The organism is Limnobacter sp. SAORIC-690, from assembly GCF_002954425.1.
In the GTDB taxonomy this organism is placed as follows: domain Bacteria; phylum Pseudomonadota; class Gammaproteobacteria; order Burkholderiales; family Burkholderiaceae_B; genus Limnobacter; species Limnobacter profundi.
Map to the genome: position 1 here is coordinate 2,958,928 of NZ_MQVZ01000001.1, position 115,343 is coordinate 3,074,270.

The following is a 115,343-nucleotide window of genomic DNA, read 5'->3' on the forward strand; positions in this document are numbered from 1 at the left end:
ATTACTATGACAAAGACAAAACTTCAACTATTCGCACTCAGCACGATTGCTGCTGCCACTTTGGTTGCCTGCGGCAGCGACAACAACACCCCTCCTGCGGTCAGCAGCAGCGAAACCACCAGTATTTCAAGACTGAGCACCTACAATTCTGGAATCTATGATGCATCAGCAGCAGAGATCCCGGCATACGACCCGGTAAGCCAACGCTTGTTCGTGGTCAATGCACAAGCCGGGGCTATTGATGTACTCGACTTGAGCGACCCGGAAAACCCTGTGCTTGAACAAACACTGACCACGAATGCAATTCGTATGGGCTCAGTGGTGAACAGTATTGCAGTAGCCAACGGTATTCTGGCGGTTGCAATTGAAGACGCAACAAAAACCAACCCTGGTCTTGCGGCCTTCTACAACACAGAAACGCTCACCTTGATCAGCTCCATTGCTGTAGGTGCTCAGCCCGATATGATCGTGTTCACGCCCGATGCCACCAGAGTATTGACAGCAAATGAAGGTGAACCAAGCGACGATTACCGGATTGATCCTGAGGGCAGCGTCAGCATCATAGACATTAGCACTCCAGCGACCCCCACAGTAGCCACCGCAAGTTTCAGCGGTTTCAATGCAGCCAGCTTGCGCGCTGCTGGGGTTCGTATCTACGGGCCAACCAACACTGCTGGAGGCAGCATCATGAATGGTGCCAGCGCCGCGCAGGACATTGAACCTGAATACATCACGATTTCACAGGACAACACCACCGCTTTCGTCACCCTGCAAGAGAACAATGCAATCGCGAAAATCAATATTGCGACCGCCACAGTGACCGATATTTTCCCATTGGGCGAAAAGGACCACGGCCTGGCGGGCAACGAATTTGACGCATCCGATGAAGAAGATGGTGCAATCAATATTCGTACATGGCCCGGTGTTCGTGGCCTGTACCTTCCCGATGCCATGGCAAGTTACTCGGTTGGCGGCGTAACCTACCTGGTAACAGCGAACGAAGGAGACGCCCGTGCCTGGGGCGAAGACAACGACGACTATTTCGCAGGCGATGCAACACTCGGTTTTGTTGAAGAATTTCGTGTCAAGCATTTGGTGAATGCAAATGGCTGGGCGGGTCGCCTGAATGATGACCTGCCACCACAATTGAACGCACTGGTTGCAGGCGGTAACGGTGGCGGTTTGCTCAATCCACTGGTATTTGGCTACTGCGGTGCCACAGCCACAAGCCCTGGGGCTTGTCGCGCCGACAACATGCTCGGCCGTTTGAACATCACCTGGACCATGGGTTACCAAAAGGATGTCAACGGCAATCCTGTATTGTATGACGCAGCGACTGGACTTGTATCACCAACCGGTACGCGGATTATGTATGACCGCCTTTACTCATACGGCGGCCGATCATTTTCCATATTCGACGAGAATGGGGCCTTGGTGTTTGACTCCGGAGCAGAGTTTGAAAAATTCTTCGCCAGTGACGAATGCATGGCTGGCAGCGCCCGAAATATCCCCTGCAAAGACTTCTTCAATTCTGGTCACGATGAAGGCAATGCACTGGACAGCCGTAGCGATGCCAAGGGTCCGGAACCGGAGGGCATCGCAATTGGCACGGTGGGTACCAAAACCTATGCCTTCATCGGTTTGGAACGGTTTGGTGGGGTATTGATTTACGACATCACAAACCCTGCGGCACCATTCCGCGTGGATTACCTGAACACCCGTGAAATTTGGGACATGGAACCCGAAGATGCGACAACGCCAGAGCAACTTGCCGCCTTCGGGGACCTCGGCCCTGAAGGACTGGTGTTTATCGCAGCAGCCGATTCTCCAACTGGTAATGACCTGCTGGTTGTGAGCAGTGAAGTGAGTGGTACCACAAGTACTTATTCACTGAATTTGCCAAGGTAATTCGCCGCACCTGCGTGCCGCTCCACGCGACACTGGCCGTGTCGATAGTCAACAAAAAGCCCCTTTCGGGGCTTTTTGTTTTTTGGCGGAGAAGGAGGGATTCGAACCCTCGAAGAGGTTGCCCCCTTACCTGATTTCGAGTCAGGCCGATTCAGCCGCTCTCGCACTTCTCCATGGGGCGCAAGTATATAGTATTCAGGTAGTATCCAAAAACACTCAAAACAACAAACGGAGACAACTTTTGAACAGCACAGCAAATAACCGGTTCATTTTTCTGGGCTTTATTGCCGCCGGCTTTACCAATATATTTGGCATGCTCGCCGCCAGCGAGTTTTTCACCAACACGGCCTTCCACAAATTATCACCCGAAGTCTTTTCTGATTTCGGTACTTTCATGGTGATGGTATGGGGTCTGGCGTACCTGGCTGTGGCCAGACAAGCGCATCAACTGCCAGCAATCTGCTTTGTATTTGCATTCGAGAAGGCGATCTACGTGTACACCTGGGTCATCTGGATCAGCAGCAAATCAGACATGCTGCCCATCATCCGTGAGGAAACACCACTGCTCGCCCTGTTTTACTCTGGCTATGGCCTCATCGATTTGGCTTATGCCCTCTTTTTTGCCTGGGTTGGTATTCGCGCACTTCAAAAATAAGCACCGAAACACGCACATCAAACCGGTGCATGCACCACATCCATCAAAACCGGCGCACCGATTTATTTGGTGCGCCGCACCAAACTCGCTCCACGCACCAAAATTAGCGTGGAATCCCGCACTGATTTAACTCAATTTCACAACTATGCACCCCTTTTTTGCATGGCACACATTCTGCTAAGTGTGTACTGAGACCATGACCAACGACGGATCAGGTCAATTGCATTGAAGTGATTGAAGTACCGGACAACGGCGTCCATCCCAAACTTGCTTGGGCAGGTGTGGTGATGTGCGCCGTTTTTTCTTGTGTTGAACTTAGAAGGACGCACACCATGAGCAACAAACCAACAGACAAAAAAACCGAGTTGTCGGAAACACGCCGCACGTTCATCAAACAATCCGCAGCGGTGTGGGGTTCAACCCTGCTGGCTGGTTTTGGCGCCCCCTCCATCGTCATGGCCCAGTCCACCAAACTGGAAACCACAAAAGCCAAGTTGGGATTCATTGCGCTTTCCGATGCTGCACCATTGTTTGTGGCTGATGAAAAAGGGTTCTTCAAAAAGCACGGCATGACCGATGTTGAAGTGTTGAAGCAGTCTTCTTGGGGCACCACCCGCGACAACCTGGTACTGGGCTCGGCAGGCAACGGCATTGACGGCGCACACCTGTTGACACCCATGGCCTATCTGCTCACAACAGGGGCGATTACCACCAACAATATTCCGGTGCCGATGAATATTCTGTGCCGCTTGAACCTGGACGGCCAAGGGATCTCAGTGAGCAATGAATTCAAAGACCTGAAAGTAGGCACCAACGCCATGGAGTTCAAGGCAGCACTGGCAGCCAAAAAAGGCGGCGGCAAACCTGTTAGCGCAGCAATGACTTTCCCGGGTGGCACGCACGACTTGTGGATCCGCTACTGGATGGCTGCTGCGGGCATTGACCCCAATAACAGCGTATCCACCATTGTGGTTCCTCCACCCCAGATGGTCGCCAATATGAAAGTGGGCAGCATGGATGCATTCTGTGTAGGCGAGCCCTGGAACCTCCAGCTGATTCACCAGAAAATTGGCTACACCGCGGTCACCACAGGCGAGCTTTGGAACAACCACCCAGAAAAAGCGCTCAGCTTGCGTGCGGATTATGTGCAAGCCAATCCGAATGCAACCAAGGCCATTCTGAAAGCGGTCATGGAAGCACAAATGTTCTGCGATGACCCTGCCAACAAAGACGAGGTCGCGAAAATCTGTTCACAGCGACGCTGGATCAACGCCCCCGTGGGCGACATTATTGAGCGCATGAAAGGTCAATTCGATTATGGCACTGGCCGTGTCGAAGACAACAGCAAGCACTTGATGAAATACTGGAGCAACCAGGCGTCTTATCCATTCCAAAGTCACGACCTGTGGTTCATCACGGAAAACCAGCGCTGGGGCTACCTGCCCAGCAAGCTGGATACCAACGCACTGATCAAGAAAGTAAACCGCGAAGACATTTGGAGAAGCGCAGCGAAAGAACTGGGTGTGGCTGCGAAAGACATTCCGACCAGCACATCTCGCGGCGTCGAAAAATTCTTCGACGGCAAGGTGTTTGATCCGAAAAACCCGAAGGCGTACCTCGACAGCTTGGTCATTAAAGCGTTGAAGGCTTGATTCATCTAAGCACTAAGGACACATCATCATGATGAATACCGACACACTTGAGCGACTGCAAACCGCCCCCAAGGTAAAAAGCAAACCCTTTGTTGAAACCGCCGCCTTCAAGCAATTGAAGGAGAGCATGGGCAAGATTGTTCCTCCGATCGTAATCATGAGCATTTTGCTGTTGATCTGGGAAATTCTGTGCAGCGGCGAAGGTGCACGTTTACCAGGCCCAAGCAAAGTAATCACTGACACGTGGGAATTGATCACCAACCCGTTCTACAACAACGGCGGAAGCGATGTGGGCATGGCTTGGCAAATTCTGGCAAGCCTTGAACGTGTGGCTATGGGTTACAGCCTTGCTGTGGTGGTGGGCGTGGCGCTGGGTGTGTTGGTGGGCCAATCCACATGGGCTTTACGCGGGCTTGACCCACTGTTTCAGGTACTGCGCACCGTGCCCCCGCTGGCGTGGTTGCCTTTGTCGCTGGCGGGTTTTCAGGATGGAAACCCGTCTGCAATATTCGTGATCTTCATCACAGCCATTTGGCCCATCATCATCAATACCTCGGTGGGCATTCGCAATATTCCTGAAGACTACCGCAACGTGTCACGTGTTATTCAACACAACGGCATTGAGTACTTCTGGAAGATCATGCTGCCTGCGGCTGCACCGTATATTTTCTCGGGTCTGCGCATTGGTGTGGGTCTTAGCTGGCTGGCCATTGTTGCGGCAGAAATGCTGATTGGTGGTGTGGGTATCGGCTTCTTCATCTGGGACGCCTGGAACAGCTCGCTCATTAGCGACATCGTTTTGGCGCTGGTGTATGTGGGCATCGTCGGTTTCATCCTCGACCGCTGCGTCGCCTGGGTGGGCAAGAAAATTACACGCGGCACATCCGCAGGTTAAGGAGTAATAACATGAGCGATCGATTTTTAAGTATTTCCCAGGTGCAAATGCGTTTCGAGCGCAACGGCATCGTGAACCCAGTATTAAAAGACATCAACCTGGAGGTGAATCGTGGTGAATACATTTCACTGATTGGTCACTCGGGCTGTGGAAAGTCCACGGTACTGAATATCATTGCGGGCCTGCTCACAGCCAGCGAAGGCGTGGTCATTGTCGACAACAAGGAGGTGAACGCACCTGGCCCTGACCGCGCCTTGGTGTTCCAGAACCACTCCCTGCTGCCCTGGTTGACCGTGTATCAAAACGTGGAAATTGCTGTTGAAAAAATATTCAAAGGCAAGAAAAGCAAAGCGGAGCAGCGCGAATGGATTTTGCACAACCTCGACATGGTGAACATGAGCCATGCACTTGATCGTTTGCCCTCTGAGATATCGGGTGGCATGAAGCAACGTGTGGGTATTGCACGTGCACTGGCCATGGAACCCAAAGTGTTGCTGTTGGACGAACCCTTCGGTGCACTGGATGCGCTCACACGTGCCCACCTGCAAGACGAAGTGATGCGAATTCAGAATGAGTTGAAGAACACCGTGGTCATGATTACGCACGATGTAGACGAAGCCGTATTGTTGTCTGATCGTATTGTGATGATGACCAATGGCCCTTCTGCCACCATTGGTCAAATTCTGAACATTGATCTACCCCGACCACGCGACCGTTTGGCCTTGGCCGACGACCCCACCTATAACCATTATCGCCATGAGGTGCTCAGCTTCCTGCACGAGAAACAGCGCAAGGTAGAAAGCATAGGCAAACTGCGTGAACAGAAAAAAGCCGGGGAGAAACAAACCGCCTCAGCTTGATTAAACACCCAATAAAAAACCGCTGTGGTTAAAATAACCACAGCGGTTTTTTTCTGCCTCAAATCATTACAAACCAGTCAAATCTCTCAAAGCCTGTACATAAGTTTCCACAGGCAAATCTTCGGGCGCCTCGAACTGTGCCTTCATCAAGGCCATTTGCGCACGGCTGTTGAATTCACCAATGGTTTGGTTTGCATACAGGGGAGATGCGGCAATGTTCGGCGCACGGCGGTGCAACGTAGCCTGCTCAAAATCAAATGCAATGCCCAATCCTGTGCCTTCGTCAAAACGTCTCACGAAAATTTCCATGCCTCTTGGGGTTCCTGCCTGTGAATCAAAACCCACTGGCACCACGATCGAACCCATTTGCGTGGTTGAGCCGAAATCGCAAGTACGCCCACCCGTGGGGCCCGGAGACAACACCAGTGCATCAAGCTTGACCTTGACTGCATTGCCCTGAGCATCCAGCACCATGGCCTCTTTGTCACCCAAGGCGTCCAGTTCCCCATTCATCACCTTGGTCACGTAATCGCGTTCCAGTGCAATGGCATCAATTTGGGCTTGTGTGGGTTTTCCACCGGGATCCCCAGAGGCACTTACTGCAACAAGTCCGGCCGTGCGTGGCCCCACGCGCAAGGTTTCAAGAATGCCTTCAGTGGTGCCACAATTGGGCAATACATCGGGGTTGCTCGCGAAGAATGCGCTGCTCAAACATTTCCGCGGGCTTTTCCCACCATCGCGCACAAACTCAAAAAAGTAGCGGTTGGTGTCGTAGTGGGTCGAGCCACCGCCCCGGTTCTGAAAACTGGGCAAAAACACTTCATACACTTCGGCACCCATTTCACGCATTTTTGTCACAGCCTTTTCAATCAAGGCACCCTGCTCCCCAGTTCCGGCTGGCGTGGTGCTGGTACCCAGTTGGCGCAACACACCAATTTTCTTGCCTTTCACCCCATGCGTGTCACGGTCCAGAAAACGCAGGTAAGTGTCCGGACGATCTTCAGCTTTAAACAAAGTAGTGTCCGGATCATCCACAGGGTCAATGCTCGCCATTGCCGTCAGCATCAACGCAGAGTCACGCACTGAACGTGTCATTGGCCCGCCAGTGTCACGGATATGTGAAAGCGGAAAAATTCCCTTACGTGAAATAACCCCGATGCTGGGTCGAATTCCCACCAGTCCACTGACGGATGACGGGTGCCGGATAGACTGGCAAGTGTCGCTACCTGTGCCTCCAATCGCAAAATTGGAGGCCAGCGCGGCACCGGATCCTGACGACGAACCCGCCGAACTCTCTTGCGTGTTGTATGGATTGGTGACCAGTACAGTACGCCCTGAAAACCCGGTGGTGAAATACGCAAATTCGTCTTGATGCGCCTTGCCCAAAATAACAGCGCCAGCCTTGCGCAAGCCGGCCACAGAGGGTGCATCAACCCCCGCCTGATGACCCAACATGGAATACGAAGCTGAAGTGGACGGGTGATCAACGGTGTCGTAATTGTCTTTCAACAACACAGGCATGCAATGCAAATAGCGATCGGCTACGCCGCCATCAGCGGCGTATTGTGCATCCAGTCCTTTTGCGATTTCCAACGCTTGCGGATTAATCGCCAACACCGCACTAATCGGCAAACCACCATTGGGTTGCGGATTGTCGTTGTACATAAAAATTCGCTCAATGTACATTTTGGTCAATGCTTCGCAAGTCAAAGTGCTTCCATCCCGCATTTTTGTTCGACCAGCAAAGGTGTCATGCACCATTTGCATGTCCGCTTCCACCAACTCAAAAAATTCTGCAGGTGGTCGCAGTGACTTATCCACAAAAACCTCTGGCTCGGGATTTTCCACTGGCGGGTCTTCACCGCCTTCTGCAGGATCGGTCGGAGAGCCGTTTGAACCTCCGGGTGACCCTGTAAAAGCTGTTTCATCTGAACTGCAAGCCGCTGAAGCGACGATCACAAGAAGCGAAATAAGTTTGATCAATGTGTTCATGAAAGGGTCCTTCTTTGTTGAAATCATTCCCCTTCACTGCAAGCCCAATGCCCGAATTCACTGATTAGAAGCAGCTTTCGATTAGTTCACAATTTTGTGGTAGCTATACGGACAGTTATTGAGAGCTTTTATACGGATTTGCAACGATTGCAAAATAAAGTGAAATTCTCAAGGCGGAAACACAGGGTAAATCCCGACCTGAAATGGTGCATAAAAGCTGCCCGGATAAGGGTTTGCTCCTATTTAGTTACAAGTGGGTGGCTATCACAATGCAGGTTCGAAAAGTAAAACCAAAAACAACAGTCGAAAGCTAAATCAATTTAAGGAGGCAAAATGACTGACTCAGTGAACAACCAAAAGCGCCGCGATTTTATCAAAGGCACATCAGTGGCTGCAGTAGGTGCAGGCGCCATGGCGTTCCCCATGATTTCCACTGCTCAAACAGTGAACATGCGCTTCCAGAGCACATGGCCCCAGAAAGACATTTTCCACGAGTATGCCGTTGATTTTGCCGACAAGGTAAACAGCATGACTGGTGGTCGCCTGAAAATTGAAGTACTGCCAGCTGGCTCAGTGGTAAAAGCTTTCGACTTGCTGGATGCGGTGAGCAAGGGTACTTTGGATGGCGGCCACGGCGTGATCGCTTACTGGTACGGCAAGAACGCGGCAGTAGCCCTGTGGGGTTCTGGCCCTTCTTTCGGCATGGACGCAAACATGCTGTTGGCCTGGCACAAATACGGCGGCGGCAAGGAATTGCTGGAAGAAATTTACGGCGACCTGAACATGGACGTGGTTTCATTCATGTCCGGCCCAATGCCAACACAACCCTTGGGCTGGTTCAAAAAGCCAGTGACCAAGCCGGAAGATTTGAAGGGACTGAAATTCCGCACCGTGGGCTTGTCTGTGGACATGTTCACGAAAATGGGCGTGGCTGTTAACGCACTTCCAGGCGGCGAGATTGTTCCTGCGATGGACCGTGGCTTGCTGGACGCAGCTGAATTCAACAACGCCTCTTCAGACCGTGTCTTGGGCTTCCCAGACGTTTCGAAAGTGTGCATGTTGCAATCTTTCCACCAGTCTTCTGAACAGTTTGAAATCATGTTCAACAAGACCAAGTACAACAAACTGCCAGCTGAAATCAAAGCAATCATTGCGAACGCTGCCGAGGCCTCTTCTGCTGACATGAGCTGGAAAGCGGTGGACCGCTATTCCAAAGACTACATGGAAATGCAAAGCAAGCAGGGCGTGAAGTTCTTCAAAACCCCTGACAGCATCCTGAAGGCTCAATTGAAAGCATGGGACGAAGTGACCAAAGAAAAAACCGCTTCAAACCCAATGTTCAAGAAAGTGTTTGAATCGCAGCGTGCATTTGCTGCACGTGCTGCCAAATGGCAAGCCGACACCTCTGTCGACTTCAAAATGGCACAAGCGTTCTACGCACAAAAGAAGTAATTTGCAACGCCACGAAAAGCCAGCACCTGCACAACGGGTGTTGGCTTTTTTTTAACCGAACCCGAGGTTCACCCCATGTTATCTTTTCTTCATTTGGTCGACAAAATTTCAACGAAGGTAGGGCATTTATTTGCCTGGACCATTGTGCTGTTGACTGGTGTTATTGTGTTCGAGGTGTTTACCCGGTACGCCCTGAACAGCCCCAACCCGTGGGTTTTCGACGCATCCTATATTCTTTACGGCATTCTGTTCATGATGGCAGGTGCTTACACACTGGCCACCAACGGCCATGTGCGTGGTGACATTCTGTATGGTTTTCTTGAACCCAGAACTCAAGCCATCCTGGACATCATTCTGTATTTTGTTTTTTTCTTCCCCGGCATCATCGCATTGACCTACGCAGGTTACACATTCGCTGACGAAGCCTGGGCCATTAAGGAAATGTCCTCGATCACTGCCGATGGACCGCCCATTTATCCCTTCAAGGCCTTCATTCCTCTCGCTGGTTTCTTTTTGTTGTTGCAAGGCATCGTCGAGGTACTTCGTTGCGCATTGTGTATCAAAAATGGTGCTTGGCCCAAGCGTGAAGACGACGTGGAAGAAGTGGATGTAGAGAAGCTGAAAGCCTCTCTCAGCAAGAAATAACAGGAATCATCATGAAAAAAGAACTATATTTTGGCCTTGCCATCATGGCGATGATCCTGATCGGGGTCGCCATCGCAATGCCTGCGCCCTCTGAAATTACAGATGGTCACCTCGGCTTGTTAATGCTCTCTTTGGTGGTTGTCGCCATCATGCTGGGCTTCCCCACCGCCTTTACCTTGATGGGTATGGGTGTAATTTTCACCTATTTTGCATACGACGGTAACATCCAGCAAACCCTTGATTTGATGGTGCAATCCACCTACAAAGTCATGACCAACGACGTGCTGATCTCAGTGCCGCTCTTTGTGTTCATGGGCTACCTGGTTGAACGTGCCAACCTGATCGAAAAGCTGTTCAAATCCTTACACTTGGCCATGGCGCGCCTCCCCGGTGCTTTGGGTGTGGCCACATTGGTGACCTGCGCAATTTTTGCCACCGCAACCGGTATTGTGGGCGCGGTAGTTACACTGATGGGCCTGTTGGCGATGCCCAGCATGATGAAAGCCGGTTACGATACCAAAATGGCTGCCGGTGCAATTACCGCGGGTGGTTGCTTGGGTATTTTGATTCCACCTTCTGTGCTGCTGATTGTGTACGGTGCCACCGCGGGTGTTTCCGTGGTTCAGCTTTACGCGGGTGCGTTTTTCCCCGGTTTGATGCTGACTGGCATGTACATTGCCTACATCATGATCCGTGCAAAAATCAATCCGAAGTGCGCCCCACCCTTGTCTGAAGAAGATCGCAAAGTACCGCTCAGTCCGGTTCTTGATTCATTGAAGCGTACCTACGGCAGCAGCCGCGCAGTATCGGCTTTGGTAAATGGATTAAAGGGCCGTCGTGAAGGTAATTTGACTGGTGGTCAGGTGGCTGGCCAGCTTTTTGTGGCCATGTTGCCCGCCATTTTCGCGGCATTTATTTTAGGCTTGGTGTATTCCTCACTCACAGCCCCAAAGGAAGCAGCATTCGACACTTCTGGCTTGGTCAGCTTTGGCTCTGAATACCAAGGATCGAGCAGCAGCAATTACGACTTTGGATTTGACGAACCAGCTGGCGCTGAAACTTCCGAGGTGGCACCTGCACTGGAAGAGCCGGCTGCTCCCGCTGAAGCCGTTGCCGAAGAAGCCGAGTCACAGCCAGCCCCCATGAATTTCTGGATTTCTTTGCTGATCGTGGCGGCTGTGCTGGTTTATTACTACGTGCGTCTAAGCTTCGAACGTCTCGAAGTTTTCAAAATGTTGCTAACCTCATTCTTCCCTCTGGCCATTTTGATTCTGGCCGTGCTGGGCAGCATTGTGTTTGGGCTGGCAACACCTTCTGAGGCCGCGGCAGTGGGCGCATTCGGTGGTTTGATGTTGGCGGCGGGTTACAGGCAACTCAGTTTCCCTGTGCTGCGTGAATCTGCGTTCCTGACTTCCAAAACCACCGCCATGGTGTGCTGGTTGTTCGTGGGTTCATCCATCTTCTCTGCTGCATTCGCACTGCTGGGTGGACAAGAACTGGTTGAAACATGGGTGCTTTCTTTGGGCCTGACCCCCATTGAATTCCTGCTGCTGTCACAAGTGATTATTTTCTTGTTGGGCTGGCCTTTGGAATGGACAGAAATCATCGTGATTTTCATGCCGATTTTCATCCCGCTGCTGCCCTACTTTGACGTAGACCCGCTGTTCTTCGGCTTGCTGGTCGCATTGAACCTGCAGACTGCCTTCCTGTCTCCACCTGTGGCCATGGCAGCGTTCTACCTGAAAGGCGTATCGCCACCCGGAGTCACGCTGAACCAGATTTTCATGGGCATGATTCCATTCATGTTCATTCAGATCTTCGCCATGTTCGTGCTGTATGTGTTCCCACAAATCGGCATGTGGTTGCCAGGCGTGCTTTACAGATAATTGACCGTGTCTTATCTCCGAATGCAAAAAACCGCCCTCGAGGCGGTTTTTTGTTGTGTGCTGACAATCATCTTTTCACGATCCGTTCGTTCGAATCTACTCACAGGTCGCAAAAACAAAAACCCGCCACAAGGGCGGGTTTTGATGTTTTTGGCGGAAGCTGTGAGATTGTTCTCGCACCTTCGGTGCTCCCTCGTTTCGTTCCCTTTCGGGAACTCCACCGAACTATTATTTTCACGATCCGTTCGTTCGAATCTACTCACAGGTCGCAAAAACAAAAAACCCGCCACAAGGGCGGGTTTTGATGTTTTTGGCGGAAGCTGTGAGATTCGAACTCACGGAGCTCGCACCCTCGCCGGTTTTCAAGACCGGTGCATTCAACCGCTCTGCCAAGCTTCCGAGCCCGCAATTATAACCACAAACCCTTTGGTTTGGAAACCTCTCGGGACAATATTTCTGAATATTGCTCAGCCCTTCAAGCCCATGCGCTTTTTCATGGCTTGCATACTCACATAAGCCAACACCGCAATGGTTGGAATGGCCACAGCAATCGCCAAATCTGGAGAAACCGGCACACCCATGGTTTTCAGCCCTTTGGCCAGGTACCCCACCAAACTGGCACCGTAGTAGGAAATGGCAACAATCGACAATCCCTCTACGGTTTCCTGCAAACGCAACTGCACCTTGGCACGCTTGTCCATGCTGGTTAGCAAGCGCTGGTTTTGGCTTTCCCGCTCAATTTCAACGCGCGTGCGCAACAGCTGTGTAACCCGCGAAATACGGGCCGCCAACTCATCTTGCCGGCGAGCTGTCCAGGTGCAGGTTTTCATGGCGGGGCCCAACCGGCGGTCCATGAACTCACCAAAAGTTTGCATGCCCACCATGGGAATTTCTTTCAATTCAGCAATGCGTTTTTTAACCAGGTCGGTGTAGGCTTCCGCAGCGGTAAAACGCACCCGGTTCTCGGCGCTTAACTGCTCCACGCGTGCGGCCAGATCGGTCAGCTGGCTCAACAACTTTCGATCCAGTTCCACGTCCTCGCTGGTCACTTCAGCCAGGTCTTCGGTTTTACTGGTCTCCGCCATTTCTGTGGCCAGCTTCACCAAGCGGTCTTCATACGAAGAAAGCTTTGGCAACGTGGCACGCGCAACTGGAAAACTCAGCAGAGCCATCATTCGGTATGTTTCCATCTCGATGGCGCGCTGAACCACTCGGCCCAATTGCCGCGAGCCCATCTTCAAATTACAAATCAAAATGCGGCTTGCACCGCGGTCTGCAATTCGAAGGTCAGAAAACACCTGCCCCGCTCCGTTGGCAATCATGCCACCAATCAGGGTGTTGCCATCAAAGTAACCTGCCACGCTTCGCGGCTCTCGAGGGTTTTCTGTTTTTTGAACAAACAGTTCAATGGCCACCAGCATTACCCCTGGCAAAGCGGCCATCCAGCTGGGAGGCAAACGGCGAATCACCGGGCGATCGAACACGATCGCATGGTCAGCCCGCTCAAAGAAGGTCAAGGTAATGAATTCGTTGTGGCGCTCCAGGCGCAGGCGCAAGGCCGACTCGCCGCCACACAGACTAAGACTGACCTGGGGGGCTGCAAGCTCTTCATCAGAAACCGGCTTGCACCCGCAATAGTCCACCAAGGCTTGCAATTGCCCAACAATTTCAGGTGTTACATCGCCTTGCACCAGCAAAGCAATGTGAAACACCCTTTCCTGCGGCCACAAGGCCTCGGTGGGGCGGGAATGCACTTCATCATTGAGTGCCTGCCGCAACGGGTAGGGCTGGGGCAGCAAGTTGCTTTTGTTCATGGCGAAATATACGGAAGCGATCAGCTTCGATTGCGGAGTTCTGGCCAGGCTTTCATCAGGTAATAGCACATCGACCAAACCGTCAAAACGGCTGCCACATAAATACCCAAAGTACCCAACACATGGAAGTCAATGCCCATCCAGGTTTCGTTCACCAACAGCATGGGAATGGCCACCATTTGCGCAATGGTTTTGAATTTGCCAAGCCTGTTCACAGCCACACTGTTGCGCGCACCAACGCTGGCCATCCATTCCCGCAACGCAGAAATGGTAATTTCGCGGCCAATAATAATCAACGCAATAAAAGGACCAATTCGCCCAAGGTCAACCAACACAATCAGGGCAGCGCCCACCATCAGCTTGTCGGCCACCGGGTCAAGAAATGCACCAAAAGCCGAGGTTTGATTCCAGCGGCGTGCCAGGTAACCATCGACAAAGTCTGTAATGGCTGCGAAAACAAACACCCAGGCACCTACCCAGTTTTGCATGGAGATGGACATGATTGTTTCAGGCAGAAAATAAATGCCGACAACCAGGGGAATCAGTACAATCCGGACCCAGGTCAGGATCATGGGCAGGTTCATTGGCATATGTGTTTTTCTTTTGTTAAGTAAAAAATACACTCTATAGAGGTACAGAATATATCAGCGACAACACCCATTGAGGCGCACATCTTCAGTGCAAACGCCGATATATTTCTTCGGCCAGCGTTTTGGAGATTCCTTCGACTGTTTGCAAGTCTTCAACACTGGCCGCTTTCACACCACGCAGACCGCCAAAACGGGTCAGCAATTTTTGCTTACGGCGTGCACCAATGCCTTCAATTTCATCCAGCTCGGAAGCCTGCCTTGCTTTGGCCCGTTTGGCCCGCATGCCGGTAATCGCAAAACGGTGAGCCTCATCCCGAATTTGTGCAATCAACATCAGCGCCGGGTGGCCTGGCCCCAACTCAAGGCTGGGTCGGCCATCTGGAAACACCAAAGTTTCCAGCCCCACCTTGCGGTTCTCGCCCTTTTTGACACCGACAATCAGGCTGATATCCAGCCCTAGCTGTTCAAACACCTGCCGGGCCACTTCAATTTGTCCTTTGCCACCGTCGATCAACACCACATGGGGCATCACAATCGGGGTTTTGCCCTCACGCTGATAGCGTCGGGTTACAGCTTGACGCATGGCCGCATAATCATCGCCTGGAGTAATGCCTTCAATGTTGTAACGGCGATACTCGCGGCTTTGCATATCGTGGTTGTGAAACACCACACAAGAAGCTTGAGTGGCCTCACCTGCGGTGTGCGAAATATCAAAGCACTCCACACGCAAGGTGGCCAGTAAATCGATCTCCTTCGCTGCGGATGAGTCCCCGGCAAGGTCAGTCCCCACAGAATTCCCACTCAACAATCGGTCCGCCTCTGAGGCTTGCAAGGCCTCTTCCAACCGGGCTTCCAGGCCCAGAGTTTCGACAAGCGCACGCGTGCGGAATTGCGCAGAGCCCTGCTCGGCAATTCGCCTTGCAATCGCGATCTCTGCGTTGTCGACGGCCATATCAAGCCACTTTCGGCGCTCACTCTGAGGCTGTCGGATCAGATTGATTTTTTTGCCAGCCTGTTGACTCAAAGCCATCAACAATTCAGGCGCATCCAAATCCTGATTGACAATCAACAAGTTGGGAATCGGCCTGTCCACATACGCTTGACTCAAGAACGCCTCAAGCACCTCAGGCCCGATATCTTCGCTGGCCTGTGCCACACTGGGAAACATCGGCTTGTCACCCAAATGCCTCCCACCCCGCACCATCGCCAGGTTCACGCAAACCGCTCCCCCCTTGATCACCACCGCAATGATGTCTGCATCATCGTCTCCACCCGTGGTGTCCACCGACTGCTTCTGCAGCACCCGGCTCAATGCACCCAACTGATTGCGATACATTGCGGCTTTCTCAAACTCAAGTAAGCCACTGGCCTCCAGCATTTTCTCTTCAAGATTGGCCAAAACCGATTTGTGGTCGCCCCGCAGGAAACGCGATGCGGCTTCCACATCCTTTGCATAATCTTCCGGGCTGATCCAGTTCACACAAGGCGCGCTGCAACGTTGAATTTGAGCCTGCAAACAGGGTCGTGATCGATGGGAAAACACGGTGTCTTCGCAAGTGCGCAACAAGAAAACACGCTGCAAAACCTGAATGCTTTCCTTCACAGCCCAAGCATTGGGAAAGGGTCCGAAAAACTGTGATTTTTTATCCACCGCACCACGGTAATAAGCCACACGCGGGTACTTGTGATTCGTCAGCCGCAAGTAGGGGTAGCTTTTGTCATCGCGAAACAAAATGTTGTAGCGTGGGCTTAAGCTTTTGATCAGGTTGTTCTCAAGCAGCAAGGCCTCTGCTTCAGTTCGGGTTGGTGTTACATCCACCCTCACAATTCGCTCCACCATATGGCTGGTGCGCGGGCTGGCATGGGTTTTCTGGAAATACGATGAAACGCGTTTTTTCAGGTTCTTGGCTTTGCCCACATACATTACTGTGCCATTCGCATCAATCATGCGATACACACCGGGTCGAGTGGTCAATTCCTTCAAAAAAGCAGCAATGTCAAAAGGTGAGTCGGGCGGGTGTTGCTCGTCGGTCATCGCCCTGCCCTCACACCTTCAGAAAACGGCTAATCGACTCCATCACAGCCTCAAACATGGGTGCGGTCAGTCGGCCGGTTTGCGTGTTGTATCGACTTACGTGATAACTGTCGAATAAACGAAATACGCCCAAGTCGTGTTGGGCTGCATGCCCGAACTTGAACGCGCTTTGCTTTTGATCCAGTGCTTTCAAGACGGCTTGGTGCCCCACCAAACCCAGTGCCAGCACTGCCTTGGGTGGATGTACTTTGAACTCATGGGCAATGAACTGGTTGCAGGTATTAATCTCGGCCGGTGTAGGCTTGTTCTCTGGCGGAACACACTTGACTGCATTGCTCACGCGCGCATTCAGCAGTTGCATGCCGTCGCCCACAGCCATGGAAACTGGCCTGTTGGCAAAGCCATATTTGTGCAAGGTGCTGTACAGCAAGTCGCCACAATAGTCGCCCGTGAATGGCCGCCCGCTGCGGTTTGCTCCGTGTAGTCCGGGGGCCAGGCCAACAATCAACAACTCGGCGTCTACCGGGCCAAAGGGTGGCACCGGCCCATTGAAATGGTCAGGAAATTTTTGCCTGTTTTGTTCATGAAAAGCGTGCAGGCGCGGGCATGCCGTGCAATTCACATCGAACACCCTGGCGGGCCATTGCTGATCCATGACCAGGGGTTGCCATGCGGTTCTACTGCCCATTTAACCCAAAGCCTTGCGTGCGTTGTAGAACAAACGCATCCACGGTGAAAACTCGCCTGCGTCTTTGGGCGCCCAGCTCATTTGCACGTTACGGAATACGCGTTCCGGGTGCGGCATCATGATGGTGAAACGACCATCTGGCGTGGTGAAACCTGCCAACGCTTCAGGGCTACCATTGGGGTTGAATGGGTACTGCTGTGTGGCCTCGCCTTGCGAATTCACATATTGCACTGCCACCAAACCTTCCGAGCTCAATTTGCCATGGTTGCCCTGGCGTGAAAAATCGGCGCGACCTTCACCGTGTGCAACCACCACCGGCACCACCGAGCCTTCCATGCCGCTCAACAAAATGGATGGGGTCTTGTTGATTTTTACATTCACCAAGCGTGCTTCATATTGCTCGCTTTCATTGCGCATCAGCTTTGGCCAATGCGTTGCACCGGGAATTAGATCAGCCAGCGTGGCCATCATTTGGCAACCGTTGCACACACCCAAACCAAACACATCGCTGCGGCCAAAAAATTCAGCAAACTGATCGGCCAATACACTGTTGTATCGAATGGTTTTGGCCCAGCCTTCACCTGCACCCAGCACATCACCATAGCTAAAACCGCCACAAGCAGCCAGGCCCTGAAAGTCAGCCAGCTTGCGCTTGCCGCTCAACAAGTCGCTCATGTGTACATCCACTGCCTCGAACCCAGCCAAGGTGAACGCGCCTGCCATTTCAAGCTGACCGTTCACGCCCTGCTCCCTGAGCACTGCAACACGTGGCTTTGCGCCTGTGGCAATGAATGGCGCTGCGGGGTTTTCCGTAATATCAAAGCTGGGCTTCCACACCAAGGCGTTGGGCAATTCAGCCGCTGCTTTGTGTTCACTTTCAGCGCAAGCCGGGTTGTCACGGCGCTTGGCAATTTGGTAGCTTGTGTCATCCCAAAGGCCTTGAAGCTTGGTGCGGCTTTCAGAATAAATGCACTTGGCATCGCGATAAAACTCAATTACATCGCGGTCATTCGGCTTGCCAATAATGTTGCTGTGTTTGCTCAAATTGAAATCGCGCAACACTTGCATGGCTTCGCTTTTTTGAGCGGCGGGCACCTGCAACACCACACCCAATTCTTCGTTGAACAAAGCTTTCAGGGTAAGTTCGCCGCGCTGCACGCTAACCTGCTCCGGGCGAATTTTAAAGTCGCCCCAATCGGCTGAATAGGGGTCGATGGTGATCAAATCCAGGTTGATCGACAAACCACAGCGGCTGGCAAAACTCATCTCCGCCAAAGCCGCCATCAAACCACCGTCGGAGCGGTCGTGGTAAGCATGCACCAAACCTTTTTCACGCAAGACATTCATGGCCATCGCAAAGTTTTTGATGTCGCTTGCATCCTCCACATCGGGTACATCCGTACCCAACTGGTTGGTCACCTGTGCCAATACGCTGGCACCCATGCGCATTTTGCCGCGTGCCAAATCAACCAACACCAGCACGGTGTCTTCTGCCGTGTTCAACACGGGCGTTAGCGTGCCACGCACATCTGTAATTTTCGAGAATGCAGTCACAATCAAACTAACCGGCGACAACACTTCCTTCTGCACATCGCCCTCATTCCAGCGGGTGCGCATTGAAAGCGAATCTTTGCCCACAGGAATGCCCAAGCCCAACTGTGGGCAAAGGTCCATACCAATGGCTTTCACGGTATCAAACAAAGCCGCATCTTGTCCGGGTGTACCGCAAGCGGCCATCCAGTTGGCACTCAGTTTCACGTCTTCCAGTTTTTCAACTGGTGCAGCCAGCAGGTTGGTAATGCTCTCTGCAATGGCCATACGGCCTGAAGCAGGTGCATTCAACACCGCAAGTGGTGTGCGCTCACCCATGGCCATGGCCTGGCCAGCATAGCCTGTGTAATCATCAATGGTCACTGCCACATCAGCCACGGGCACCTGGTAAGGCCCAACCATTTGATCGCGGGCTGTGAAGCCGCCCACGGTGCGGTCGCCAATGGTAATCAGGAAACGCTTGGAAGCCACAGCGGGGAATTTCAATACTTGCTCAATGGCCTCGCCCAATTCGGTTTGAGTCAAATCCATTTCAGCTTTCACCGTTTCAACACGGTTGTCGTTGCGCTCCATGCGCGGTGGTTTGCCAAGCAATACCTCCATGGGCATGTCTACAGGGTTGCTGGTGCTTTCAGCGTCGAGCACTTTCAATTGGCGTTCATCAGTAACCACACCCACCACACAGAAGGGGCAACGTTCACGCTCACACAGTTGCGTGAACAGTTCAAGCGATTCCGGCGCAATACCCATCACATAGCGCTCTTGCGATTCATTGCACCAAATCTCGGCAGGACTCAAACCGCTTTCATCCAGATTCACTTTGCGCAAATCAAATTCCGCACCTTTGTTCGATGCATCGGCCAGTTCGGGGAATGCGTTGGAAATACCACCCGCGCCCACATCATGAATGCTCAAAATCGGGTTGGCTTCGCCCAGAGTCCAGCAGCGGTCGAGTACTTCCTGCGCACGGCGTTCCATTTCAGGGTTGGCACGCTGTACGGAATCAAAATCGAGCGACTCGGTGTTGGTACCTGCATTCATCGACGAAGCTGCGCCACCGCCCATGCCAATGCGCATGCCAGGGCCGCCCAGCTGTATTAACAAGCTGCCCGCTGGCAAATCGCATTTGTGGGTGTGCACTTCCCGAATATTGCCCAAGCCACCCGCAATCATGATGGGCTTGTGGTAGCCATAAACACGTTCACCCACGCGCTGCTCGAACGTGCGGAAGTAACCACCCAGGTTCGGGCGGCCAAATTCATTGTTGAAGGCAGCCGCACCAATCGGGCCATCGATCATGATTTGTTCAGGCGTGGCGATGCGTGTGGGAATGCCGACAGGCTGTGGCTGCTCTGCACGTTGCTCCAGTGGCACCAATGCGTCTTGCCCACTTTCCCAGCTTTCCTTGCCACCTTCAAAACGCAAATGCGAGGTGGTAAAACCACACAGGCCAGCTTTGGGCTTGGCGCCACGACCAGTGGCACCTTCATCACGAATTTCACCGCCTGAACCCGTGGCAGCGCCTGCATATGGCGAAATGGCTGTGGGGTGATTGTGAGTTTCAACCTTGATCACAAAATGCGTGGTTTCCTCGTGCGGTCGATACACGCCATCGGCATCAGCAAAAAAGCGCTCAGCCTTGCCACCAGCAATTACGGCTGCATTGTCGGAATACGCCACCACCGTGCCTTGCGGCGTGGTTTTGTGGGTGTTGCGAATCATCCCGAACAGCGTTTCGTTTTGCGCCTGTCCGTCAATCGTCCAGGTTGCGTTGAAAATTTTGTGACGGCAGTGTTCGCTGTTCGCCTGCGCAAACATCATCAGTTCGACGTCTGTGGGTGAACGACCCATCACAGTATAGGCTTCCAGCAGGTAATCAATTTCATCGTCGCTCAGGGCCAGGCCAAGTTCGCTGTTTGCTTTCACCAGGGAATTACGTCCTTCGCCCAATTCCACAATTTGCAGGCTTTTGCCTTGCAGGGGCAAAAACAGGCCTTTCACATCAAAGCCTTCGGGCAAAACGGTTTCAGTCATACGGTCATACAGCGCGGCCTTCAAGGCTTGCAAAGCCGCCCCTTCCGGCAGTTTGCTGCCACCCAGCAAGCCTTTCTTGAAGCTCAGCTGAAATTCAATGCCACGCTCCATGCGCACCACCTTGGTCAGGCCAGCATTGTGGGCAATGTCGGTGGCCTTCGAAGCCCACGGACTAACCGTACCCAAGCGGGGAACGACCACGCAGCCAAGGTCAACACGGTCCAACGCCGGGGCAGCATGGCCGTAATCGAGCAAGCCTTCCATCACCTTGCGCTGCTGCCCTTCCAGTGCACCCCGCGTCGCCACAAAATGAACGAAATGCGCACGCACCGCTGACACATTCGAATCAATGGCTTGCAGGCGTTTCAGCAAACCTTCTGCACGAAAAGCAGACAAGGCAGAGGCGCCATGGAAGGTGGAAACATCGAATTGATCAGCCGAGGACAGGGCAAGAGACATGACAGCAGTGGGGGTGGTTGAGGTAATCTTGAATTATAAGTGCTACAGCCCCAAAACTGAGCACAAAGCCCGGATAAACCACCCTGAATTTCCTTGGAATACGCATGCCAGAACCGATTGACCTACACCCTGAGAACCTGGGCCATGCCAACTGGCAACAGTTGGATCAAAAATCAATGCCAGTGCTGTCGGTGAAGCAAATCCGGGCGCTGGAACAGGCTGCTTTTGCACACATCGATTCTTTTTTGCTGATGCAGGCCGCCGGGGTACGCTCGGCCCTGAAAATTGTCGATCAAATTGTTCACAGCAAGACACATTCACCGCCTTGCCTGGTGCTGGCCGGGCCGGGCAACAACGGGGGAGATGCCTGCATTGTGGCCGGGGAGTTGAAACGCAAAGGCCTGCAAGTCGACCTTTTGCAGGTAAGCGATGGAAAAACTGGCTCGAAAGACCGCATGCAGGCTGTATTGTGGGCTTTGGCACACGGTGTTCAACCCATGGAATTTAAACCCGACATGCCCTTGCCTGACATTGATGCTGGCACAGTGATCATTGACGGGCTGCTGGGAATTGCCTGTAACAGATCCCCACAGGGTGTTATCGAACGATTGATTCGACATGTGAATGCACACCACCACAAGGCCAGGGTTTATGCGCTGGACTGCCCCAGCGGGCTGAACTGCGACACGGGTAATGCGCCCGGCGTAGCGGTTCAGGCACACACCACTTTCAGCTACCTCGCCTGCAAGCACGGCCTGTTGAGTGAACAAGGCAAAGATTTGTGCGGTGAACTGTGGATAGACACGCTGAATTGCGACGCCCTGCTTGATACGGGGCCGCACACGGTCGAACTGGGCATGGTTGTTCACGCGGTTTCCCGGCTTGATCAATTGCAACACCTGCCAAAGCGAGGCCATCAGCATCACAAAGGCAGCTTTGGCAGCATTGCTGTGCTCGGTGGCCAACTTGGCATGGTAGGCGCCTGCGTGCTGAGTGCAAGAACCACACTAATGCTGGGCTGCGGGCGAGTAGCCCTGACCCTACTGCATGAAGCCGACATGCACTTGCCTGATGTTCAGCGTCAAGGCCAATCACCCTTTCTCGACCTGGTCTTTCCGGAAATCATGAACAAGGGGCTGGAAAGCAATCTTGAGTTTGCGGATACCACTTTGATCGGCCCAGGCTTGGGGCAAAGTGAAGAGGCCTTGAGCATGGTTCATGCACTGCTTGAACACGACAAAGGTCTGGATATGGTGTGGGACGCTGACGCGCTGAACCTTCTTGCAGCAAATTCGGTGTTGCGTGCGCGGCTACAGCACTACCGGCGCAAACACCGTGCAAAAAGCCTGGTGTTGACGCCGCACCCCCTGGAGGCAGCTCGCCTACTCCAAAGCACCACTGAGGTAATTCAGGCCGATCGCGTGAAGGCGGCGCAATCCTTGGCTTCCCAATTTGACTGCACTGTGGTGTTAAAAGGAACTGGCAGCCTGGTCTGCAATTCGAATCAAATTGAGATCAACACCACGGGTGGCCCCGCATTGGCGACCGCGGGCAGTGGCGATGTGCTCGCTGGCGCCATAGCAGCCATGTTGGGGCAAGGGCTAGATGAATTCAAAGCCGCATCATTCGCTGTGTATCTACATGGGCTGTCGCTTGAACCGCTGGCAGGTGAACGAGAGGGTTTGTACGTTTCACATGCGAGCGAAATTGCCGGGCGGATGAAAGCGTGGTTAAACCACCTCCTGGGCCAAAGCGCCCGCCGCAATAGTCAATTGCCGTGAACAACGCGCCGCAAGCTTGTCATCGTGGGTCACCAGAATCAAAGTGGTGCCCTGCTCTTTCTGAAGGTCAAACATCAAGTCAATTATTCGCTGGCCGGTTGCAAAATCCAGGCTGCCAGTGGGCTCATCGGCAAACACAATCGTGGGTTTACGCACAAACGCCCTGGCCAAGGCCACGCGTTGCTGTTCACCACCCGAAAGGGTTTTGGGCGTGTGGTTGAGGCGATCACCCAAACCTACCCGGTCTAGCATCTCCTTGCAGGCCTTTTCGCGATTTTGCATTGGCGTCAGTTCAGTGGCCAGCATCACGTTCTCAAGCGCACTCAGGTGGTCGAGCAACTGAAATGACTGAAATACAAAACCCACATGCTCGGCTCGCAGGCTGGCACGGCGGTCTTCGTTAAGTTGAGTTAAGTCTTCCCCCAAAAAGCGAACTGCACCGCTAGATGGAATGTCCAACCCAGCAAGCATGCCCAACAATGTGGATTTGCCTGAACCTGAGGCCCCCACAATGGCAACCGCTTCGCCTTGATTTATAGTGAATGAAATGTTTTCAAGAATGGACAAACTACTTTGCCCGTCCTGAACCAATTGATTTAAACCTTCGACTTCGAGGATTGCACGACTCATGTTTGCCTTTACTGCAAAAAAAATTAAAAACGCCTTCGCATTGGGCTGATCGCTTTTGGATTATCAACCAGTGTATCCAGCTTTGCGGCAAGTACAGGCCAGGAATGCAAAATACTGGTGATGGGCGACAGCCTTTCGGCCGCTTACGGCCTGCCCAAAGAACAAGGTTGGGTCGCTTTGATGGAGGGCCGTTTGGCTGAAAAGTTCCCGCACTGCAAGGTGGTGAATGCCTCAGTATCAGGCGAGACCACAGCAGGTGGAAAAACACGCTTGCCAGCCCTGCTGAAACAACACCAACCCACACACATGATTTTGGAACTTGGCGCCAACGACGGATTACGCGGATTGTCCCTGGACACGATGAAAGACAACTTGACCAATATGCTGGTCACGGCCCGGCGCAATGGCGCTCAGGCTGTACTGATTGGCATGCAAATTCCATCGAATTACGGACCTGCGTATGCCCGCCGCTTTGGCGATACATTCCCAGAGGTAGCACGAAAACAGAAGGTGCCTTTGGTGCCGTTTATGCTGGAAGGTTTCGCGCTAGACCCCACTGCGTTTCAAGCAGATGGAATTCATCCAAATGCGGGAGCACAACCGAAAATTCTGGAAAATATTTGGCCGACGTTTTCAGCGACATTGAAGTGAAGATATTACGGGTAGCGTATACGAGTTCGCGTTATCTTTTACCGCGTGCGCTAAGCGACTTAAGGTGAGGTCTGGATTTGCAGCAGCGTTACATCGTTCTGCTGATTCAAGATCAAGTCGCCCATTTTGATTCGCAGCGAGGGGCAGATCCGCCAGGATCTGATGCGAAGACGCGCTCGCGTTTCGCATGCCCTGAGCCAGATTCAAAAAGGGGAATTCGACTTGATCAAGGCAGAATGAGTGACGCGCTGCAAATCAACTACAACCATGTCAATCGGGGATGCGATGCGCTGCAAATCGACCACATCAGCATCCACTATACCTGCAAGATTAAAACGTCTTCTTGATCTCGACTTCAACACGCTTTTTCATGGCATCGCGTGCAGCCAGCAGCAAGGCTTCCTGATACACCTGCCCTGCAATATTCTCGTAGTACTGAACCACCTGCGGATCTGCTTTCGCTTTGACTTCCGAAGACGGTGCACTGCTTTCAACCCACGCCACCGCATAGCCGTTGTTGCCTAGTCCAACCACCTTCGCTTTGGGTAGTTCAGACACACCCGTGTTCAACACGGACTGAGCCACCAAACCGGGCAAGCCCTCCGCGCTCAAAGCGGACACGGTTCTTGAATCTGCAAAACCGGTCAACAAATCAGAACCGGCCTGTGGCTTTTCACTGTCCAGCTTGGCAGCCAACGCATCTGCGTCTTTCAGCGCAGCCTTTGCAGCTTCCTCCTGCTTCAAGCGAGCCTGAATCACTGGCTTCATTTCCTCCAGCGGGCGTGCTGCTGCGGCCGTGTAATTCACAATGCGAGCAGACACCATGGCTTCACCCACCTGCACCGCCTTGGTGTTGTTTTTATTTTCAATCGAGTCTGATGAAAAAATTTCTGCCATCACTTTCGCGTCTTTCAATACCTCTGGCGCGTTGGCTGCACCTTGCGTCAAACCATTGAATGTTTGTGCCTGCACACCGAGTGCCTTGATCACGTTCTCAAACGACTGACCACCTTCATACACCAACTCGGTGAAGCGCCCTTGTGCATCGGCATACTGCGCAGTCATCTTTTGATTTTTGATTTCATCTGAAATTTGAGTTTTCACTTCCTCAAGTGCTTGAACTTCACCACCACGAATGTCGGTTACTTCAACAATGTGATAACCAAACTGGCTCTTCACCAAACCACTGAGTTCGCCTTTCTTCTGGGAAAACACGGCTTGTTCAAACTCGGGAACCATCGCGCCTTTGCCGAAGAATCCAAGATCTCCACCCTGATTTGATGAGCCCGGATCGATTGAGTATTGCTTGGCAATTTCAGCAAACCTGGATGGATTCGCTTTCAACTCGGCCAACACTTTTTCCGCCGCTGCCTTCAGTTCGTCTGCAGAGGCACCTTCTTTCTCGGCATCCAGCAAAATGTGGCGTGCACGACGTTCTTCAGGAGCAGAAAAACGGGCCTTGTTTTGTTCGTAGTAAGCTGCAATGTCTGCATCGCTCACTGCAATCTTGGATTTGATGGTGTCTGGCGACAACACCACATATTCCACATCGGCTTTTTGAGGTGCCATGAATTGGGTTTTGTTCGCTTCATAAAATGCAGCCACTTGCTCATCCGTAATACTGACGTTGGCCAGGTATGGGGCCAAGTCAATATTTTTAACGCGCACCACTCGACCGGCCAACTGCACATCATCCAGCTGGGTTTTCAGTGTTTCCGGGAAAAAAGAAGCACGCAAAACCGGGTCAAGCACCTGGTTTCTCGCCAAGCCAAAACGCACATTTGCCTCGTGCTGCGCAGGCGTTAAACCACGTGCAGCCAACTCGCGCTTGTAAGTTTCAAGATCGAATTTGCCATCCACCTGAAACAAGGGAGTGCGAGCGATGTCTTCAGCCAAGGCTTTGTCTGAAGCCGTCAAATATTGCTTTTGTACCGACTGTTGAAGCAAATATTGAAGCACCAATGTATCCAACAATTGGCGATTGATTTCTGGTGATTCAAACACCTTTGGATCAAAGTTGTCGCCTGACTGCGCACGTGCTTCTTCAATACGCTCACGCTTAACCTGATCGAACTCTTCCTGGGTAATTGGATAATCGCCCACAATCGCCAACGCGTTTGCGTCAGCACTGACAGTGTTGTACCCCTCAAGACCAAACAAGGCAAATGCGGGTGCAATAAACAGCAGCAGCACAAACTGCATGATCTTCTGATTGTTTCGGATGAATTCAAACATGTTTTGTAGGTATTTAGTGTTGAACAACAAGCGGATACTATACCTGAAGGTAAACACCGGAAAACCGTGTGGGGCGCGGCCGGGGTTGGAAATGAATGAGAGCGTGGAAATGAAAAAAGGGAATCCGAAGATTCCCTTTTTTGTTTGGCGGAGTGGACGGGGCTCGAACCCGCGACCCCCGGCGTGACAGGCCGGTATTCTAACCAACTGAACTACCACTCCAGAGTTGGTTGCTGTTTCGCAATGTTGGTGGGTGCTGAGAGGCTCGAACTCCCGACCTAAGCCTTGTAAGGGCTCCGCTCTACCAACTGAGCTAAGCACCCGACGCTCACTGTTTTACTAGTGTTTGTCTTGCTGCGAATCAGCCAAGACCGCAATTATATACAAATTAACTCGGCCTGCAATACCTTTTGTCAAAAAATTTTAAATTTAATTCACTGCGTCTTTCAGGGCTTTGCCGGGACGGAACTTGGGCACTTTGGCTGCCTTGATTTTGATTGTTGCGCCAGTGCGTGGGTTACGGCCGCTGCGTGCAGCACGCTTGCCAACAGCAAAGGTTCCAAAACCAACCAAAGTTACTGATCCACCTTTTTTCAAGGTAGTTTTAACAGCAGCAATCATTGCATCCAATGCACGACCAGCGGCCGCTTTGGAGATTTCTGCTGACTCAGCAATTTGATCGATCAGTTCGGTTTTATTCATGTAAAAAGCCCCCTCATGGTGACAAATAAAAAGTGCCCAAAAACAGGCACCACGTTGCTTCCAGTTCTTAATTTAGACATGCCTGAAACCTAGCTGTCAACACATTTTGCGGGCGGATAACCCTTATTTTTCAAGCCAGCTAAGGCTTTCCGCGATGCACAAAAAAAAACCTCCACATTTTCATGCGGAGGCTTGTTCAAAATACCGATTGATATCAGTGCTTTACACTTGGGTTTGCAGCAGCCTCATCAGCTTTGCCCGCAATCACCTCGGCCGGCTCGGAGACTGGCTCTGGTAGCGATTCCAAGGCATGTTGCAGCACTTGATCAATCCATTTCACCGGAATAATCTCCAAACTATTCTTCACATTGGCTGGAATTTCTGCCAAATCCTTCACGTTTTCTTCGGGAATCAGCACTGTTTTAATGCCACCGCGGTGGGCGGCAAGCAGCTTTTCTTTCAAGCCACCGATACCCAAAACTTCGCCACGGAGAGTAATTTCACCAGTCATTGCAACGTCAGAACGCACCGGCATATTCGTCAAAGTCGACACCAATGCAGTGGTCATCGCAATACCGGCTGAGGGCCCATCTTTCGGTGTCGCGCCTTCAGGTACATGCACGTGAATGTCGCGCTTCTCGAAAGCATCGTTGCGAATTCCCAATCGATTCGCGCGTGCGCGCACCACTGAACGGGCAGCCTCCACCGATTCTTTCATCACATCACCGAGAGAACCTGTGCGAATGACATTGCCCTTGCCTGGCATGGACACAGTTTCAATGGTCAGCAATTCACCGCCCACTTCTGTCCAGGCCAAACCAGTGACCTGACCCACCTGATTTTCTTTTTCAGCCATGCCGAAATTGAAGCGACGAACACCCAGGAATTTGTCGAGGTTCTTCGGAGTCACCAGCACTTTCTTTTCGTTTTTGCCCAATACCATTTGACGCACAACCTTGCGGCAAATTTTGGACATTTCACGCTCAAGACCACGCACACCTGCCTCGCGGGTGTAGAAGCGAATGACATCACGAATTGCTGCTTCGGAAACACTCAGTTCTTCGTCTTTCACGCCGTTGTTTTTCAACTGCTTGGGCAGCAAATACTTTTGCGTGATGTTCACTTTCTCGTCTTCGGTGTAACCGCTCAGGCGAATTACTTCCATCCGGTCAAGCAGTGCATGAGGAATGTTCAAGGAGTTCGCAGTCGCTACAAACATCACATCGCTCAAGTCGTATTCCACTTCCACGTAATGGTCTACAAAGGTGCTGTTCTGCTCGGGATCCAGTACTTCCAACAAAGCCGATGCGGGGTCGCCACGGAAGTCCTGCCCCATCTTGTCGATCTCATCCAGCAAAAACAGCGGATTGCGAACACCTACTTTCGTAATGCTGTTCAATACCTTGCCAGGCATGGAACCAATATAGGTTTTGCGGTGGCCACGAATTTCAGCTTCATCACGCACGCCACCCAAGGCCATGCGAACAAACTTGCGGTTTGTTGCCTTGGCCACAGATTGTCCAAGCGAAGTTTTACCAACTCCGGGGGGACCCACCAAACAGAGAATAGGTGCCTTCAGTTTGTCGACCCGCTGCTGCACCGCGAGGTACTCCACAATGCGCTCTTTCACTTTCTCCAAACCATAATGATCTTCATCCAATACCTTTTCGGCATTGGCAAGGTCGTTGTTGATTTTGGTTTTTTTCTTCCAGGGCAAACCCACCAAAACGTCGATGTAATTGCGAATCACGGTGGCTTCAGCAGACATGGGTGACATCAGCTTGAGCTTCTTCAATTCGGCTTCGGCTTTTTTCAGGGCTTCCTTGGGCATGCGCGCTGCCTTGATTCGCTTTTCAAGCTCCTCCATGTCCGCGCCATCTTCGCCCTCACCCAGTTCTTTCTGAATGGCTTTGACCTGCTCGTTCAAATAGTACTCGCGCTGGCTTTTTTCCATTTGGCGCTTTACACGACCACGGATGCGCTTTTCCACCTGAAGAATATCGATCTCGGTTTCTAGTTGGGACAGCAACGCTTCCAGGCGCTGGGCAATGCTGAAAGTTTCCAAAATGGATTGCTTCTGCTCCAGCTTCAATGGCAAGTGGCTGACAATGGTATCCGCCAATCGGCCGATGTCTTCAATGCTGGCCAGCGATGTCAAAATTTCTGGCGGAATTTTCTTGTTCAATTTCACGTAAGAATCAAACTGCGCCATCACGGCACGCTTCATGGCCTCGGTTTCCGGGCTCTGTGAAGGATCGGGCAGCAAGGGCAAAGCCGTGGCCGCGAAGTGTGTTCCCTCATCCGTTACCTTGGTCAAACGTGCACGCTGCACACCCTCTACCAAAACCTTTACGGTGCCGTCGGGCAGCTTCAGCATTTGGAGTACATTGGCGACACAGCCGATGTTGTAAATGTCTTTGTCGCTGGGTTCATCTTTGGTGGCAGATTTTTGCGCCACCAGAAGAATACTCTTGCCTGTTTCCATCGCGATTTCCAACGCTTTGATGGATTTTGGACGGCCCACGAAAAGCGGAATGACCATGTGCGGGAACACGACTACATCTCGCAATGGAAGCAGTGACAATTCGATGGGTTGTTCCGGAAGCACGTTAGTTGCTGACATATGAATCACCTATTAAATGCATAACCCTACAGTGGGGTTAAAACGCGCTTATTCAAGCTTTATTTCACGACCAATTTAACAATACCACTGAAAAGAAAAAGCCCAACCGTGGAGTTGGGCTTTTTTAATCATTTTGCAATCTGTTTTGGTGTGGTTTTCAGCATCAGGATTTGTCTTTGCTGCTGGCCACTTTGGGCTGGTCTTCGTAGATCAGCAAAGGCTGGCCCGTACCGTTGATTGTATTTTCATCAATCACCACTTTCTTGACATTCGTGTCGCCAGGCAGATCGTACATAATGCCGAGCAAAGCCTGTTCAAGAATGGTTCTCAAACCACGCGCACCTGTTTTGCGCTGAATTGCTTTCTTGGCAATTGCGCTTAACGCCGATGGGCGAACTTCGAGTTCAGCACCGTCCATCTCAAGCAGCTTTTCGAACTGCTTGACCATGGCATTTTTCGGCTTGGTCAAAATCTCGATCAGAGCGGGTTCATCCAGTTCTTCGAGGGTGGCAATTACAGGCAAGCGACCCACCAATTCAGGAATGATACCGAACTTGATCAAGTCTTCTGGCTCAACTTCTGCCAGCAGGGTGCCCACATTGCCCTCTTCCTTGCTTTTCACGGTTGCACCAAAGCCAATACCCGAACGCTCGGAACGGTTACGAATCACCTTGTCCAAACCTTCAAATGCACCACCCACGATAAATAGTACGTTGGTGGTGTCAATTTGAACGAAATCCTGGTTGGGGTGTTTGCGGCCGCCCTGTGGAGGAACAGAGGCCACAGTGCCCTCAATCAATTTCAGCAAGGCTTGTTGTACACCCTCGCCCGACACATCGCGTGTAATGGACGGGTTGTCTGACTTGCGGGAAATCTTGTCGATTTCATCAATATAAACAATGCCGCGCTGCGCTTTTTCGACTTCATAGTTGCAGCTTTGCAGCAGTTTCTGAATGATGTTTTCCACATCTTCGCCCACGTAACCGGCTTCGGTCAGCGTAGTGGCATCGGCAATGACGAAAGGTACATTCAACAAACGGGCCAGGGTTTGGGCCAACAGCGTTTTACCCGAACCCGTTGGACCAACCAGCAAAATATTGCTTTTCGTCAGTTCAATGTCGTCTTTCTTGCTCATGTGGCGCAAGCGTTTGTAGTGGTTGTAAACCGCTACAGCCAGCACACGCTTGGCTTTGTCCTGCCCAATCACATACTGGTCAAGAATGGAACGAATTTCCTGAGGGGTGGGTAGCTTGTCGCCGCCACCTGTGGCCGTGGCCTCCGCTGCTTCATCACGAATGATGTCGTTGCACAACTCAATGCATTCATCGCAGATGAACACAGAGGGCCCTGCGATCAATTTTTTTACCTCATGCTGGCTTTTGCCGCAGAAGGAGCAATACAGCAGCTTTTCGCTTGAGCCTTTCTTTTCTGACATCTTTTATCCTCTGGAAAGCCCCCGCAGGGGCAATCAAGAAATCAAGGTTTTAATGTTACTGCAGTTACTTCTTGTCGGCCGGAGGCACACGGTGCTTCAACACGTCGTCAATCAAGCCATACTCTTTGGCAGAGTCTGCACCCATAAAGTTATCACGATCTGTGTCACGCGCAATCTCTTCGATGGTCTTACCTGTGTTCTCAGCCAGTATTCCGTTCAATTTCTCACGCAAATACAAGATTTCCTTGGCATGAATTTCAATATCGGATGCCTGACCCTGCACGCCACCCAAAGGCTGGTGAATCATGATTCGGCTGTTGGGCAGCGAAAAACGCTTGCCCTTGGTGCCAGAAGACAACAAGAACGCGCCCATGCTGGCCGCCAGGCCTGTACAAAGAGTTGAAACATCGGGTTTGATGAACTGCATAGTGTCGTAAATGGCCATGCCCGCTGACACAGAACCACCCGGGCTGTTGATATACAGCGCAATGTCTTTGTCGGGGTTTTCGCTTTCGAGGAACAACATTTGCGCCACGATGACGTTGGCCATTTGGTCGTTGATCGGCCCCACCAGGAAAATAACGCGCTCTTTAAGCAAGCGCGAATAAATGTCATAGGCCCGCTCGCCCCGACCACTTTGCTCAATCACCATGGGCACGTACATATTGCCCTGGGTTTCAAGCGCACCAGAATTGTTCATGTTGTTAGTCATAGAGCGAGGGTTCCACATCATTTATTTATTTCCCATCAGTTCGTCAAAGGACAATTTCTTTTCAACCACTTTGGATTTGCTCAAAGCGAATTCAACCACATTGTCTTCCAGAATAACCGCTTCCACATCCGCCAAACGGGCGCGATCCTGGAAATACCACTGCATCACTTCCGCAGGGTTCTCGTAGCTTTGTGCCTGCTCTTCGATGAAGGCACGCACCTGCTCGGGTTTGGCTTGCAAGCTGTTTTCTTTTACCAAGTCTGACACGATCAGGCCCAAGCGAACACGGCGCTCGGCTTGTGCAGCAAAAATGTCTTCGGGCAGCTGAATTTCTTCCACGTTTTGCATGCCACGGGCCTTCAGGTCCTGGCGTGCACGGGAGGCCAATTCGGTGGTTTCGGATTGAATAAGGGCTTTGGGCACATCGAATTCAGTCACTTTCAACAGTGCATTCATGACTGCTTCTTTGGTTTGCGCCTTGGTGCGGTTGCTGACTTCGCGGCTCAAGTTCACGCGCACGTCTTCACGCAGCTTTTCCAGGGAACCGTCAGCGATGCCCATGGCCTTGGCGAACTCTTCGTTCAGTTCAGGCAACTGGGGGCCTTCCACTTTCTTGATTGTGATTGTGAACTGGGCAGTTTTACCTGCAACGTCCTTGCCGTGGTAATCGGCCGGGAAAGCCAGGTCGAACGTTTTCTCTTCGCCTTTTTTCAAGCCTTTTGCCGCAGCTTCAAATTCAGGCAGCATTTGACCCTTGCCGATTACAAACGAGAAGTCTTCGGCTGTGCCGCCATCGAAGGGGACATCGTCAATTTTACCGACGAAATCCAGAGTTACCTTGTCTTCTTCAGCGGAGCCACGGTCTACTTCAGCAAAACTGGCGCGCTGCTTGCGCAGAATTTCAATCGTTTTGTCCACTTCAGAGTCGGACACTTCAACCACTGTTTTCTCGATTTCCAATGTAGCAAAGTCACCAAACTTCACTTCGGGGAACACTTCAAAAATGGCGTTGAACTCAAAAGCGTCGTCAGCGGCGTCCTTGGCGGCTTCAATGCGGGGCTGACCAGCCACACGCAGATCCTGCTTTTGAACTTCTTCGCTAAAGGTACGACCGATTTCATCGTTCAACACTTCAGAATGCACTTGGGGACCATAGTTTTGTACCACCATTTTCATGGGCACTTTACCTGGGCGGAAACCGGGCATGCGAGCTGTACGAGCCACCTTTTTCAGGCGCTTTTCAACTTCAGCATTGATTTTTTCAACCGACAGCTTCAAGGAAATGGTTTTCTCGAGTGAGCTGGCAGTGGTGGTTGTTTCAGTCATTTGGAACTCTTGAACTAGTTGCCTTGGCAAGGTTGACCAAGGGGGAGGTTAATGGGCGTAAAGGCTCTACAATTGCCGATATCTTACACAAGTATGAAGCTGCTTTGGCGGGGGCTTGGTAAAACTGGACCGCCCCAGAAGCGATATACCCGGGGCACAAGAGGGGTGGTGCGGATGAAAGGACTCGAACCTTCACGTATTGCTACGCCAGAACCTAAATCTGGTGCGTCTACCAATTTCGCCACATCCGCATGCAGGCGCGCATTATAGCCCGATTTTAACTTTGAAGCCCTTACAATGTCACTTATTGACTGCATTACCCCCAATTAGAAGGTGACATGGCCGTATCTCTAGAAAACCCGCTTGCCTACTGCCGCGAGAAAGTAAGCGGGGAAACCGCCTCCCTGCACTACGCAACCCTGTTTCAAACCGAGGAACTGAAGGCATTTTGGCTTGGCTGCTTCACCTTGAATCACGAGTTGCGGCAGGCTTGCCTGAAGCAGCTGGAGCTGGCTTGACACAGGTCAAACTGGCTGGTGGCAAAACGCCCTCGCCAACGCCGGGGGCAACAGCAACCCTCACCCGGTCATTACCGCGATATCAAAACCAGTGATTGCCACACTACCGGCAGAGCACTGGGGCGAATTGATTAACCGGGTGGCCAGCGGATGCGAGCCCAAGCGTTACAACAGCATGGCGGATTGGCACAACGACGTACTGTTGGAAACCAAGCCCTGGGTTCACTTGGCTCAGGCCCGTTTTGGATATCCGAACACGGATTGCACACAGTTGCTGGAATTCTGGACTTCAGCCACCCGCCTGTGCCAGTTGCTCAGGCTGGCGAAGTACCTGGACCAGGGATTTCAGCCCTTGCCTGTTGAATTGCTGGCCAAACATGGGGTAACGGCAGAACAAATCAAACGCAGGGAACACAGCGAGGCCAGTACAACCCTGTTCAGCGAGGTGGGTGAGCATCTGCTTGAAAAAACCAACCTGGCCTGGAAAAACATGCCTGCAGACCAACGCCTGTTTGCAAGACCATTGCGGGCACTGTTCCGCATGCGTGTTGCCGAACTGAAAGTGCACCAAGCGGCTGGTTACCGTTTATTGACCGAGCAAAAAATAATCACCCCGTTCAAGAAATTCAGCATTGCATGGACAACACAAGTACTGAGATGGTAATTTCCGGCCCCGATTTACAACTTGGGTTTGCGAATTCGATAAGCTGCAGCGTACAGCGCGGGCAGGAAAAACAGGGTTAGCAGAGTAGCCACAATCAACCCGCCCATGATCGCCACTGCCATGGGCCCCCAGAACTGCGAACGCATCAATGGAATCATGGCCAATACGGCGGCCGCTGCAGTCAGTAAAATTGGCCGAGAGCGCCGAATGGTCGAGCCAATGATGGCCTCATAAGGGTCTACACCAGCTGCCCTGTCTTGCTCGATTTGGTCCACCAAAATAACCGAATTTCGAATGATCATCCCGAACAAGGCAATCACGCCAAGCTGTGCTACAAACCCAAACGGGCGCGCAGTGATGATCAAGGCCAAAGCGGCACCAATAATGCCCAACGGGCCGGTAAAGTAAACCAGCAAGGTTCGGCCAAAGCTTTTCAGTTGCAACATCAGCAAGGTAAGCACGATAAACAGCATCAAAGGCACATTGGCCATGATCGACTGCTGGGCCTTGCCAGAATCAGCGGCAAGCCCATCCAGATTCACTGATACACCCAGCGGTAATTCAGCACGAAGCGGATCGAGGGCCTTGTTCATGGCCAAAGCAACGGTGGTGCCCTGAATACCGGAGACCACATCGGCCTTTACAGTAATTCCGAACTCACCACCCTCACGCCAAATCACCCCAGGCTCAAAGCTCATGGTGACATTGCCCACCTGGGACAAGGGCACATAGGCACCGCTTGCTGTGGGAACGTTGGCATTCATGAGTTCAGCCAGGGTGTCGCGTTCGCTTTCAGGGTTGCGAAACACAATATCGATCAGGCGATTATTTTCCCGGTACTGCCCAATGGTTGCGCCTGACAAAATGACATGCGAGGACTCCGCAATACTTTGGCTGCTAACCCCCAAAGCGCGTGCGCGGGCCTGGTCTACCTCAACCTTCATCACCTTGATGTTTTCATTCCAGTTGTCGTGCGTGCCGCGTGTGTATTCGCTGGAGGCAACCGCCTCTTTCACCTTGTCGGCCACCACTCGCACCACTCGGGGATCCGGGCCCTGCACCACAAACTGAACGGGATAAGTGACGGGCGGGCCGTTGGGCAACAAGGTAATTCGCGGGCGAATGTCGGGGAAGTTGCCTTCCAGATGCGCTTTCAGTTTGCCCCGAAGTATTTCCCGGTCTTCGAATGTTTTGGGAATGACAATCAGCTCGGCCAAATTGCTTTGCACAAATTTTTGATCCAGCGACAGGTAAAAACGCGGCGCGCCATCACCCACAAAACTGGCATAGCCCTGCACTTCGGGTTGCTTGGCCAACCACTGCTCAAGCTTGATCGCCTGTTTTTCGGTTTCCTCAAATGCGGTGCCCTCGGGCAACCACAAATTCACCATGATTTCCAAACGGTTGGAATCAGGGAAAAACTGCTGCTCAATGAATTTGAAAGAATAGCCGCCACCGATGAAGGCCAGCACAGTGACCGATATCGTGATCCAGCGGTGGTTAACGCACACCTCAATCCAGCGGCGGAAGCGCTGGTAAAACGGTGTGTCGAACACCTCCGTGTGACCCTGCCCGTCTTTGGGCTTTTTAAGCAACCAATAGCCAATGTAAGGCACAAAAATAACTGCGACAAACCAAGACAACACCAAGGCAATGGCAGTAACCGCAAAAATTGAATAGGTGTATTCCCCCGCTGCCGATTGCGCCAGGGCAATGGGCAGAAAGCCCGCTGCTGTAATCAAGGTGCCGGTCAGCATGGGAATCGCCGTGGAGTCGTAAGCAAAAATAGCCGCATCGAAGCGCGAATAACCCTCTTCAAGTTTTCGAACCATCATTTCAACCGCGATGATTGCATCGTCCACCAACAAACCCAGGGCGATAATCAGTGCGCCCAGCGAAATTTTGTGCAGGTTAATGTTGAAAAACGACATCGCCAAAAAGGTAAGTGCCAGCACAAGAGGAATGGTCAGCGCAACGACCAAGCCCGGTCGGGTGTCAATTCGAAACGGTTTGCTGTGCAGCCCCAAACTCAAAAAGCTGACTGCCAACACAATCACAATCGCCTCAATCAGTACTTTCACAAACTCATTGACCGAGGTACTGACTGATTTGGGCTGATCCGCCACGCGCTGAAGCTCAATGCCCACGGGGAGTTCAGCCAGTATGCGGCGCTCAACTTTTTCCAACTCTTGGCCAAGGCGGATAATATCGCCACCATTGACCATGGAAATCCCCAAGCCAATCACCTCTTTGCCATTGAAGCGCATTTTGGACACAGGTGGGTCTTGATAGCCGCGATGAACGTGGGCGATGTCTTTGAGCAGGAGTGTGTTTTTTCCCGCCCGAATCGGCAGGTTGGCAAGGTCTTCAATGGACTCAAACTGCCCCTGCACCCTTGACCACACTTTTTGCTCTTCCAGACTCAAAACACCCTGAGAAGTCACGGCATTCTGGCTGTTGATTTGATTGAAAATGTCTTGCGCAGAAATACCCAATTGCGCAATTTTGTAATGCGAGACATCGATAAACACTTTTTCAGGTTGAACGCCAAATAGCTGCACCTTGGCTACATCGGGCACTTTGAGCATTTCCTGACGTACCTGTGTCACGAAGTCCTTTAGCTCGGCGTACTTGAATCCATCTGCGGAGAATGCCAGCAACACCCCAAAGGTATCGCCAAACTCATCGTTGAAAAATGGCCCTACGACACCACGCGGCAGTGTTCCAGCCATGTCGCTGACCCGTTTTCGTGTGGTGTACCAAATGTCGGCCACTTGCCTGGGCGGTGCGCTGTCATCCAGTTGAAGAAAAATGACGGTTTCACCAGGCTTGGAGTAAGAGCGTATTTTGTAGGCGTAAGGAATTTCCTGAATCACCTTTTCGATCGGGTCGGCCACCTGCTGACCCATTTGCATGGCTGTTGCTCCTGGCCAGTAGGCACGTACCACCATGCCGCGAAACACGAATGGCGGGTCCTCTTCCTGGCCCAAGGAGAAAAATGCGGCGACTCCGGCGAAAATGAATACAGCCAAGAGATAACGAACCAATGGCTGGTTCTCAAGCGCCCAGCGCGACAGGTTGATTTTTCTCATTTGGAAAGATCGCTTGTTTCAATGAAGCGACGAACCTTTTGGCCTTCGTTCAGAACGTGGGTGCCGGCAGTGACAATCAACTCGCCATTGTTTAGGCCGTCTTTGACCAGAAAGTCGCTTTCAGAGACGTCATGGGGTTGAACAATCCGTTTGTTGACCACACCTTGCTTTTCATCGAATACCCAAACAAAAGCACCAGTGTGCTCGGCCACCAGGGCCGAAATGGGAAGCTTGAACGCGGTCGACTTGGCGGCAGTTGAAAACTGCACTGTCGCACTCATTCCAAAACGGGACATTCTGGCTGGGTCGTTGACATCCAGTAACACCGCAAACGTGCGTGTTACCGGGTCTGCCACCGGAGAAACTTCCCGCACTTTTGCATCCAAAGACTGTTGACCAGACCAAAGCAATACGCGCGCATCCTGACCCGGCTTGATCGCACTGACCCGGCTCTCGGGCACAGCCATGCTGACCTGCACATCATTCTCATCAGCCCACTGGACCACAGCCTGACCTGGCGCCAACACCTGCCCTGCTTCGGCATACACGCTGGAAATGACACCACTGCCCGGAGCACGCAGGTCGCCATATTGCCGCTGATTGGCCTGCGTGCTCAACTGGGCGCGAGCCTGACTCAAGCGACTGCCCGCAGCATCGAAGGCCAGTTGTCGACGATCAAGCTCGGCCTGACTGATAAAATTTTGTTGTTTCAGGGTCTTGGCTCGGTCCAGATCAGTTTTCAACTGAACATGCTCTGTGGCTGCGGCATCGAATTGCGCCTGAGCTGCCTGCAAGGCAAGACTCAAATCCTGAGGATCAATTTTGGCCAGTACCTGACCTTTGGAAACCTTGTCTCCAACGTCCACCAGGCGCGACGCCAATTTCCCACCCACTTGAAAGCTGAGTTTTGCCTGAAAACGAGGTTCGATTTGACCGGGAAAACTTTCTTCAAAAGTGCTGCCTCCAGCCTGAAGTTCCAACACCCGAACAGGTCTAATCACCTCAGTGGTGTCTATTTCAGGTCGGGAACAGGCTGCCAGCATAAGCGAGCCCAAGGTGGCCCACACAACAGGCAGGAATAAACGGCTTTTGGACATGGATCGCTCAATAGAGTGAATTTATAGTTATCTGCGCAATTGTCGTATCAATCACAGGTCAAGTCAAAATTGAGTCAAAAGCAATCCAGCTTGTCTCTCAGCGCGGCAAGCGCCTTCTCCACGCGATCCACGCCAATCACTTCAATTCCGTCTATGGGCTGCTTGGGTGCGTTGCTCGCAGGCACAATCGCATGGGTAAAGCCGAGTTTGGCAGCTTCGCGCAGCCTTTCCTGCCCACGCGGCGCCGGGCGCAATTCACCAGACAAGCCGATTTCGCCAAACACCACCAACTCTTTGGGCAAACGTTTGTTTCTCAGCGACGAGACCATCGCCAGAACAATTGCAAGATCGGCAGCAGGTTCTGAAATTCGCACACCGCCCACTGCATTGATAAAAATATCCTGATCAAAAAACTGCAGACCCGCGTGGCGATGCATCACCGCCAACAACATGGCCAAGCGGTTTTGTTCAAGCCCAACCGATAACCTGCGCGGTGATGGTGAATGTGAGGAATCCACCAAGGCCTGAATTTCAACCAGCAATGGCCTGGCGCCTTCTTGCGTGCACATTACACAGGAACCGGCCACCCATTCAGCGGTCTGCGACAAAAACAGGGCTGAGGGGTTGTTAACGCCTTTCAAACCACGGTCAGTCATGGCAAACACACCCAGCTCATTCACTGCACCAAACCGGTTTTTAAATGCGCGCACCAAACGGAATGAAGATTGTGAATCCCCTTCGAAATAAAGGACCGTGTCGACAATGTGTTCAAGCACACGCGGCCCGGCCAATGTGCCCTCTTTGGTGACATGGCCCACCAAAATGGTGGTAATCCCCATGGCCTTTGCAAGCCGTGTCAGCTGGCTTGCACATTCGCGTACCTGGCTGACCGATCCCGGCGCAGCGCTCAACTCGCTGGTGTACAGGGTTTGAATGGAGTCGATAACCAGCACTTGAGGTTTGTGTGTTTCAAGCTGGGCAACAATTTGCTCCAGCTGAATTTCGGTCAATACATTCAGGTTGGTGTGTTCCAGCCCAAGGCGTTGGGCGCGCAAGGCGATTTGCCCGGCAGATTCCTCGCCGCTGACATACAAGGCCGATGTGGTTTTGGCCAGGGTGACCATAGACTGCAATAACAAGGTGGATTTACCAATGCCAGGGTCGCCACCCAGCAACACCACCATGCCGGGCACCATTCCACCTCCCAGCACACGGTCAAATTCGGGTACACCACTGCTAAAACGTGGATGGTCTTGCGCCTGAATCTCGGAAAGCTTGATCACACTGCTGCTTTGCGCAGCCAGAGCCGCAAAGCGACTGTGCTTGGGCGGCGCTGCCGTGCTCACGGCCGATTCAACCAGCGTGTTCCAGCTGCTGCAATCGGTACATTGCCCCTGCCATTTGGCGAACACGGCACCGCATTCAGTGCACTGATATTGACTTTTAATTTTGGCCAAAACGGCGTGTTCCTTTTAGGTCTAGGCTTTAAAAAATGGCACGCGGGGCGCAATTGCGCACAACAGTTCATAGCCAATGGTGCCGCAACGGTCGGCCACGACATCGACAGGAATGTGCCCACCCCACAATTCAACTGTGCTGCCAACATTGGCATTCGGGATTTGGCTGACGTCGATGGTCATCATGTCCATCGACACGCGGCCTGCGACTGGCGCAACATGCCCTTCAACATACGTGGGCGTTCCGTCCGGTGCGTGGCGTGGGTAGCCATCGGCATAACCGCAAGCCACCACCGCGATACGCCCGCTGTTGCTCGCTTCCCAACGCGATCCATAACCCACTCTGTCACCTTGTTTTACCTCTTGAATTGCAATAATTTCGCTGCTGAAAATCATTGCTGGCTTCAGGCCATAGTTGGCCGCTGCGTCGGGACCAGGGGTGGCGCCATAAATAGCAATGCCAGGGCGGGCAATGTCACCGGCCAACATCGGAAAATTCAAACTACCGGCTGAATTGGCCAGGCTGCTTTGCCAATGGGCAGGCTTCAGTCCCATCAAGGCTTGATGCTGATGTTGCGCAAAAGGCAAGCGGACCCGCGGCTCCGCTTCATCTGCATTGGCAAAGTGCGTCATCAAAACTGGTGTGGGCCATTGATGTTTCAGGGTGAACTCATCCAGCCGCTGAATGGCAGCTTGCGCTTGAGCAGACTGAAACCCCAAGCGATTCATGCCGGTGTTCAACTTCAAGAAAATTCTGGGCTTGTGTGCCGGTGCCTGCTTCGCAAGAACCTCCAGATCATCCAATTGCTTGTGATTGTGGACCACCCAATCACAACGTAACTCCAAGGCCTTGAGCAGATCGGCCTGGTCAAAACAGCCTTCGAGTAACACAATTGGCTTGTTCCAACCCAGGTGGCGCAAGCGGGTCGCGCCCTCAATTTCCAAAATGGCCAAGGCGTCAGCCTCGCGCAGGCCATCAATAATTCTTTCCAAACCATGCCCATAGCCATTGGCTTTCACCACTGGCATCACCGCGACATTGCCCAGCAATTCCTTGATTCTATTGATATTGGCAGAGATGGCGGCGGGTCTGACCACTGCACGTATGGGTCGCGGCATGGGCTGGCAATTGGTGGTTTAGGGGTTGGCTCGAACTTTGTAAAAAAGGCATTGCTTAATACGCGAAGCGTCTGGATATGATATAACGCCTCAACACCGTTGAACGAGCAGCGAAACGGCGAAATCGCACTAAATGGATTTCGCTCAATTCACAGTTGAATGAAACCCGGCTTTTACACCATCATGGCGGCGCAGTTTTTCTCGTCGCTTGCAGACAACGCACTTTTAATTGCGGCAATCGCATTGCTGTTTCAGATCCAGTCGCCTGACTGGATGACCCCATTGCTGAAGCTGTTCTTCGTGGTGTCGTACGTGGTGCTGGCCCCCTTCGTTGGCGGGTTTGCAGACACATTGCCCAAAGGCAGGGTCATGCTAATCACCAACTCCATCAAAATTGTGGGTTGCCTGATGATGTTCTTTGGCGTACACCCCCTGCTTTCTTACGCGGTGGTTGGGTTGGGCGCTGCAGCTACTCACCCGCGAAATATGGCATCCTGACCGAGCTTTTGCCACATGACAGGCTTGTAGAGGCCAATGGCTGGATCGAAGGACTCACCGTGCTATCGATTATTCTGGGCACCGTACTTGGTGGCATATTGATTGCGCCAGGCACCAGCCAATACCTGATGCAGCTGCACATTCCAGGTGTGACCGACAATATGGACACGCCTGCTGAAGCTGCCATCTTTGTGATTACTTCAGGCTATTTGATCGCGGCCATTTTCAACTTCAAGATTCCAGACACAGGCGCTCGCTACGAGCCACAGTTGAATCACCCAATCATCATGACCCGCAAGTTTTACGGCTGTGTAAAGCAACTGTGGAACGACAAACTGGGGCAAATTTCACTGGCGGTCACCACACTGTTCTGGGGTGCTGGAGCCACACTTCAATTTATCGTGCTGAAATGGGCTGAAAGTGCTTTGGGCCTGCCTTTGGACAAGGGTGCAATTCTTCAAGGTGTTTGCGCATTTGGCGTGGCGGCCGGTGCCGTGGCCGCGGCCAAAATGATTCCGCTGAAAAAATCAATGTTGGTGCTGCCCATGGGTATATTAATGGGTATTGTTTGCATGGCCATGGTACTGGTGAACAATCAAGGCATGGCCTACCTGCTGATTACCGTGATCGGCGCACTGAGCGGATTTTTCGTAGTACCCATGAATGCTTTACTTCAGCACCGGGGCCATGTGCTGATGAGCGCTGGCCGATCGATTGCCATTCAAAATTTCAATGAAAATATTTCAGTGCTGACCATGCTTGCCATTTACGCCATCTTGATCAGTTTTGATGTGCATGTGAACAATGTGATTCTGATGTTCGGCGGCTTTGTGATGGCCACCATGTTGATGGTGATTCTCTGGCACCGCCGCAACCAGCGCCTGTACAACGTGGAAGCCCGAATAGGAGAGGACCGCCCTGTGGGCGTGCCTCTGTGACAAACAGCTTAAATTAGACCTTGCTGTTTCAACAACAACAAATCGTCCCACGCTTTTAATTTTTCCTCTGGCCTGCGCAACAGGTACGCTGGGTGGTAGGTCACCACTGCGGGAATATCAAGACCATCCAGGCTCACTTGGTGAACCACACCCCGCAATTCGCCCACTGGCTTTTTGGTGTTCAGAAGGGTTTGAATTGCAAAGCGCCCAACCAGCAACAACACTTTGGGTCCACTGGCCTTGATTTGCTGAACCAGGTAGGGAGAACATTGTTCAATTTCTGCCTGCTCAGGATTGCGGTTACCCGGTGGGTGGCACTTCACCACATTGGCAATGTAGGTGTTGGTTGTACGGCTTGCGCCAATTGCTTTCAGCATGCGGTCCAGCAACTGCCCTGACTTGCCCACAAACGGCAGGCCGGTCGCATCCTCTTCCACGCCTGGCCCTTCTCCCACCACCATCAGGGGTGCGTGTGGCATGCCATCTGCAAACACGGTTTGCTTGCGTGTTTTGTACAAGCCACATTGTTTGCAAGTGGCTACACTTTCTCGCAACGATTCAAGCGTGAGTGCTGCGGTCGACATTCCGTCAAACGCCACGCCACTTGCCATCGTGGATGGCTTTGACTCGCTTTCCTGCTTGCGCAATTCCCAAACAGGGCCGATACCCATGGCATTGAACAGATCGGCTTTGCTTCGAGTGCTTGTCATTCCGGTCAACCTGTAAATCGTTTGAACATCACCAAGGCGTCTTCGCGGCCCAGTTGAGACGGGTAGTAATTCTTACGGGCCCCAATCAATTTGAACCCCTCTTTCTCATACAGGTTTTTTGCAGTCACGTTACTGGGCCTGACCTCCAGCAACATGCCGGTTGCATTGGCCAGTTTGGCCTGGCCAATGCCCCATTGCAACAAGTGCTTACCGTGCCCCAAACCTTGCAAGTCGGCACGAATAGATATGTTCAGCAAGTGGTATTCATCCACCACATGCATCATGACAATGTAACCTGCAAGTTGCTCATCCAACCACATGCAATGCATGTGATAACCCGCCCGCAAGGAGTCCAGAAAATTCCGGTCTGTCCAGGGAAACTCGTAAATCTGGTTCTCAACCAGAATTACAGCAGGCACATCAGCCTCTGTCATGGGTCGAATACTAAACAGCGCCATGCTTCAACGCCAATCGTTCAGTGGTGGTTTGGGCAACTTTGTCGCGAACATACAAAGGCTGACAGTCAAACGGTGCAGCCACTCGACCTGCCAGGAATTCTTGCCATGCCAATTGTGCCAGGCGAATTGCGCACACTGCCCCCAGCAACACGTCTGGGCCTGGGTTGTGTAGCTGTGCATACAAATGTGCATCGCACACAGCCGGCCCCTGAGTTTTCTGCAATTCGTGCATTGCCAACAAATGGGGTGGCTTGACCCATGCTGTGCCCTGTGCAGTTCGCTGAATGCAGGCTGCGTAAATTTCATGCAAACGTGCATCCATCAAAACCGTGACTGGCAGCTCTTGCTGCCGAGCAGGCAACATGCATTCAAAGCTGCTCAATGGCACCGTGGGCACTTGCCAGGCCACAGCCAGGCCTTGGGCAATACCGCAAGCTGTGCGCAAGCTGGTAAAACCACCAGGGCCAATATCTACAGCAATTGCTGCACACTGGGCAGGCTTTAAATTGCCGAGTTCAAGGTGTTGCTGAATCAAGGGCAATAGTTGGGCAGACTGGCTTTTGTAATCAGTAATTTCAAAGTTGAACAAGTCCGCCGCATGCGCATTTAATTCAAGAGGCTCAGTGGCTGCAGCCACCTTGGCTACGCCTGAACTGGTACTAATCGCCAAAATAAAACGGGAAACCATCACTCGCCCTTCACCATCAACACCACAGCTTGCGCCTCAATGGCTTCCTTGCGCCCAAGGTAACCCAGTTTTTCGTTGGTTTTGGCTTTGATGTTGACTGCATCCAGTGGCAAGCCACAAAGGCTGCTCAAACTTGAGTGCATTGCTGCCATGTGGGGGGCAAGTTTTGGGCTTTGGCAAATCAAAGTGGAATCGATATTGATCAAGGTAAACCCCTTACGCCTGACTTTCTCGATCACGTTTTTTAACAGCACGCCACTGTCAGCCCCTTCAAACTGGGGGTCAGTATCAGAAAAGTGGGTGCCAATATCGCCCATGGCGCAGGCCCCCAAAATTGCATCAGTAATGGCGTGCAACAGCGCATCTGCATCGGAATGACCCAGCAAACCGAGCTCGGAAGGAATGTGTACTCCGCCCAAAATCAGCCGACGCCCCTCGACCAGGCGATGTACGTCATACCCCTGCCCCACTCTCAAGCGGCCAATTTCACTCATTCAAAATTCTCCTGATGCAAACCAAGCAATCTGGCCACTGTCCGCAAATCTTCGGCTTGGGTAATTTTCATGTTTTCCACATGCCCCGGAACGATCAGGGGACCAATGCCCAGGGTTTCAATCGCACTGGCATCGTCGGTTAACTGGGCACCTTTGTACAAGCACTCGGAAATAGCCATGCTAAGCGCCTGCGCCCGAAACATTTGCGGCGTCTGCGCCGCCCACAAGTGGTCTCTGGGCACCGTGTGTTGAGCAATCACTTCGCCTTCTTGGGCCAAGCTGGTTCTCTTCAAGGTATCCGCCACAGGCACAGCCAACAACGCGCCCGCAATGTGTTCGCTGCCTTGGTCAATCAGACTTTTCAAAGCTGCGGCACTTAAACCAGGGCGGGCAGCATCGTGCACCAAAACCCAATCGGTTTCACCCACCAGTAAATTTTCAAGCAAATGGTTCAGGCCATTGAGCACGCTATTCACGCGCTCCTGCCCACCCAATGGCAAGCAAGTGACTTGGCTGTTGCCTCGAAACAGGGCCAGGGCTGTTGAGTCGTCGCTGGCCACCACCACGAACACCTTTTCTACGCGCGGGTCGGCCAACAGTGCTTCTACACTGTGTTCCAGTACAGTTTTTGCTCCCAGCATGGCGTATTGCTTTGGGATACTTCCGCCAAAGCGACGCCCCGCACCACCTGCGGGCACCAAACCAAAGTACTTGGCAATTCTTGCCATGAAAGCCTGTTCCTATGCGGGCACTTGCCGCCGTATAATACGGGCCTTGATTCACCGACCCAAAACCCGAACTTGACGCCCACTGGAAAACCAGCATGGTTGCAGTATCCAAGCGGGCGAACTTTATGCTTTCATATTTTACTTCTTCTTTTCAGCTAACCGGCGGCCACAGGCTCAGCTTGGCGCACCCGCCCGGCAGTGCCGACGCTTTTTTGCTGGCGCAATTGTGCACACAGGCCCAGCAGCAAAACAAGCTTTGCCTGATCACCTGCGCCAACCCGCACGATGCCACTCGCCTGCAAGAAGAAATCACCCTGTTTGCCCCCACCCTGAAGGTACATTACCTGCCAGACTGGGAAACCCTGCCCTACGACAGTTTGTCAGCCCACCAGGACTTGGTATCCGAACGACTTGCCACGCTTTACCAAACCCAGCGGGGTGATCTGGACGTGCTGATCACAGCGGCCAGCACAGCCATCCAGAAACTGGCACCACCTTCATTTTTAGCCGGCAGCACCTTCTACTTCAAAACCGGCGACAAACTGAATGAAAAGAAGTTGCGTGAACAACTGACGATTGCAGGCTATAACCATGTTTCACAGGTCATGACACCCGGTGAATACTGTATTCGCGGCGGCATTATCGACTTGTTTGCAACCGGCACTGCGTTGCCGTTTCGAATTGATTTGTTTGATGATGAAATTGAATCCATCAAAACATTCGATGTAGACACCCAACGCAGCCTGTACCCTGTGCGGGAAATGCGCCTGCTGCCTGGCCGCGAATACCCCATGGATGAACAAAGCCGCGCGCAGTTTCGCAGCAAATGGCGGGAACGTTTCGAAGGTGACCCTTCCAAAATTTCCATTTACCGTGACATGGGCACAGGCGTGGCCAGCGCAGGCATTGAGTATTATCTGCCCCTGTTTTTTGAGAACACCGCCAGCCTCGTTGATTACCTGCCCAAAAAAGAACTGGTGTTTATTCAGCATGGCGACGTAGACCAAGCTTTGCAAACATTTTGGGCAGACACCCAAAGCCGTTTCGATTTTCTATCGAAAGACATTCAACGCCCAATTCTGCGACCTTCCGAAATTTACCTGCATGCTACTGAATTTTTCAGCAGTTTCGAGAATGCTGCACGCGTGAATTTGTCGGCATCCAAAAATGCTTGGTGCCGGAATACAGCGGCGCGCTGCTGCCCGACCTGGCTGCAGATCGCAAAGCTGACGACCCAATTTTCAAGTTCCGCAACCTGATCGAACGAACTGGTGCGGGAAGCTACAAACAAGTCATCATGGTGGCCCCAAGCGATGGTCGCCGCGAAACCCTGAACCAGTATTTTCTGGAACACAAACTAAAGCCCCACCAAACAGAAACACTGCAAGGTGCACTGGAAAGTGGCGAACGTTTTGTACTGTGCACCGCAGTGCTCGACCAAGGATTTGGCGTGCACCGCGGGCTGGAAGCGCAAGTTGCGTTCGTCACAGAAGCAGAATTATTCTCACTTTCACCCCGCCGCCGCGGCGCACGCAGGCAACAGGAAAGGCAAAGCAACGTTGAATCCATGATTCGCGATTTGTCGGAACTGAAAATTGGCGACCCGGTGGTGCACCAGCAGCATGGCATAGGCCGCTACAAAGGCCTGATCAGCATGGACCTTGGTGAAGGCGCATCTGAATTCCTGCACCTTGAATATGCCAATGGTTCGAACCTGTTTGTGCCGGTTGCCCAACTGCATGTGATTGCCCGCTACAGCGGCGCTGACCCGGAAAACGCGCCAGTACATGCCCTGGGTTCAGGCCAATGGGAAAAGGCAAAAAAGAAAGCGGCAAAAATGGTGCGCGACACCGCAGCCGAATTGCTCAACCTGTATGCCCGCCGCGCGCTGCGTAAAGGCCATGAATTCAAGTTAAGCATTGGCGACTACGAAGCCTTTGTTGAAAAATTTGGATTTGAAGAAACCGCTGACCAGGCCGCAGCGATTCGAGCCGTCATTGCCGACATGACTTCCCCCCGCCCCATGGACCGCCTGGTGTGCGGCGATGTGGGTTTTGGAAAAACCGAAGTGGCCTTGCGTGCTGCTTTCGTCAGCGTAATGGATGGCAAACAGGTGGTGCTGTTGGCACCCACCACGCTGCTTGCTGAACAACATTTTCAAACCTTCTCAGACCGGTTTTCGGACTGGCCAGTGAAAGTAGTTGAATTGTCGCGTTTCAAATCGCCCAAGGAAATTCGCGATGCAGTTGAATTAATCAACAGTGGGCGTGCCGACATCATTATTGGTACCCACAAGGTGCTGAGTTCCGAGGTGGAGTTTTCACGCCTTGGTTTGGTGATTATTGATGAAGAACATCGTTTTGGTGTGCGCCAAAAAGAAGCGCTGAAAAACCTGCGTGCTGAAGTAGATGTGCTTACGCTGACAGCAACACCCATTCCACGCACCCTGGCCATGAGCATGGAAGGCATTCGCGATTTTTCGGTGATTGCCACTGCACCCCAACGCCGCCTATCGATTAAAACCTTTGTGCGCCGCGAAACCGACAGCGTGATTCGTGAAGCTGTGCTGCGTGAATTGAAACGTGGCGGGCAGGTGTACTATCTACACAATGAAGTGGACACCATTGAAAATCGCCGAGAAGCGCTTGAGAAAATATTGCCTGAAGCACGAATCGGGATTGCCCACGGGCAAATGAACGAACGTGACCTTGAACGTGTGATGCGCGATTTTTATCAACAGCGCTTCAACGTGTTGTTGTGCACCACCATCATTGAAACCGGTATTGATGTACCCACCGCCAACACCATTGTCATTCACCGTGCAGATAAATTCGGCTTGGCCCAATTGCACCAGCTGCGCGGCCGGGTTGGGCGAAGCCACCACCAGGCCTACGCCTACATGATGGTGAACAATGAAGAAGGTTTGAGCAAGAATGCGGAGCGTCGCCTCGAAGCCATTACCATGATGGAAGACCTTGGCAGCGGTTTTTACCTGGCCATGCATGACCTTGAAATTCGTGGCGCTGGTGAAGTGCTGGGCGCCAACCAGAGCGGCAATGTGCACGAAGTGGGTTTTCAAATGTACACCGATATGCTGAACCACGCCGTGCGCAGTTTGCGCGCAGGCAAAGAGCCCGATTTAACCGCACCGCTGAACGCCACGGTAGAAATTAACCTCCACACCCCTGCCCTGCTACCCGAAGATTACTGCCCCGATGTGCATGAACGCCTTACGCTGTACAAGCGCCTCGCCAGCACAGAAGAAATGGACTTCATTTCAGAGGTGCAGGAGGAATTGATTGACCGTTTTGGCAAATTGCCTGACGCAGCCACGGCACTGCTGGAAACGCACCGTCTGCGCATTCTGGCCAAACCACTGGGCATTGCAAAAATAGACAGTTCAACCGACGCAACAGTGGTGCAGTTTGATGCCCAACCCAATGTGGATGCTGGCAAAATTATCTTGATGATTCAAAAAGAAAAAGACATGAAACTGGCTGGTGCTGAACGCTTGCGGATCACACGCAGTTTCCCGAAAGTCAGCGACCGTGTACAGTTTCTCAAAGGTTTGATCAAACAACTGGCTTGAATTCATGACCCACAACGCTGGCAAATACAACATTTGGTTGCACTTGTTGGGCGCAGCCCTTATTGGTTGCGCATTTCTCAATGCAACCACCGCCAAAGCAGCGGAAAGCCCAACGGCCGGCGAGGCCGGTATGGCCGTGTACAAAGCGCTTTTACCGAAGGCCGAGGCAGGCGACGCAGAAGTACAAACCACACTGGGCTTGATGCGCTTACGCGGCGATGTAGTAGAGCGCGACCTGAAAGTTGCACGCGTGTGGCTGGGTAAAGCAGCCCTTCAGAACCACACCCCCGCTCAATATTATTTGGGCCAGTTACTGCTACTTGATGTGTTCAACGCCAAGCAAAGCGATTTGAACAAACAGTTGACCGAGGGTATGGGTTGGTTGCGCCGCGCATCGCGAGACCAACACAACCCATCGCAATTGCTGTATTCACAAACTGTGCTTGAAAGCCAATTGGAGAGCCCGTTCGGACACAGCAAAATTGAAGCCCAGCAGCATCTTGATTCCTGCGCAGAAGTACACCTGCCCTGCACTCAATACGCATTAAAGCGACTCGACCAGGGCAAAGAAGAGGTTTACTGCCCCAACAACGAGTTCTGCGAACAGAAAAAACGCCTGCTTTACACATTGGCCAATGCAGGCGACGCCAACGCGCGCTACCGATTGAGCAAATTTGAAGGTGAAGACCGCATGTTTTGGGTGCGGCGTGCCGCGCGCTTGAATCACCCCAAAGCCAGCCATGAACTGGCCGAGTTGGTGTTGAAAAATGAAGTGCCCCTGCAACCCGAAGACCCTGCCGTGCTAGCCCTGCTCAACACAGCCTCGCAACAGGGTGTGCTTGAATCCATGCACCTGCTGGGCAGCTTGCTACACGAAGGAACCCGATTTCCTGTCAACAAGGCCTTGGGGTTACAATGGTTAAACCTTGCGGCGCAACGGGGCCACAAACCCTCGATTGAACTCTTGGCACAACTTCAAGAGCCCGCCGGCAACATTCTTGCAACTGACAAGGTAGAATCCGCGCAACCCACGGAGAGCACACCATGAGCCGACTATTCTTTTCCTCGCAAACATTAAGCACAGCACAAGTACACACAGCCCTGGATGCACTGAACCTGCCTACTCTTGGCGTAGAAACGCTAAATCAACAAGCCTGCATTGAAATTCCAGAAGCCTACACCCTGCCCAAAGCCGCAATTACCGACACCTTGCGACCATTAAGCCGCGCACATCAATTTGACTTTGCAATTCTGGAAGCCGAGTTTCAGGCCAATGAGTTCAAGCTGTTGGCAATGGACATGGACAGCACCTTGATTACCATTGAATGCATTGATGAAATTGCCGACTTTGCGGGCAAGAAAAAAGAAGTATCCGAAATTACCGAAGCTGCCATGCGCGGCGAAATCAAAGATTTTTCTGAAAGCCTGAACCGCCGCGTGGCCTTGCTCAAGGGCGTGCCTGAAAGCTGCCTTCAATCCGTATTTGAAGAACGCCTGCGCTTGTCACCGGGCGCAGAAGAACTGATAGCGTATGCCAAAGCAAACAAGTGGAAAACATTGTTGGTTAGTGGTGGCTTCACATTTTTCACAGACAAAATGAAAGAAGTATTGGGGCTGGATTACACCCGCTCCAACACACTTGAAATTGTAGATGGGCATTTGACAGGCCGTGTGTTGGGCACCATTGTGGATGCAGAAGTAAAACGCGAAACAGTGTTGGAAACCTGCACAATGTTGGGCTGCGAGCCCTCACGCGCCATTGTGGTGGGCGATGGATCGAACGATTTGAAAATGATGGAAATTTCAGGTGCCAGCGTGGCTTTTCATGCGAAGCCAGTGGTGCAGGAGAAAACAGATTTTTGCATCAACCACGGCGGGTTGGACACAATATGCAAGTGGTTTGAATCGAATATTTAAACCCACACACCGAGTGGCGCGCTTGCCAACAAAAGCAGGCGCGCCACCAACAGGTAATTACATCCGCTCAAATATCGCAGCAATACCCTGACCACCACCAATGCACATGGTCACCAGTGCATAACGACCTTGAATACGCTGCAATTCATACAGGCTTTCACGGTAATGATTGCGCCGGTTGCGCCAATGGGGTGACCAATTGAAATACCTGAACCATTTGGGTTGACCTTGGCTGGGTCCATGCCCAATTCTTTGGTCACGGCACAAGCCTGCGCCGCAAAAGCCTCGTTGGCTTCGATCACGTCCATGTCTTCAATTTTCAAACCGGCTTTGGCCAGGGCTTTTTTGGTTGCTGACACTGGGCCAATACCCATAATGGTCGGCTCTACGCCGGTGTTGGCATACGCCACCAAACGGGCCATGGGCTTCTTGCCCGCTTTTTCCGCTGCGCTTCGTTCCATCAACAGCACTGCGCCTGCACCGTCGTTCAAACCGGAAGCATTGCCAGCAGTTACAGTACCGTCTTTCTGGAACACAGTTTTTAGTTTGGCCATGCCTTCTACAGTGGCGTCACCACGAACATGCTCATCGGTGTCAAACATCACCGGGCCTTTTTTGCTCTTGATTTCAATCGGCAAAATCTGCTCTTTGAAATAACCATTGGCAATCGCATTGGCCGCACGCTTGTGGCTTTCAACTGCCAAGCATCTTGGTCTTCACGGCTTACATTGAATTCCTTGGCCACGTTCTCCGCAGTCACGCCCATGTGAATTACATGGAAGGGGTCGTGCAAAGCGCCCACCATCATGTCGATGCCTTTCATGTCGCCCATGCGTGCACCCCAACGGGCGGCGGGCAAAATGTAGGGGGCTTTGCTCATGCTTTCAGCACCGCCTCCAATGGCCACATCGGCGTCACCCAGCATAATGCTTTGAGCCGCAGTCACAATGGCTTGCAGGCCAGAACCACACAGGCGGTTCAGCGTGAGCGCTGGCGTGGATTTGTCCAGACCACCTTCAATGGCAGCAACACGCGACAAATACATGTCACGTGGCTCAGAATTCACCACATGCCCAAACACCACATGGCCAACCTGGTCAGCGCTTACACCTGCGCGCGCAACCACTTCCTTCACCACCATGGCGCCCAACTGAGTTGGGGAAAAGTCTTTCAAACTTCCACCAAAGTCGCCCACTGCGGTGCGTACACCGGCTACCACTACCACTTCACGCGTCATTGCTCTATCTCCATTTTTCTATTAAACGATTCAGCTAAATGATTCAGTTATGCGATTCTGCCCCAAAGGTCGTGTTCATCACAGTCATCGATCAGCACATTAATAAAGTCGCCCGGCTTGGGTTGCAGCGCCTTGTCTTCTGGCATGGGTATAAACACATTGCCATCAATTTCAGGGGCATCGGCTTTGCTGCGCGCCACAATGCCCTCTTCGTCGGTTTCATCGACCAACACTTGCATCACTTTGCCCAACTTGGCTTCGTTCCGGTTGAGTGAAATCTTTTCCTGCAGTTCCATCAAACGCGCACGGCGCTCTTCTTTCACTTCTTCAGGCACTGGGTTATCCAGGGCATTCGCAACCGCACCATCCACAGGTGAATAAGCAAACACACCCACACGGTCCAGTTGAGCCTCTTCGATGAAGTCGAGCAGGTGCTTGAACTCATCTTCAGTTTCACCTGGAAAGCCAGTAATAAAAGTGCTGCGCAAGGTGATGTCGGGGCAAGTTTCACGCCAAGCACGAATGCGCTCGATGTTGCGCTCCCCGCTGGCTGGGCGCTTCATGCGTTTTAATACATCGGGGTGTGAATGCTGGAATGGAATATCCAGATACGGCAAAATTTTGCCTTCAGCCATGAGCGGCACCACGCGGTCCACATGGGGGTACGGATACACGTAATGCATGCGCACCCAGATACCCAGTTCACCCAACTCTTCAGCCAGTTGCTGAAACTGTGTTTTTACGGGGCGACCATTCACAAAGTCGGTCCGGTACTTCAAATCCACGCCATAAGCGGAGGTGTCCTGGCTCACCACCAGCAGTTCTTTCACACCCGCTTTTTTCAGGCTTTCCGCTTCACGAATTACCTCACCGATTGGGCGGGAAACCAAATCGCCTCGCATGCTTGGGATAATGCAGAAGGTACAACGGTGATTACAGCCCTCTGAAATTTTCAGGTAAGCGTAGTGCTTTGGGGTTAGCTTCACGCCATGGTCGGGCACCAGGTCGATGAACGGATCATGTGGCTTGGGCAGGTGTATGTGCACTGCCTGCATCACCTCTTCAGTGGCATGCGGGCCCGTAACCGCAAGCACCTTGGGGTGCAGGCTGGTGATCAGTTCCTTGCCTTCGTTTCCGTTCTTGGCACCCAGGCAGCCGGTTACAATTACCTTGCCATTGGCGTGCATGGCCTCGCCAATTGCATCGAGGCTTTCCTGCACAGCGCTGTCAATAAAACCGCAGGTATTCACAACGATCAGGTCTGCACCTTCATAAGACGCGGACACGTTGTACCCCTCTACTTTCAGTTGGGTCAGAATTCGCTCGGAATCCACAAGGGCCTTTGGGCAACCCAAAGAAACAAAGCCCACACTCGGTGGGCGCTTGGCAGAGAAGGTGTCGTCTTGCATGGTCAGGTGTTACTTTTTTGTAGGGTCCGGCTTTGCTTTGGTGGCTCCAGGCATACCAGGCATGCCTGGCATCCCGCTCATTCCAGGAAACTCGCCCGGGTTGGGAAATCCAAAGTTTGTGAACATGCTGCGGGTCTGGTTTTGAAACTGGTCCTGCATTTGCACAAACATGTTTTTGCTTTGTTCAATGTAGTTGCTCATCATGCTTTGAATGACGGGCGTTTGAACGCTCATGAACTGTGACCACAATTCCGGGTTGGCAAACTGGCTACCATCCGCAACGTTCTTGCCTTGATCCTGAAAACTGTTCTGAATGTCCATGAACGCTTGCAGGTTCTTTTCAAGAAAGGTGCCCATGATGCCCTGCATCGCATTGCCGTAAAACCGAATGATCTGCGAAAGCATGGGTGAAGTGAAAATGGGAACACCCGCTGTTTCTTCCTCCAGAATGATCTGGAGCAAAATACTTCGGGTTAAGTCTTCACCACTTTTCGCATCCACGACTTGAAAGCCTTCGTTTTCCAGCACCAATAGCTTCACATCGCCCAAGGTGATGTAACTGCTGGTTTGTGTGTCGTACAAGCGTCGGTTCGGATATTTCTTGATCAGTCGTGTTGCTTCAGCCATGCCTCTCATCTCTTTTTTGTGGTGTTATACGCCGCCGCACCTGCGTGGGTGGGTGGTCTGGATGCCAGTGCCCCAGTGTTACAGGTTGCCAAACAACCCAGCACAAACAAGCACTTACAAAAAACAAAGCACTGCACGCTTTTTCAACGTGCAGTGCAACATCATACCGCCTTTTTGGCACTTGGTTGCCGAAAATGCACCAAGCATTAACCCATGTGCAAACCACCATTCAGTGAAAAGTCGGCACCGGTTGAAAAACCAGAGTCTTCAGAGGCCAACCAGGCACAAATGGATGCGATTTCCTCAGGCGTGCCCAAACGCTTGACTGGAATGGTGTTCACGATTTTTTCGAGCACATCGGGGCGAATGGCGCGAACCATGTCTGTACCAATGTAACCGGGAGAAACGGTGTTCACGGTGACGCCCTTGGAAGCAACCTCTTGAGCCAGTGCCATGGTAAAGCCGCGCAAACCTGCCTTGGCTGTGGAATAGTTGGTTTGACCAAACTGCCCCTTCTGGCCATTCACTGACGAAATATTGATGATGCGGCCAAAACCCTGTTCAACCATGCCACCAATCACCTGCTTGGTCACGTTAAACAGCGAATTCAAGTTAGTGTCGATCACGGCAGACCAATCATCGCGGCTCATTTTCACAAAGGTGCCGTCGCGGGTAATACCGGCGTTGTTCACCAAAATAGACACGGTGCCGTGCTCAGCACGTACTTTTTCAAACGCAGTTACGGTGCTGTCCCAATCGGCCACGTTGCCTTCACTGGCATACACCTCATATCCTGCGCTGCGCATTTCGCCCAACCATTTTTCCTTGCGCGGTGAATTGGGACCACAACCGGCAATCACGCGGTAGCCCTGCTCACACAGTTTCTTGCAAATGGCCGTTCCAATGCCGCCCATACCACCTGTTACATACGCTACTTTTGGTTCACTCATGATTCACATTCCTTCTCTATTTGTATTGATTTAAATTCCGCGCTTTATCGCGACACGGCCAAAGCCACACCCATGCCACCGCCGATGCACAAAGAGGCCAGACCTTTCTTGGCATCACGCTTGTTCATTTCATGGATCAAACTGACCAGCACACGGCAACCTGACGCACCAATGGGGTGGCCCAGCGCGATCGCACCGCCGTTCACATTGATCTTGGCAGTATCCCAGCCCATTTCCTTGTTCACTGCACAGGCCTGTGCAGCAAAGGCTTCATTGATTTCCATCAAGTCGAGGTCGGCCGCTGTCCAACCCGCTTTTTCCAAACATTTTTTGGAGGCGGGAACAGGCCCCATACCCATGATTGTGGGATCCAGGCCAGCACTGGCATAGGCCTGTATCTTGGCCAACACGGGCAGGCCCAACTCTTTGGCTTTCGCTGCGCTCATCAACATCACGGCGGCGGCGCCATCATTCAAACCAGAGGCATTCGCTGCGGTCACGCTGCCGTCTTTCTTGAAAGCGGGTTTCAATGCAGTCATATTGTCCAAGGTGGCACCCAGACGCGGAAACTCGTCGGTGTCAAACACCAAGGGGTCGCCTTTGCGCTGCGGAATACTCAGTGGGAAAATTTCGTCTTTAAACCGGCCTGCCTTAATCGCAGCCTCGGCCTTGTTCTGGCTTTTCACGGCAAACTCGTCTTGCTCGGCACGGTTGATGCCGTACTTCTCGGCCACGTTCTCGGCAGTAATGCCCATGTGGTATTGGTTGTACACGTCCCACAGGCCATCCACGATCATGCTGTCGACCAGCTTGGCATCGCCCATTCTGAATCCATCACGACTGCCCATCATCACATGGGGAGACGCACTCATATTTTCCTGACCGCCGGCAATCACAATTTCAGCGTCGCCGCAGGCAATGGCCTGAGCACCCAGCATCACGGCCTTCAGGCCAGAACCACACACCTTGTTGATCGTCAGGGCGGGCACGCCCACTGGCAAACCAGCCTTGATCACTGCCTGGCGCGCCGGGTTTTGGCCCGAGCCCGCTGTAAGCACCTGACCCAAAATCACTTCGGAAATTTGCTCGCCTTTCACGCCTGTTTTATCAAGCAAACCTTTAATCACGTGTGCACCCAATTCTGGCGCAGAAATTTTTGCAAGTGATCCACCAAACTTGCCCAGTGCGGTTCGGCCCGCAGCCACAATTACCACTTCAGTCATGTCAACTCTCCTTACAGGTTTTTATACGGCTCGCTGTTTGACGTATCGTCCAGGTGCGGGCTCAATCGGTTTGTATTTCGCATTGCCAGGCTTGGCGGGCGCTTTTACTTCGCCGCCTTTCATGGGCTCAAGCCACTGCGCCCAATCATTCCACCAGCTGCCAGGTACTTCTTTCGCTTTCTTGAACCACTGTTCAGGTGTTTCAGGGATTTCGCCCTCACACACCCAGTAGTTGCGCTTGTTTTTATTCGCCGGATTGATCACACCGGCAATGTGCCCACTTGCACCCAACACAAAACGGGATTCACCACCCACCAAATGACTAGTTTGAAATGCACTGGTCCACGGCACAATGTGGTCTTCCCGAGTTGCCAAAATGTAAACAGGCACATCGATCAAACCCAAATCAACAGGCATGCCACACACCAGTGCCTTTCCGGGTTGGCACACCTTGTTTTCCAGGTAAGTGTTGCGCAGATACCAGGCAAACATGGGGCCGGGTAAATTGGTGCTGTCACTGTTCCAGTACAACAAATCGAACACAGGTGGCTTTTCACCTTTCAGGTAATTGTTCACCACATAGTTCCAAATCAAATCGTTCGGGCGCAAGGAAGAAAATGCACTGGATAAATCTTTTCCAGGCATCACGCCACCTTGGCCAATACTCTCTTCTCGTGCTTTAACCTGTTCTTCATCCACGAACACACCCAAGGCACCGGTGTCAGTGAAATCCAGCAAAGTGGTCAAAAACGTGACACTGTTCACGCTATCGTCACCACGATTGGCCAAGGTTGACAGTGCTGTTGCCAGAAGTGTGCCACCCACGCAGAACCCCAATACATTCAGCCTGGGCTGTTTGGAAATGGCCTTGACCACGTCGATGGCTTTGATCACGCCATCGTCAACATAGCCATCCCAAGTAAAATGCCCATCCGCTTCCGTGGGGTTTTTCCACGACACCAGGAACAAGGTGTGGCCTTGCTCCACCACAAAATTCACCAGTGAATTGCTAGGCTGAAGATCGAGAATGTAGTACTTGTTGATGCACGGGGGGACAAACAACATGGGCTGTTTGCCCACTTTTTCAGTGGTGGGCTTGTATTGCAAAAGCTGAAAGTATTCGCATTCAAACACCACATCGCCCGGCGTGGTGGCCACATTCACACCCACTTCAAAAGCACTTTCGTCAGTTTGGGAGATGCGGCCTTTCTGCATGTCTGCCATCAGGTTTTGAATGGCCTGCGTCAGGCTTTCACCTTTGGTTTCAAGCAGTTTCTTTTGTGCTTCGGGATTGGTCACAAAAAAATTGGATGGGCTAAGCGCATCTACAAATTGCTCAACCGCATACTCCACCTTTCGTTTTTCAGGGCTGCTGTCGGGCACCAACTCAACAATTCGTTTCGTAAAGCGGGCATTTAGCGAATACATGGCAGCGGTAAACTCATAGACGCCATGGTCGTGCCAATCGGCTGAAGCAAAACGCTTGTCGCCTTGAATCCAGCTGTCCAGCGGAACTGGCTGCTTTGTTTTGGAATCGGAATTGGGCAAACTGGAAAAAGCAGAGGCCATCAATGCCGACAACTCGGCTGCATACTCGGCTTGAATTTGCCCCAGCGAATGAACCGGAATTTGGGTGAGCGCTGCCTGACAAGCCCCCATGATGGAATTCATGAAAGGCTGAATTGCACCCATGGTGGCGTTTTGTAAAGGTGCAGCGGCCTGCAGACCGGGCAACGGCCCCAATTGACCAAAGGCGCCCATGGCTTGTTGAAACTGGGCCTGCATTTGCTGCTGCATTTGTTCAGCAACAGGCAATAGCTGACCAAAGACTTCGTTGAAGTCTGGTATTTGTTTGTTCACCTTCCTCTCCTTTGTGGGGGCAATATGCTCCCTTGGCTCGTCGGCCTTTGCGATATTGTGCACCGCAACATTTTGACTTGTCAAATAATTGTATGCCTCTGACCCTTACTGTTTGCTGATCAGCCCAATTTAATGCACCATCTCCAGTGTATTCGCTTCACCCTTGAGTTCACAAAGATGTACATCGTTATTATTGGCTGGATGTATGTAGTCACCCTGATGGCGGCTACAGAGACAAACTTCGTGGCTGGAATTGTCACATTCCTTTTTTACGGGGCACTGCCCTGTGCCGTGCTGGCCTATTTGATGGGAACGAAGTCAAGAAGACTCAAGCGGCGTGCTCAGGAAGAAGCCGAATTAGCGTTGCAAAACGCCCAGACTGAACCCCCTGCTGTTGCCCCCGCCGATGAGAAAACCAGCGCGGATCGGTGACCGTGTCCCAGCCGCCGCCTTCAATGTTGGAATTACCCAATTCGCGCAGTGCAAGCCGGGCCAGTGCATACAGGTCGGCCAAGTATTTCCCGGATTTGTCGCCTGGCTTGAAGCACTCAATTGCATTGGGACTTTGCTGAACAAAGGCATGGAACACCTCCGCCCCAACTTCAAAAGAGTGTGGGCCAATGGCAGGTCCCATCCAGGCCTTGATTTGCATTAGAGGAACCCCGCAGGCCTGGCTTAATGCCCTCGCGCTTGCCAGTAAAACACCTGCATGCAAGCCTCGCCAGCCAGCATGGGCTGCTGCAACCCCCAGTGCTTTGCCAGAGTTGCTGAAGGCCACAAAAACGACGGGCAAACAGTCTGCGGTCATGATCGCCAAGGCCAGGTTGCAACTAACACTGACTGAAGCATCTGCCACCGGTGGTGTTGTGCCAGATGACATCGCATCGCTTGCAAGCCTCGCCTCGAACACCTCGCAACCATGTACCTGGTTTAACCACACAACCGGAGCACCCATTTCCTTTTCAACTAAACTGCGCCGAGCTTGAACATGGGTCAGGCTATCCCCGACATGTGTACCCAAATTGAAACCATAAGGATTGGCGTTACCCTGTGGATTATCAAATCCGGTTTCTGTCACCAGTACCTTGACACCCTCCCAATCTGGGCCAAGCTGGGAGACAGGAATTTCTTTATTCAATTTCTTCAAGGTCGTCGTCATCATCAAAACGCACCAGCACCGAGGCCTTGTGTTGGTGAGCTTCCTCCAATACCGCCTCTTCTACATCATCGCTGTGGAAATCAATGCCAGCCATTTCACCCAACAAGCGCAAATCCTCGGGGGCCTTGGCTACATACTCTGGCCATTCATGATTGCCAAGGCTTTCGTCCCAATCCTCAGCAGCTTCATCAATTCCTTGCACATGAAAATAAGCCGGATCTGGAAAGCTCAGGTGTGTTGCATGCAGGGCTTGGCGCTCGAACTTCTCGCCATTGGGCAGTTCAATCGAGGAAAGTCGCAAGGCAGAGTGACTGCCAGCGCCTTTGATTTTGTAAACCGGGTCGGCCACCAAAGCAAAACCGGCATGCTGGGCATGCACACGAATTTGATGGGTACGCCCGGTTTCAAGACGGCACACCATCAAGGTGACAGGCACTTCAAGAAGCTCACCAAAAGCAACTGGGGTAAAGTGGGTTACCGCGGGCTTGCCATGATCGACCACCGCCATCCGCAGGCGATTGCGCGGGTCGCGGCCCAGGGGATTATTCACAGTCAAAGGGTTCGCAATTCGGCCCCACACCATGGCCAGGTAAACCCGCTTTACAATGCGGGCTTGCAACATTTGAACCAGTTTTACCTGAGTTTCCGCGGTGCGGGCCACGACCATCAAACCGGTGGTGTCTGCGTCCAGGCGGTGCACAATCCCGGCACGGGGCACATGGATCAAACCCGGGTCCAGATGATACAGACCATTCATCAAAGTACCGGTCCAGTGCCCAGGTGCGGGATGAACCACCAGGCCGGCCTGTTTGTTGACCACCGTGTATTCATTGGTGCGGGCCACAATGTCCAGGTTCATGTCCTCGGGTATCAAAGCCTGCATGTGGGCCAAAACCCCAGGGCTCAACTCAATCCGGTCCATGCCCTGTACTTTCTGATTGCCCTTGGCTGCGGCCACGCCGTTGACCAGTACCCGTTCCTCTTTCAACCAGCCCTGCAGGCGGGAACGCGAGTACTGCGGGAACAACTCGGCAATCACTTTGTCCAATCGAGAGCCTCCCAACTCCATGGGCACCCTGGCTTGTAATGGTTGATCGGGTTGTGCGTTTTCCGCGTCGGCTTGAATTTGGGACGTCATAAATTAAAATCGAATCTTTCAATTGAGTATGCCGCCGGTGGGCGGCACGGGCTTTGCCCGATATAATGGAAAACCATTGATGATCAAACAGGGACACTTCGGGTTTCGAAATCACATGAACAAAACCACATTGGCCCCGCGCACCACTTGGCTGCGCACATTATCGCAGTTATTCCTGATCCCCGCGTTGATTTTCGCGCTGGCCGCATGCGGCTCGGCAAAACAATTCGATGAAACCGAGGGCTGGAGCCCTGCCCGCCTGTACGAAGAAGCCAAGGCTGAAATCGACGTTGGCAATTACGAGCGCGGTATTGAATTGCTTGAAAAGCTGGAAGCACGCTACCCATACGGGCGTTTTGCACAGCAGGCGCAAATTGATACGGCGTTTGCTTACTACAAGGCAGGTGACAATGCCCAGGCATTGGCTGCAACTGATCGCTTCATCAAGCTGTACCCAAACCACCAGAATCTTGACTACGTGTACTACTTGCGCGGCTTGATCAGTTTCAACGAAGACAAAGGCATTTTTGCATTGTTGTCGGGTGAGGATCAAAGCGCCCGTGACCCCAAAGGCACCCGCGCTGCATTTGATGCTTTCAAGGAAGTGGTCAGCCGCTTTCCTGACAGCAAATACTACGAAGACAGCAAATCACGCTTGCAGTACCTTGTGAATGCACTTGCGCAAAACGAATTGCATGTGGCCCGTTACTACTACAAGCGTGGTGCGTACCTGGCAGCAGTGAACCGCGCTCAAGAAGTAGTGCGTCGGTTCGAACAAACCCCGTCGATTGAAGAAGCACTGTTTATCAGCCTGCGCAGCTATGAGAAGCTGAACATGACCGCCCTGGCAGCTGACACCAAACGTGTAATCAACCTGAACTTCAAGGACAGTCCTTACTGGAATATGGATCTTCCCGAGAAGGAAAAAGCGGAAGCCAAATGGTGGCAGGTCTGGAAAGACTAAATTGCTTGGCAGTCGAATGAAAAAAGGATCCTCAAAGGATCCTTTTTGTTTCTGATGATTGTCTTGAATCACTATTTCAAGCGCTTCTCCCGCATAAACTCAATCGCGACCTTCAATTCTCGCGTGCGCTTGAAAGGCGGCAAACTTCGCCACAGAAGCTTTCCGTAGCCTTTTTCAACCAAGCGCCGGTCTCCGATCAGCAACACGCCCCAATCGGTTTCATCCCGGATCAAACGACCTGCACCCTGCTTCAGGGCAATCGCCGCGTCGGGCAGGGACAAATCCTGGAACGCATTGCCACCACGGTTTTTAATCAACTCACTTTTGGCTTGAAAAACCGGGTCATCGGGTGGCGCAAACGGCAGCTTGTCGATAATAACCAAGCGCAGCCCATCACCCCGAATATCCACACCTTCCCAAAAACTGGCTGCACCCACCAAAACCGGATTGTTCAATACCCTGAACTGATCCAGCAATTCAGCCCTGGAGGCCTCGCCCTGCACCAACAAACTCCAATCCAGTTCGTCTTTCTCGATACGCTCTCGCAGGTACTCGCCAACCTGCTTCACCGCACGGTGGCTGGTACACAGGAAAAATACCCCCCCCTGACTGGCTTGTAACAGCGGCCACACCGCATCACACAGTTTTTTGCTGAATTGTGGTTCATTGGGAAAAGGCAAATTGTCGGGTACACACAGCAGCGCTTGCGATTCATAATCGAATGGGCTTGGCAACAGCAACTGCTGGCAATCATCGAGCCCCACCTGTAAGGTAAAGTGCTGCAAGCTTTCTTTAATACTCAAGGTTGCGCTGGTAAAAACCCACGCCTTGGGTTGCTCTGCGTAAAGCTTGGCAAATGCATTCGACACATCCAGCGGCGAATCACAGAATTGCACTACGTTGGTCGAGACACTCACCCAGCGCACCGACTGTTCATCGGCTTGCGCCGTGGCCGGAGAAAACCAGTCTTGCCAGCGCAGGCACAACTCACTGGCTCGCCCCATTAGCTTCACCCACGATTCGTTGCGAACCGACAGGGGCTGATCATTTCTATCAAGCCTTCCAGGCGGTTTTCGAAGTCTGCGCAAACTGCGGCAACGCCATTCAAGGCCAAAAACTGGGCATGCGTAAAACGAGCGGAATCAATTTCGGTGCCTACAATGCGTCGAATTTCCTTAAGCGCCAATTCCATTGGGCGAAGCACGGCATCCCAATCGCCGGCATCTGCGCTGGAAGTTCGACCCTCAATCAGCACGTCACGCAAAAACTCCTGACACTGAGCCGTCGATATGGCCTGCCCTAGCAAGCTGGTTGCAATGTCGGGCAACTGGTGCGCTTCATCGAAAACGATCACATCGCAAGCCGGAAGCAACTCTGCGATTCCTTCTTCCTTCAGAGCAAGATCGGCCAAGAACAAGTGATGATTCACCACAACCACCTCGGCATCAAGCGCATCGCGGCGGGCTTTGTTCACAAAGCATTCAGACGCGTTGGGGCATTCGCCGCCCAGGCAGTTGTCTTTGTTGGAAGTGACCCAGCTCCACACGGCTGAATCTTCGGGTACACCGGCGCAATCAGCCCGGTCGCCAGTTTGGGTGCGGCCAGCAAATATTTTTACTTTTTGAAGATGATCCACTTCACGGGGCGAGGGCAAACGCGCCTCTTTGAGCGCACGCTCCAAGTGAAAATGGCACACATAATTTTGACGACCTTTCAACAACGCCACATTGACAGGCACACCCAAGGCCTCGCGAACCAGCGGCAAGTCTTTGTTAAAAAGTTGATCCTGCAAAGTTTTGGTGGCTGTAGACAACAAAACCCTTCGCCCTGAAAGCAACGCAGGCACCACATACGCAAAAGTTTTTCCCGTGCCGGTACCCGCCTCAACAACCAAAGCACTTTGAGTTTCAATCGCATTACCAACCGCCTGTGCCATTTCAATTTGCGATTCACGTGCGCTGAACCCAGGCAATCTGCGGGCCAGAGCTCCATTTGGGGCAAAGGCCTCATTCAAGGGTTCAGAAAAATCAAACATGCAGGCTACGGGTAAATTTGGAAGTAAAAATTAGGCGGGAATATCGGGTTCTAGCTGAATTTGCAAGAGGGTAATTGAGTCCTTGATTTGCAATTTCCGTTTTTTCAACCTGCGAACCTGCAGTTGATCAAAACCCGCTTGCGCGGTCAGCATAGAAATGATCTGATCCAGATCGCGATGCTCGACCTGCAATTCTACGATTCGTCGTTTGATCGATTCGATGTCTTCAGTATGGACCATGGGCATTCAGGTTGAACCAGCTCGGTGTTGACAACATTGTAGCCGCAAGTGAACCAAGGCTGGAAACAATCTACCCGAAGTGGATCACCCGTTCTGCAGCTCGCTTTAGTTAGGCGCTTCAGTTAGGCGTTCTGGCTCGCCGATTCGCATACTCGTCCAGGCGAATCATGTCGTCAGCCTTGCCTTGAACTTCCAGGTGTGCACGGCGAATTTGTGCACCTTGCAAACGTACATCATCCAGACAACTGGACACGAAAAACTTGTTGTAACAAGCCCGCGACTGCTCGTTCAATTCATACTCGAGAAACTCAAGTTGTTTTTCTCGCTCAGCCACATAGGCACGAGCCTGCTCAAGCGTGTTTGGCGCCAGGGGTTTAGCGGCCTGCAGTTGAACAGTACTACAGGCAGCCAGTACCAAGGCTGAAACCGGCAAGATGAGGGTGAACAGGCGCTGCACCCTCACCCCGATCGACTTCCGAAGCTGTGGCACAATGCCCTGCTTACTTTGAAAACTCATAGATCAGAATCCATGTCGCTTGTTCAAAATCGAATTATCGCCCAGTTGGCTCAAGAATTGGGTGCCGCACAATCACAAATCAAGGCAGCAGTCGATTTGTTGGACGAAGGTGCCACAGTGCCCTTCATCGCCCGTTACCGCAAAGAGGCCACAGGTGGGTTGGACGATGCGGTGCTTCGTGACCTTCAAGAGCGCCTGGTGTATTTGCGCGAACTGGAAGACAGGCGCAGCAGTATTCTTGAATCGATTGAAAGCCAGGGCAAGTTGACCCCTGAACTGAAAGCAGCGATTGAAAAGGCGGAGAACAAACAAACGCTGGAAGACCTTTACCTGCCCTACAAACCCAAGCGCCGCACACGCGCACAAATAGCGCGTGAGGCAGGCCTGCAACCACTGGCAGATGAAATTCTTCAGAACAATCAAGCCGTGCCTGAAACACTGGCTGCGGCTTACCTGAACCCAGAACACCAAATCAACGACACCAAAGCAGCACTGGATGGTGCCCGCGACATTTTGGCCGAACAGTTTTCTGAAAATGCAGCCTTGCTGGCACTTCTAAGAAACCGTTTGAAAGCCGAGGGTGCCATTAGAGCAGCTGTGGTGCCTGAAAAAGCCAGTGAAGCCATCAAGTTTCAAGATTACTTTGAACATCAAGAACCCTTGGGCAGCACAGCTTCGCACCGCATGTTGGCCATGCTTCGTGGCCGGGAACAAGGATTCTTGACACTGAAGGTAGACCTGCCGGAGGTGTGGGAAGCAGAGAACCCCCGCGCACCCCATCCTTTTGAATCGGAAATTGCCCGCCTGCATGGCATTGAACGCGACGAAAGCCCGCGCGGCAAATTCTTGAGTGAAACATGCCGCTGGACCTGGAAAATAAAACTGGCCAGCACCCTGGAAAGTGAGGTGATTGGCACGCTGCGCGATGCGGCACAGGCTGAGGCTATCACCGTGTTTGGTAAAAACCTGAAAGACTTGTTGTTATCAGCCCCGGCGGGGGGCAAAGCACCATGGGTCTGGACCCAGGTATTCGCACTGGTGTCAAAGTGGCGGTCATTGACAGCACAGGCCAGGTGGTTGAACACGCCACCATTTACCCACACGAACCTCGCCGGCAATGGAACGAGTCCGTCGCCCTGCTAGCCGCGCTTTGCATGAAACACAATGTGGAGTTGATCGCCATTGGCAACGGCACCGCCAGCCGTGAAACTGATCAACTGGCAGCCGACTTGCTTGCACAACACAAAGACCTGAAAGCCACACGGGTTATGGTGAGCGAGGCAGGCGCCTCGGTTTACTCCGCCAGCGCTTTGGCTTCAGCAGAATTGCCAGACCTTGACGTCAGCATTCGCGGTGCAGTGTCCATCGCACGTCGCCTGCAAGATCCCCTGGCTGAACTGGTAAAAATCGATCCAAAATCAATCGGTGTAGGCCAATACCAGCATGATGTCGATCAACGCCAACTGAGCGGACGACTCGACGCAGTGGTTGAGGACTGCGTGAACGCAGTGGGTGTCGAGGTGAACACAGCGTCGGAGCAACTGCTGTCCCGCGTATCAGGACTCAATGCTTCTGTGGCCAAAGCCTTGGTTTCTTTCCGAAACACCAATGGCAAATTCAAAAGCCGTGAAGACTTGCGCAAGGTACCTAGGCTCGGTGACAAAACATTTGAACAAGCCGCGGGTTTTTTGCGCATTCATGGCGCTGAAAACCCGCTCGATGCTTCTTCAGTTCATCCTGAGGCCTACATTGTGGTCGAGAAAATGGCAGCCAAGGTGAAAAAGCCGGTGGGTAGCCTGGTGGGCAGTCGGGACATCCTGAAAGAATTGAAACCCACCGATTTTGTGGACGATCGTTTTGGCTTGCCCACGGTTCAGGATATTTTGGTAGAACTGGAAAAACCAGGCCGTGACCCACGCCCCAGTTTCAAGACCGCAAAGTTTGATGACAAAGTGCACACCATGGCCGACTTGAAACCCGGTATGACGCTGGAAGGTGTAGTCACCAACGTGGCAAACTTTGGTGCTTTTGTGGACATTGGTGTGCATCAGGACGGGTTGGTGCATGTTTCTGCCTTGTCCAACACCTTTGTGAAAGACCCGCACAGCGTGGTGAAAACCGGGCAAATTGTGAAAGTAAAAGTGCTGGAAGTCGATATTCCTCGCAAACGAATTTCACTGACCATGAAAATGGGCGACGATGTGCCGAAAGCCGCACCCGGGCAGAACGCTGGCCGACAAGTTCAAGCCAACCGTGCAGGCGATGCACGGGGAAATTCACGCGGTGAACGAAGTGGTGGAAGCACTGGTTCGAATTCACAACAAGGCGCAGGTTTTGCCAACAATGCATTTGCTGCCGCGTTCGCTAAAGCAAAGGGAAGCAAATAAGGAAGAGTCAAAGCCGCACGGCGTTTCGCTTCGGCGAATCCAGGTACTCCTTGGACTGCATTTCAACAATGCGGCTTACCGTGCGGAAGAACTCATGCGCCATTGCACCTTCGGTGTACAGCTCTTCCGGTTCAACCGCCGCCGACATAATCAGCTTGACTTTGTGATCGTAAAGCACATCAATCAGCCAGGTGAACCTGCGTGCTTCTGAGGCCATACCAGCACCCATTTTTGGCACGCCGCTGAGAATCACAGTTTGAAACTGGCTGGCAATTTCAAGGTAATCGTTTTGTGAACGCGGGCCACCGCACAGGGTTGGAAAATCAAACCACACTACGGAGCCAGCACGTCGAACAGCCTTGATGACACGCGATTCAATTTGTAACTCTGCAGGCTCATCAGCCACCTCAGCCAAGCGCTTGAAATCTTCGGTCAACTGTTTGTCCGCGCTTTCATCCAGCGGCATGAGGTAGGTGTTCAGTTGCTCCAATGTGCGGCGGCGGTAATCTACTCCCACATCCACGTTAATCACATCCAGTTGCTTGTTGAGCAGGGCAATGGCAGGCAACAGGCGGTCACGGTGCAGACCATCTGGGTACAGATCATCAGGCTTGTAGTTGGACGTCATCAGGAAAGTAACGCCGTTGGCGAACAAGCCATCGAGCAGGCGATAGAGAATCATGGCGTCTGCAATGTCAGACACATGAAACTCGTCAAAACAAATCAAACGATAACGTTTGGCGATTCGCGCCGCCACTTCGTCAAGCGGATCCTGAACTCCCTTGAGGTCATCGAGTTCGGCATGCACACCCCGCATGAACTCATGAAAATGCAAACGCACCTTTCGCTGCACGGTGACAGAGTTGTAAAAGCAATCCATCAAAAAACTTTTACCGCGACCTACCCCACCCCACAGGTACAAGCCCTTGGGTACAGCAGGTCGATTCAGGAATTTTTTGATTACACTGCTGCGTGCTTTTTTGTATTCAACAAACTCATCGTAGAAAAGCTGCATGCGGTCTACCGCCTTTTGCTGAGCAGCATCCGACTGGTATCCACGTTCGGCCAAAGTTTGTTTGTAGTATTCCTGAACGTTCACGATGATGAATTTGAATCAATAGAATTAAAAACGGCTGATGAAGCAGTTCACCAGCCGTTGGGGGGTCAATACCGAACTGAATTTTAACCGTTCAGTTGACGCTTGTCGCAGGCCAGAGCCGCTTCTTTCATCACTTCAGACAAACTGGGGTGCGCGTGGCAAATGCGACCGATGTCCTCGGAAGAAGCCTTGAACTCCATGGCCATCACTGCTTCAGCAATCAAATCGGATGCATGGCTGTTGATGATATGTACACCCAGGACTTCATCGGTGGTGGCATCGGCCAACACTTTCACAAAACCTTGTGAATCGCCCTGCCCCAGCGCACGGCCATTGGCCATGAACGGGAACTGACCAGCTTTGTACTTGCGTCCTTCCTGCTTCAACTGCTGCTCGGTTTTACCAACCCAGGCCACTTCAGGCGAAGTGTAAATAACCCAAGGAATGGTGTCGTAATTGCAGTGGCCAGCTTGTCCAGCCATGATTTCCGCAACCATCACACCTTCTTCTTCAGCTTTGTGCGCCAGCATGGCACCGCGAATCACATCGCCAATCGCGTAAATGCCAGCCACCAGGGTTTGGCAGTGTGCATCCACATCGATCTGGCCGCGATCATTGGTTTTAAGGCCGACCGCTTCCAGGTTCAAACCATCGGTATTGGGTACACGGCCCACCGACACAATCAGCTTGTCGCAATCTAGCATCTGGGCAGCACCATCGGCATCGGTGTAAGCCACTGAAACGCCTTTTTTGCTGGCCTTCACTTCACCGATTTTTACACCCATGTTCATCTTCAACCCTTGCTTGGTGAAGATTTTCTGCATTTCCTTGGCCACGCCTTCATCGGCTGCAGCCAGAAAATTGGGCATGGCTTCGAGTACGGTTACATCGGAACCCAGACGGCGCCACACTGAACCCAACTCAAGGCCGATCACACCAGCACCGATCACGCCCAATTTCTTGGGCACAGCGCCAAATTTCAGGGCACCTTCGTTGTCGCAAACAATTTCATTGTCAACAGTGATACCTGGCAAATGACGAGCCTTGGAACCAGTCGCAACGATTACCTGCCTGGCGGTGACTTTTTCTTCACCAGCCGCGCTTTTTACGGTCAGCTCAAAACCACCATCGACCTTGCCGGAAAAACTGGCCCAACCCTTGATTGGCGTGACTTTGTTTTTCTTGAACAGGTATTGAATGCCACCAGTCATTTTGGCGACGATGTCATCCTTGCGTTTGATCATCTTGGCCACATCCATTTTCGCGCCAGTCACGGAAATACCGTGATCCTCCGCATGGTGGGCAATCTTCTCAAACTCTTCCGAAGAGGCCAACAGGGCCTTTGATGGAATACAACCCACGTTCAGGCAAGTACCACCCAATCGTGGCTCGCCTTTCGGATCGTCGTATGCATTGCCTTCGATACAGGCGACTTTCATACCCAACTGACCGGCACGGATCGCGGCAATGTAACCGCCGGGGCCTGCGCCTATCACCACTACGTCATATTGTGTGCTCATGAATATCCCCTTTATAGTTCCAGCAGCAAGCGTGCTGGGTCTTCCAGGGCTTCCTTCATGGCGACCAGGCCAAGTACTGCTTCGCGTCCGTCAATAATGCGGTGGTCGTAACTCATCGCGAGGTAATTCATGGGGCGAATCACGATTTCACCGTTTTCAACCACTGCACGCTCTTTCGTGGCGTGAATACCCAAAATTGCAGACTGGGGCGGGTTGATAATTGGTGTGGACAACATGGAACCGAATACACCACCGTTGGAAATCGAGAATGTACCGCCGGTAAGGTCGTCCAGGCTGAGCTTGCCGTCCTTTGCTTTCTGGCCAAATTCGGCAATCTTCATTTCGATGTCAGCAATGCTCATTTGATCGGCATTGCGGATGATTGGCACCACCAAACCACGGGGAGAGCCCACTGCAATACCGATGTCGAAATAACCGTGGTACACGATGTCATTGCCATCAACAGAAGCATTCAGTACTGGGTACTTTTTCAAGGCGGCAACCGCGGCCTTCACGAAGAAGCCCATGAAGCCCAGCTTGGCACCATGTTCTTTTTCGAACTTGTCCTTGTACTTGTTGCGCAAGTCCATGACCGGCTTCATGTTCACTTCGTTGAATGTAGTCAGAATGGCGTTGGTTTGCTGCGACTGTACCAAGCGTTCTGCAACGCGGGCACGCAAGCGGCTCATGGGCACGCGCTGCTCAGGGCGACCTTCAATCAAGGTTGAGGGATCTAGCGGGGCCTTCACTTCAGGCAGCAAGCTAACTGGCTTGGCAGCGGCTGGAGCAGCTGCGGGCTTCGCTGCGGGGGCAGGCGCTGCGGCGGGTGCATTCAAGGTACCGATCACATCGCCCTTGGTGATGCGGCCGTCTTTACCTGAACCTGCAATTTGATCAGCACTTAGCTTGTTCTCTGCCATCATTTTGGCCGCAGCCGGCATGGCCACGGAGCCATCTACGCTGGCTGAAGGAGCTGGGGCTGCTGCTGGTGCAGCGGCCGGAGCAGGCGCTGCTGCCGGGGCAGGTGCCGCTGCGGGTGCGCTTGCGGAGCACTTGCTTCCGTGTCAATTTTTGCCAAGACCTGTCCCGCTACAACGGTTGCACCGTCTTCGCAGAGAATTTCAACGATCACGCCAGCCGAAGGTGCGGGCACTTCCAGCACCACCTTGTCGGTCTCAACATCAATCAGGTTTTCGTCACGCTTTACGGCGTCACCAGGTTTTTTGTACCAATTCAACAACGTTGCTTCGGCGACAGATTCGGACAGTTGTGGTACGACCACTTCTACGATTGCCATGGAATATTTTCCTTTTGAATTCTTTGTTCAAGTGCGGGCGGTCACCATGACCAGCCCGCGTCCTGTATTTATTTCGTAACCACGAAACCCTTGAGCTTGCCAAATGCCGCATCGATCAGCGCTTTTTGCTGTTCGTTGTGCTTGGCGTAGTAGCCCACGGCTGGAGAAGCTGAAGCCGGACGCCCCGCGTAACCCAGACGCTGCCCTTCCGACAGGTTTTCCAGCACGTTGTGCTGGATCTGGAACCAGGGACCCTGGTTTTGCGGTTCATCCTGACACCACACCACATCAGCCAAGTTGGGGTATTTGCGCAGTTCTGCGCTCAATGACTTGTGCGGGAATGGATACAGCTGCTCGACTCGCGCGATGGCAACATCTTTGATGTTGCGCTCGCGACGAGCTGCGACCAGGTCGTAGTACACGCGACCGGAACAAAGAACCACTCGCTTGACTTTGCTGGCGTCCAGGTCGCCCTGGTCGCCGATCACGGTCTGGAAGTGGCCTTTGGACAGGTCTTGCAAAGAAGACGTTGCTTCTTTGTGACGCAACAAAGATTTCGGCGTCATGATGATCAACGGCTTGCGGAACAAGCGGATCATTTGGCGACGCAACAGGTGGAAAATCTGTGCCGGCGTTGTAGGCTGGCAAACCTGCATATTGTTTTCGGCGCACAGTTGCAAGTAACGCTCGATACGCGCAGATGAGTGCTCAGGCCCCTGCCCTTCGTAACCATGCGGCAACATCATGACCAGGCCGGATGCACGACCCCACTTCACTTCACCGGAAGAAATGAACTGGTCAATTACCACTTGAGCACCGTTGGCGAAGTCGCCAAATTGTGCTTCCCAAATCACCAAGGTGTTGGGCTCAGCAGTGGAGTAACCATATTCAAAACCGAGTACTGCCTCTTCAGACAACACAGAGTCGATGACGGTAAACGGGGCCTGGTTTTCAGAAATATTTTCCAGCGGGATATAGGTGCCTTCGTTCCACTTTTCACGGCCCTGGTGGTGCAACACTGCATGACGGTGCGTGAACGTGCCACGCCCGCAATCCTGTCCGGTGATGCGAACCGCGTAACCAGAGGAAACCAGCGATGCAAATGCCAGGTGTTCGCCCATACCCCAGTCGAGCAAGGTTTCGCCCTGGCCCATGGCTGCACGGTCGGCAATCACCTTTTGTACCAATGGGTGAACCTTGAAGTTCTCAGGTACGGTGGTAATGCGCTCTGACAAACGCTTGATTTCGGAAATCGGCACCGAAGTATCGGCTGCATCCGTCCATTTCTTGTTGAGGTACGGTGACCAATCAACGGCAAACTTGCTCTTGTAATTGGTCAACACGGGGTCAGCACGGTTGTGCTTGCCTTCGTCCATGGCTGCACGGAAATCAGCAACCAGTTTCTCGGCACCGTCTTCTTTCAAAATGCCCTGCATCACCAAACGCTCGGCATACAAAGCGCGCGTGCCTGGGTGCTGACCAATTTTCTTGTACATCAAAGGTTGGGTCACGGCAGGCGTGTCTTGCTCGTTGTGACCCAATTTGCGGAAACAGACAATGTCGATCACCACGTCTTGCTGGAATTCCATGCGGAAGTCCAAGGCCAACTGGGTCACGAAAATGACAGCTTCGGGATCGTCGCCATTGACGTGAAACACGGGTGCCTCAATCATCTTGACCACGTCTGAACAGTACAGCGTCGAGCGGCTGTCGCGCGGATCAGAAGTGGTGAAGCCGATTTGGTTATTGATCACGATGTGAACCGTACCGCCCGTGCCGTAGCCGCGGGTGTGCACCAGGTTCAATGTTTCCATGACAACGCCCTGGCCTGCAAAAGCCGCATCACCGTGCACCAGCACCGGCAACACCTGCTTGCCTTCCTTGTCACCACGACGTTCCTGGCGAGCCTTCACCGACCCTTCAACTACAGGGTTCACAATTTCAAGGTGCGAGGGGTTAAACGCCAGGGACAAGTGCATGGGACCACCTGGGGTGGTTACATCCGATGAAAAGCCCTGGTGATACTTCACGTCACCAGCAGGCAGATCATCGGCATGCTTGCCTTCGAATTCTTCGAACAATTGGCTAGGGCTTTTGCCCAGAATGTTGACCAGCACGTTCAAACGACCGCGGTGAGCCATGCCAATGATGGTTTCTTGCACGCCATTGGCACCACCACGCTGAATCACATGATCAAGCGAGGCGATAAAAGATTCACCACCTTCCAGCGAGAAACGCTTTTGACCCACGTACCGGGTATGCAAATAACGCTCAAGGCCTTCGGCTGCGGTTAGGCGCTCCAGAATGTGCAATTTTTCTTCAGTCGACAGCTGGGCAGTGCCCAGGCTGGTCTCCATGCGTTCTTGCAACCAGCGCTTTTGAGCGGGGTCGCTGATGTGCATGTACTCAATACCAATTGAACGGCAGTAAGTGTCGCGCAACGCCTTCACGATATCGCGAAGGGTCATTTGATCTTGACCAAAATAGGTGTTGGTGGCGGAGAACGTGATGTCCATGTCCGCTTCGGTCAGGCCATAAAAGGCTGGATCAAGCTCCGGAATATTTGGGCGTTCCTGACGCTTGAGCGGATCAAGATCTGCAAAACGGGAGCCCAGGAAACGATACGCAGCCACAATTGACTGAACATGCACCTGTTTTTTGGCCACTTCCAGGTCAGCAGACTGAATCTGCGGCTGTAAGAAGCCTTTTTTCGCGCGTTGAGCAAAGGATTGAACCACTGGCGCATGGGCTACATCTTTCTCGTTCACGTCGCCGTGAGCAGAAGGCACCATTTGCATTTGGTCAAAGTAGGCGCGCCATTTGTCTGGCACGGAGCCTGGGTTGTCCAGGTAGGCCTCGTACATTTCTTCGACATAGGGCGCATTGCCCCCGAACAAATACGAGTTTTGTTGAAATGATCGCATCATTTGCGCTTCACCTTTTTCCGAGTTTCTCGTTTCAAAGATGTGGGGTTCGGACTCGACCTTGGCTATTGCCATCGGACCGAATCCCTACACACGTGGGTTAAACCGCACTCCCCGTCTGGTTTGTGGAGCCCCTGCCCCTAACCAGATAGCAAAAAGCAGCCAAAAAAAGACTGCTTTAAGAGTTAAGCCCAAAGGATATCAGATTAGAGAAAGCGCACTAAAGCCCTAACGAGGATGAATGTGAAAAATGTGGTGAAAATGAAAAAAGCCACCCGAAGGTGGCTTTCTGTTTCAACTGCAGTGTCAATCAACGCTGGTCGATTGGCTTCACGTTGCGGTGCGCTGCACCATTGAACAACTGGCGTGGACGACCGATTTTGTATTCGGGGTCTGCAATCATTTCGTTCAACTGGGCGATCCAGCCCACGGTGCGGGCCAACGCGAAAATCGCTGTAAACAGTGGCACAGGAATACCGATAGCCTTTTGAACGATACCTGAGTAGAAATCCACGTTCGGGTACAGTTTGCGCTTTACAAAGTATTCGTCTTCCAGCGCAATTTTTTCCAGTGCCATGGCAATCTTGAACAATGGGTCGTCATGCAAGCCCAGCTCGTTCAACACTTCGTGACAGGTTTCACGCATCAGCTTGGCGCGTGGGTCGTAATTCTTGTACACGCGGTGGCCAAAGCCCATCAAGCGAACGCCTGAATCCTTGTCTTTTACCTTGGCAATGAAATCGCCAATTTTCTCAACGCCGCCGTTGGCCTGAATTTCAGTCAACATATTCAAGCAGGCCTCGTTGGCGCCACCATGTGACGGGCCCCACAGACATGCTACGCCGGCCGCAATCGCAGCAAAAGGATTCGTACCAGATGATGCGCACAGGCGAACTGTAGAAGTGGAAGCGTTTTGCTCGTGATCTGCATGCAAAATGAAAATACGGTCCATCGCGCGCACCAGCACGTCGTTGACCTGGTACTCTTCGCACGGATTACCGAACATCATGCGCATGAAGTTGGCGGTGTAGCTGAGCTCATTCTTGGGGTAAATATTGGGTGCGCCAATGCCATATTTGTAGGCCATGGCCACCAGAGTTGGCATTTTCGCGATCAGTCGGATTGCAGAAATGTCACGCTGGTTTTTGTCCAGCAGGTTCATGGAATCTGGGTAGAAAGCAGACATACCGCCCACCAGACCAGTCATCACCGCCATGGGGTGCGCATCGCGGCGGAAACCACGCAGGAAGAAGTTCATCTGCTCGTTGACCATGGTGTGCTTGGTCACCAAGTCGTCGAAGGTTTTCTTTTCTGCCACATTGGGCAACTCACCGTTCAACAGCAAGTAGCACACGTCCATGAAGTCGCAGTGCTGCGCCAGTTGCTCAATGGGATAGCCGCGATACAGCAGCTCGCCCTTGTCACCGTCAATATAGGTAATGGATGAATTGCAGGAGGCTGTGGACAGGAAGCCTGGGTCGTAGGTGAATTTGCCAGTGGATCCGTACAGCTTTCGGATGTCGATCACATCGGGACCAATGGTACCTTTGTGAATGGGAAATTCTACCGAAGGGGTGCCGTCTGAAAAAGACAGCGTGGCCTTGTGTTCTGTGCTCATCGGATTTCCTTCTAATGGGATTGAAATTAAAGTTCTCGCATCATCTGGATCACCTTGCGCACACCAGGTGTATCCAGATCCCCTTCCGGCTCTTTTCGGCCCAGGAATAGGTCAAGCAACACGTTGTCAACCTCTTCAAACAGCACAGTCAAGGCCTGCACGTCGTCGTTGGTCAATTCCATTTCATGCTTGTCGAAAAATCGTTCGATAATCAGGTCGTTTTCCAATAGACCTCGCCTGGCGCGCCAGCGTAAACGGGCACGTTGAGTTGGATCCGCCTGATGACTCTGATTAGACATAAACTACAACAAAAAAACGGGGTTTTGCAGTGCACAACCCCGATTTGAATAAAAAAAATCCGAACAAGGGTTCTAGACGGCGCGACGCACCATCAATTCCTTGATCTTGCCAATTGCCTTGGTGGGGTTCAAGCCCTTCGGACACACGTCTACGCAGTTCATGATGGTGTGGCAGCGGAACAAACGGTATGGATCTTCCAGGTTGTCCAAGCGCTCGCCGGTGGTTTGATCGCGGCTGTCTGCAATGAAACGGTAGGCTTGCAACAGGCCAGCTGGACCCACGAACTTGTCAGGGTTCCACCAGAACGATGGGCAGCTGGTTGAACAGCATGCGCACAAAATACATTCGTACAGACCATCCAGTTCTTCGCGCTCTTCGGGTGACTGCAAACGCTCCTTTTCAGGAGGGGGTGTGTCGTTCACCAGGTAAGGCTTGATGGAGTGGTACTGCTTGAAAAACTGGGTCATGTCCACGATCAGGTCGCGCACTACGGGCAAACCTGGAAGCGGTTTGAGCACGATGGGCTGCTTCAGGTCGCGCAGGTTGGTAATACAAGCCAAACCGTTTTTGCCGTTGATGTTCATGGCATCAGAACCGCACACGCCTTCTCGGCATGAACGGCGATAGGCCAGTGATTCATCCACGTCGCTCTTGATGCGCATCAGCGCGTCGAGCAACATTTTGTCGGTTGGCTCCAGCTCAACTTCCAGCTTTTGCATTTTTGGCGCTTCGCCGGTATCCGGGTCGTAGCGATAAATTTCAAAACGTACGATTCTCTTTTCGCTCATTTTCTGTACCTCTTAACCTTGATTAGAACGTCCGCTTTTTGGGCTGGAAGGTTTCAACTGTCATTGGCTTCAGGTTCACTGGCTTGTAGTCCAGGCGATTGCCCTCGGAGTACCACAGGCTGTGACGCATCCACTTGTCATCATCGCGTTCAGGGAAATCGCGGTGAGCATGCGCACCACGGCTTTCTTCACGCGCTGCGGCGGACACCATGGTGGCCTTCGCAGTTTCCTGCAAGTTGGCCAGTTCCAATGCTTCTACCAACGCAGTGTTGAACACTTTGGATTTGTCTTTCAAATGAATGTGCTCGGCTTGTGCGGCCAGATCGTTGATCTTGCTCACGCCCGCTTCCATCAACTCGGTGGTGCGGAACACGCCACAGTGGTACTGCATGCCCTTGCGAATCGCATCGGCCACAACTCGGGTGTTCTCGCCGCTGGTCGATGTCATCAGCTTGTCAACGCGCGCCATGGTCAGGTCAGTGCCATCGGCTGGCAATTCCTTGTGGCTGCGGGCTTTCAGGTTGCTGTTCACAATGTGGTTACCTGCTGCACGACCAAATACGATCAAATCGAGCAAGGAGTTGGTACCCAAACGGTTTGCACCGTGAACGGATACGCAGGCGCATTCGCCGATGGCGTACATGCCATTGATGATTTCGCTGGGGCCGCCCGGTACTTTGGGAGCCACAACCTGGCCGTACACATTGGTTGGAATGCCGCCCATTTGGTAGTGAATGGTTGGCACCACAGGAATTGGTTCTTTGATCGGGTCTACGTTGGCGAACTTGATCGCGATTTCGCGAATCGAAGGCAAACGCTTCATGATGGTGTCGGCACCCAGGTGATCGAGCTTCAACAACACATAATCTTTGTTGGGACCACAACCGCGGCCTTCCTTGATTTCCTGGTCCATGGAACGTGACACAAAGTCGCGTGGAGCCAAGTCTTTCAAGGTTGGAGCGTAACGTTCCATGAAACGCTCGCCTTCGCTGTTGAGCAAAATACCGCCTTCGCCGCGAACACCCTCAGTCACCAGAACACCTGCACCAGCCACACCAGTTGGGTGGAACTGCCAGAACTCCATGTCTTCTAGAGGAATGCCAGCGCGGGCTGCCATGCCCATTCCGTCGCCGGTGTTGATAAAGGCGTTGGTGGATGCATCCCAGATGCGGCCTGCACCACCGGTGGCAAACACGGTGGTTTTGGCTTCCAGCACCATCATCTCGCCGGTTTCCATTTCCAGGGCGGTTACACCTACCACATCACCATCGGCGTCACGAATAATGTCAAGCGCCATCCACTCTACAAAAAACTGGGTACGCGCGCGCACGTTGCGCTGGTACAAGGTGTGCAACAGCGCGTGGCCTGTGCGGTCAGCTGCAGCGCAAGCACGTTGAACAGGCTTTTCGCCGAAGTTGGCTGTGTGGCCACCGAATGGGCGCTGATAAATGGTTCCATCGGGGTTGCGGTCAAAAGGCATGCCAAAGTGTTCAAGTTCGTACACAACTTTGGGGGCTTCACGACACATGAATTCAATTGCATCCTGGTCGCCCAAGTAGTCAGAACCTTTCACGGTGTCGAACATGTGCCAGTACCAGCTGTCGTCGGACATATTGCCCAGCGACGCGCCGATACCGCCCTGCGCGGCCACGGTGTGTGAACGTGTGGGAAATACTTTGGACAGCACGGCTACATTCAGACCAGCCTCTGCCAACTGGAGCGAACAGCGCATACCCGCGCCACCCGCACCTACGATCACCGCGTCGAATTTGCGACGAGGAAGGGAAGTTTTAACTGCAGTCACTTTTAGACCCTCCAGAGAATGTCAGCAGCGTAGCCGGCTGCACCAAGCAACCACAACGCCGTAAAAACTTGCAATGTGAGACGAATTCCGGTGGGCTTGACGTAGTCCATCCAGATGTCGCGAATACCGATGTAAGCGTGATAGCACAGTGACAGGATTGCCAGCAGTGCGAGAATTTTACCCAACGGGAAAGACAGCACGGTGAAGTTGAAGAAACCAACCCACTTCACGTAATCGAGATCGGGAGTAAACAGCACAGCCAGAAACAGGCCGATTGTGTACACGGCCATGATGACCGCCGTGATGCGCTGGGCGACCCACTCTTTCAGGCCGTAGTGTGCGCCAACCACCAGGCGCTTGGAACCAATGTTATTGCCCATAATTAAAACACTCCGAACAGTTTCAGGCCGAACAAAGCGGTCAGGCTCAAACTGACAGCAAACACAATACCCGCACTTTTGCTGGCTGCGTACTTTTCAGTGCCCACATGCATGTCGAGCACCAGGTAACGAATGCCCGCGGCAAAGTGATGCAGATACGACCAGATCAGGCCGAGCAATACAATTTTGACCAGCGGGCTGCTGACCAGGGATTGCATTTCAAGGAAGGTGAGTTCGGAAGTGATGCTTTTGTCGAAAAGCGGAAGCAAAATGACGGGAAGCGCCAAGAACAGCACAGCGCCACTGACGCGGTGCAAAATTGACAGCTTGCCAGCCAAGGGCAGCCTGTATTTCAGGATTTGTGTGACATGTATGTTCCGGTATTCCGGACGTTTCTTCGCAACAGTGTTTGACATGCTCGTGTTCTTATAAAAGTGATTGGAAATCGGGCATTCGCCCTTGGCCTTCCGGCCTGAATCCTTTAAAAAAACCAATATCGGACAACGATATATTTTGAACCAAATCAATCAAGGCTTAAAGCGGGAAGTTTTTGATTTTGAGCACCAAATGACGCAAATGCATTCTTTTGCCCGCTAAAGACTTGTATCAATTCAATACAATTCATTCCTGTATGAAAACTTGTCAGTTAAATACCAGCCGCGACGCAGCTCTACTGGTTTGTCAGCATACGTCATTGACAGGCGCTCGACCAGCAACAAAGGTGTCCCTTCGGCAACCTGCAAAATATCTGCATGTTCGGCCTGCGCACTGACAGCCTTGATGTGCTCATTGGCCCTCAACATGCGTACATTAAAGCTGCTCTCGAGGAAACCATACAGGGTGGAATTCCACTGCTGAAGACGCTCAAGAGTGAGGCCCTTGTATTGGGAAGCTGGCAGCCAGATTTCATCAAAAATACGGGGTACACCATCGAAGCGCATTACTCGCTTGACCACGAATACGGAATCGCTGGGTTTGATGTCGAGTAACTTGGCAATCTGTGAACTGGCACGAACCCGCTCTACCGACAAATAGGTGGATTTGGGTTTCACGCCAGGCTCTTCATCGGCGGCAAGACGCAGGAACCGATATTCTGATTTAGCCTCGTTGTGCGTGGCAACAAAAGTACCTCGCCCCTGCTTGCGGTCAACCAGGTTTTCAGCGGCAAGCTCGTCAATCGCTTTGCGCACCGTGCCCTGGCTTACCCCATAGCGGGCAGCAAGCTCGGTCTCAGACGGAATAAGCTCACCCGGCTTCCATTCGCCATCTTGGAGGCTTTTCAACAGCAAACCTTTGATTTGCTGATAAAGCGGGCTGAACGTTGGATTAACGGGTTGCAAATTGTGTCTCGGTCTTGTTTTTTCGGATTATTGTGTATCTTATATCTTATAGATGACTTTTAGAAGTTAATCCCCTCTAATCCACCAAGTTAGTCAACAAGGTGTCAGCGTTTGGCGCTAAACTATGGCCTTCGATTTTTAATCCTTTGGAGTGTTTGACATGACCAAACCCGCAATGCGTGTTGCCGTTACAGGCGCTGCCGGCCAAATTGGCTACAGCTTGTTGTTCCGTATCGCCAATGGCGACATGCTGGGCAAAGACCAGCCCGTAATTTTGCAGTTGCTGGACATTACCCCCGCCCTGCCCGCAGTGAAGGGTGTGGTCATGGAACTGGAAGACTGTGCATTCCCGTTGCTGCAAGGCGTGGTAATTACAGATGACCCCGCAACCGCTTTCAAAGACGTAGACGTAGCACTGCTGGTTGGCGCACGCCCACGCAGCAAAGGCATGGAGCGCAAAGACCTGCTCGAAGCCAACGGCGCAATTTTCACAGTTCAGGGTAAAGCACTGAACGACAACGCCAAGCGTAGCGTGAAAGTACTGGTTGTGGGCAACCCAGCAAATACCAACGCCTACATTGCACAACAGTCTGCCCCTGATCTGGACCCGAACTGCTTCACCTCCATGCTGCGCCTGGACCACAACCGTGCGTTGAGCCAAGTAGCCGCCAAAACCGGCAAGCCAGTAGCGTCAATCGAGAAGCTGGCAGTGTGGGGCAACCACTCTCCCACGATGTATGCCGACTACCGCTTTGCAACCATTGACGGTGCATCTGTAAAAGACATGATCAATGACCAGGAATGGAACGCCAACACTTTCTTGCCAACAGTGGGCAAGCGCGGTGCCGCCATTATTGAGGCGCGTGGCTTGTCTTCTGCTGCCTCTGCTGCCAATGCTGCGATCGACCACGTTCGTGACTGGGTTCTGGGCACCAACGGCAAGTGGGTAACCATGGGTATTCCTTCTGACGGTTCTTACGGCATTCCTGAAAAAACCCAGTTCGGCTTCCCTGTGACCTGTGCCAACGGTAAGTTTGAAATCGTGAAGGGCCTGGAAATTGATGCATTCAGCCAGGAGCGCATCAACATTACCCTGAACGAACTGATGGAAGAACGCGAAGGCGTGAAGCACTTGCTGAGCAAGTAATTTGCGAGCATTTCGTGATAAAAAGGGCCAGCAGAGATGCTGGCCTTTTTTATTTGCATTTGAAAGAACACTGCGAAGGACTACCGCGTGAAGAAGCACAACCTGGATTTGGCAAACATTTCCACAATTTTGTACAGCGAAGACCACGCACAGGTGAACCTGCCGGTGTGTGACCACTACACAGGCCGCCCCAAGTATTTTGAGAAGGCTTTGCAGATTCGCGCCGAAATTGGAGCCTGCTTCGACATTACGCTGGACTTGGAAGATGGTGCTGTAGTGGGCCATGTGACCGAAATTGCAACATGGGCTGCACAAAGCCTGGTCGATTTTTCAGCACGGTATGGCGGCGAAACACGCAGACCGGGCGTTCGACTGCACCCGGTGCAAGACCCTGCGTTTGAACAGGAGTTGCCAATTGTGTTGCGCGAAGGCGTGCCCTTGCCCGCCTACTTGATGTTACCAAAGCCTGAAAACTTTGACGACGTCAAACTGGCGATTGGCCGTATTCGTGAACAATGCGCCAAGGCGGGCGTTGAAGCGCCACCCATGCACGTGTTGATTGAAACCCACGGAGCCCTGGCGGCTGTGCATCAAATTGCTGGCCTTGAAGAAGTTGAGTCACTTTCGTTCGGAATAATGGATTTCATTTCGAGCCACCGGAGTGCAATTCCCAAAACCGCTTTGAATTCGCCGGGTCAATTCGAAAACCCGCTGGTGCGCAGGGCTAAACTTGAAATTTCAGCAGCCTGCCATCGATTTGGCAAAGTGCCTTCGCACAACGTGACCCGCAATATTCGTCAGCCAGAAATGGCGGCCGAGGATGCGACTCGTGCGAAACGCGATTTCGGCTTCACACGAATGTGGAGCATTCATCCGGATCAGATTGTTCACATTGTATCGGCCATGCTGCCCACCGATTCCGAGGTAGATGAAGCCGTGCTGGTATTGACCGAGGCGCAGAAAGCTGAATGGGGGCCGATTCAGATCAAGGGTGAACTGCACGACCGTGCTAGTTACAGATACTTTTTTGAAGTGCTCAATGCGCGATCAAATCGCGGCGGTTAAAAAGATAAAAACTCAAGCCTTGAAGGAAGTGAGCAACACCTTTGCAGCCTCCTCTCGCAGCGGTATCAGCGCCTGATAAGTGTCTGATTCAAACCAGCCGTGGGCTGCATCTAACGTAGGAAAGCGTATCACCACAATGTCTGTGCAGGAATTTTCAAGCGCCAAATCAAAGGCCTTCACTCCCCTGAAAACCAATTCCGCATTCCAGGCAGCAAGAGTGCCGGGCACTTGGTCCCGATACTCTTGCCACTTGAGTGGATCGATGATGTTGATTTGACCAACCACGTAAGCACTCATAACAGACAACCAGTTTTAGCAGTTGCCCTTTTTAGCTTGCCCGGGCGGGCAATGACCACCGCCATGGCCACCTGGATCAACCACAACGGAACCCGCAGGGGTGTACACTGCACAACTACTCAAAGCAAACATCAATGCCATCATGGAAAACAATGTTTTCATGTTTCATACTTCCTGAATAAAAGAAATCAATCGAATTGAAATATTCCGTATAACGGGTACAACACACTTAGGTTGACTGCTTCTTGCCAGTATGCGTTAAGCACAGCAAGAAGTGCGAGACCACAACCGAATTCTTGCACCAGAGAATCAGGAAAACACTTGAAAAGTACACCGATTACCTTAAAGCTTTATCAGCAAAAGCCTTTTCGAATAATGGCTTGGGCGACACTGGCTTTGCTTGTTTTGGCTGTGGGCATATTTGAACTAATGGGATGGCCCTTTTTGGCAAAACCAGCCGAGCAATGGCTGAGCGAAACACTTGAAAGAGATATTCAACTGACGAAACCGGATGAAAGTGACCCTCGTTTTAAACTGCGCTTGATTGGTGGCATTCGATTGAACTTGAGTCATTTTGAGGTGGGCTCACCTGCCTGGAGCCAGTCGCCTTTTATGGTTAGAGCGGAAAACGTATCTGTTGGACTGCGCTATGTTGATCTGATCAAGTGGGCCAACACGCCGGAATCTGCCCTGAGAATCAAGTCGCTGACAGCAACATTGCTGAACGGCAATTTCGAGCGCCTGAAAGACGGGCGCGCCTCCTGGCAATTTGCCAAAAACGAACCAGACACAGCGCCTGCTCCTGCTCCGGAGTTTGGTTTCTTGGCCATTCAGAAAGGCCAGATCACCTATCGGGATGAGCCCCTTGATCTTGATCTGGATGCAACACTGAGCCTGCAGGAGGGAGAGATTGGAGCCGATGCGCTAACTGTTATGGCACTGGGTTCGTATCAAGGTAAAAAGCTTGATATCCAACTGAAATCAACCGGTGTGCTGCCTTGGGTGGCCAAGCAAGGCGAGCCAATTCCGGTGGAGTTGAACGTGTCTTTGGGTCGAGCCCGATTGGACTTTAAGGGGAACGCCGCCGACGCGCTGGGCATGCAGCAACTGTCTGGACAGTTTGCTGTAAGCGGATCATCCCTTGCCGCAGCCGGCCAGGCGCTGGGAGTCACTTTGCCGAACACGCCGGCCTTTCGCACCGAAGGTAACTTGGTGCGCGACGCAGACAACTGGCAGGTCAACATCGACAACGCAACAATCGGCAGCAGTCGTTTGAACGGGCGCTTTGTTTATAAAGGTGGCAAAACACAACCCCTTCTGACCGGAGAACTGAAAGGACCATCGCTGGTACTGGCTGACCTGGGCCCTACCGTAGGTGCACCGGCTGAAAAACAAGTTGCGGCGGCCACAAGCAAAGGCAGAGTGTTACCGGACAAACCCTTCGATCTTCCTTCCCTGAGGGCAATGGATGCTGATGTAAAAATTGACATCGACAATCTGGATTTGGGCAGCGAGATATTGAAGCCACTTCGACCCTTGCGGGCACATTTGGCTGTCACTGAGGGTGTCTTGACCATTTCGGACATTCAAGCAAAAACAGCAAAGGGCGAACTTGCTGGCTCGGTGCAATTGGATGGGCGAGAAGATATCGCTATTTGGAATGTGGACCTGAACTGGGCCAATGTGCAGCTTGAGCAATGGCTGAACATACCAAGGCCAGGCAATGAGCCGCCTTATGTAACCGGCACCATGAATGGTGCTGCCAAACTGAGTGGGCAAGGCCGCTCGACTGCTGAAATACTGGGCAGCCTGGCTGGCAATGTACGAACACAGGTGCGCAATGGCACCATGTCGCATTTGATCGTTGAGGCTGCTGGCCTGGATGCTGCCGAGGCGCTCGGTGTTTGGTTTCGGGGTGATGACGTGTTGCAAATGACCTGTGCGTTTGCCGATCTGGATGCAAACAATGGCGTACTACAACCCAAGGTATTTGTGATTGATACTCAAGACTCCGCAATGTGGGTCAATGGCAGTATTTCGATGAAAACAGAAGCCTTGAATTTGAGGGTGGTTGTAACACCCAAAGACTTCAGTCCGGTTAGCCTGCGTACGCCTTTACTGATCACTGGCACCATGGGCTCACCCGATGTATCCCTTGAAAAGGGTCCAATTGCTGGCAAGGTGGCTGGCGCGGTGTTGCTGTCGCTGCTAAACCCATTTGCGGCACTGATTCCATTTTTGGACACAGGTGCGCCCGATTCTGCCGAGAATGCCAACAAAACCGGTTGCTATGATTTGGCGGCGCGCAGCAAGGCCCAGCGAGAGAAAAATTGACCAAAACACTTCACCCCAATAACGCGCACAAAGACGGTTACGATTTCGATGCCTTGGTGTTGACTTACCCTGCCCTGAAAAAATTTGTTAAGCCCAATAACCATGGCCGAAACTCCATCGATTTCGCCTCGCCTGCTGCGGTAAAGGCATTGAATTGCGCACTGCTGAAACACCACTACGGCATCGCACAGTGGAACGTGCCAGAGGGCTACCTGTGCCCGCCGATTCCCGGCAGGGTGGATTACATTCACTATGCGGCAGATTTGCTGTCGAGCTGCGGGATTAAGGCATCGGATTCAAGGCAAGTCAAAATGCTGGACATTGGCACAGGGGCTAATGGCATTTATTCTTTGCTGGCAGCAAAAGTATACGGCTGGCACTGCACTGGCAGTGAAATTGACCCGGTTGGCTTGAAAAATCTTGCCTCGGTGCTGGATAAAAACGACGATCTGAAGCGCTTGATTGATCTGCGCCTGCAGCGGGATAAACGGAAAATATTGGAAGGTGTGATCAAGGCAGGTGAGAAATTTGACCTGAGCGTGTGCAACCCGCCATTTCACGCCTCACAGAAAGAAGCCATAAAAAGCAATCAACGAAAAGTGAATAGCCTGGCTTTTAATCGTGGAGAAAAACCCGGTTCAAAAGCACCTGCAGGCTTGAATTTTGGTGGGCAGAAAAATGAATTGTGGTGCGAGGGTGGGGAAATTGGTTTTCTGCAAACCATGATCAACGAGAGCGCGCGATTTGGTAAACAATGCAGGTGGTTTACCACGCTGGTATCAAAGGCCGAAAATGTACCGCAAGCCAAATGGCACATGCGCAATGCGGGTGCACGGGATATTCTTGAAGTTGAAATGGAACAAGGCAACAAGACCACGCGCATTGTGGCGTGGTCATTTGCATAGTTGAGCGCTGGACAAACTAGCGGCGACGACCACCCACCAGCAGCAGGAACGCCCCGGCAACTATTGCACCCACGCCTGCCCACATGGGAACATTGACCTCTTTTTCCTGATCCACCGTGATCTCGAGTGAACCAATTTTTGCTGCGGTTGACTCTTCGGTGTAGCTAAAGCCCCCGTAGACCAGTCCCAAGGTGCCGGCAACAATCAACAGAATTCCAATCAGTTTGGTGGCTTGCATGATCATTTCCTTTGATGTTGTGATTGTCCGAGTACTAACGGACAGCAAGCCAACTCGATATACACAGTATTTGGTGTTTTTGCCTTGACGCCCAAAAGCTAGCGTTTTGCAATGATATACACCGCATGCACAATGCCCGGAATGTAGCCAAGCAAAGTCAAAATGATGTTGATCCAGAAATGCTTGCCCAGGCCTTCTTGCAGAAATACGCCCAATGGCGGCAACAGGATGGCGATCAATATGCGAATCAGGTCCATTCGATTTCCTTGAAATTAAAAATTGAGTATGGGAATAAACAATCCAGATGCTATATCAACTAGCGCCACCGACGGGGTAGCGACTGGAAATTGCCACACGATTCCACGCATTGATCAACACCGCCAACCATTCCACTGCCGAGATTTCTTGTGGCGACAGCACGCTGCTTGCGTGTTGATAAACGGAGTCGGGTACCTGACCCTCGGAAATTAACGTAACCGATTCACACAAAGCCAGCGATGCACGCTCTTTGTCATTGAAATATTGTGTATCACGCCATGCAGGAAGCACACTGATTCGATCCATACTTTCGCCTGCGGCCAAGGCATCACTCGTATGAAGCCGGACACAAAATGCACAGCCATTCAACTGTGAAGCGCGCAGGCGAAGCAAGTGTGAAAATCCTTCAGCCATGCCCGACGCTGCAACATGTTCATTAACCTGTCTGTCGAACGAAATCATTAATTGATAAAGCGCCGGAGCCGCCTTGCCCAAATTAACCCGATGTTCCACCAACCATCTCCTTGAAGTGAATGCCCGCTTATTGCGATGCTGAATCCAGGTGCTCAACGATATCAATTTTTATCCCTGCGGGGTCTTTTACTATGAAATGAATCTGCCCCCACGTTTCATGCTTTAAAGGCATCTCAACCATCAAATCCAGCTGCTGCGCCTTGTCATAAGCAGCAGAAGCGTTAACCACTTCGAACGTGATGACATGCCCTTCAGTGTTCATCAATGCATGCAGAAACTTGGGCTGCGAAGCATGTTCAGGTGCAAGAAAACCAAGTTGAACGCCTGTAGATGGCGACACCAGATGCAAGTAAAAATCAGGCTCGAAAAAAGCAGCATCGAAACCAAATACCGAGGTGTAAAAACTGCGCTGTTGATCCAGGTCGGCTGTGACCATGACCGGGAACATTGCCTGAATTTCAATCACTTTTGTGCTCCTTTCAAGATCAGGAACTCGAAGTTTATTTGGATGGGTTGATACTTTTCTTGTACAAAACGGACATTTTCATGAAGCGGCCGGGCGTGGCGCCCGTGAAATCCTTGAACTCACGAATGAAATGTGACTGATCGTAGTAAAACTGCGGCCAGGCTGGCCAATTGTGACAAGTGTTCATGTGGTGCAGCGTGGCTTGAAACCTTGCCACACGCAGAAAGTCTTTGGGTGACACGCCCAAATGCAAATGACTGATTCGACGCAATTGGCGCGCAGATACGCCACAGTCGAACGGGTTGGGATTGAAAACCGAGCGTATGAAACGAAGCAGACGGGCATCGATTTGGGGATGCTTCAAATGGGCCAACAGCAGCGATGAGATACGTTCACTGCGCATTGAAAAATCAGTCGACTGGTGCAGGGTCACCCGAATTTGCTCGATAAGCAAAGGATGGAGCAATCCACGTGTGTCAACATGACTGCCTGGATCAAGCCACTCACCCAATGGAGTTTCGATCAAGCCCTGAGAAGCCAACGCTCCAAATCGGATACCGAAATAGCTCGCCGGCCCAATGATGGCGCACTCCAGCGGCGCAAGAAAGGGCGTGATGACAAAGCCTTCTGATTGGTCATCCAGGTTGAAAATCAGATCCACACAATTGTCGGGCACACTGCGATAGATGTACTCACCCGGATCCACTGTCAGTTCCCAAAAACTGTTAACCCACAGACTTACCGGCGCATTCGCTGGACACACCTGATACGTGCCATTTTGCGTAACATGACCTTGCAAGGCGGGGTGAATGTGTTGAATTAACACTGAGGCTCCGGTTGCGGTTGGCTATCTACACTTACTATACCGTGAAAACTAGGTTGCAATAATCGTCAATCCTGAACCTTTCCACGCAGCGCCTTGACCTGCCCCCGAATGCTTTTGCCTTCCAACCTGCGACGTTTTGAACCCAGGGTGGGTCGGGTTTCACGGCGAACCTTGACAGGTTTGGCAACCTCGGCAATCAACTCGTTCAAGCGCACTAATGCATCAATGCGATTTTGCTCTTGGCTGCGCGTGGTTTGAGCCTTGATGACAATAACGCCGTCTTTGGTCAAACGTTGGTCTTGCAGGGCCAGTAATTTTTCCTTGATGAATTCAGGCAAAGACGATGAACGAATGTTAAAACGCAAGTGAATGGCACTGGACACTTTGTTGACATTTTGACCACCCGCGCCTTGGGCGCGAATGGCAGTGAATTCCACATCAGATTCGGTCAGGGTGGGTGGCGTGTAGGACATGTAGTTAGCTGCCCTTATTTAAACGCCAAACCGTAGACCTGCTAATGCCCAAACCTTCAGCCACCTTATTGACCTCGCCACCGACCAGGGTTAATGCCTGACGGACAATGCTTGAACGCTCAGACATAGGTGCCCTGCTATAAGCCAAGGCCAAAGTGTTCATATTATTCATCGTATCGGGTGCATTGTTTTGCTGCAAATGTGGCGTGGTCGAATTTTCCAGGCCCACGAGCAAGTCTGGAAACCAGGTGCGCCAGGACGACAGATCACTTTCTTGCAACATCAACACAGCCGCCCTGCGACACACATTCTTCAATTGACGGATATTGCCTGGCCAAGGCAAGGATTGAAGAACCGGCAAAGCCAGTTGAAGAAACCCATCAAATTTCGATTTGCTGACACGCACTGGCGTAGTCCTCAAAAAGTACCCGGCCAATTCGCCAATGTCTTCGGCACGTTCTCGCAATGGCGGGATATGAATCAGCATTTCATTCAAGCGAAAATAAAGATCTTCCCGAAAACGCCCTTCTTCAATGGCTTGCTGCAAATTCACGTTGCTGGCGGCCAGCAGCCGGAAATCAACCTTGCGGGAGGAGGCTGACCCAATTCGGCGCACTGTGTTGTCTTCGAGAATACGCAACAAACGCGTTTGAAAAGCCAAGGGCATGTCACCAATTTCATCGAGAAACACAGTGCCACCCTGCGCGCTTTCAAACATGCCCGCGCGCCCGCCTTTGACCGCCCCTGAAAATGCCCCCTCTTCGTAACCAAAAAGCTCGCTTTCGAGAAGACTTTCCGTGAGCGATGCGCAGTTGATGGCGACAAAAGGTTTCCCGGCGCGTGGGCTGGCAGTGTGAATCGACTGTGCCACCAGTTCTTTTCCCACACCGGTTTCGCCTTGAATAAGCACGGAAAAATCGATACCGCCACACAGGCGAATGGTGCTGCGCAGCTTTTGAACTGCCTGACTGTTGCCAATCAAATCTTGCTCGGTGTGATAGGTATAGGCTTGGCTACTTCGCCGAACGCCCCCTGTGGCCTTTGCACTGGCCAACCGTATAGCCTCCTCAAACGCCTTCACGACGCCTTGCCGGGAATAGATCAGAATCGCCTCCATGCCCATTTCTTGCGCGATTTCGGTCACCAGGCCTGGCCCCACCACCACCTTTACACCCAACTGGGCCAATTCCCGCACAGCGCGACGCGCGTCCTCCGGTGTGCGATATGTTCGGGTACTCAAGGGCACATCAAACGCTCGGGCAAACTGCTCGAGCTCATCAAACGAATGTTCGTAACTGACCAAGCCCACTGCCGCAGACGCTTTTCTGGCAGATGCCAAGGCTTGCATTACATCAAAACCGTCCGTACGAATAATGACCAGCGGCGCCTCAAGCTGGTTCTGCAAGAATGCGCCGTTTGAACCTGCGGCGACGAATACATCAGCCGTGTCGGTGTAATAACGGTTGCGTGCGTAGGCCAAGGCATCTTCATACGCCTTGGGCACCAATTCAATATTGGCTGAACCACTGTAATCGCGGGCAATCTCCCGCAATGTACCAGCCAATGCACTGATGCTGAACACCACAATTCTGGGTTTCATTCAAAACACCTTGAGTTTCATTTGAAACATAAAACCGTTTTATTTTACACAAACATGTTTCAAAACACCATCAAATTATTCTTGCAATTACTTGATATTAGCGCGACAAATCATTGATCTTATTTGAATATTTCATTATTTGTTTTGACTGGCACGAACCCTGCACTACATGGAGCATACAACAAGGAGAACACCATGACCCAACATTCCGCAGGCGCCCGTTTTCGCCAGGCAGTGAAAGAAGAACAACCTTTGCAAGTGATTGGCGCAATCAATGCCAATCACGCATTGCTGGCCAAGCGTGCCGGCTTCAAAGCCATTTACTTAAGCGGTGGCGGTGTTGCAGCCGGTTCATTGGGCCTGCCAGACCTGGGCATTTCTGGACTGGATGACGTACTGACTGACGTGCGCCGAATTACCGATGTGTGCGACACCCCCCTGCTTGTGGACGTAGACACTGGTTTTGGATCTTCAGCGTTCAACATTGCCCGCACCACCAAAGCCATGATGAAAGCCGGTGCTGCCGCCATGCACATTGAAGACCAGGTGGGCGCAAAGCGTTGTGGTCACCGCCCCGGCAAGGCGATTGTGACTCAAGCTGAAATGGTAGACCGCATCAAGGCCGCCGTGGACGCACGTGGTTCAGATGATTTTGTAATCATGGCCCGCACCGATGCGCTGGCGGTTGAGGGGTTGCAGTCTGCAATCGACCGTGCCTGCGCCTGTGTGGAAGCTGGCGCCGACATGATTTTCCCGGAAGCAATGACCGAACTGAGCATGTACCAGCAGTTTGTAGATGCAGTGAAGGTGCCCGTATTGGCCAACATCACTGAATTTGGCTCAACACCGCTGTTCACCACCGAAGAATTGAAAGGTGTGGGCGTGGGCTTGGTGCTGTACCCCCTGAGCGCCTTCCGTGCCATGAACAAAGCCGCGCAGAATGTGTACGAAGCTGTTCGCCGTGACGGCACGCAGAAGAATGTGCTGGACACCATGCAAACCCGCATGGAGCTGTATGACAGTATTGGTTACCACGATTTCGAACAGAAACTGGACGCCCTGTTTCAGCAGAAATAACTTCAATAAAACACAATAAACATTTGTTATAAAAAACATTATTTTTAACAGGAGACAGCAATGTCTGAGCAACAAACAACAACTCCAGGCTTCAAGCCCAAGAAATCTGTAGCCCTTTCCGGCACCGCCGCTGGCAACACAGCCTTGTGTACCGTGGGCCGTACCGGCAACGACCTGGCTTACCGTGGTTATGACATTCTGGACCTGGCCACCACGACCGAGTTCGAGGAAATTGCTTATTTGCTGGTGCACGGCAAGCTGCCCACTGTAGCTGAGCTGGCTGGCTACAAACTGAAACTGAAAGCCCTGCGCGGCATTCCTGCGGGCGTGAAGCAAGCGCTGGAAGCCTTGCCCCCTTCAGCCCACCCCATGGACGTGATGCGCACTGGTGTGTCCGTGTTGGGTTGCCTGCAACCGAGAAAGACGACCACAACCACCCCGGCGCGCGCGACATCGCAGACAAGCTGATGGCCAGCCTGGGCAGCATGCTGCTTTACTGGTACCACTACAGCCACAACGGCAAGCGTATTGAAGTAGAAACCGACGATGATTCAATCGGCGGCCACTTCCTGCATTTGCTGCACGGCGAAAAGCCGCGTGACAGCTGGGTCAGCGCCATGCATACCTCGTTGATTCTGTACGCGGAACATGAGTTCAATGCATCCACATTCACCAGCCGCGTTGTGGCTGGTACCGGTTCCGACATGTACTCCGCCATTTGCGGTGGCATTGGTGCCTTGCGCGGCCCCAAGCATGGCGGTGCCAATGAAGTGGCATTCGAGATTCAAAAACGTTACGACAACCCGGATGAAGCAGAAGCCGACATTCGCGCACGCGTTGAACGCAAGGAAGTAGTGATTGGTTTTGGCCACCCCGTTTACACCGTGAGCGACCCCCGCAACGTGGTGATCAAGAAAGTGGCGGAAGACCTGTCCAAAGAACAGAACAACATGAAGATGTACAACATCGCTGAAAGGTTGGAAAGCGTGATGTGGGAAATCAAGAAGATGTTCCCGAACCTGGACTGGTTCAGCGCCGTGAGCTACCACATGATGGGCGTGCCCACTGCAATGTTCACCCCACTGTTCGTAATTGCCCGCACCTCCGGCTGGAGCGCTCACGTGATTGAGCAGCGCATCGACGGCAAGATCATTCGCCCAAGCGCCAACTACACTGGCCCCGAAGACCAGAAATTTGTACCCATCAAGGATCGCAAATAAGCATGAACACACAATTTCGTAAAAACTTGCCCGGCACCAAGCTTGATTTCTTCGACACCCAGGCGGCTGTTGATGCAATCGAGCCAGGCGCGTGGGACAAACTGCCCTACACCAGCAAGGTGCTGGCCGAGCAACTGGTGCGCCGTTGCGAACCTTCTTCGCTGAATGACAGCCTGAAGCAACTGATATACCGCAAGCGCGACCTGGATTTTCCCTGGTACCCAGCGCGCGTGGTCTGCCACGACATTCTGGGCCAAACCGCTTTGGTGGATTTGGCAGGCCTGCGCAATGCGATTGCAGACCAAGGCGGCGACCCATCGCTGGTGAACCCGGTGGTGCCCACGCAATTGATCGTGGACCATTCACTGGCTGTGGAATGTGGTGGCTTTGATCCCGACGCATTCCAGAAAAACCGCGACATTGAAGAACGCCGAAACGAAGACCGTTTCCACTTCATCAACTGGACCAAGACTGCATTCAAGAATGTGGATGTGATCCCGGCGGGCAACGGCATCATGCACCAGATCAACCTGGAAAAAATGTCGCCGGTGGTGCAGGTACGCGACGGCGTGGCCTTCCCCGACACCTGCGTGGGCACGGACAGCCACACGCCACACGTGGATGCGCTGGGCGTAATCTCGATTGGTGTGGGTGGTCTGGAAGCTGAAACCGTGATGCTGGGTCGTGCATCGATGATGCGCCTGCCCGACATTGTGGGTGTTGAACTGACTGGCAAACGCCAGCCCGGCATTACTGCAACCGATATCGTGCTGGAATTGACTGCGTTTTTGCGCAAGGAACGCGTGGTGGGTGCCTATATCGAATTTTTCGGTGAGGGTGCCAACAGCCTGACCATTGGCGACCGTGCGACCATTTCAAACATGACTCCGGAATACGGTGCCACCGCCGCAATGTTCTACATCGACGAGCAAACCATCGATTACCTGAAGCTGACTGGCCGTGAAGACGAGCAGGTGAAGCTGGTTGAACAATACGCCAAGCACACTGGCTTATGGGCCAACAAAATGACTGGTGCTGAATACGAGCGCGTGTTGACATTCGATTTGAGCAAAGTGGTGCGCAGCATGGCTGGCCCGTCGAACCCACACGCCCGCGTGGCCACCACCGATTTGGCAGCCAAAGGCATTGCAGGCAACCTGGATGCAGCGCGCGCCCAAGAGGCCGAGGGCCTGATGCCTGATGGTGCCGTGATTATCGCTGCCATTACCAGCTGCACCAACACCAGCAACCCGCGCAACGTAGTGGCTGCGGCCTTGTTGGCCCGCAAAGCCAATGAGTTGGGCTTGGTACGCAAACCCTGGGTGAAATCTTCTTTCGCTCCAGGTTCCAAAGTGGCCGAGTTGTATTTGAAAGACTCGGGCCTGTTGCCTGAACTGGAAAAGCTCGGCTTTGGTATCGTGGCGTTTGCCTGCACCACCTGCAACGGCATGAGTGGCGCGCTTGATCCTAAAATTCAGCAAGAAATTATTGACCGCGATTTGTACGCCACCGCTGTATTGAGCGGCAACCGCAACTTCGATGGCCGCATTCACCCCTACGCCAAGCAGGCGTTCCTCGCCAGCCCCCCTCTGGTGGTGGCTTACGCCATTGCGGGCACCATTCGCTTTGATATTGAGCGCGATGTGCTGGGTGTAGTGAACGGCAAAGAAATTCGCCTGAAAGACCTGTGGCCTTCAGATGAAGAAATCGATGCGATCGTGAATGAATTCGTGAAACCTTCACAGTTCCGCGAAATTTATATTCCCATGTTTGACCTGGGTGCCATTGAAGAAGCGAAAAGCCCACTGTACGACTGGCGCCCACAAAGCACCTACATTCGTCGTCCACCCTACTGGGACACGGAAGGCCAAGGTGCTTTGGCTGCTCGACCACGCACCTTGAAAAACATGCGCCCGCTGGCGGTACTCGGTGACAACATTACGACTGATCACCTCAGCCCATCCAACGCGATCATGATGAACAGCGCGGCAGGTGAATACCTGCATAAAATGGGTTTGCCGGAAGAAGACTTCAACAGCTATGCCACGCACCGTGGTGACCATTTGACCGCGCAACGTGCCACCTTCGCCAACCCCACCCTGCAAAACGAAATGGTTCGCGATGCAGACGGCAAAGTGAAAAAAGGCTCACTGGCCCGCATTGAACCGGAAGGCAAGGTAACGCGCATGTGGGAAGCAATTGAAACCTACATGGACCGTGGCCAGCCGCTAATCATCATCGCAGGTGCTGACTACGGTCAGGGTTCTTCTCGCGACTGGGCAGCCAAAGGTGTTCGTCTGGCCGGAGTAGAAGCAATTGTTGCTGAAGGCTTTGAGCGAATTCACCGCACCAACCTGATCGGCATGGGCACCCTGCCCCTGGAATTCAAGGCTGGTAACACACGCCACACCTACAACATCGACGGCACAGAGGTTTTTGAAGTGTTGGGCGAACGCAGCCCACGCGCAACCTTGACTGTGGTGATGACCCGCAAGAATGGGGAACGCGTCGAATTCCCTGTGACTTGCCGTTTGGACACGGCTGAAGAGGTTTCGATTTACGAGGCTGGCGGCGTTTTACAGCGTTTCGCGCAAGACTTCCTTGAAGGAACAGCTGCATGAGCAATCAACACACACAGCAATTGAAAGTACCCGCCACGTACATGCGTGGCGGCACCAGCAAAGGTGTGTTTTTCAGGCTGCAGGATTTGCCCGAAGTTTGCCAGAAACCGGGCGAGGCACGCGACAAACTTTTGTTGCGTGTAATCGGAAGCCCGGACCCCTATGGCAAGCAAATCGACGGCATGGGTGGTGCTACATCAAGCACCAGCAAAACCGTGATTTTGAGTAAAAGCAGCAAGGCGGATCACGATGTGGATTATCTGTTCGGACAGGTCAGCATCGACAAAGCCTTTGTGGACTGGAGCGGCAACTGCGGTAATTTGTCCTCTGCGGTGGGTTCATTCGCAGTGGCCAGTGGCTTGGTAGAGCCCGCACGCGTGCCACAAAACGGCACTTGTGTGGTGCGTATTTGGCAAGCCAATATTGGCAAAACCATTATTGCGCATGTGCCAATTACCAACGGGCTTGTTCAAGAAACCGGCGACTTTGAACTGGATGGGGTTACTTTCCCCGCGGCTGAAGTTCAGCTGGAGTTCTTGGACCCAGCCGATGAAGGCGAAGATGGTGCTGGCGGCAGCATGTTCCCCACTGGCAACTTGATTGATGACCTCGATGTTCCCGGCGTGGGTACATTGAAAGCCACTTTGATCAATGCGGGCATCCCCACCATTTTCGTCAATGCGGACAGCATTGGCTACACCGGCTGCGAACTGCAAGACGACATCAACAGCGACCCCAAGGCATTGGCGATGTTCGAAACCATCCGCGCCCACGGTGCCCTGAAAATGGGCTTGATCAAACACATTGATGAAGCAGCCAAACGCCAACACACACCCAAAGTGGCCTTTGTTGCACCACCGAAAACCTACACCAGTTCGAGCGGCAAGGCAGTTGAAGCTGCAAGCATCGATTTGCTGGTACGCGCCATGAGCATGGGTAAATTGCACCACGCGATGATGGGTACGGCCGCAGTGGCCATTGGTACAGCGGCGGCTGTGCCTGGCACCCTGGTGAATTTGGCGGCGGGTGGCAGTGAAAGAGAAGCCGTTCGCTTTGGCCACCCAAGCGGTACCTTGCGTGTGGGTGCACAGGCAGTACTTGAAAACGGCCAGTGGGCGGTGAAAAAGGCAATTATGAGCCGCAGCGCGCGCGTATTGATGGAAGGTTGGGTTCGCATACCCAACGATACGTTTTAAGTAATGGAACCAAGCTGATAAAGCTTGCCACTACATGCACTTCAGTTTTTTTTGGTGCAATGCCGAAAACTGAAGTGCGATTTTACAATCCCTGAAACTGTAGCTATGGGCAAAAGAGTGAGCAAGTACTCACGTCCCCCCACCCCTCTTTCTGATTACGTAACTCCGCCCAAATTATCCTCGTGGCTCCAAAAAAATAGAACGGAGTCCCCACCATGTTTCGCGCAGTTGCAAGCCACAGCAGTGCTCAAATCGCCATGTCAGCAGGCAGCAATGCCTTGGGAAGAAGCGGCTCAGGCTCAACATCCACCAGGATTGTTGGCCCCCTGGCCAGCAAGCTCAAAGATATTCGGCAAAATACCCATGCGAATTTGAAGCTACAGTTGCAGAAAAGCTTGCCCCCGCTGAAGTTTGAACAGGCCTGTGAACTGGCTGAACAGATTGAAACTGCTGAACCTGATTTCAATCAACTTCATGCCCGTGTAGAGGAATTTGTTCAACGTAACAAGAATGACCCCGAGGCAATAGTCAGTGCACTGAAATACTTGAACAGCCAACTCATGATACTGAGTACTGCGGAAAGGCAGATGAAGGCCCAAGATGCCCCAATAACACAATCGCTGATGCGAGGGCTGAAAACCTTGATCGACAACTCGGCAAGCCGGGGAGAATCTATTGTTCAAAGACTGTCGAATACCAAAATTTCTCCGGTATTTACTGCCCACCCTACCAATTTCAACAAACCTCAGGCCAGTGAAATTGTTCTTTCTCAACTCGACAACATTGCCAGCCCCCAAGGCAATGCAAAAGTCTGCCAAGAGCTCTGGGAAATTCAAGGCGTGCGGGAACTAAAACCCACCGTGCAAGACGAGGCCAATCAGTTCTCTGCCAATATCAGGCACTTGCACAGTTCTGGCCGCACCATTCACGAACAGATCAACCAACAACTCTCGGGACTGCCCAATAATTTGAAACTGTCGAAACCCTTGGTTGAAGCTGGCAACTGGGTTGGAGGTGATCGGGATGGCAACCCGAATATTGATGCAACCGTGCTAAAGGACGTGGTCAAAACCCTGAGCACGGCAGCTTTTGAGTACTTTGAACAAGAAATTGGCAAAGAGAAAAATACCCAAACAGGCAGCCTGTGCAACCTGCTTTGCAAGTCTGGTCATTCGGAATCACTTGGTCTGATTCAGGAAAAACTGGCGCGAACCCGAACACATTTGGTGGGCAACAGCCCATTGCCAATTCAAGGCGATTTGTACCTGAACGCAAATGAACTGGTACATGATCTTGAATCTTTGAGCATTGCCAGTTTGAATACTCAAGAAAAAGCGGCCGTTCAAGAGAAACTGGATTTGCTGAAACTGGATGCAGACAGCATCGGGTTTCACGGTGCCAGCACCGATATTCGGCAAAACAGCGCCATGAATGAAAAAACAGTTGGTGAATTGTTGAGAAGGTCTGGCGGCCCAAGCAATTACGAAAGCCTGGGAGAAATTGAAAAGCAGACCTTGTTGACCAACTTGCTGCTCAACAAGCAAACTGTACTGAGCGATGCACCCATTGACGGTCAAAGCGAGAATGCCGAATTTGATCGCGAAATAGCATTGATCAAGAGTTACAAAACCATTCACGACAGTTACGGGCCGCAGGCACTTAAAAACTGCATTACGGCCAACACAGAAACCATGAGCGACATGCTTGAAGTGATGTTGCTGCTGAAACACGCAGGCCTGGCCGATGAGCAAGGCATCAAGATGAATGTTGTCCCCCTGATTGAAACTGTGAATGACCTGCACAACGGCCCGGCCATTTTGAACAGCATGCTGAACCACCCATGGTACCGTCAGGCGCTTCAAGCCAGCGGCAATCAGCAACAAATCATGGTGGGCTATTCCGACAGCAATCGATTGGACGGACCACTCGCCTCGAGTTGGGCCGTGTATGAAGGTACAGCCAAGATGCTTGAAGTAGCGGAGCAGCGCGGCGTGAGTTTGCATGTGTTTCATGGCCGCGGCGGCACAGAAGCCAGGGGCTCAGGCGATTCTTATGCGCAGGAAATCAAATCAAGCAACGGCGCCAGCTTGCTAACCGGCATGCGTCAAACCGAGCAAGGTGAAGAAGTACCTGCAAAATTCGGCACAAAAATAATGTCGCAATCCAACCTGGCAGACATGGTGGGCTCAACGCTTGAGACTATGGCAATTGGCAAAGACCAACAAATTGCAAAATACGCCAGCACCATGGAAAAACTTGCTCAACATGCACGCAACCACTATGAAAGCCTGTACTCCAATCCTGAGCTTCCCCATTTTTTTCAAAGCAGTACACCCATTGAATTTGTCGGTAAATCCAATGCTGGCAGCCGCCCTGCCTCGCGCGCAAACACGGCGGGAGGCGGTCTCAACCTTGACAAACTGCGGGCCATACCTTGGGTGGGTTCGTGGTATCAATCGGGAAGCGCCATGCCCGCATTTTTTGGCACAGGCAGCGCGCTGAAAAACTTCATCGATCAACCCGCTGGCGCCAACACCACACCCGCGCAACGAACAGCACAACTGCAAACCATGTATCAGGAATGGCCTTTCTTCAAAAGCTTTATTGACAGAACCGCCACCGCCATGGAAAAAGCGGACATGCAAATTGCCCAACAGTATGCAAAATTGGCACCGGTTCAATCGCAAGGCGTGTTTGAGGCGATCAAGAATGAATATGAACTGACAAAAGAAATGATCTTGAGTATCAAACAAAGCAACGACTTGATGGATCACAATCCCGTTGATGCGGAAATACTTGCTGTGAAAAAACCGTTGACACAGGCGGCCCACGCCATGCAAATTGGATTGCTCAAGGCCCACCAGCAAGCGGGCCCCGAGATTCAAGAAAGACTGATCAAACCTATTGTGATGTCGATGCAGGCAATCGCCAGTTCCAACCGCTTTGGTTAAACTGAACCGCCCGCATGAATGGGTGGGCGTTTGCCTGCCCATGGCTTGGCCTGCTCAAGCTGGGCAGCCAGGCTAAGCAACACATTTTCCTCACCAAAACGGCCAGTGAACATCATGCCCACTGGAATGCCTTGCGCATTCCAGTGTAAAGGCACACTCATGGAGGGTTGACCCGTGACGTTGGCCGGCATGGTTTGGGAACAGTACTGATACACGCGCCTCCCCGCTTTCAACACAAAATCTTTTCGCTTGGCGATAAAACCAATTGGCAAATAGCTAAGTGCCTTCAATTCAATCATTTCTTGCGGGGTTGGGCGAAGGCCTCCAACTGCAATTGGCAATTCGCCCAAGGTACTGGTCAACAGCGCATCGTAGGGTTCGAAAAATGTCATCCACTGGCGAGAAAACTGCGCCATGGTCCACACCGCATTGGCCACATCACCACCATTAAAACTGCGACCCAATTTCATCAATGCCCATGTCCGTGCCTCAAAATCAGCCGCCTTGCCTTTTCTTCCCAACACGCGCTCACCTTCTTTCAAGGTAGCAGCCATTTCTGAACACACCAACACGGTGTAGGCGTAAATAAATTCTTCCTTGTGAATAGGCAGGCGAACTTCTTCACAGGTGTGGCCAAGGCTTTCAAGCAACTTGACTGTTTCAAGCACACCTGCCTGGCAATCAGCATGCAGGGTTTCACCCAAGGCGGGGTCCAATGAATAGGCGATTTTCAATTTCTTGGGCTTTGCTTCAATTGCAGCGGCATAAGTTTTTGCCGGCGGCGCAATGCGCAACAGTTGGCCGGGGTAGTTGCCTTGCAAGCAGTCCAGCATGTGCGCAGAATCCCGTACAGTGCGCGACACCACATGCTCAGCAATGAAACCAAACCAGCCATCGGGCAGGTCGGGGCCAGAGGGCACACGCCCCCGCGTGGGCTTCAAACCAAACAGGCCAGTACACGATGCGGGTACGCGAATTGAACCGCCTCCGTCGCTTGCGCTGGCCATGGGTACAATACCCGCCGCAACGGCAGCCGAAGCACCGCCACTGGAGCCACCAGGGCTGCGCAGTGGATCCCAGGGGTTACGACATGGCCCAGTCAGCTCAGGTTCAGTGGAAGGGGTAATACCAAATTCCGGCGTGGCAGTTTTACCAAAAATATTCAGACCCGCCCGCTTGAATCGCTTTACATATTCTGAATCTTCGGAGGGCACAAAGCCTTTGTAGAATCGGCTTCCGCTGCTCATCTCGACACCGGCATAACTGGCAATCAAGTCTTTCAATAGAAATGGAACGCCTGCAAAGGGCCCCTCGACAGTTTCTTTGGCGCGCGCACGTGCAATGTCGTACATGGGACGAATTACTGCATTAATGCGTGGGTTTACTTTTTCCGTGCGAGCAATGCTCTCCTCGAGCAATTCAGCCGCGCTCACCTCGCCTTTTTTGATTAACTCGGCAAGACCAAGGGCGTCGAACTGGTCATATTCTTTGAAACCTGCCATTTTTATTGTGTCTCCGAAAAACTTGGGTAGCAATTTATGTAAGTGAATATCTTACCCCACTCAGGTAATACCCACCCGGATTAGAAAGAGGAAGAATAAGGCATCCAAAATTTTAATTGCGTTGGCTGCATCACATGAAACCACTGCTTATCGCTTGTGTAGTATTCAGCGACTACCCCATAAAAACAATGGCTTACCAACGCTTCCTGAGTAGCCTGGGCGAAAAATGTGTCTATTCATTTCGCAGCCTTGAGCCTGATTTCAGCGAACTTTCACACGCGAAGCTTGTTATCTGCGACATGAATATCATGGAAGAATTTGAAGAAGGCGCGTTGAGCAAGCTGGAGAACACTTTCCCCACAGCCAATATTCTTTTTCTTGAAGAAGACCACGGCGACATGTTTGTGAAGTTTTCAAATCACAGGGACATTTGCCGCCTGGGCAAACTTGCTGAAATCAATGTAATTCACTCAACCTTGAAAGAACTGCTTCTACAGGTCAACCGAAAACCAAAAAAAAACCAGCGTCACCGAAAAGAGCGGATTGAACACACGTAAAAAGCCACCCGAAGGTGGCTTTTTTATGACTGTGTTGTTACAACTTGGCGGGCCTACTTATGCCGCCAATTCAGCCTTGTTTGCAATGTCCACAAATTCCTTGATTTGATCAAAGTTCATGTAACGATAAACTTCACCAGACACATTGCCCAGCATTTTCACTTGCTCCATGTACTCTTCCACTGTCGGGATCTTGCCCATCAGTGCACACACAGCAGCCAGTTCGGCCGAGCTGAGGTACACACGGGTGTCAATGCCCAGGCGGTTCGGGAAGTTACGTGTGGAAGTGGATACAGCGGTGGAACCCTTGCGGATTTGCGCCTGGTTACCCATACACAGTGAACAACCTGGCAACTCCATACGAGCGCCAGTGCGGCCCAAAATGCCGTAGTAGCCTTCTTCGGTCAGGATGTGCTGGTCCATCTTGGTGGGTGGTGCAATCCACAAACGTGTTGGGATGTCTGTTTTACCCTCCAGCACCTTACCGGCTGCGCGGAAGTGGCCAATGTTGGTCATGCAAGAACCGATGAATACTTCATCAATCTTGTCGCCAGCCACTTCACTCAAGAACTTCACATCATCAGGGTCGTTCGGGCAAGCCAGAATGGGCTCCTTGATGTCTTTCAGATCGATTTCGATTACGGCAGCGTATTCCGCATCGGCGTCGCCTTTCAGCAATTCAGGGTTTGCAATCCAGGCTTCCATGGCTTTGATTCGGCGCGTCAGCGTGCGTGCATCTTGGTAGCCTTGTGCAATCATCCACTTCATCAAAGTGATGTTGGAATTCATGTACTCAATAATTGGCTCTTTGTCCAAATGCACGGTACAACCCGCAGCTGAACGTTCTGCAGAGGCGTCTGACAATTCAAAAGCCTGCTCAACTTTCAGTTCTGGCAAACCTTCAATTTCCAGAATGCGGCCAGAGAAAATGTTCTTCTTGCCTTTCTTTTCAACGGTCAGCAAACCTGCCTTAATGGCGTACAAAGGAATTGCATTAACCAGGTCACGCAAAGTAACGCCGGGCTGCATTTCGCCCTTAAAGCGAACCAGTACGGATTCAGGCATGTCCAAAGGCATGACGCCAGTGGCAGCAGCAAACGCCACCAAGCCAGAGCCGGCCGGGAAAGAAATACCGATCGGGAAACGGGTGTGAGAATCGCCACCAGTGCCCACTGTGTCGGGCATCAACAAGCGGTTCAACCAGCTGTGAATAACACCATCACCTGGGCGCAGAGCCACACCGCCGCGGTTCTCGATGAAGTCGGGCAGTTCATGGTGCATTTTCACGTCCACGGGCTTGGGGTAAGCCGCTGTGTGGCAGAAGGACTGCATCACCAAATCAGCAGAGAAGCCCAGACAGGCCAGGTCTTTCAATTCGTCGCGGGTCATGGGACCCGTGGTGTCCTGGGAACCCACAGTGGTCATCTTGGGTTCGCAGTAAGTACCTGGGCGAACACCTTCCACGCCACATGCCTTGCCCACCATTTTCTGCGCCAGGCTGTAACCCTTTGTCGAAGCAACTTGTGAAGAAGGACGGCGGAACACTGGGCTTGGACCTTGACCCAAAGCAGCGCGCGCGCGGTCAGTCAGACCACGACCAATAATCAGGGGAATACGGCCACCCGCACGGACTTCGTCAAACAGCACATCGGTTTTCACAGAAAATTCTGCGATCACCGCGCCGTTTTTCAGGGCTTTGCCTTCGAATGGACGCAATTCGATTTCATCGCCCATGTCCATTTGGCTTACATCAAGTTCGATTGGCAAGGCGCCCGCATCTTCCATGGTGTTGAAGAAAATTGGAGCAATTTTGTTACCCAGGCAGTAACCGCCGAAACGCTTGTTGGGAATGAAGGGAATGTCATCGCCGGTGAACCACAACACGCTGTTGGTCGCTGACTTGCGTGAGGAGCCAGTACCAACCACATCGCCTACATAAGCGATTGGGTTGCCTTTGGCGATCAGGGCTTGCAACTGCTTGATGGGGCCCACTTTGCCTGGCTCGTCGGCTTCAATGCCGGGACGTGGGTTTTTCAACATGGCCAAGGCGTGCAATGGAATGTCAGGGCGGCTCCATGCATCGGGTGCTGGGGACAAATCATCGGTGTTGGTTTCGCCAGTTACCTTGAATACGGTCAGCTTGATGCTTTGCGGTACCTCAGGGCGGCTTGTAAACCACTCGGCGTCAGCCCAGCTTTGCATCACTTTCTTGGCGGTCGCGCTGCCCTTGTCGGCCAGGTCTTTCACGTCGTGGAAGTAATCGAACATCAACAGGGTTTTTGACAAGGCTTCAGCGGCGATCTCGCCCACTTCTGCATCGTTCAAAGCATCGATCAAGGGCTTGATGTTGAAACCACCCAGCATGGTGCCCAACAGGAAAGTGGCTTTCTTGCGGTCGATCAGCTTGCAAGTGTCGGAACCATTCACGATGGCGGCCAGGAAAGCAGACTTCACCTTGGCGGCATCATCCACACCGGCGGGTACGCGGTTGGTGATCAGGTCGAGCAGGAATTCTTCTTCGCCTGCGGGCGGGTTCTTCAGCAACTGAACCAGATCAGCGGTTTGCTGGGCAGACAAAGGCAGTGGAGGAATGCCCAACGCTGCGCGCTCGGCAACGTGTTGGCGATAGGACTCAAGCATGAGATCTCCCTAGATTGGGTGAGGGTCAATAGAAATTGTGTAATTTTGAGGCAGTTCGCACGCGCACACAAGTGTTGCAATGCAAAAGCGGCGGGCATTCAATGCCTCTCAAGTCTTATATATGATATAGGACTTTCCCTTATTTTTGAATGGGGTAAAGCCGAATCGGAGTACTTTTAGAGCCTGTCATCGCTTTGTGCGCTGGTATTTTGCCGGGCTTACACCGGTGACCCGTTTAAAGGCGTGGATAAAAGCGCTTTGATCGTTGTAAGCCAGGAAACTGGCAATGTCCGCCAAGCTGAGATCACCTGCCTGAAGGCAGTTTTTCGCCATTTCAACCCGCACCTGCTCCAACTCATCTCTAAAACTGCTGCCCTGCTCTTGCAAGCGCCGTTGCAAGGTACGGGTACTGACACACAAACGGCGGGCCACTTCGCTCAAGCTCGGCAAGCCAGCGCCAACGGACTCCTGCAAGGCCTTCTGAAAACCGGGAATTGACTCTTCGCCATTCTTGACCTGCTTTAACAACAACTGCGCCTGCTGATCGAGCATGCTGCGCATGACATGGTCTGGCGACTTCAATGGCATTTCAAGCAAACTGACTGGCCACACCACTTCTGTGTAATCGCCTGCAAAACCCACCTTGCATTGAAAAAAAGCATCGAAATCACTTGGGTTTTCTGGCCTGGGGTTGATGAACTGAACACGGCGTGGGTACACGGGTATGGCTATCAAATGCTGAGTGAATGCCACCAAGACACCAATGGCCACTGAATCAACCCAGTGACCAGGCGCCCGCGTTCGGCACCCCAACGCAGAATAATTTCATCGCCCTGAAACGCCACATTCAATGCATTGACGCTGTACACCAAATTCTCAAACTGCTGTAAACGGGCAAATGCTTCGCCCAAGTTGGTGCAGCAACTGGCCACATAACCCAACAGGCCCATGTTGGCCGGACGCACATGGGCAGCAATTTTCAAAGGCATTGCAGGGTCTTGAAGCGTTTGATAGGTCCACTGCAACATGGCCTGCCACTGCGGAACCTCAATGCGATTTAATTCACCCGCCACGGGCCGGGCAAATGGATTCGTTTGCGCAACATCGGGGTGCGTTTCAGCCAACCAGTCAAATAGCAGATTGACGTAGCTGGCAGAAATGTGTCCGAGATTAGAATGCTGGTTCATTATTTGACAATAAATATTGTCAGAAGAGTTTTACCTGTTCTATGCTAGCGCGTATTCAACAATACAACTTCAACAAACAGACACCACAACATGAAAAAACACGCCACAGCAATCAAGCGACTAACCACTCTTTTCGCGAGCACTGCACTTTTTGGCCTAAGTGCCTGCAACGTTCAAGCGCCCGAGGGTGAAATTCAGGGTGCGGCGGGATTGGCCATTGCTGCCGAACGGGCCATTTCCGGACTTGAGCGCAAGGTACTTCAAATTGACGGCTTTGTGGTGCCCTATCTGCAGGGTGGCCAGGGCGAGCCCTTGGTATTGATTCACGGTTTTGGTGGCTCAAAAGACAACTTCAATCGGGTGGCTTATTACCTGACCAAGCACTACACCGTTTATTCAATCGATGTACCAGGCTTCGGAGCCTCCACCCGCGACTTAGATGCCGACTATGTCATCAACACCCAAATTGACCGGGTACATGAAATTATTGAAAAGCTAGGGCTGGAGAAACCACACATTGGCGGCAACTCCATGGGTGGCTGGATCAGCGGTGCCTATGCGGCAAAGTACCCCGACAATGTGGCCTCAGTGTGGTTTTTGGCACCCGCAGGTTTGGTGGAGTCCAGAAAATCAGAAGTGATCCAGAAATTCGAGAAGACAGGTGAAATTGTTTTAACTGCAAGCAATCGCGAGGAGTTCGAGAAAATTGTGGATGTGGTGATGTATGAGCGCCCTGCTTTCGCACCCGGCTTTGTAGTGGATGCCATGGCTGCACGCGCTGCCACGGATCAACCTTTGCACAAGCGCATTTACAAAGACTTTAAAACCGTGCCCTCTGACCTGGCTGCTGTGCTGCCAGCATCTGCATACAAGGGCCCAGGCCTGATTGTGTGGGGCAAGGAAGACCGGGTATTGCATGTGGACGGCGCAGCAGAATTGAAAGCTGCGATGCCCGGGTTCGATATCATTTTGATGGACAAGGTTGGGCACGTTCCCATGATGGAACAACCCAAGCAGGTTGCAGCGGACTATGTGAAGTGGCGTGAGATGATTGCGCAGTAAAACGCTGGCGCAATTTCACAAAAAACAGGCTTGATCTCGCAATATTTCTTACTCAGAACCGCGCAAAATTTGAGTTATTAAAAAACCAACGCGCGGAGATTCACGCATGGAACAGTTGATCGACCAGGCAATGCCCACTTTCAATTTGTTATTCGGCCCCAACCCGGATTGGAAGCAGGTGTTTCTTACCCTGCTCACCCCGATTTTCCTGGGTGCAACGCTGGTCGAATACCTTTATTTGAAAAAAGTGGGCAAATCATTTTTCTTCAAGAAAAACGAAGTGATCACCAATATGTTGCTCGGCGGCACCTACCAGGCCATGGAGCTGGTGTGGTTTGCGCTGTTTGTGTCGGCATTCATGGAATGGATCTACTCCTTCCGCATCGCGACCATTGAAGTCACGCCGCTGAGTTTTGCTTGCTTGCTTTTCGGCATTGAGTTTTGTTATTACTGGTTTCACCGTGGCAGCCACCGTGTGCGCTGGTTCTGGTGTGCGCATGTTGTGCACCACAGTGGTGAGAACATGACCACCACCACGGCCATGCGCCAAAGCCTGTTCTATGCAGTGAACCTACACCAAATTTTTTGGGCGCCCATGTTAATCATTGGCTTCCCCGTGTGGGCAGTGCTACTGGCCTACGGCATCAACCTGGGCTACCAATATTTTGTGCACACCCAAGCCGTAAACAAATTTCCAAAATGGGTTGAATATTTTTTCAATACACCCAGCCACCATCGCGTGCACCATGGTCGCAACGATGAATACATCGACAAAAACTACGGCGGCGTATTAATTATCTGGGACCGAATGTTTGGTACCTTTGAGCCCGAAGTTGCGCAGGTGGACTACGGTATTGTTCGCCAACCCAAGACCAACAACATCTGGACGCTGAACACCCATGAATGGCGCGACATGTTTTCAGATGCACTCAAGCCTGGCCCAGTTTGGCAGCGTATCAAGCACATATGGGCACCGCCCGAGTGGGTACGACCAGGCCTGAGCGATCAGTCCAACCTGCGCGACAAAACAATTTAAGCAATCTTCTCGTACTACAATGGGTGGAACCTCAGAAGGACCACCCATGCGCAGAAAACCACTCAACACAGCTTCCCGATCCAAACTGTCCAAGTACGCCAAACCGCTGGCGAACCTGGCCATTCTGCTTGCAGACGCCGGTAGCCGGCTTGAGCGCCGTTTCTGGAAAAAGAAGCTGTTTGCAGCGTTGGCCCCCATGCTTGAAGGCCGCAGCGACACGACGCTGATGCAAACTCTTGATCACTTGTACAGTACCAACTACCGTGCCTACGACGAATTGGCCTTTGCAATTGAAAACACTGTAGAGAGCCCTGAATTGGGTCAAGAAGAGGATATTTTGTTGTTGGCCGCGCCAGTACTGGCCTGGTCAACCTACAACATTCCGTCTGGCAAAATTGAAGAGGCCACGGTGGCTGAGTTCACCAAGCTGCTTCAAAAAAATGTGCTGTCTGATCATGCCCACCTGGTGCTCACCAACATGCTGTTCAGCCCGGATCAACTGCCTGAAAGTTACACCGCAGCGGCGGAACTGGCGAGGCAATTGGGGCAAGCTGCTATCGATCGCGTGAAAGTTCGCATCGACACCGAGAACCTGCCCGCCACCCAAAGCTTTTTAAGTGATGTGCGTTATTTGATTGGCGCGATTTCCGTGCCCGCGGGCCAACCTGCATTCAAGTGGCAAGTTGAGGCCCACAGCAATGGCACTCTTCTGAGCAAAGACGAAGTGCTCGCCAACTGGCGACTGACCGGTGGCCAGGCCCTTCAAAAAATAATGCCTGGCTGCCTGCTTGAACTGATGCTGCCAAACGGCCTTTACAACGCGTGCCGCGAGGCCGAGAAAGAGGCTCGTGCCTATTCAGTACGCGCCTCTGCCGCCTTTCTTGAAAGTGCGCTGGATGTACCTACACAGAAAATTCATGCCAGTGTTGGCGCATTTGTAGATCGCGGAGAAATTGAAGAATACCGAATCGGCTTTTCTGTGGAAGGCAATAGCGACATTGTGCATGGCGTGGTGTGGCCACTCATTGGCGAAGAATACGGCAATGAGCCTGACCCGGTGTACGAAAAAGACATCGAAAGCGAACCCGACAACCCCGTTATTCGCTCAAAAATTGAAGCCTTGTTAAAAGAAGTCGGCATTCGTCAAATCAAGGTGCTGGAAGAACGTTTCCCGCTGGAGTACTGTGAAGATTGCGGATCGCCTTTGTACCCCAACCCGGAGGGTGAGTTGCTGCATGCAGAACTCCCGGAAGACTCTGAATTGCCAAACAGCATGCATTTGCATTGAAAAGCATCAAACACACCGCTTGATTTTGTAATACGGTGCCGACATTTTTCGGCACCCTACACGTAAGGGAGAAACAGGTATGTCAACCCTGAAGCATTCAACACTGAGCACCTTCACTTCTAAAACCGGCCAGAAAGGCCAGTTTTACAGTCTGCCCAAACTGGCTGAACTGGGCTTTCCCAACCTGCACCGCTTGCCAGTATCGATTCGCATTGTGCTTGAATCGGTGCTGCGCAATTGCGATGGAAAAAAGGTTTCAGAAGAACACATTCAACAGTTGGCCAACTGGCAACCCCAGGCCAAACGCACCGATGAAATTCCGTTCATCGTGGCGCGTGTGGTTCTGCAGGATTTCACCGGCGTGCCCCTTCTAGCCGACTTGGCTGCCATGCGCAATGTGGCTAGGGACATGGGCCAAAATCCCAAGAAAATTGAACCGCTTGTGCCAGTGGATTTGGTGGTTGACCATTCTGTGATGATTGACTACTTTGGCACAGCCGATTCACTGCGCAAGAACATGGAAATTGAGTTTGAGCGCAACGGTGAACGCTACCAATTCATGAAATGGGGCATGCAGGCCTTTGACACTTTCAAGGTGGTGCCACCGGGCATTGGCATTGTTCACCAGGTCAACCTGGAATACCTGTTCCGCGGCATCCGCAGTGCTGTTAAAGCGGGCGAGGAAAATGACAACACGGTGTACTACCCCGATACGCTGGTGGGCACAGACAGCCACACCACCATGATCAACGGCGTGGGCGTTGTAGGCTGGGGTGTTGGGGGTATTGAAGCCGAGGCCGGTATGCTGGGGCAACCCGTTTACTTTTTGACACCCGATGTGGTGGGCGTTGAACTGACCAACGCACTGCGAGAAGGCATTACCGCAACCGACCTTGTGTTGGCGATTACAGAGCTGCTGCGCAAGAAAAAAGTGGTGGGCAAATTCGTTGAATTCTACGGACGGTGCAGCAAGTTTGTCGGTGACCGACCGCGCCACACTGGCCAATATGGCGCCTGAATATGGTGCCACCATGGGTTTCTTCCCCCCCGATTCAAAAACAGTTGAATTCATGCGCAAAACTGGCCGTACCGCGGCCGAAGCCGATCGATTTGAGGCGTACTTTGAGGCACAAGGCCTACTGGGAATGCCAGCCCCAGGTGCAATTGATTATTCCGAAGTGGTGACGCTCGACCTGGACGCGGTTGAGCCATCGTTGGCTGGGCCAAAACGACCTCAAGACCGCGTGTTGCTCAAGAACATGAAGCAACAATTCAATACCCTTTTTGCCGAACCCATGGCAGCAAACGGCTTTGGCAAAGACGCAGCTGCCTTGGGCACACGCTACCCCACTGGGCTGGACAAACTCAGCATTGGTCATGGTGACGTATTGCTGGCGGCCATCACAAGCTGTACCAACACCTCCAACCCTGGGGTAATGCTGGCTGCCGGTTTGCTGGCCAAGAAAGCAGTTGAAAAAGGCCTGAAAGTTCAGCCGCACATTAAAACTTCACTCGGCCCCGGTTCGCGCGTGGTGAGCGACTACCTGGCAAAAACAGGCCTGCAACCTTACCTTGACAAGTTGGGATTCAACGTGGCCGCGTACGGCTGCACAACCTGCATTGGCAATGCAGGCGATTTGCTACCCGAGATCAACGACACGATTTTGAAAAACGATGTAATCGGTTGTGCGGTGTTGTCGGGCAACCGCAACTTTGAAGCGCGTATTCACCCCAACTTAAAAGCCAACTTTTTGGCCTCGCCCCCCTTGGTTGTTGCTTACGCGCTAAGCGGCAAAGCCAATATGGACATGACATCCGAGCCGATTGGCACTGGAAGCGATGGGCAGCCGGTTTACCTGCGCGACATTTGGCCTTCCAATCAAGAGGTTAATGCATTGCTTCCCACCGCCTTGGATGCAGCAACTTTTGTGCGCCTTTACAGCAACTTCACAGAGGGCCACGACCTGTGGAACAACGTGCCCGCACCGGAAGGTCAGGTTTACCCATGGCCACAATCCACCTACATTGCCAAGCCACCCTTCTTTGATGAGTTTGCCATGCAGCCCACCAAGGTGGAAACCATTGCCGGTGCAAAACCTTTGCTGATTCTGGGTGATTCAGTCACAACGGATCACATTTCACCGGCGGGCTCATTCAAACCCACAACACCTGCAGGAAAATATTTACAACAGCATGGTGTCGAGCAAAAAGATTTCAACAGTTATGGGTCACGGCGCGGCAATCATGACGTGATGATTCGCGGCACCTTTGCCAATGTACGCGTGAAAAACCTGATGATTCCTCCCGATGCCAATGGCAATCGCATTGAGGGTGGCTTCACCATCAAGGACGGACAACAAACCACGGTGTACGACGCCGCCATGGAATACATGGCGCAAGGCACCCCCACCATTGTGTTGGCTGGCGAAGAATACGGCACAGGATCATCCCGTGACTGGGCTGCAAAGGGCACGCAGTTGCTGGGTGTGAAGGTTGTGGTTGCAAGAAGTTACGAGCGAATTCACCGAAGTAACCTGGTGGGCATGGGCGTGTTGCCTTTGCAGTTTTTGGGCGGTGATTCCATTCAAAACCTGAAGCTCGACGGCAGTGAAACCTACGATGTAATCGGTTTGGCTGAAGACACCGCACCGCAAGCCGAACTGGTGCTGCGAATTACGCGTGCCAATGGTGAAGTTCAGGATGTGAAAGTGCTCAGCCGAATCGACACGCCGATCGAGGTTGAATATTACAAGCACCGGGGAATTCTGCCGTTTGTATTGCGAGAGTTGCTAGGGGCGTAAGATGCCTGGCAGTTCACTGCGAGAAGCAAGCGTCATCACTTGCTGCTTCTCGCCTGCCTCGCGCCTTGACGAATCAGCAACAAAATCGGCACCAACGCAATCATGACAATCATCAGTGCTGGCACTGCCGCCTCGGTCAATCGTTCGTCTGAAGCAAACTGATAAGAGACAACCGCCAGGGTGTCAAAATCGAAAGGCCGCAGCACCAAAGTGGCTGGCAATTCCTTGATCACATCCACAATCACCAACAACATGCCGGTGGCCACAGAGCCCTTCAGCACCGGCAAATGAACATGCCACAGAACTTGCCGTGGTGAGCGGCCCAAAATTCGGGCCGATTCGTCAATGTGCCGTGTAATTTGCTGCAAACCCGAATCTACGGACTGCAAAGCTGCTGAAGTGAAGCGCACGTTGTAGGCGTACACCAAGGCCAGCACACTGCCGGTTAACGCCGGCACCTGCCAGCCCATGTCATAAGTGAAACGATCAACCGTGGCCAATGGCAGCAAAATAGCGATGGCCAAAATTGCACCTGGTACACCATAGCCCAGCGAAATCAACCGATAAATTGCGGTAACCCACCACACATGCGCCTGTCGTTTTACATAGGCCAGAAAAACCGCGAGAACCACCGCAACAAGGGCGGCCATGCCACCCAAGAGGGCTGAATGGTAGGCCCACTGAAAACTGCGCGCCCAATTAATCGAGGTATCTACATCAACCACCAGCGCCAATAAAATCAGCACCGGCAGCACAAATCCCAACACAAACGGCATGGCTGACAAAAACATCACCCACGCCGCCTGTGCACCCTTCAAACGTTTTCTTTCAATGGTACTGCCCTTGCCCGACTGTGTATAAAACTGGGCTCGCCCACGCGCCTTGGATTCAAAAACAATCAAGGCCAGCATGACCACCAGCAACATGACAGCCAACAAAGCTGCACTTTCCCTGTCGCCCAGGTTCAGCCAGGTGTTGAATATTGCAGTCGTGAAGGTGCGCACACCAAAGTAAGACAAGGCGCCATACTCCGCCAGGGTTTCCATGAGTACCAAAGTAAGCCCTACCACCCACGCGGGGCGAGCGACAGGCAAACCCACCTTGAGGAAGGCGCTGGTGGCGCTGTGCCCCAAAGAACGTGCCGCATCCAGCATGGAAGGGCTACGCCCCAAAAATGCAGTTCTCGCCATGATGTAAACATAGGGGTACAACACAAAGCTGAGCACAAGAATTGCGCCCGAGGTGGAGCGAATTTCCGGAATGCGGAAATCGCTGCCCAGAATTTCCCGCAAGCTGCTGGCCAGCCAACCAGAGTACTGAAGTGCATCGGTATACGCGTAAGCAATCACGTACGATGGCATGGCCATGGGCAGCAACAACAACCATTCAAGCCACTTGCGCCCGGGAAACTCATGGGCAGAAACCCACCAGGCTGGCAGCACTCCCATGGTACTGGTCAACACCACAACGCCAAAACACAGGTAAACCGTTTGCCAAACCAGATCGGGAAGAATGGTGCTGGCCAAATGGGCCAGCACCTGGGGAGCTTGTACCAGGCTAAAAACCGCCAAGCCGAACAGATAGACGAACGGCAACAACAGCAGCAACGCTAGCAGCGCAACAGAAATGCGACTTCTTAACCCCAGAGTAAACAAACAAACCGCCCAGACATGGCAAAATAGAAGTGAGAACGATTTTACTTTAAGTTCATGCAACTCACCCCAAGCGAAGGTGAACTGCGTAGTAAACAGACCACGGTGCCCCCGAAATAATGAAACAAGCTCCCGCCCTAAGCATCAACGAACTGAGTATTCTGTACCCGGGCAGCAATGCACCTGCTGTTCGCAACGTTAGTTTCGAGTTGGCACAGGGTGAAATTGCCTGTTTGCTGGGACCCTCTGGCTGCGGCAAAACAACCTTGTTGCGTGCAATCGCAGGTTTTCTCATGCCCACACAGGGCCATATTTTGCTGAAAGGTGAAAAAGCCAGCGAACCGGGCAAGGTACGCAGCCCTGAGAACCGCAATGTCGGTGTGGTTTTTCAAGACTATGCCCTGTTCCCCCACCTCACAGTTCGAAAAAACATTGAGTTCGGTTTACACAAACGCAGTGAACATGAAAAACGCAACCGCAGTGGTGAATTATTGGCGCTAATCGGGCTTGAGACCTTGGCCGACCGGTACCCCCACGAATTGTCAGGTGGCCAGCAACAACGGGTGGCACTGGCGCGTGCACTGGCTCCCAAACCCACGCTGATTTTGCTGGACGAGCCATTTTCCAACCTGGACGTTGAACTAAAAGAGCGACTCACTTTTGAAGTTCGGGAAATTTTAAAAGCCGAAAACATGAGTGCCATTCTTGTCACGCACGATCAACATGAGGCGTTCAGCATGGCCGACCGAATCGGGGTGATGCACGCGGGTGAGTTACAACAATGGGGATCATCCTACAGTCTCTACCATCAGCCGAATTCACGGATGGTGGCTGACTTCATCGGCCAAGGTGTGTTTTTGCCAGGTAAAAAAACCGAGCAGGGCTTGCAAATTGAATTGGCTCACCTGCGGCTAACCGAGGATCAATTGCCAGCAAGCAATGAATTTGATGTACTGATTCGCCCGGACGATATTATTCACGACGACGCCAGTCCCATGCAGGCCAAGGTGGTGAGAAAGTCGTTTCGAGGTGCCGATTTCCTGTACACACTTGAACTGGAGAGTGGAGTACATGTGCTGGCCTTGGTACCAAGCCATCACAACCATGCCATCGGCGAGCCAATCGGAATCAAACTTGAACTCGACCACGTCATTACGTTCGATCGGGTTTGATCAAGCCAGAATCAGCTCAGGTCACTTGAACCAGCAGCACCCGAAGACAAACCACTGTCGGTATCGGAACTGGAAGCGGTAGAACTGATTGACGAAGTACCGCCAGCAGAGGCAAAAAGCTCGGACGCTTCCTGAATACTGTTGGGACTGGAGAAATCCAGCGTCAAGGGGAAAGCTTCAGGAGAGGTAAACAAACCGTCCAGCGTTGCTGCAAAAGCCAGCGAATGAGCGTTGCCCGCCAATTCTGGCTGCGCAAACAGGCCCGAGTCAATTTGCATCGATGCCAGCAATGAATCGGTATCAAACTCAGCCACCTCGTGCACCGCATTACCAACTTCACTGGATAGCTCGCCAAACATGTCTTGACTTAATGCGTTCAGGTCGAGCACCTGGGCTTGAATATCGGCAATCAGCTGAGTCAACTCGGAGTAACTAAGTTCACCACCCAAGGCGTGCTTCACGCGGGGCATTGCACTCAAAAGCTCAGCGTTCAAGGCTTCAAATGAGGCTTGTTCATTCATGGTATTCAGAATTCCTGCAGTGTCTGCGTTGGCAAGCAATGCCGGGTCAACACTGGCAAGGCTTGAAGAACTCTCGAAAACGCTGACGTCACTGACGCAAGCCTGAGAAATGCACCGCAATTCACCAAAGCCGAGAGAGGGTGCACTTGAAAATTCTTTGGGATCGAGACCGTCAAACGAAGAAAAAGCAATATTTGATGAACCAGAGGATGACTCAAAAGTGTCAAAAAACTCGATTGTCGCCCTGCTTATGGGTGCGAGCAGCCCACCAGCGGTATCGCTGTGATCGGTCTGCACTGACAATTGAATGACGGAATTTGACATAAACCCAATTTTTTCGTGACGTACTACCATTTTATACGATAGGCCACTCAAATTGGATTCAAAACACCCCCCTATCAAAAAAGGGGGTGAGTTTTATTTGTTTTGGTCCAGAGAACCCAACAAGCCATCCAGTGCACCACCTTCTGAGCCCGCACTGGAGGAAATCCCGCTGCTGAGCGAATCCAGCAAACCTGAATCGGATTCGCTTGAAGAACTGCTTAAACCAGACAGCAAGCCACCACCGCCGGTGATGGGGTCAAGAATAGGCTCCAACAAGGGATCAGTGATATCGGTCACTGGATCAAGAATCGGATCCACAATCGGATCAACTACAGGGTCGGTGACATCGGTAATCACATCCACAATTGGATCAACCACTGGGTCTGTGACATCGGTAATCACATCCACGATTGGATCAACCACTGGGTCGGTGACATCGGTAATCACATCCACAATTGG

The 115,343-nt window shown here is 52.3% G+C and carries 87 protein-coding genes, 5 tRNA genes and 8 pseudogenes (1 of these 100 running past the window's edge); 34 read left to right on the forward strand and 66 right to left on the reverse strand.

All coding sequences use genetic code 11. The features are described 5' to 3' along the window. The first annotated feature begins 6 nt into the window (after nucleotides 1–6). The gene (locus BSZ31_RS14125; protein WP_105029286.1) at nucleotides 7–1,908 is read left to right on the forward strand and encodes a choice-of-anchor I family protein; all 1,902 of its coding nucleotides are present in this window, start codon (nucleotides 7–9) and stop codon (nucleotides 1,906–1,908) included. Between the two features lie 83 nt (nucleotides 1,909–1,991). On the opposite strand, the gene BSZ31_RS14130 is transcribed toward BSZ31_RS14125, so the two are convergent. Next, nucleotides 1,992–2,081 (reverse strand) — tRNA-Ser (locus BSZ31_RS14130). Between the two features lie 68 nt (nucleotides 2,082–2,149). Between BSZ31_RS14130 and BSZ31_RS14135 the strand changes: the two genes are divergently transcribed. The 4 genes from BSZ31_RS14135 to BSZ31_RS14150 all read left to right on the forward strand — a co-directional run bounded on the left by BSZ31_RS14135 (nucleotide 2,150) and on the right by BSZ31_RS14150 (nucleotide 5,970). Then, entirely contained in the window at nucleotides 2,150–2,563 is a 414-nt protein-coding gene (locus BSZ31_RS14135; RefSeq protein WP_105029287.1) for a hypothetical protein, read from the forward strand. A gap of 332 nt (nucleotides 2,564–2,895) precedes the next feature. Continuing rightward, complete coding sequence (locus tag BSZ31_RS14140; RefSeq protein ID WP_105029288.1) at nucleotides 2,896–4,215, forward strand: CmpA/NrtA family ABC transporter substrate-binding protein; 1,320 nt, start codon at nucleotides 2,896–2,898, stop codon at nucleotides 4,213–4,215. Between the two features lie 28 nt (nucleotides 4,216–4,243). Beyond that, a complete protein-coding gene (ntrB, locus tag BSZ31_RS14145; RefSeq protein WP_105029289.1) occupies nucleotides 4,244–5,110 on the forward strand; it encodes a nitrate ABC transporter permease in 867 nt (288 codons plus the stop codon). An 11-nt stretch (nucleotides 5,111–5,121) separates the two neighbouring features. Next, on the forward strand, nucleotides 5,122–5,970 hold the full coding sequence (locus BSZ31_RS14150; protein ID WP_206018614.1) for an ABC transporter ATP-binding protein: 849 nt from the start codon (nucleotides 5,122–5,124) through the stop codon (nucleotides 5,968–5,970). Nucleotides 5,971–6,036: 66 nt separating this feature from the next. Here BSZ31_RS14150 and BSZ31_RS14155 read toward each other — a convergent pair whose 3' ends face one another. Continuing rightward, entirely contained in the window at nucleotides 6,037–7,962 is a 1,926-nt protein-coding gene (locus tag BSZ31_RS14155; protein ID WP_168426998.1) for an amidase family protein, read from the reverse strand. Between the two features lie 333 nt (nucleotides 7,963–8,295). Here BSZ31_RS14155 and BSZ31_RS14160 point away from each other — a divergent pair, with 333 nt between their 5' ends. The 3 genes from BSZ31_RS14160 (at nucleotide 8,296) to BSZ31_RS14170 (ending at nucleotide 11,945) form a co-directional block, all read left to right on the forward strand. After that, nucleotides 8,296–9,414 (forward strand): TRAP transporter substrate-binding protein, encoded by a 1,119-nt coding sequence (locus BSZ31_RS14160; RefSeq protein ID WP_105029292.1) that lies wholly within the window; start codon nucleotides 8,296–8,298, stop codon nucleotides 9,412–9,414. A gap of 75 nt (nucleotides 9,415–9,489) precedes the next feature. Continuing rightward, on the forward strand, nucleotides 9,490–10,059 hold the full coding sequence (locus BSZ31_RS14165) for a TRAP transporter small permease subunit (protein WP_105029293.1): 570 nt from the start codon (nucleotides 9,490–9,492) through the stop codon (nucleotides 10,057–10,059). 11 nt (nucleotides 10,060–10,070) lie between these two features. Continuing rightward, nucleotides 10,071–11,945, forward strand: a complete 1,875-nt coding sequence (locus tag BSZ31_RS14170) for a TRAP transporter large permease subunit (protein ID WP_105029294.1) — start codon at nucleotides 10,071–10,073, stop codon at nucleotides 11,943–11,945. A 311-nt stretch (nucleotides 11,946–12,256) separates the two neighbouring features. On the opposite strand, the gene BSZ31_RS14175 is transcribed toward BSZ31_RS14170, so the two are convergent. The 6 genes from BSZ31_RS14175 to purL all read right to left on the reverse strand — a co-directional run bounded on the left by BSZ31_RS14175 (nucleotide 12,257) and on the right by purL (nucleotide 21,116). Beyond that, nucleotides 12,257–12,344: transfer RNA gene (locus tag BSZ31_RS14175), tRNA-Ser, on the reverse strand. A gap of 68 nt (nucleotides 12,345–12,412) precedes the next feature. Continuing rightward, nucleotides 12,413–13,759, reverse strand: coding sequence for a DUF3422 family protein (locus BSZ31_RS14180; RefSeq protein WP_105029295.1), 1,347 nt, complete (start codon nucleotides 13,757–13,759; stop codon nucleotides 12,413–12,415). 20 nt (nucleotides 13,760–13,779) lie between these two features. After that, nucleotides 13,780–14,349 (reverse strand): CDP-diacylglycerol--glycerol-3-phosphate 3-phosphatidyltransferase, encoded by a 570-nt coding sequence (gene pgsA / locus BSZ31_RS14185; protein WP_105029296.1) that lies wholly within the window; start codon nucleotides 14,347–14,349, stop codon nucleotides 13,780–13,782. A gap of 85 nt (nucleotides 14,350–14,434) precedes the next feature. Further along, on the reverse strand, nucleotides 14,435–16,384 hold the full coding sequence (uvrC, locus tag BSZ31_RS14190) for an excinuclease ABC subunit UvrC (RefSeq protein ID WP_105029297.1): 1,950 nt from the start codon (nucleotides 16,382–16,384) through the stop codon (nucleotides 14,435–14,437). Nucleotides 16,385–16,394: 10 nt separating this feature from the next. Next, on the reverse strand, nucleotides 16,395–17,072 hold the full coding sequence (locus BSZ31_RS14195) for a uracil-DNA glycosylase (protein WP_206018615.1): 678 nt from the start codon (nucleotides 17,070–17,072) through the stop codon (nucleotides 16,395–16,397). Then, a complete protein-coding gene (gene purL / locus BSZ31_RS14200; protein ID WP_105029298.1) occupies nucleotides 17,073–21,116 on the reverse strand; it encodes a phosphoribosylformylglycinamidine synthase in 4,044 nt (1,347 codons plus the stop codon). Between the two features lie 104 nt (nucleotides 21,117–21,220). On the opposite strand from purL, the gene BSZ31_RS14205 reads away from it, so the two are divergent. After that, a complete protein-coding gene (locus tag BSZ31_RS14205) occupies nucleotides 21,221–22,897 on the forward strand; it encodes an NAD(P)H-hydrate dehydratase (protein WP_105029299.1) in 1,677 nt (558 codons plus the stop codon). On the opposite strand, the gene BSZ31_RS14210 is transcribed toward BSZ31_RS14205, so the two are convergent. Then, nucleotides 22,847–23,527: an ABC transporter ATP-binding protein gene (locus BSZ31_RS14210; protein WP_105029300.1), complete on the reverse strand. Its 681-nt coding sequence runs from the start codon at nucleotides 23,525–23,527 to the stop codon at nucleotides 22,847–22,849. The genes BSZ31_RS14205 and BSZ31_RS14210 overlap by 51 nt on opposite strands. A 120-nt stretch (nucleotides 23,528–23,647) precedes the next feature. On the opposite strand from BSZ31_RS14210, the gene BSZ31_RS14215 reads away from it, so the two are divergent. Together BSZ31_RS14215 and BSZ31_RS16770 are read left to right on the forward strand one after the other, a co-directional pair. Further along, nucleotides 23,648–24,178: an arylesterase gene (locus BSZ31_RS14215; protein WP_105029301.1), complete on the forward strand. Its 531-nt coding sequence runs from the start codon at nucleotides 23,648–23,650 to the stop codon at nucleotides 24,176–24,178. Between the two features lie 77 nt (nucleotides 24,179–24,255). After that, entirely contained in the window at nucleotides 24,256–24,525 is a 270-nt protein-coding gene (locus BSZ31_RS16770; RefSeq protein WP_146106710.1) for a hypothetical protein, read from the forward strand. Here BSZ31_RS16770 and BSZ31_RS14220 read toward each other — a convergent pair. From BSZ31_RS14220 to BSZ31_RS14260, 9 genes are all read right to left on the reverse strand, one after another. Then, on the reverse strand, nucleotides 24,509–26,413 hold the full coding sequence (locus tag BSZ31_RS14220; RefSeq protein WP_105029302.1) for a SurA N-terminal domain-containing protein: 1,905 nt from the start codon (nucleotides 26,411–26,413) through the stop codon (nucleotides 24,509–24,511). The two genes, BSZ31_RS16770 and BSZ31_RS14220, sit on opposite strands and share 17 nt — an antisense overlap. 145 nt (nucleotides 26,414–26,558) lie before the next feature. Continuing rightward, nucleotides 26,559–26,635, reverse strand: a tRNA-Asp gene (locus BSZ31_RS14225). 25 nt (nucleotides 26,636–26,660) lie between these two features. After that, nucleotides 26,661–26,736 (reverse strand) — tRNA-Val (locus BSZ31_RS14230). A 106-nt stretch (nucleotides 26,737–26,842) separates the two neighbouring features. Continuing rightward, entirely contained in the window at nucleotides 26,843–27,115 is a 273-nt protein-coding gene (locus BSZ31_RS14235) for an HU family DNA-binding protein (RefSeq protein ID WP_105029303.1), read from the reverse strand. A 214-nt stretch (nucleotides 27,116–27,329) separates the two neighbouring features. Then, on the reverse strand, nucleotides 27,330–29,738 hold the full coding sequence (lon, locus tag BSZ31_RS14240) for an endopeptidase La (protein WP_105029304.1): 2,409 nt from the start codon (nucleotides 29,736–29,738) through the stop codon (nucleotides 27,330–27,332). A 163-nt stretch (nucleotides 29,739–29,901) separates the two neighbouring features. Then, complete coding sequence (gene clpX / locus BSZ31_RS14245; protein ID WP_008248422.1) at nucleotides 29,902–31,173, reverse strand: ATP-dependent Clp protease ATP-binding subunit ClpX; 1,272 nt, start codon at nucleotides 31,171–31,173, stop codon at nucleotides 29,902–29,904. Nucleotides 31,174–31,237: 64 nt separating this feature from the next. Beyond that, nucleotides 31,238–31,885, reverse strand: coding sequence for an ATP-dependent Clp endopeptidase proteolytic subunit ClpP (gene clpP / locus BSZ31_RS14250; RefSeq protein ID WP_105029305.1), 648 nt, complete (start codon nucleotides 31,883–31,885; stop codon nucleotides 31,238–31,240). A gap of 21 nt (nucleotides 31,886–31,906) precedes the next feature. Continuing rightward, nucleotides 31,907–33,211 (reverse strand): trigger factor, encoded by a 1,305-nt coding sequence (tig, locus tag BSZ31_RS14255; RefSeq protein ID WP_105029306.1) that lies wholly within the window; start codon nucleotides 33,209–33,211, stop codon nucleotides 31,907–31,909. 166 nt (nucleotides 33,212–33,377) lie between these two features. Beyond that, a tRNA-Leu gene (locus BSZ31_RS14260) sits at nucleotides 33,378–33,462 on the reverse strand. Nucleotides 33,463–33,549: 87 nt separating this feature from the next. Here BSZ31_RS14260 and BSZ31_RS14265 point away from each other — a divergent pair. After that, nucleotides 33,550–33,729 carry a hypothetical protein gene (locus BSZ31_RS14265; protein ID WP_105029307.1) on the forward strand — a complete coding sequence of 60 codons (180 nt, stop codon included), beginning with the start codon at nucleotides 33,550–33,552 and terminating at the stop codon, nucleotides 33,727–33,729. A 25-nt stretch (nucleotides 33,730–33,754) separates the two neighbouring features. Beyond that, nucleotides 33,755–34,393 (forward strand): annotated as a pseudogene (locus BSZ31_RS14270) (hypothetical protein); the annotation flags it as partial. A gap of 14 nt (nucleotides 34,394–34,407) precedes the next feature. Here the strand turns inward: BSZ31_RS14270 and BSZ31_RS14275 are convergent. The 4 genes from BSZ31_RS14275 to alr form a co-directional block, all read right to left on the reverse strand. Then, the gene (locus BSZ31_RS14275; RefSeq protein WP_105029309.1) at nucleotides 34,408–37,485 is read right to left on the reverse strand and encodes an efflux RND transporter permease subunit; all 3,078 of its coding nucleotides are present in this window, start codon (nucleotides 37,483–37,485) and stop codon (nucleotides 34,408–34,410) included. Then, a complete protein-coding gene (locus BSZ31_RS14280) occupies nucleotides 37,482–38,582 on the reverse strand; it encodes an efflux RND transporter periplasmic adaptor subunit (RefSeq protein WP_105029310.1) in 1,101 nt (366 codons plus the stop codon). Before BSZ31_RS14280 ends, BSZ31_RS14275 begins: the two co-directional genes overlap by 4 nt. Nucleotides 38,583–38,656: 74 nt before the next feature. Further along, complete coding sequence (radA, locus tag BSZ31_RS14285; RefSeq protein WP_105029311.1) at nucleotides 38,657–40,039, reverse strand: DNA repair protein RadA; 1,383 nt, start codon at nucleotides 40,037–40,039, stop codon at nucleotides 38,657–38,659. Nucleotides 40,040–40,060: 21 nt separating this feature from the next. Then, nucleotides 40,061–41,158, reverse strand: coding sequence for an alanine racemase (gene alr / locus BSZ31_RS14290; RefSeq protein ID WP_105029312.1), 1,098 nt, complete (start codon nucleotides 41,156–41,158; stop codon nucleotides 40,061–40,063). A gap of 159 nt (nucleotides 41,159–41,317) precedes the next feature. Between alr and lplT the strand changes: the two are divergent. Then, nucleotides 41,318–42,594, forward strand: a pseudogene (gene lplT / locus BSZ31_RS14295) (lysophospholipid transporter LplT). 8 nt (nucleotides 42,595–42,602) lie between these two features. Here lplT and BSZ31_RS14300 read toward each other — a convergent pair. From BSZ31_RS14300 to ispD, 5 genes are read right to left on the reverse strand one after another with little or no spacing between them, the layout of a single operon-like run. Then, complete coding sequence (locus tag BSZ31_RS14300) at nucleotides 42,603–43,304, reverse strand: uracil-DNA glycosylase family protein (protein ID WP_105029313.1); 702 nt, start codon at nucleotides 43,302–43,304, stop codon at nucleotides 42,603–42,605. A gap of 5 nt (nucleotides 43,305–43,309) precedes the next feature. Continuing rightward, nucleotides 43,310–43,762, reverse strand: a complete 453-nt coding sequence (rimI, locus tag BSZ31_RS14305) for a ribosomal protein S18-alanine N-acetyltransferase (protein ID WP_105029314.1) — start codon at nucleotides 43,760–43,762, stop codon at nucleotides 43,310–43,312. Then, the gene (gene tsaB, locus BSZ31_RS14310) at nucleotides 43,749–44,450 is read right to left on the reverse strand and encodes a tRNA (adenosine(37)-N6)-threonylcarbamoyltransferase complex dimerization subunit type 1 TsaB (RefSeq protein WP_105029315.1); all 702 of its coding nucleotides are present in this window, start codon (nucleotides 44,448–44,450) and stop codon (nucleotides 43,749–43,751) included. Before tsaB ends, rimI begins: the two co-directional genes overlap by 14 nt. Beyond that, on the reverse strand, nucleotides 44,450–44,944 hold the full coding sequence (gene ispF, locus BSZ31_RS14315; RefSeq protein WP_105029316.1) for a 2-C-methyl-D-erythritol 2,4-cyclodiphosphate synthase: 495 nt from the start codon (nucleotides 44,942–44,944) through the stop codon (nucleotides 44,450–44,452). Before ispF ends, tsaB begins: the two co-directional genes overlap by 1 nt. Further along, entirely contained in the window at nucleotides 44,941–45,672 is a 732-nt protein-coding gene (gene ispD / locus BSZ31_RS14320; RefSeq protein ID WP_105029317.1) for a 2-C-methyl-D-erythritol 4-phosphate cytidylyltransferase, read from the reverse strand. The genes ispF and ispD overlap by 4 nt, the downstream gene beginning before the upstream one ends. A gap of 125 nt (nucleotides 45,673–45,797) precedes the next feature. On the opposite strand from ispD, the pseudogene mfd reads away from it, so the two are divergent. The 3 genes and pseudogenes from mfd to serB all read left to right on the forward strand — a co-directional run bounded on the left by mfd (nucleotide 45,798) and on the right by serB (nucleotide 51,178). Next, a pseudogene (gene mfd / locus BSZ31_RS14325) lies at nucleotides 45,798–49,261 on the forward strand (transcription-repair coupling factor). Nucleotides 49,262–49,265: 4 nt separating this feature from the next. After that, nucleotides 49,266–50,309 (forward strand): tetratricopeptide repeat protein, encoded by a 1,044-nt coding sequence (locus BSZ31_RS14330; protein WP_105029318.1) that lies wholly within the window; start codon nucleotides 49,266–49,268, stop codon nucleotides 50,307–50,309. Next, nucleotides 50,306–51,178: a phosphoserine phosphatase SerB gene (gene serB / locus BSZ31_RS14335; protein ID WP_105029319.1), complete on the forward strand. Its 873-nt coding sequence runs from the start codon at nucleotides 50,306–50,308 to the stop codon at nucleotides 51,176–51,178. The genes BSZ31_RS14330 and serB overlap by 4 nt, the downstream gene beginning before the upstream one ends. A 57-nt stretch (nucleotides 51,179–51,235) precedes the next feature. Here serB and bktB read toward each other — a convergent pair. The 8 genes and pseudogenes from bktB to BSZ31_RS14385 form a co-directional block, all read right to left on the reverse strand. After that, nucleotides 51,236–52,415, reverse strand: a pseudogene (gene bktB / locus BSZ31_RS14340) (beta-ketothiolase BktB). A gap of 47 nt (nucleotides 52,416–52,462) precedes the next feature. Further along, nucleotides 52,463–53,824 (reverse strand): 30S ribosomal protein S12 methylthiotransferase RimO, encoded by a 1,362-nt coding sequence (rimO, locus tag BSZ31_RS14345; protein WP_105029320.1) that lies wholly within the window; start codon nucleotides 53,822–53,824, stop codon nucleotides 52,463–52,465. Nucleotides 53,825–53,833: 9 nt separating this feature from the next. Beyond that, complete coding sequence (gene phaR, locus BSZ31_RS14350) at nucleotides 53,834–54,451, reverse strand: polyhydroxyalkanoate synthesis repressor PhaR (RefSeq protein ID WP_105029321.1); 618 nt, start codon at nucleotides 54,449–54,451, stop codon at nucleotides 53,834–53,836. Nucleotides 54,452–54,657: 206 nt separating this feature from the next. Beyond that, nucleotides 54,658–55,401 (reverse strand): acetoacetyl-CoA reductase, encoded by a 744-nt coding sequence (gene phbB / locus BSZ31_RS14360; RefSeq protein WP_008248461.1) that lies wholly within the window; start codon nucleotides 55,399–55,401, stop codon nucleotides 54,658–54,660. Between the two features lie 44 nt (nucleotides 55,402–55,445). Continuing rightward, nucleotides 55,446–56,624 carry an acetyl-CoA C-acetyltransferase gene (locus BSZ31_RS14365; RefSeq protein WP_105029323.1) on the reverse strand — a complete coding sequence of 393 codons (1,179 nt, stop codon included), beginning with the start codon at nucleotides 56,622–56,624 and terminating at the stop codon, nucleotides 55,446–55,448. A gap of 21 nt (nucleotides 56,625–56,645) precedes the next feature. Then, complete coding sequence (locus BSZ31_RS14370) at nucleotides 56,646–58,421, reverse strand: PHA/PHB synthase family protein (protein ID WP_369907292.1); 1,776 nt, start codon at nucleotides 58,419–58,421, stop codon at nucleotides 56,646–56,648. A gap of 391 nt (nucleotides 58,422–58,812) precedes the next feature. Next, complete coding sequence (gene pgeF, locus BSZ31_RS14380) at nucleotides 58,813–59,646, reverse strand: peptidoglycan editing factor PgeF (protein ID WP_206018617.1); 834 nt, start codon at nucleotides 59,644–59,646, stop codon at nucleotides 58,813–58,815. Beyond that, entirely contained in the window at nucleotides 59,615–60,781 is a 1,167-nt protein-coding gene (locus BSZ31_RS14385) for an RluA family pseudouridine synthase (RefSeq protein WP_105029325.1), read from the reverse strand. The genes pgeF and BSZ31_RS14385 overlap by 32 nt, the downstream gene beginning before the upstream one ends. A gap of 115 nt (nucleotides 60,782–60,896) precedes the next feature. On the opposite strand from BSZ31_RS14385, the gene BSZ31_RS14390 reads away from it, so the two are divergent. Further along, a complete protein-coding gene (locus BSZ31_RS14390; RefSeq protein ID WP_105029895.1) occupies nucleotides 60,897–61,745 on the forward strand; it encodes an outer membrane protein assembly factor BamD in 849 nt (282 codons plus the stop codon). Between the two features lie 71 nt (nucleotides 61,746–61,816). On the opposite strand, the gene BSZ31_RS17105 is transcribed toward BSZ31_RS14390, so the two are convergent. From BSZ31_RS17105 to BSZ31_RS14405, 4 genes are all read right to left on the reverse strand, one after another. After that, the gene (locus tag BSZ31_RS17105; protein WP_206018618.1) at nucleotides 61,817–62,749 is read right to left on the reverse strand and encodes an ATP-dependent DNA helicase; all 933 of its coding nucleotides are present in this window, start codon (nucleotides 62,747–62,749) and stop codon (nucleotides 61,817–61,819) included. A gap of 5 nt (nucleotides 62,750–62,754) precedes the next feature. Then, on the reverse strand, nucleotides 62,755–63,780 hold the full coding sequence (locus tag BSZ31_RS17110; RefSeq protein WP_206018619.1) for an ATP-dependent DNA helicase: 1,026 nt from the start codon (nucleotides 63,778–63,780) through the stop codon (nucleotides 62,755–62,757). 30 nt (nucleotides 63,781–63,810) lie between these two features. Continuing rightward, nucleotides 63,811–64,026, reverse strand: coding sequence for a YdcH family protein (locus BSZ31_RS14400; RefSeq protein ID WP_105029326.1), 216 nt, complete (start codon nucleotides 64,024–64,026; stop codon nucleotides 63,811–63,813). Nucleotides 64,027–64,138: 112 nt separating this feature from the next. After that, nucleotides 64,139–64,537 (reverse strand): hypothetical protein, encoded by a 399-nt coding sequence (locus tag BSZ31_RS14405; RefSeq protein ID WP_105029327.1) that lies wholly within the window; start codon nucleotides 64,535–64,537, stop codon nucleotides 64,139–64,141. A gap of 12 nt (nucleotides 64,538–64,549) precedes the next feature. Here BSZ31_RS14405 and BSZ31_RS14410 point away from each other — a divergent pair. Next, nucleotides 64,550–66,924: pseudogene (locus BSZ31_RS14410) on the forward strand (Tex family protein). 7 nt (nucleotides 66,925–66,931) lie between these two features. Here the strand turns inward: BSZ31_RS14410 and zapE are convergent. From zapE to BSZ31_RS14465, 11 genes and pseudogenes are all read right to left on the reverse strand, one after another. Further along, the gene (zapE, locus tag BSZ31_RS14415; protein WP_105029328.1) at nucleotides 66,932–68,023 is read right to left on the reverse strand and encodes a cell division protein ZapE; all 1,092 of its coding nucleotides are present in this window, start codon (nucleotides 68,021–68,023) and stop codon (nucleotides 66,932–66,934) included. A gap of 83 nt (nucleotides 68,024–68,106) precedes the next feature. After that, on the reverse strand, nucleotides 68,107–69,543 hold the full coding sequence (lpdA, locus tag BSZ31_RS14420) for a dihydrolipoyl dehydrogenase (RefSeq protein WP_105029329.1): 1,437 nt from the start codon (nucleotides 69,541–69,543) through the stop codon (nucleotides 68,107–68,109). A gap of 11 nt (nucleotides 69,544–69,554) precedes the next feature. Beyond that, nucleotides 69,555–70,840: pseudogene (odhB, locus tag BSZ31_RS14425) on the reverse strand (2-oxoglutarate dehydrogenase complex dihydrolipoyllysine-residue succinyltransferase). Nucleotides 70,841–70,908: 68 nt separating this feature from the next. Continuing rightward, nucleotides 70,909–73,767 carry a 2-oxoglutarate dehydrogenase E1 component gene (locus tag BSZ31_RS14430; RefSeq protein ID WP_105029896.1) on the reverse strand — a complete coding sequence of 953 codons (2,859 nt, stop codon included), beginning with the start codon at nucleotides 73,765–73,767 and terminating at the stop codon, nucleotides 70,909–70,911. Between the two features lie 307 nt (nucleotides 73,768–74,074). Further along, entirely contained in the window at nucleotides 74,075–75,382 is a 1,308-nt protein-coding gene (locus BSZ31_RS14435; RefSeq protein WP_105029330.1) for a citrate synthase, read from the reverse strand. Nucleotides 75,383–75,408: 26 nt separating this feature from the next. After that, the gene (locus BSZ31_RS14440; RefSeq protein WP_105029331.1) at nucleotides 75,409–75,681 is read right to left on the reverse strand and encodes a succinate dehydrogenase assembly factor 2; all 273 of its coding nucleotides are present in this window, start codon (nucleotides 75,679–75,681) and stop codon (nucleotides 75,409–75,411) included. A gap of 72 nt (nucleotides 75,682–75,753) precedes the next feature. After that, nucleotides 75,754–76,470: a succinate dehydrogenase iron-sulfur subunit gene (locus tag BSZ31_RS14445; protein WP_105029332.1), complete on the reverse strand. Its 717-nt coding sequence runs from the start codon at nucleotides 76,468–76,470 to the stop codon at nucleotides 75,754–75,756. 22 nt (nucleotides 76,471–76,492) lie between these two features. Then, nucleotides 76,493–78,274 carry a succinate dehydrogenase flavoprotein subunit gene (gene sdhA, locus BSZ31_RS14450; protein WP_105029333.1) on the reverse strand — a complete coding sequence of 594 codons (1,782 nt, stop codon included), beginning with the start codon at nucleotides 78,272–78,274 and terminating at the stop codon, nucleotides 76,493–76,495. Between the two features lie 2 nt (nucleotides 78,275–78,276). Continuing rightward, entirely contained in the window at nucleotides 78,277–78,657 is a 381-nt protein-coding gene (gene sdhD / locus BSZ31_RS14455; protein ID WP_168427069.1) for a succinate dehydrogenase, hydrophobic membrane anchor protein, read from the reverse strand. Then, nucleotides 78,657–79,070 (reverse strand): succinate dehydrogenase, cytochrome b556 subunit, encoded by a 414-nt coding sequence (gene sdhC / locus BSZ31_RS14460; RefSeq protein ID WP_105029335.1) that lies wholly within the window; start codon nucleotides 79,068–79,070, stop codon nucleotides 78,657–78,659. The genes sdhD and sdhC overlap by 1 nt, the downstream gene beginning before the upstream one ends. A gap of 195 nt (nucleotides 79,071–79,265) precedes the next feature. Beyond that, nucleotides 79,266–79,994 (reverse strand): GntR family transcriptional regulator, encoded by a 729-nt coding sequence (locus tag BSZ31_RS14465; protein ID WP_168426999.1) that lies wholly within the window; start codon nucleotides 79,992–79,994, stop codon nucleotides 79,266–79,268. Between the two features lie 160 nt (nucleotides 79,995–80,154). On the opposite strand from BSZ31_RS14465, the gene BSZ31_RS14470 reads away from it, so the two are divergent. Together BSZ31_RS14470 and BSZ31_RS14475 are read left to right on the forward strand one after the other, a co-directional pair. After that, nucleotides 80,155–81,141, forward strand: a complete 987-nt coding sequence (locus BSZ31_RS14470; RefSeq protein ID WP_105029336.1) for a malate dehydrogenase — start codon at nucleotides 80,155–80,157, stop codon at nucleotides 81,139–81,141. Nucleotides 81,142–81,228: 87 nt separating this feature from the next. Beyond that, entirely contained in the window at nucleotides 81,229–82,206 is a 978-nt protein-coding gene (locus BSZ31_RS14475; RefSeq protein ID WP_105029337.1) for a CoA ester lyase, read from the forward strand. 12 nt (nucleotides 82,207–82,218) lie between these two features. Here the strand turns inward: BSZ31_RS14475 and BSZ31_RS14480 are convergent, their stop codons facing one another. Together BSZ31_RS14480 and BSZ31_RS16955 are read right to left on the reverse strand one after the other, a co-directional pair. Further along, entirely contained in the window at nucleotides 82,219–82,503 is a 285-nt protein-coding gene (locus BSZ31_RS14480; RefSeq protein WP_105029338.1) for a DUF1330 domain-containing protein, read from the reverse strand. Between the two features lie 15 nt (nucleotides 82,504–82,518). Then, complete coding sequence (locus BSZ31_RS16955) at nucleotides 82,519–82,665, reverse strand: hypothetical protein (protein ID WP_168427000.1); 147 nt, start codon at nucleotides 82,663–82,665, stop codon at nucleotides 82,519–82,521. 159 nt (nucleotides 82,666–82,824) lie between these two features. On the opposite strand from BSZ31_RS16955, the gene BSZ31_RS14485 reads away from it, so the two are divergent. Next, nucleotides 82,825–84,837: an AsmA family protein gene (locus BSZ31_RS14485; RefSeq protein WP_146106711.1), complete on the forward strand. Its 2,013-nt coding sequence runs from the start codon at nucleotides 82,825–82,827 to the stop codon at nucleotides 84,835–84,837. Continuing rightward, entirely contained in the window at nucleotides 84,834–85,742 is a 909-nt protein-coding gene (gene rlmF / locus BSZ31_RS14490; RefSeq protein ID WP_105029340.1) for a 23S rRNA (adenine(1618)-N(6))-methyltransferase RlmF, read from the forward strand. The genes BSZ31_RS14485 and rlmF overlap by 4 nt, the downstream gene beginning before the upstream one ends. A gap of 16 nt (nucleotides 85,743–85,758) precedes the next feature. Here the strand turns inward: rlmF and BSZ31_RS14495 are convergent, their stop codons facing one another. The 7 genes from BSZ31_RS14495 to prpR all read right to left on the reverse strand — a co-directional run bounded on the left by BSZ31_RS14495 (nucleotide 85,759) and on the right by prpR (nucleotide 90,077). Further along, nucleotides 85,759–85,980 (reverse strand): hypothetical protein, encoded by a 222-nt coding sequence (locus BSZ31_RS14495; protein ID WP_008248518.1) that lies wholly within the window; start codon nucleotides 85,978–85,980, stop codon nucleotides 85,759–85,761. A 98-nt stretch (nucleotides 85,981–86,078) separates the two neighbouring features. Then, nucleotides 86,079–86,237, reverse strand: coding sequence for a YqaE/Pmp3 family membrane protein (locus BSZ31_RS14500; protein ID WP_105029341.1), 159 nt, complete (start codon nucleotides 86,235–86,237; stop codon nucleotides 86,079–86,081). 55 nt (nucleotides 86,238–86,292) lie between these two features. After that, entirely contained in the window at nucleotides 86,293–86,751 is a 459-nt protein-coding gene (locus BSZ31_RS14505) for a carboxymuconolactone decarboxylase family protein (RefSeq protein WP_206018620.1), read from the reverse strand. Nucleotides 86,752–86,779: 28 nt separating this feature from the next. Next, nucleotides 86,780–87,178, reverse strand: a complete 399-nt coding sequence (locus BSZ31_RS14510) for a VOC family protein (RefSeq protein WP_105029342.1) — start codon at nucleotides 87,176–87,178, stop codon at nucleotides 86,780–86,782. A 34-nt stretch (nucleotides 87,179–87,212) separates the two neighbouring features. After that, nucleotides 87,213–88,004, reverse strand: coding sequence for a helix-turn-helix domain-containing protein (locus BSZ31_RS14515; RefSeq protein WP_146106712.1), 792 nt, complete (start codon nucleotides 88,002–88,004; stop codon nucleotides 87,213–87,215). 65 nt (nucleotides 88,005–88,069) lie between these two features. Next, complete coding sequence (gene arfB, locus BSZ31_RS14520) at nucleotides 88,070–88,477, reverse strand: alternative ribosome rescue aminoacyl-tRNA hydrolase ArfB (protein ID WP_105029344.1); 408 nt, start codon at nucleotides 88,475–88,477, stop codon at nucleotides 88,070–88,072. Nucleotides 88,478–88,481: 4 nt separating this feature from the next. Next, complete coding sequence (gene prpR, locus BSZ31_RS14525; protein WP_105029345.1) at nucleotides 88,482–90,077, reverse strand: propionate catabolism operon regulatory protein PrpR; 1,596 nt, start codon at nucleotides 90,075–90,077, stop codon at nucleotides 88,482–88,484. 195 nt (nucleotides 90,078–90,272) lie between these two features. On the opposite strand from prpR, the gene prpB reads away from it, so the two are divergent. The 5 genes and pseudogenes from prpB (at nucleotide 90,273) to BSZ31_RS14550 (ending at nucleotide 99,142) form a co-directional block, all read left to right on the forward strand. Then, nucleotides 90,273–91,154 carry a methylisocitrate lyase gene (gene prpB, locus BSZ31_RS14530; RefSeq protein ID WP_105029899.1) on the forward strand — a complete coding sequence of 294 codons (882 nt, stop codon included), beginning with the start codon at nucleotides 90,273–90,275 and terminating at the stop codon, nucleotides 91,152–91,154. Between the two features lie 60 nt (nucleotides 91,155–91,214). After that, a pseudogene (gene prpC / locus BSZ31_RS14535) lies at nucleotides 91,215–92,374 on the forward strand (2-methylcitrate synthase). Between the two features lie 2 nt (nucleotides 92,375–92,376). Further along, nucleotides 92,377–94,995 (forward strand): Fe/S-dependent 2-methylisocitrate dehydratase AcnD, encoded by a 2,619-nt coding sequence (acnD, locus tag BSZ31_RS14540; protein WP_105029346.1) that lies wholly within the window; start codon nucleotides 92,377–92,379, stop codon nucleotides 94,993–94,995. Continuing rightward, entirely contained in the window at nucleotides 94,992–96,191 is a 1,200-nt protein-coding gene (prpF, locus tag BSZ31_RS14545) for a 2-methylaconitate cis-trans isomerase PrpF (RefSeq protein WP_105029347.1), read from the forward strand. The genes acnD and prpF overlap by 4 nt, the downstream gene beginning before the upstream one ends. A gap of 215 nt (nucleotides 96,192–96,406) precedes the next feature. Next, the gene (locus BSZ31_RS14550) at nucleotides 96,407–99,142 is read left to right on the forward strand and encodes a phosphoenolpyruvate carboxylase (RefSeq protein ID WP_105029348.1); all 2,736 of its coding nucleotides are present in this window, start codon (nucleotides 96,407–96,409) and stop codon (nucleotides 99,140–99,142) included. Here the strand turns inward: BSZ31_RS14550 and BSZ31_RS14555 are convergent. Then, nucleotides 99,139–100,644 carry an amidase gene (locus BSZ31_RS14555; RefSeq protein WP_105029349.1) on the reverse strand — a complete coding sequence of 502 codons (1,506 nt, stop codon included), beginning with the start codon at nucleotides 100,642–100,644 and terminating at the stop codon, nucleotides 99,139–99,141. The two genes, BSZ31_RS14550 and BSZ31_RS14555, sit on opposite strands and share 4 nt — an antisense overlap. Nucleotides 100,645–100,778: 134 nt before the next feature. Here BSZ31_RS14555 and BSZ31_RS14560 point away from each other — a divergent pair, with 134 nt between their 5' ends. Next, on the forward strand, nucleotides 100,779–101,201 hold the full coding sequence (locus tag BSZ31_RS14560; RefSeq protein ID WP_105029350.1) for a hypothetical protein: 423 nt from the start codon (nucleotides 100,779–100,781) through the stop codon (nucleotides 101,199–101,201). 57 nt (nucleotides 101,202–101,258) lie between these two features. Here BSZ31_RS14560 and acnB read toward each other — a convergent pair whose 3' ends face one another. The 3 genes from acnB to BSZ31_RS14575 form a co-directional block, all read right to left on the reverse strand. Beyond that, entirely contained in the window at nucleotides 101,259–103,841 is a 2,583-nt protein-coding gene (gene acnB / locus BSZ31_RS14565; protein WP_105029351.1) for a bifunctional aconitate hydratase 2/2-methylisocitrate dehydratase, read from the reverse strand. 186 nt (nucleotides 103,842–104,027) lie between these two features. After that, nucleotides 104,028–104,612 (reverse strand): AraC family transcriptional regulator, encoded by a 585-nt coding sequence (locus tag BSZ31_RS17650; protein ID WP_168427001.1) that lies wholly within the window; start codon nucleotides 104,610–104,612, stop codon nucleotides 104,028–104,030. After that, nucleotides 104,573–105,028: an AraC family transcriptional regulator ligand-binding domain-containing protein gene (locus BSZ31_RS14575; protein WP_105029353.1), complete on the reverse strand. Its 456-nt coding sequence runs from the start codon at nucleotides 105,026–105,028 to the stop codon at nucleotides 104,573–104,575. The genes BSZ31_RS17650 and BSZ31_RS14575 overlap by 40 nt, the downstream gene beginning before the upstream one ends. Before the next feature lie 90 nt (nucleotides 105,029–105,118). Here BSZ31_RS14575 and BSZ31_RS14580 point away from each other — a divergent pair, with 90 nt between their 5' ends. The 4 genes and pseudogenes from BSZ31_RS14580 to acnA all read left to right on the forward strand — a co-directional run bounded on the left by BSZ31_RS14580 (nucleotide 105,119) and on the right by acnA (nucleotide 111,215). Further along, a complete protein-coding gene (locus tag BSZ31_RS14580; RefSeq protein ID WP_105029354.1) occupies nucleotides 105,119–106,090 on the forward strand; it encodes an alpha/beta fold hydrolase in 972 nt (323 codons plus the stop codon). A gap of 106 nt (nucleotides 106,091–106,196) precedes the next feature. Further along, nucleotides 106,197–107,126 (forward strand): sterol desaturase family protein, encoded by a 930-nt coding sequence (locus BSZ31_RS14585; RefSeq protein WP_105029355.1) that lies wholly within the window; start codon nucleotides 106,197–106,199, stop codon nucleotides 107,124–107,126. 46 nt (nucleotides 107,127–107,172) lie between these two features. Further along, complete coding sequence (locus BSZ31_RS14590; protein ID WP_168427002.1) at nucleotides 107,173–108,414, forward strand: DUF2863 family protein; 1,242 nt, start codon at nucleotides 107,173–107,175, stop codon at nucleotides 108,412–108,414. Nucleotides 108,415–108,493: 79 nt separating this feature from the next. Beyond that, nucleotides 108,494–111,215, forward strand: a pseudogene (acnA, locus tag BSZ31_RS14595) (aconitate hydratase AcnA). 35 nt (nucleotides 111,216–111,250) lie between these two features. Here the strand turns inward: acnA and BSZ31_RS14600 are convergent. Further along, on the reverse strand, nucleotides 111,251–112,810 hold the full coding sequence (locus tag BSZ31_RS14600) for an iron ABC transporter permease (protein ID WP_146106714.1): 1,560 nt from the start codon (nucleotides 112,808–112,810) through the stop codon (nucleotides 111,251–111,253). Nucleotides 112,811–112,986: 176 nt separating this feature from the next. Between BSZ31_RS14600 and BSZ31_RS14605 the strand changes: the two genes are divergently transcribed. Then, nucleotides 112,987–114,039, forward strand: coding sequence for an ABC transporter ATP-binding protein (locus BSZ31_RS14605; RefSeq protein ID WP_206018621.1), 1,053 nt, complete (start codon nucleotides 112,987–112,989; stop codon nucleotides 114,037–114,039). An 11-nt stretch (nucleotides 114,040–114,050) separates the two neighbouring features. Here BSZ31_RS14605 and BSZ31_RS14610 read toward each other — a convergent pair whose 3' ends face one another. Together BSZ31_RS14610 and BSZ31_RS14615 are read right to left on the reverse strand one after the other, a co-directional pair. Further along, entirely contained in the window at nucleotides 114,051–114,884 is an 834-nt protein-coding gene (locus BSZ31_RS14610; RefSeq protein WP_146106715.1) for a hypothetical protein, read from the reverse strand. A gap of 93 nt (nucleotides 114,885–114,977) precedes the next feature. After that, nucleotides 114,978–115,343, reverse strand: partial view of a hypothetical protein gene (locus BSZ31_RS14615; RefSeq protein ID WP_105029359.1) — the final stretch only. The gene runs 1,056 nt beyond the window's last position; only the last 366 of its 1,422 coding nucleotides appear in the window; the start codon falls outside the window, past its right edge — the gene reads right to left on this strand; its stop codon occupies nucleotides 114,978–114,980.

What these genes read in the sequence shown, in the direction of transcription:
- lon (WP_105029304.1), bottom strand. Translation starts at nt 29,738, where the DNA reads ATGTCAGCAACTAACGTGCTTCCGGAACAACCCATCGAATTGTCACTG.
- BSZ31_RS14435 (WP_105029330.1), bottom strand. Translation starts at nt 75,382, where the DNA reads ATGAGCACAGAACACAAGGCCACGCTGTCTTTTTCAGACGGCACCCCT.
- ntrB (WP_105029289.1), top strand. Translation starts at nt 4,244, where the DNA reads ATGATGAATACCGACACACTTGAGCGACTGCAAACCGCCCCCAAGGTA.
- BSZ31_RS14555 (WP_105029349.1), bottom strand. Translation starts at nt 100,644, where the DNA reads ATGGCAGGTTTCAAAGAATATGACCAGTTCGACGCCCTTGGTCTTGCC.
- BSZ31_RS14495 (WP_008248518.1), bottom strand. Translation starts at nt 85,980, where the DNA reads ATGCAAGCCACCAAACTGATTGGAATTCTGTTGATTGTTGCCGGCACC.
- prpB (WP_105029899.1), top strand. Translation starts at nt 90,273, where the DNA reads ATGACCCAACATTCCGCAGGCGCCCGTTTTCGCCAGGCAGTGAAAGAA.
- pgsA (WP_105029296.1), bottom strand. Translation starts at nt 14,349, where the DNA reads ATGCCAATGAACCTGCCCATGATCCTGACCTGGGTCCGGATTGTACTG.
- BSZ31_RS14550 (WP_105029348.1), top strand. Translation starts at nt 96,407, where the DNA reads ATGTTTCGCGCAGTTGCAAGCCACAGCAGTGCTCAAATCGCCATGTCA.
- BSZ31_RS14480 (WP_105029338.1), bottom strand. Translation starts at nt 82,503, where the DNA reads ATGAGTGCTTACGTGGTTGGTCAAATCAACATCATCGATCCACTCAAG.
- BSZ31_RS14430 (WP_105029896.1), bottom strand. Translation starts at nt 73,767, where the DNA reads ATGATGCGATCATTTCAACAAAACTCGTATTTGTTCGGGGGCAATGCG.
- clpP (WP_105029305.1), bottom strand. Translation starts at nt 31,885, where the DNA reads ATGACTAACAACATGAACAATTCTGGTGCGCTTGAAACCCAGGGCAAT.
- BSZ31_RS14275 (WP_105029309.1), bottom strand. Translation starts at nt 37,485, where the DNA reads ATGAGAAAAATCAACCTGTCGCGCTGGGCGCTTGAGAACCAGCCATTG.
- BSZ31_RS14560 (WP_105029350.1), top strand. Translation starts at nt 100,779, where the DNA reads ATGAAACCACTGCTTATCGCTTGTGTAGTATTCAGCGACTACCCCATA.
- BSZ31_RS14330 (WP_105029318.1), top strand. Translation starts at nt 49,266, where the DNA reads ATGACCCACAACGCTGGCAAATACAACATTTGGTTGCACTTGTTGGGC.
- BSZ31_RS14265 (WP_105029307.1), top strand. Translation starts at nt 33,550, where the DNA reads ATGGCCGTATCTCTAGAAAACCCGCTTGCCTACTGCCGCGAGAAAGTA.
- lpdA (WP_105029329.1), bottom strand. Translation starts at nt 69,543, where the DNA reads ATGAGCACACAATATGACGTAGTGGTGATAGGCGCAGGCCCCGGCGGT.
- sdhC (WP_105029335.1), bottom strand. Translation starts at nt 79,070, where the DNA reads ATGTCAAACACTGTTGCGAAGAAACGTCCGGAATACCGGAACATACAT.
- BSZ31_RS14390 (WP_105029895.1), top strand. Translation starts at nt 60,897, where the DNA reads ATGAACAAAACCACATTGGCCCCGCGCACCACTTGGCTGCGCACATTA.
- serB (WP_105029319.1), top strand. Translation starts at nt 50,306, where the DNA reads ATGAGCCGACTATTCTTTTCCTCGCAAACATTAAGCACAGCACAAGTA.
- BSZ31_RS14580 (WP_105029354.1), top strand. Translation starts at nt 105,119, where the DNA reads ATGAAAAAACACGCCACAGCAATCAAGCGACTAACCACTCTTTTCGCG.
- BSZ31_RS14575 (WP_105029353.1), bottom strand. Translation starts at nt 105,028, where the DNA reads ATGAACCAGCATTCTAATCTCGGACACATTTCTGCCAGCTACGTCAAT.
- BSZ31_RS17110 (WP_206018619.1), bottom strand. Translation starts at nt 63,780, where the DNA reads ATGTTTGATTTTTCTGAACCCTTGAATGAGGCCTTTGCCCCAAATGGA.
- acnD (WP_105029346.1), top strand. Translation starts at nt 92,377, where the DNA reads ATGAACACACAATTTCGTAAAAACTTGCCCGGCACCAAGCTTGATTTC.
- BSZ31_RS14205 (WP_105029299.1), top strand. Translation starts at nt 21,221, where the DNA reads ATGCCAGAACCGATTGACCTACACCCTGAGAACCTGGGCCATGCCAAC.
- ispF (WP_105029316.1), bottom strand. Translation starts at nt 44,944, where the DNA reads ATGAGTGAAATTGGCCGCTTGAGAGTGGGGCAGGGGTATGACGTACAT.
- BSZ31_RS14365 (WP_105029323.1), bottom strand. Translation starts at nt 56,624, where the DNA reads ATGACTGAAGTGGTAATTGTGGCTGCGGGCCGAACCGCACTGGGCAAG.
- BSZ31_RS17105 (WP_206018618.1), bottom strand. Translation starts at nt 62,749, where the DNA reads ATGGGGCGAGCCAGTGAGTTGTGCCTGCGCTGGCAAGACTGGTTTTCT.
- BSZ31_RS14610 (WP_146106715.1), bottom strand. Translation starts at nt 114,884, where the DNA reads ATGTCAAATTCCGTCATTCAATTGTCAGTGCAGACCGATCACAGCGAT.
- arfB (WP_105029344.1), bottom strand. Translation starts at nt 88,477, where the DNA reads ATGTCCTACACGCCACCCACCCTGACCGAATCTGATGTGGAATTCACT.
- rimO (WP_105029320.1), bottom strand. Translation starts at nt 53,824, where the DNA reads ATGCAAGACGACACCTTCTCTGCCAAGCGCCCACCGAGTGTGGGCTTT.
- prpF (WP_105029347.1), top strand. Translation starts at nt 94,992, where the DNA reads ATGAGCAATCAACACACACAGCAATTGAAAGTACCCGCCACGTACATG.
- BSZ31_RS14440 (WP_105029331.1), bottom strand. Translation starts at nt 75,681, where the DNA reads ATGTCTAATCAGAGTCATCAGGCGGATCCAACTCAACGTGCCCGTTTA.
- BSZ31_RS14500 (WP_105029341.1), bottom strand. Translation starts at nt 86,237, where the DNA reads ATGGACCTGATTCGCATATTGATCGCCATCCTGTTGCCGCCATTGGGC.
- tig (WP_105029306.1), bottom strand. Translation starts at nt 33,211, where the DNA reads ATGACTGAAACAACCACCACTGCCAGCTCACTCGAGAAAACCATTTCC.
- tsaB (WP_105029315.1), bottom strand. Translation starts at nt 44,450, where the DNA reads ATGGTTTCCCGTTTTATTTTGGCGATTAGTACCAGTTCAGGCGTAGCC.
- uvrC (WP_105029297.1), bottom strand. Translation starts at nt 16,384, where the DNA reads ATGACCGACGAGCAACACCCGCCCGACTCACCTTTTGACATTGCTGCT.
- phaR (WP_105029321.1), bottom strand. Translation starts at nt 54,451, where the DNA reads ATGGCTGAAGCAACACGACTGATCAAGAAATATCCGAACCGACGCTTG.
- BSZ31_RS16955 (WP_168427000.1), bottom strand. Translation starts at nt 82,665, where the DNA reads ATGAAAACATTGTTTTCCATGATGGCATTGATGTTTGCTTTGAGTAGT.
- rimI (WP_105029314.1), bottom strand. Translation starts at nt 43,762, where the DNA reads ATGGCGCTGTTTAGTATTCGACCCATGACAGAGGCTGATGTGCCTGCT.
- BSZ31_RS14125 (WP_105029286.1), top strand. Translation starts at nt 7, where the DNA reads ATGACAAAGACAAAACTTCAACTATTCGCACTCAGCACGATTGCTGCT.
- BSZ31_RS14210 (WP_105029300.1), bottom strand. Translation starts at nt 23,527, where the DNA reads ATGAGTCGTGCAATCCTCGAAGTCGAAGGTTTAAATCAATTGGTTCAG.
- ispD (WP_105029317.1), bottom strand. Translation starts at nt 45,672, where the DNA reads ATGGCAAGAATTGCCAAGTACTTTGGTTTGGTGCCCGCAGGTGGTGCG.
- BSZ31_RS14385 (WP_105029325.1), bottom strand. Translation starts at nt 60,781, where the DNA reads ATGACGTCCCAAATTCAAGCCGACGCGGAAAACGCACAACCCGATCAA.
- BSZ31_RS14590 (WP_168427002.1), top strand. Translation starts at nt 107,173, where the DNA reads ATGCGCAGAAAACCACTCAACACAGCTTCCCGATCCAAACTGTCCAAG.
- BSZ31_RS14180 (WP_105029295.1), bottom strand. Translation starts at nt 13,759, where the DNA reads ATGAACAAAAGCAACTTGCTGCCCCAGCCCTACCCGTTGCGGCAGGCA.
- BSZ31_RS14470 (WP_105029336.1), top strand. Translation starts at nt 80,155, where the DNA reads ATGACCAAACCCGCAATGCGTGTTGCCGTTACAGGCGCTGCCGGCCAA.
- BSZ31_RS14195 (WP_206018615.1), bottom strand. Translation starts at nt 17,072, where the DNA reads ATGGGCAGTAGAACCGCATGGCAACCCCTGGTCATGGATCAGCAATGG.
- BSZ31_RS14150 (WP_206018614.1), top strand. Translation starts at nt 5,122, where the DNA reads ATGAGCGATCGATTTTTAAGTATTTCCCAGGTGCAAATGCGTTTCGAG.
- phbB (WP_008248461.1), bottom strand. Translation starts at nt 55,401, where the DNA reads ATGAGTGAACCAAAAGTAGCGTATGTAACAGGTGGTATGGGCGGCATT.
- BSZ31_RS14140 (WP_105029288.1), top strand. Translation starts at nt 2,896, where the DNA reads ATGAGCAACAAACCAACAGACAAAAAAACCGAGTTGTCGGAAACACGC.
- BSZ31_RS14400 (WP_105029326.1), bottom strand. Translation starts at nt 64,026, where the DNA reads ATGCCCATGGTCCATACTGAAGACATCGAATCGATCAAACGACGAATC.
- BSZ31_RS14155 (WP_168426998.1), bottom strand. Translation starts at nt 7,962, where the DNA reads ATGAACACATTGATCAAACTTATTTCGCTTCTTGTGATCGTCGCTTCA.
- BSZ31_RS14585 (WP_105029355.1), top strand. Translation starts at nt 106,197, where the DNA reads ATGGAACAGTTGATCGACCAGGCAATGCCCACTTTCAATTTGTTATTC.
- pgeF (WP_206018617.1), bottom strand. Translation starts at nt 59,646, where the DNA reads ATGATGACGACGACCTTGAAGAAATTGAATAAAGAAATTCCTGTCTCC.
- clpX (WP_008248422.1), bottom strand. Translation starts at nt 31,173, where the DNA reads ATGTCAGAAAAGAAAGGCTCAAGCGAAAAGCTGCTGTATTGCTCCTTC.
- alr (WP_105029312.1), bottom strand. Translation starts at nt 41,158, where the DNA reads ATGCCGCGACCCATACGTGCAGTGGTCAGACCCGCCGCCATCTCTGCC.
- acnB (WP_105029351.1), bottom strand. Translation starts at nt 103,841, where the DNA reads ATGCTTGAGTCCTATCGCCAACACGTTGCCGAGCGCGCAGCGTTGGGC.
- BSZ31_RS14280 (WP_105029310.1), bottom strand. Translation starts at nt 38,582, where the DNA reads ATGTCCAAAAGCCGTTTATTCCTGCCTGTTGTGTGGGCCACCTTGGGC.
- BSZ31_RS14445 (WP_105029332.1), bottom strand. Translation starts at nt 76,470, where the DNA reads ATGAGCGAAAAGAGAATCGTACGTTTTGAAATTTATCGCTACGACCCG.
- purL (WP_105029298.1), bottom strand. Translation starts at nt 21,116, where the DNA reads ATGTCTCTTGCCCTGTCCTCGGCTGATCAATTCGATGTTTCCACCTTC.
- prpR (WP_105029345.1), bottom strand. Translation starts at nt 90,077, where the DNA reads ATGAAACCCAGAATTGTGGTGTTCAGCATCAGTGCATTGGCTGGTACA.
- BSZ31_RS14160 (WP_105029292.1), top strand. Translation starts at nt 8,296, where the DNA reads ATGACTGACTCAGTGAACAACCAAAAGCGCCGCGATTTTATCAAAGGC.
- BSZ31_RS14300 (WP_105029313.1), bottom strand. Translation starts at nt 43,304, where the DNA reads ATGACAAGCACTCGAAGCAAAGCCGATCTGTTCAATGCCATGGGTATC.
- BSZ31_RS14170 (WP_105029294.1), top strand. Translation starts at nt 10,071, where the DNA reads ATGAAAAAAGAACTATATTTTGGCCTTGCCATCATGGCGATGATCCTG.
- BSZ31_RS14605 (WP_206018621.1), top strand. Translation starts at nt 112,987, where the DNA reads ATGAAACAAGCTCCCGCCCTAAGCATCAACGAACTGAGTATTCTGTAC.
- BSZ31_RS14235 (WP_105029303.1), bottom strand. Translation starts at nt 27,115, where the DNA reads ATGAATAAAACCGAACTGATCGATCAAATTGCTGAGTCAGCAGAAATC.
- BSZ31_RS14405 (WP_105029327.1), bottom strand. Translation starts at nt 64,537, where the DNA reads ATGAGTTTTCAAAGTAAGCAGGGCATTGTGCCACAGCTTCGGAAGTCG.
- BSZ31_RS14215 (WP_105029301.1), top strand. Translation starts at nt 23,648, where the DNA reads ATGGGCGACAGCCTTTCGGCCGCTTACGGCCTGCCCAAAGAACAAGGT.
- BSZ31_RS14370 (WP_369907292.1), bottom strand. Translation starts at nt 58,421, where the DNA reads ATGCAGCAGCAAATGCAGGCCCAGTTTCAACAAGCCATGGGCGCCTTT.
- BSZ31_RS14220 (WP_105029302.1), bottom strand. Translation starts at nt 26,413, where the DNA reads ATGTTTGAATTCATCCGAAACAATCAGAAGATCATGCAGTTTGTGCTG.
- BSZ31_RS14165 (WP_105029293.1), top strand. Translation starts at nt 9,490, where the DNA reads ATGTTATCTTTTCTTCATTTGGTCGACAAAATTTCAACGAAGGTAGGG.